The sequence below is a fragment of the Ferrimonas sediminum genome (assembly GCF_900100175.1).
Classification (GTDB): domain Bacteria; phylum Pseudomonadota; class Gammaproteobacteria; order Enterobacterales; family Shewanellaceae; genus Ferrimonas; species Ferrimonas sediminum.
On record NZ_FNEM01000005.1, the window covers coordinates 139,350 to 254,692 of the forward strand.

The following is a 115,343-nucleotide window of genomic DNA, read 5'->3' on the forward strand; positions in this document are numbered from 1 at the left end:
GATGGTGGAGTTTGCCCCGTGCCCGGGCACAAACTCGGTCTCATTCCCCAGGGGCCACAACTTGCCGGTGATGGAGGCCAGCAACTGCGCCTGGTTGCCGCCTTCAAAGTCGGTCCGGCCAACGGAACTGGCAAAAATCAGGTCGCCCACAAACACCAGTCCGGCATCAGGTTGATGAAACACCACATGACCGGGCGTGTGGCCGGGCGTATGCAGCACCTCAAACCTCAGCTCGCCGACACTCAGCTGATCGCCATCATTAAGATAGCGATCCGGCACAAAGTTGGAGTGCACCGGAAACCCGTAGGTTCTCGCTTCCTGCTCCAGGTCATCCAGCAGAAACTGGTCATCCCGGTGCGGCCCTATCACCGCCACTCCGAGTCGCTCCGCCAGCACTTTGGCTGCCCCGGCATGATCGATATGACCATGGGTCAGCCACACCTGGGTCACCGTCAGTCCATTGGCTTCAACAGCGTTGATGATGTCACTCTGATCGCCGCCGGGATCGATAATGGCAGCCTGCAGCGTTTTGCGGCACCACAACAGGGTGCAGTTAGTCCGGTACGGGGTCACCGGTACGACCTGATACTTCATGAGGGTTCCATGGAATGATGTGTCAAAGCGCCCAGCCTAACACGCTGGCAGCGTGATTCGGCTCAGCGACCCCGGTCAGCGACCCCTGGTTTGATCTCGGGCAAATGAGGCGGGTTCATTGAACAGAGTTTAAGCGCCAGCCACAAAAAAGCCGGCTCCTGGCCGGCTCTCATCGACGAAGGGTACAGACTCAGCCTGCCAGCACGGCGTCCGCCACAAAGGGGTTGGAGCGACGCTCGGCACCAAAGGTGGAGTTGGGACCATGCCCGGGCACAAACTCGGTCGCATCCCCCAGAGGCCACAGCTTCTGAGTAATAGAGGCGATCAGGTCTCCATGGTTGGACATGGGAAAATCGGTACGACCGATGGAGCCGCTGAACAGCACATCGCCCACAAAGGCGGTACCGCTGTCGGCCTCGTAAAACACCACATGGCCCGGGGTATGTCCCGGAGTGTGCAGCACATTCAGGGTCAGGTTGCCCACGGCTTCCGCCTGACCATCCTCCAGATAGCGATCCGGCTGAAACGCCTGGGTCAGGGCCAGGCCAAACATCTGTGCCTGCTGTGGCAGTTGATCCAGCCAGAACTGATCGGCCTTATGGGGACCAACCAGAGGAACCTGCAGCTTATCCGCCAGCATCCGTGAGGCTCCGGCATGATCGATGTGCGCATGGGTCAGCAGCACCTTCTCGACCTCAATGCCCAGGGAGGCGATGGCGGCTTCAACCAACTCAATATCGCCACCCGGATCGATCACCGCCCCTTTGTTGGTCTGGGAACACCACACCAGGGAACAGTTTTGCTGAAACGGGGTAACAGGAACAATCTGGTATTTCATAACTACACAAACTCGACGAAATCAGTCTCTTTAGAGTATCACAGCCAACGCTGATTGCGGTGGCTATGTTGTCTACCCGGGCAGTAACACGGCGCCCCGGCAATCCGGCGCACCGTCGCCACAGCCTACTCGTCGATGCCGACGATGTTGCCGTCCTCATCGATATCGATGCTGAGATAGGCCGGCTTTTCCGGCAAGCCCGGCATGGTCATCACATTGCCGGTCAGGACATAGATAAAGCCGGCACCGGCGCACAAACGCAGACCACGAACCGGTACCACAAAATCGGTGGGCACCCCTTTCAGGGCCGGGTCATGGCTGATGGACAGTGGCGTTTTTGCCATGCACACCGGCAAATCACCGTAACCCAGCTCGGTCAGGCGCTCGATGTCGGCCTTGGCCTGCTCGGACAACTCGATGCCGCTGCCGCCGTAGGCGACTTCCGCCATGGTCAGCAACTTATGCTCCAGAGGCTGCTCACATTGATACAGGGGCGCAAACTGGGCCGGTTGGCTCAGTGCGGCCATCACCGCCTGTGCCAGTTCGATGGCCCCTTCGCCGCCTTTGGCAAAGGCTTCGGACAACGCCACCTGGGCGCCGGCCTCTTTGACCTTGTCGGCCAGCCACTGCAGCTCGGCATCGCTGTCATCGGGGAAGCGGTTCAGCGCCACTACCACCGGTACCCCGTAGCGTGCGGCATTGTCGATGTGCCATTTCAGGTTGGCAAAGCCGCCGGCCAGGGCCTCGGCATCTTCGTTGAAGATCGACTCCGGCAGCGGCTGCCCCGGACGCAGGTCGTAGCGGCCCGAGTTGGCCTTGAGGCCACGCAGGGTCGCCACCACCACCGCCGCATCCGGTCCACGCCCCGCGGCCCGGGCCTTGATGTTGCACGCCTTTTCAAAGCCCATGTCGGAGCCGAATCCGGCTTCGGTCACCACCACATCCGCCAGCCCAAGGGCCATACGATCGGCAATGATGGAGGAGTTTCCGTGGGCAATGTTGGCAAACGGGCCGGCGTGCACCAGAGTCGGCACTCCTTCCAGCGACTGCATCAGTGTCGGCTGGGCGGCATCGCGCAAGATCGCCGCCATCGCCCCGGCGACACCGATGTCTTCGGCGGTAACCGGCTGGCCGGTTTTGCTGTAGGCCAGCACCACCCGGCCCAGGCGGGCGCGCAGGTCTTTGAGATCGCTGGCCAGGGCCAGAATGGCCATCAGCTCCGACGCCGCAGAGATGTCAAAGCCGGACTCACGCTCGATGCCATTGATGGTCTTGCCAGGCTCATTCTGGCCAATAGTGATTTTACGCAGGGCGCGGTCGTTCATGTCGACCACCCGCCCCCACACCACGGAGTCGGCCTGTAGCCCCAGGGGCGTCATTCCGGTTTTGGCTTCGAACGCCTCACCATGGCGCAGTTCGTGATACAAACGGGCATCGATGGCCGCCGCCGCCAGGTTATGGGCAGCGGTGACCGCATGGATGTCACCGGTCAGGTGCAGATTCAACTCCTCCATGGGAGCCACCTGGCTGTAACCGCCGCCGGCGGCACCGCCTTTTACACCAAACACCGGGCCCATGCTGGGCTGGCGAATGCAGGCCATCACCTTCTTGCCAATGGCTTTCAGCCCCTGAGACAGGCCGATGGTGGTGACCGTTTTGCCTTCGCCTAACGGAGTGGGGGTAATGGCCGTCACCAGCACCAACTTGCCCTGTGGCGCGTTGCTGGCACGGTTAAGCAGTGAATAACTCAGTTTGGCTTTGTATTGCCCCTGGGGGATCAGTTCTTGTGGCTGAATGCCAGCGGCGGCCGCAACGTCAGTGATTGCGGATAAACAAGCGGATTGAGAGATGGCAATGTCTGATTTCATTATTATTTTCCGGGTACCACGCTAGAATCGCGGACATTGTACTGGATCAATGACCAATTTCAGACAGTTTTAGGATAAAAAGTATGTTCCACTTCAATCGCCTACATCGAGTCGCCCGCTGCGAGAAATTAGCTTTAAAATCATAAGGTAACAACATAAATGTCGTCACTTTCACAGACTGCAGCACTGTCACCCTATCGCAACAGTGACTTGGAACTTACTGAAAAATATGTCAAAAAAGAGTAAACCTGATAACTCTCAAGGAATGGAATGAATCAGTCCCGCTGGTTGCTGACCGGCGCCTTCGCCTGCGCCGTCGCCTACACCCTGACGGAGGCGTGGCGCCCCTACCCGTTCAGCTACCTGCTCAAAGCGCTGCCGGCGCTGCTTCTGGCCGTCTACTGCCATGGACAGCTTCCCCGCCGCGACAGTGCGCCCTGGGCCATTGCATTACTGGCCGCGGCCATCGGTGATATTTTTCTGGACTTTGGCCACTACTCCCACCTGCACCCGGGACTGGCCGCCTTTGCTGTCACTCAGCTAGGGTTGTGCTGGCTGTTTTGGCGCCGTCCCGCCATCCGGCCACCCTGGCAGTGGCTGGGAATGCCGGTGGGAACAGTGATCTTCCTGTGGCTGCTGTGGCCCTTCTTCGATTGGCGTGCGCCCTTTATCGGCCTCTACAGCCTGCTGCTGACCGCCATGGTCATGGGGGCGCTGCGTGCCAACCTCAATCCCGCCACCCAGGCCGGCGCAGTGCTATTCCTGCTGTCCGACAGCCTCATCGCCTTCGACACCTTCTACTGGCATAGCCAACCGGGCATGAGCGCCATTTTCATCAGCTACTTTGCTGCACTGGGGCTGCTGGTGACCGGCTGGGTATCGGCACACCGGAATGAAACCGGAACTGAACGTCCGCCGACTCGATCAACCGGCGCTCCTGCGCACCGATGATCTCGATACGGGGCTCGATGGGCTCCGGACTGATCAACTGTGCCAACGTCAGATAGTCCTGAAAGTGGCGCGCCTCGGATCGCAGCAACGACAGGTAGAAACGCTGCAGCTCCCCGTCCAGATGCGGTGCCAGAGCCGCAAAACGCTCGCAGGAACGGGCTTCGATGTAGGCACCGATGATCAATTTATCCACCAGCGCCTGGGGCTCAAAGGTGCGCACCTCGTTTAACAATCCGGCGGCATAGCGCGACGCGGACAGCGGACGCACCGCGATGCCCCTGGACTGCATCAGACTGTGCACCTGGTTAAAGTGATGCAGCTCCTCCTTGATGAGTCTGACCATTTTGTCCAGCAGGGCCCTGGACCAGGAAGAGCCCTGTCGAAGCGTCAACTCAGACAGGCTGAGTTCCGGACGGGGCAACCGGGCCAGCCGCTGCGGCTGATACACGGTGGCCGAGTAGGGAGCGAGGCAGGCATGCAGCCGCTGACTGCTGCTTTCGTCCAGCACATAACGGCGCAGCAACCAGGCCGCCGACTGCGCGGCCTTCAATTCGCACAACAGATGATCCTGCAGGATCACCGCCTGATGCTCGGGTTGACGGGCCAGCTCAATCCAGGCTGCCGGGGTGGCACAACACAAAAACTGCCGAACCGGCAAAAGCAACGACTCCATAGTACTCCCTGGCCAGGTAATCCCTGCCCCATGGTACCGACTGTTCCCCGTAAGACAAGGCGAACGACACCGCGGATACGCGCAAGCGGATTTCTGCACCGGCGTTCAGTAACCCATAAGAAATCAATGGTATAATTTAGAGTTCTACAGGGAGAAACGCCTCATGAAAACCGAAGACCTAAGCCTGTTCCACCTGGTGGCCGACTGCCAGAGCTTTACTCAGGCAGCCTCCATCTCCGATCTGCCGGTGGCCAACGTCAGCCGTCGCATCAAGGCGCTGGAGCAGGATTTGGGCTTTATGTTGTTTCAGCGCACCACCCGCCAACTGCGAATCACCGAGGCCGGCGATCAGTTCTATCAACGCACCCGCCCCCTGCTCAATGAGTTGAATAACACCCTGCAGGAGCTGCAGGGAGCCCAACAGGAACTCAAGGGTCGCCTTCGGATTCAGATGTTTGCCGACTCCAATCTGATATTGCCCTTACTGCAGCAATACCAGCAACGTCACCCCGGGGTGACCTTTGACATCGTGGTATCCGACCGGGAGTTGGATCTGGTGGAAAACGGCTTTGACCTCGGCATGCGGCTGGGCAAACAACGGGACTCCAGCCAGGTGGCCCGGCAGGCCGGTACCCTGCGCCGGCTGGTGGTCGCATCCCCGGACTATCTGGCCAGGCATGGACGACCGGAGCGCCCGGAGGCGCTGAGTCAACGCAACTGCGTGTTATTCCGTATGCCCAACGGCCAGTTGGACGACGACTGGCAGGTGGACCCCCACAACCGGGTCAAGGTTCAGGGTGACTTTATCGTCAATCAACAATCGATGCTCAGCGATCTGATTCTCAGCGGCCATGGCATCGGCTTTCTCCCCAACCTGATCGCCCTCCCCTTAATACAGGAGGGTAAACTGGAGCAGTTGTTTGAAGGGGACCCCAGCTTTGGCGAGGCGATCTGGCTGATCTACTCCAGTCGGCAACTGCAGACACGACTGCTGAAGGATTTCATCGAGTTCATTCTGACCGCCACCAAAAACGACCCGACACTTTATCATATTTTGTAAAAGTGATTCTGGAGAGAGAGGGTTTATGCCCGGGCCCCCAGGTCTTACCATGGCCATCATCCCGGGTCGTGTTTCATCAACCCCCATGCACTCTCCCTGCATAGATTGGCGTTGACGGCCCGGGATCCCGCCCGTTCGGGCCCAATGTGCCGATTCAGGGGTGGCCATGAAACTCGAAGATCTGCAGCTGTTCCAACTGGTGGCGGACAGCCGCAGCTTTACCCAGGCAGCACAGATTGCCAACCTGCCCATCGCCACCGTCAGCCGCCGCATCAAACAGTTGGAGTCAGGCATCGGCTTAGCCCTGTTTGTGCGCACCACCCGCAAACTGAAGATTACCGAAGCCGGCCGCCAGCTGTACCAGAGCTCATTGCCGATGGTCGCGGGCATCAACGACGCCATCGCCGAACTCAAAGGCGTATCGCAGGCTCCCAAAGGCAGGCTGCGGGTTCAACTGTTTCCCGACACCAATCTGCTGCCGCTGCTGCTGCAGTTTCAACACCGCCATCCCGGAGTACAATTTGATATCGTCATCTCCGACCGGGAGTTAGACCTGAGCGAAAACGGCGTTGATCTGGCCATTCGTATCGGCAACCAGCCGCGCTCCAACCAGGTTGTCCACAGGCTGGGCACCATGAAACGCCTGGTGGTGGCCAGCCCCGGCTACCTGACGCAGCGGGGCCGTCCCGCCTCAAGCGCAGAGCTATCCGGTCACACCTGCATTATTTATCGCCTGCCCGGTGGCCTGCTGGACGACCACTGGCACACCCGCGGTAACCCGGTCACCCGGGTTCGGGGGGACATCACCATTAACCAGTACTCGATGCTGGTGGATCTGTTGCTGTCCGGACAGGGCATCGGCTACCTGCCAAGCCTGATGGCCCAACCGCTCATCGAGGCCGGCCGCCTGGTACCGCTGTTTGACCACGACCCGCGCAGTAACGAGCCCCTGTGGCTGGTGTATTCCACTCGGCCGCTGCACCGTCGCCTACTGGCGGATTTCATTGACTATCTGCTCAATGAGCGACAGCAACCCCGCTCACTTTATCAATTTTCGTAAAAGTCATTCTCTTTGGCGGCGGTTCATCGACACCCTGTCGCTCTTTACACTGCCCCCAATATTCCCAATCAAAGACACCACTATGAAATCCCATTCCTCTCCGATGCTCCTCAGCAGCCTGGCATTGAGCCTGATCCTGGCCGGCTGCAGCAACGACGACCCACACTACGCCGATAAAACGCCTCGCCCCATCAGGGCGATCACTCTGGCTGCGTCCCAGCAACAGGAGGCGCTGACCCTGCCCGCCATGCTGGTTCCCGTCGACACCGCCGAACTGGCGTTTCGGGTGGCCGGTCCGGTGGCGGCCATCGGAGTCAGGGAGGGGGACAGTGTGACTCAGGGGCAACCCCTGATGCGGCTGGACCCCCATGATTTTGATGTGCAAATCACCGAGTATCAGGCCCGCCTGAAGGAAGCCAAGGCTCAGGCCCGCCAGGCCAGACAGGAGCGAAAGCGAGTGCTTACTGCCAATGCCGAAGACGCCATTGCCCGGGTCGAACTGGATCGCGCCAACACCGCCGTCGAGCGCACCGACGCTTCGGTCACCGTGGTGGAGCAACGGTTGCAGATGATGCGCGATGCCAAACGCTACAGTGTACTCAATGCGCCGTTCGACGGCATTGTCGCCAGCATCACCATCGAGCCGCACGAACAGGCGATACCCGCATCGCCGGTACTGACCCTGCATGGGCTCAGTGGCTACGAGGTGCAGATGGACGTGCCCGAACAGATCGCCCAGCGGCTGGCGCCGGGTCAAGAGGTTCGTTTCACCGCCACCGGTCAGGGGGAGTCGCTGAGTGCGTCAATCCATGAGATTCGCCGCTCTGCCAACCTGCTGTCCCGCAGCTTCCGCGTCACCGCGCGCCTGGCAGCCCAACCGCAACACGGCTGGCCGGAACAAACCGGGTTGCTGCAGCTGTCGCTGCCCATCACCAACCACAGCGGCTATCTGGTGCCCAGCAGTGCGGTACAGAGTGACGGGCCAAGCCGGTATGTGGCGGTCATTCAACAGCAGATCCTGAAACGAATTCCGGTAACCGTAACCGGTCTGGACGGGGAACAGGTTCGGGTCCAGGGCGCATTGAGCCAGGGGGATCAACTGGTGATCGCCGGCGCGGCCTATTTTGGCGACGGTGCCCCCGTCGGCCAGGTGCTGCTGGATGACCAGCAGGCACAGTTGTGACAGGAGTGCCAACGATGAATCCGGCCACCCTCACCATCAACAAACGTTTCTTTGCCAGCTTCCTCACCACCCTGTTGTGCTTACTCGGCCTGTACGGCTACAGCGCCATGGGCAAGCTGGAAGACCCGGCATTTACCGTCAAAACCGCCGCCGTGGTCACCCTCTACCCCGGTGCCAGCGCCGAGGAGGTGGAGTCCAGGGTCACCGACGTCATGGAGCGCAAGCTGCAACAGATGGGCAAGCTGTGGAAGCTGCGCTCGGTCAGCCGCCCGGGTCAGTCGATGATCTTCGTCGAGCTGATTGAAACCACCACCGGTACCGAGTTGCCCCAGCACTGGGATCTGCTGCGACGAAAAGTCAACGACGTGAAACTGGAACTGCCCCTGGAAGCTCAGGTGTCGGTGGTGATCGACGAGTTTTCCGAAGTCTACGGCATGCTGTTTGCCGTCAGCGGCGACGGCATTCCCGCCCGGGAGCTGAACCACTACGCCCGCCAGCTGCAGCGGCAGTTAAAAGCCGTAAACGGCGTCAACAAGGTGCTGCTGCAGGGGCTGATGGAACGTGCCATCTTCATCGAAATCGATGAAGCCAAACTGGCCAAGTTCCGCCTAACGCCGGTGCAACTGTTTGATCAGTTGCAAAGCCAGAACCTGGTCAGCCACCCCGGACAGATGACCCTGGGGTACGAGCGGATCCGCATCACCCAGACTGATACCCTGGACTCCGTCGACGCATTGCGAAACCTGACCCTTCGGGGCGGAGCCGGGCCCGTGGGCGACGACCGTTTCCGCCTTGGCGATGTAGCCAGGGTGCATGAGGCGGACCGCGACACCCCGCTGTCAATGAGCCGCTACAACGGCCAGGCCGCGGTCACCGTTGCCGTTAACCCGCAAAACGGCATCAATGTGGTTGCCATCGGCGACACGCTGAAACAGGCCATCGCCGACTTTGAGGCCAGAATGCCCGCCGGCGTCAACGTCAATACCATCGTTTTCCAGCCGGACGAAGTACAGAAGTCGGTCAACAACTTTGTCGGCAACCTGCTGAGCTCCATCGCCATTGTGGTGCTGGTGCTGTGGCTGTTTATGGGTTGGCGCAGTGCCAGCATTGTCGGCGCCAGCCTGGGAATCACCCTGTTACTGACCTTGGTGTACATGAAGATAGGGGCGGTGGATCTGCACCGGGTGTCGGTGGGGGCCTTTATTCTGGCTCTGGGCATGCTGGTGGACAACGCCATCGTCATCACCGACCTGTTTATCGCCAAGCTTCGCGCCGGCATCAATCGGGATCGGGCCGCCGCCGAGGCGGTCAAAGAGACCGCCATTCCGCTGCTGGCCGCCACCCTGATTGCCATTGCCGCCACCACACCGGTGTTGTTCAGCCAGACTTCGGCGGCGGAGTTCGCCATTGACCTGTTTAAGGTGATGGCCTCGTCACTGATGCTCAGCTGGATCGTGGCGGTCACCATCACCCCGCTGCTGTGCTGGCAGTTCTACCGGCCCGCCGACGATGCGCAGTCCGAGCCCGCCTGGCAGCGCCAGTCGCGCCGGTTGATCACCTTGATTCTCAATCACCGCAAGCGCACTCTGACCGTGGTTGCCGTAACCCTGGTGGCCACCGGCCTGCTCAGTACCCAGATTCTGGTGAACTTCATGCCGGGTTCTGATCGGGCCATCACCTTTGTCGACTACTGGCTGCCCCAGGGGGGCGACCTGCAGCACACCGCCGCCGACATGGCCAAGATCGAACACTGGCTGCTGCAACAGCCGGAGGTGACGCACATTGCCAGCTTCATCGGTGGCGGCGCCCCTCGGTTCACCGTCACCTATGAACCAGAGCCAAACGATCCCGCCTATGGCCAGATTTTGGTCAGCCTGCAGCACTTCGATCAGATTCCGGAACTGCGCCGCCGGGGCAACGCCTTCCTCAAGGCTGAGTTTCCCCAGGCCGAACCGCGGTTTCGGCCGCTGAAACTGGCCACGGTGGACAAATTCAATATCGAAGCCCGCTTTTCGGGGGCCAACCCGCGAGTGCTGCGGCAACTGGCCGCCGAGGCCAAAGCGATTATGCAGGCTCACCCCAACCTTCAGTACGTTCGCGATGACTGGCGCCAGCCCAGCAAGGTGCTGATCCCGGAGTTTAACCAGGACAACGCCCGCCTGGCCGGCGTTACCCGCAACGACGTCAACCTGGCATTGGCCCGTGCCACCGACGGCCTGCTGGTGGCCAACCTGTATCAGGGCCGGGATCGGCTGCCGGTGCTGCTGCGCCAGCCATCGGCCGAGCGCAACGACTTCAGCACCCTGTTGACCCTGCCGGTCAAACCCCTGATGGGGGGCCACTCGGTGCCCATGGGACAGGTGGTAGACCGCTTTGACCTCGGCTTTGAAGAGGGGCAGATCTGGCGCCGCGACCGGGTTCGCACCATGACGGTTCAGGCCGATGTCGAAGGGATGTATGCCTCCCAGGCCCGTCAGCAGATCGCCGCCGCCATCGAAGCCATCGCACTGCCGCAGGGTTACACCATGACCTGGGGCGGCGAGTTTTACGATGAAGACCGATCCGTCAAAGACATCTTCGCTCAACTGCCCAAAGCCGGGGTGATGATGCTGATCCTGATGGTGGCCATGTTCAACGGCCTGCGTCAGCCCCTGGTGATTGTGATGACCATTCCTTTGGCATTGATGGGAGTGATCCCCCTGCTGCTGGTGGCCAATATGCCCTTTGGCTTTATGGCCCTGGTGGGCGTCATTGCCCTGTCGGGGATGATCATCAAGAACGGCATCGTACTGATGGATCAGATCAATATGGAGATCGCCAACGGCCGCAGCGCCTTCGATGCGTTGGTGGAGGCAGCGGTCAACCGAACCCTGGCCATCAGCATGGCGGCCCTGACCACCGTGCTGGGAATGATCCCGCTGTGGTGGGACCCGCTGTTCGGCCCCATGGCTGCGACCATCATCGGCGGCTTGTCGGTGGCCACCTTCCTGACCCTGCTGATTATGCCGGTTTTCTATGCGGTGCTGTATCGGGTACCCGCACAACAGGAGCAACACAATGCGTAACCTGATTCCCCTCTCTCTGGCGCTGCTGCTCAGTGGCTGCGCCGTCGGTCCGGATTATCTCGGACCGGACACCAGCACCGGCCAACCGGAAAACTGGCAGACGTCGGCCCACACCCGTTCCGCCGATGTCGAACTGGGCTGGTGGCAACAATTCAACGACCCGATGCTCAACCAGTTGGTAGCTCAGGCGCTGACCCAGAACCTGAATGTGCTGGCTGCCCAGGAGCGGGTAAAACTGGCGGACAGCTACCGCCAGGCGGTATCGGCCACCTCACTGCCGCAGATCGGCATCGGTGGCGGCTTCATTGCCGGCATGCTCAGCGAACAGGGGCCGGTCGGCGGGCCGCTGCGCAATCCTTCACTGGGCGGCCAGCCCCTGGGTATACCTCTGGCCGACCGTCACTTTCAGGCGTCCTACCTTGGCGTGAGTGCCGCCTGGGAACCGGATCTGTTTGGTAAAACCGCCAGACTGGTGGAAGCTACCCAGGCCCGGGCCGATCAGGTCGCCATCGTCGCCGACGGCACGCGCATGCTGGTGGTCAGCGCTGTGGCCAACAACTATCTGCAGCTGCGCAGCGCCCAGCAGCAAAAACAGATTCTGCTCAGCCAACAGCAGGATCTGCAGGCCCTGGAGCTGCGAGTGGCGAGCCTCTATGACAGCGGCCTGACCTCGGGGATTGAGCCAGCGCAGATCCGGGCCCAGCAGGCTCAACTGCAAGCGGCTCTGCCTCAGTTTGACAGCGTCATCGATGCTCATAGCCGCCGGCTGGCCATCTTAACCGGCCAGCCTTCGTCTGCCCTGCTGACCAGCCTGGCCACGCCACAGCCTCTGCCGCAAGTAAACGGTGTGATTCCGGTGGGCCTCCCCTCGGAGCTGTTGCAGCGGCGACCGGACATTCGATTTGCCGAACGGCAGATGAAGGTGGCCAATGCCGAGCTGGGGGTCGCCATCGCCAATCAGTATCCCAGTTTCTATCTGACCGGTGCCCCCGGCGTCGCCGCCAGTGATTTTGGTGATCTGTTTGCCAGTGGCAGCAGCGCCTGGAGCTTTGGCGCCGGGGTCAACTGGAGCCTGTTTGACGGAGGGCTGCGTGATGCGTTGGAGGCCGTGGCGCAATCCCAGGTCGACATCGCCGCCCTGGAATACCAGCGCACCCTGCTGACCGCCTTTGGTGAGGTGGAAACACTGCTTAATGCCTACGGTAACAGCCAGGCGCACCTGCAGTCGCTGTCCCGGGCCCAGGCACAGATCGGGGCGGCGGTGACACGCACCGACGCCCTGGCCGACAGCGGCCTGGCCAGTGGCATCGATCGTCTTCAGGCAAGGGGGGCGCGTCACCAGGCGGATCTGCAGCTGTTGCAGGCCCAGACCCGGCACGCCCAACTGGTGGTGACCCTGTACAAATCTCTGGGGGGACGCTGGCCTCAAGTTGACTGATGCTGCCAGGGTGCCCGCCCTTCCCGGCGGGCACCACTGTGATACACTTGAGTCAAGATCCCCAGACACAGAGTTCTCATGGAAAACTGGCAAGCATGGCTTCTGATCGCCTTGATTCTCGGCATCATCGTAAGCAACATCATGGTCATCAAACACACCGCTAACTTTAAGATGCCACAGTTTGGAAAGCCCAACCTTCCTAAGCCCGAGTCAAAGCCCGAGTCAAAGCCCGACACCGAATCCGACGATAAAAAACAAGGGTAAGCCAGGCACTCAGGCTCCACCATCCCATGGCTCCACCGCCACCACCGCCGGAATCCGGTACCGAGCTGGCCGCCAGCTCGATTCGAGCCTCACTCTGCTGGCCTTCGGCCGAGGTCAGCCTGAGCAACAGAGCGCGATCCTGATCAGCGCTGAAGGTGGTCACACTGACGCTGCTTGACACCTCGCCCTCGGCAAAGGTCAACGAGGTGTCCAGTGGCACATAATCCCGCCCCGCCACCGCAGTCTGGGCGATGGTCTGTAACCGCACCGTCAGGGTTCCACGACTGCCGCCTACCCGGGACAGCCCCACCACCACGGTGTCACCGGCCGAAGCCTGGTAGCGGCTTTGGGAAAATACGATACTTCCCGGGCCACCAGTGGCATCGCCGTCCGCCAAAGCCACCACCAGACTGCTCTGGCTGCCGATGGCACTGCCCGACGGCCACAGCAGTTCTAACTCCAACTCTCTGTTAACGCTGATGCCATCCACCGAGGTGGCCAGCTCCAGCTCCACCTCCTCCACTCCGGCCTCAAAGGTCAGCGCCAGCAATGGCGGCCCCTGGTAGCCGCTGCCACTGACCCGCACCACCGCGGCGGCGACCTGGGTCACGTCGGTTCGGCGCACCGGCACCGAAACCACACTGCCCTCATCGGCCTCCAACCTGGAGGCAACAAACCCCAGGCTGCCCCGCTCCGCCAGCGGCTGGGCCTGGTCGGCGATAAAATCGGCGGATTCATTCAGGGTCCGGCCATTGTCTGCAGTCGCCGCATCGCCACAGCCAAAAGGCGATGTCACCCCTGGAGAGGAGAAGCTTGCCAGGGTGCCGCTACTGACAAAGGACCACATCAGGGTGCGGCCAAAACCACAATCGATGGCATGACTGTAGGCAAACAACCCGTTGGCATCGCCCTCATGACCCGCACCGAAGTTATGCCCCAGCTCATGACTGAACACCGCATTACGAATGGAGTCAGCAAAGCCCTGATAGGACACCACCGATGTCTGGCCGGGCAGAAATGCGACGCCGGCGGCATCGTCCATGGCCGGCACCAGCAGCATGGCCAGATCGGCGCCATAGTAACGATTCAGCGCCGCCTGAACCTGGGGATCGTCTTCGAACAGGTTCAGCAAGCTGGCCGCCTGGGTCGACATCGGCACCGTCGGTGCCGGCAACAACGCCCGCAGCCGCAGTTCCAGCCGAGCCCCCGACGTGGCAAACGCCTGATTGGTAGCCACTACCCCCTGCTGAGCCATCGACAGCATCTGCGCATAACCCAGGCGAGGCGTCGCCCAGGCAGGGGTAAACACCAGCAGGTCCACCTGCCGCTGGCCGGCGGCCGCCACAGAGGGAGTCAGAGCGAGATCCGCCTGCCGATAACTTTGCAGCCGCAGGCGAAACGCCTCATTGACCACCGCATCGCCCATCAGCGGCACCGGTGTTGCCATCACCGCCGGCACCAGCATCGCTAACAAAGCCATCAGCCACTGTTTCATCACTTCTCCTTCGCGCCCAAACCGTCACCCTCTGGGGCACCCATTAATAAGGCTAGACCAGAGAGGAATAAACACGGCGGCTAAAACCAAGCAAAGTGATAAGCGGTTCGAACCGGCAAGGGGGAAGAGTTTCGACTGTCAAAAAAAACGCCACCTTCGCGGTGGCGTTTCACATCCCTTTAAAACGCGACTAGCGGTTGCCGCGTCGTTTCAGCAGGTAGACATCGTCGTCCGCCAGTTCACTGTCCAGCTGCCGGGCCACAAACTCCGGCGACTGGGTGTAGCGCGCCAGCAGGTTGTACACCACCGGGATCACCAGCAGGGTGAAGAAGGTGGCCACCAGAATGCCGGTCAACACCACCACCCCAATCACAAAACGGGTTTCCGAGCCAGCTCCGGAGGCCAATACCAGGGGAATCGCCCCCGCCGCGGTGGTAATCCCGGTCATCAGAATCGGCCGCAACCGCTGCACCGAGGCGTCGATGATCGCCTGCTCGAACTTCACCCCTTTGTCCCGCAGCTGATTGGCAAACTCAACGATCAGAATGCCGTTTTTGGCCGCCAAGCCTACCAGCATGATGATGCCAATCTCAGAGTAGATGTTGAGACTCTGATCGGTGAAATACAGCCCCAACAAGGCGCCAAAGGTCGCCAGCGGCACCGTCAGCATGATCACCAGCGGGTGGATGTAGCTTTCAAACTGGGCCGCCAGCACCAGGAACACCACCACTAGCGCCAACGCAAACACAAACACCACCGCCTCGCCCGACTCCTCATAGTCCTGGGAGGCGCCCTTGTAGCTGACGACCGCATCGATGGGCAACAGCTCATTCACCAGACCATTGAGGTACGCCAGGGCTTCCCCCTGGGTGTAACCATCGGCCAGGTTCGACTCGATGGTGATGGCCCGCATGCGGTTGTAGCGATTCAGCCTCGGCGCATCGGCGTACTCCTCCACCGTCACCAGGTTGGCCAGGGGGATCAGCTCGCCGGTTGAACCGGAACGCACGTACAGGTTACTCATGTCGGCGGCAGTGTTCTGGTTGTCCCGCTGCCCTTCGATAATAACGTCGTACTCCTTGCCCTGCTGCTCAAAGGTGGTCACCACCCGCGAGCCCAGCATCGATTCCAGGGTGCGGCCGATGGTGCTCACCGACACGCCGAGGTCACCGGCCCGATCCCGGTCGATCACCACCCTAAGTTGCGGCTTGGTCTCCTTATAATCGTGATCCAGGCCGATAAGATTGGGGTTGTTCTTGGCCTCGGACAGAATCAGGTCCCGCCACTGGGCCAGCTGCTCATAGCTGCCGCCGCCAATCACAAACTGCACCGGCTTGCCCACTCCCCGGCCAAAGGCCTGACGCATGATGGGAAACGCCCGCACACCGCTGAGATCCGACAAACGGCTGCGAATGTCGGCCATGATCTCAAACGCACTGCGACGGCTGCCCCAATCCTCCAGGTTGATGATGGCCATGCCTCCGGAGAAATCGGCGATGCTGCCCCAGCCACGAGGAGCCCGAATCAGCAGCCGTTTAATTTCACCGGCTTCCACCAACGGCATCAGCCGGTGCTCAATCTCATCCATGTAGTCTTTCATAAAGGTGTAGCTGGCACCCTGGGGACCGTTGATGAACACAAACATCGAACCCCGGTCCTCCTTAGGCGCAAACTCCGACGGCACCTTGGAAAACAGAAAACCGCTGCCCGCCATGGCCACCACGATGATGGTCACCACCAACAACGGGTGTTTCAGCCACTGCTCCAGCGACCGGCGATAGCGATCCTTGGCCGCTTCCACCGCCTGATCGACCTTTTTCACCAGCCAGGGCTCCTGATCCGCCGGTTGCAGCAGCTTGGAACACATCATCGGACTGAGGGTCAGCGCCACCAGCGAGGAAAACGCCACCGCCGCACTCATGGCGATGGAGAACTCCCGGAACAGTTTCCCCAGATCTCCCTCAAGGAAACCGATGGGCATAAACACCGAGATCAACACCAGGGTGGTGGCCACCACCGCAAACGCCACCTGGCGGCCGCCGAGAAACGCCGCTTTCAGGGGCGACTCCCCCTCCTCCACCCGGCGGTGAATGTTCTCCAGCATTACGATGGCGTCATCCACCACCATGCCGATGGCCAGGATCAACGCCAGCAAGGTCAGCAGGTTGATGGAAAAATCCAGCGCATAGAGCACCACAAAGGTGGCCAGCAGCGACACCGGCACCGTGACAGCCGGAATCAGCATCGCTCGCACACTGCCCAGAAACAGGTAGATCACCACGATCACCAGCAACATGGCGATGCCCAGGGTGGTGTACACCTCATCGATGGAGGCCTGCACAAACACCGACGCATCGTAGGAGCGCTTGATGGCCATTCCATCCGGCAGCGTCTGGTTCAGCTCCGCCACCAGTTTGTGGACCGCCCGGGCCACCTCCAGCGTGTTGGCGGTGGACTGACGGCTGACGCCCAGGCCGATCATCGATTCGGTGTTGCCTCGAAAGGCGATGCGCTCCTCCTCCGCCGCCAGCTCCACGTGGGCGACGTCGGCCAGGCGGATCAGATAGCCGTCATCACCGCGGCCCACCACCAGTTTGGCAAAGTCTTCCGGCGCGATGAAACTGCGCTGAACCCGCACCGAAAAGTGGCGATTCTCAGACTCGATGCTGCCGGCGGGCAACTCGACGTTGTCCGCCCTTAGCGCAGTCTCGATGTCCGCCACCGTCAGACTGCGGGCCGCCAGCGCCTGGCGATCCACCCAGATTCGAATGGCGTACACCTTGCCGCCCCCCACGCGGATGTTGGCCACGCCGTCGATGACACTCAGCCGATCCACCAGGTAGCGACGGGCGTAATCGGTCAGCTGCAGGGTGTCCATTCGCTCCGACTGCAGGTTAAGCCACATGATCACTTCCGAGGAGCCGGAGGCCTTCTGCACCTCCGGAGGATCCGCTTCGTCCGGCAGGTTGTTGAGCAGACCGGAGACCCGATCGCGAACGTCGTTGGCCGCCGCATCGATGTCGCGCTCGATGTTGAACTCCAGCGTCACCGACGAGCGTCCGTCGCGGCTGGAGGAGGTGATGTTTTTTATCCCCTCGATGCCGGCAATGCGATCTTCGATGATCTGGGTAATCCGGGTTTCCACCACCGCCGCCGAGGCACCGCGGTAGTTGGTGGAGATGTCCACCACCGGCGGATCGATGTTGGGGTACTCCCGCAATGGCAACTTATCGAAGGAGACCAGGCCGAAGGCGATCAACAACAGGCTGATCACCGAAGCGAATACCGGCCGCTTGACCGACAGATCCGTCAACACCATCAGCTTGCTCCCTGGACGCTGAAGCGCTCACTGGTTCGGGTCTTCACCTCCTGGCCCGGACGCACCTTCATAATGCCCCGGGTAACCACCTGCTCACCGCTGTCGACGCCGGAGAGGATCTCCACCTTACCGCGGACTCGCAGGCCAACCTCAACTTCACGCTGTTCAATTTTGTTGTCGGCATTGACCACAAACAGATAGTGGCGTTGCTGCAGCGGAATGATCGCCTCCTCCGGCACCACCAGCGTGTCCCGTTGCTCGGTGATCAACGTCAGGGTCATCAACATCCCCGGCCGCAGCGCCAAATCATGGTTATCGATGTTGGCCCGCACCACCACCGCCCGGGTAACCGGGTCGATGCGGCTGTCGATGCTGGCCACGGCGCCGGTAAACACCCGCCCGGGGAAGGCGGCGGCGGTGGCTTCCACCTCACGGCCCTTTTTCAGCCGCGACAGAAACCGCTCCGACACCGGAAAGTCCAGCTTGACCACATCGATGTCATCCAGGGTGGTCACTTCGGTTCCCGGAGTCACCAAGGCGCCGGGACTGACCTCCCGAAACCCCAGCACCCCCTTAAAGGGGCTGCGCAGATAGCGGGCATCCAGCTCCGCCTGATACTGCGCCAACGTCGCCCGGGCCACATCGATGGAGGTAGCCCGTTTATCCAACTCGGAGCTGGCGATGGTTTTGGCTTTGACCAAGCCTTTGATTCGGTTGTATTCGCGGTTCTGCTCTTGCAGGTTAGCCTTGGCGGCGCGCAACTTGGCCTGCTGCTCTCCGTCCCTTAGGGTCACCAACAGGGTGTCGGCCTCCACAATCTGACCGTCTTCAAAATGCACCGCTTCCACGGTCTCGGTGACTTTCACCGACAACACCACCGACTCGCGGGCCTTGACGGTTCCCAGGGCTTCCACTTCCCGCCGCATCGGCTCACGCACCACGTCGGTCACCACCACCGAAGGCATGCCACGTTTGCTGCGCTGGCCGGGATCCGCCTTGCCGCTTTCCTTGTAATACACGGCCGAGCCGAGTGCCAGGCTGAGCAGTACTCCGGCAACGATTGTTTTTTTCATTGTTATTTGGCCTAAGTTGAATGCTTGTTGTTGGTGCTAGGTAACACGCGCTTCATTAAGGGTAACAATCCCCCGCCCGATTCTCAGCTGCGGTTTGTGAAGCCGTTAACACTCTTTGGTAACGAACTGTGACAGAAAGGTAAATAACGGAGTGAGTGAACAGAAATGCAGCAAAAAGCCCACCGATGTGGGCTTTTTGCGATTCAGACTGAATAGGGAATCATACCCATGTCCGTCAGGGTTCAGATTTTAAAGCGCCCGACCAGCAACTCCAGATGGCCAGCCTGCTCGGACAATGCCTGACTGGCACTGGCCATTTCGGCTGCAGTCCGGGTATTGCGCTCGGTGCCATCATTGATGTTGGTCACATGATCGGTAATCTGGGTCACTACGCTGGACTGCTCTTCGGTGGCAGTGGCCACCTGAACGTTCAGATCGGCTATGGCCCGAATCTGCTCGGCAATCTGGGTCAGCGAATCGCTGGTGCGCTGGGCCGCCCGAGTGCCGTCGACGGCCTGTTGCCGACCGCTGGCCACCGCGTCCACCGCCCGACCGGCTTCACTCTGCAGGGTACCGATCATCTGTTGAATCTCTTCGGTGGACTCGTTGGTCCGCTGTGCCAGGTTGCGAACCTCATCGGCCACCACCGCAAAGCCACGCCCCTGCTCGCCGGCCCGGGCCGCCTCGATGGCCGCATTGAGAGCCAGCAGGTTGGTCTGCTCCGATACCGAGCGGATCACCTCCAGCACCGAGCCGATGTCATTGCTGTGCCGGGCAAGGGATTCAATCACCTCGCTGGCCCGCTCCATCTCTACCGCCATGGTGTTGATGGTGGCACTGGATTCATCCACCACCACCATGGCATCACCGGCTTCACGGTTGGCCTGTTCGGCCACATCGGCGGCCTGTGCTGCATTGCGGGCGATCTCGCCAATGGTCAACCCCATCTCTTCGATGGCCGACGCCGCCACAATGGTTTCATCGCGCTGTTTCTCGCTGTCTTGCCGCGTGGTCTGGGCGCTGGCCGAGACCTCTCCGGCGGCGGTGCGCAGCAGGCTGGAGGTTTCCGATACTTCGCCGATGGCCAACTGAATTTTACCGATAAAGCTGTTGAATCCGGCGCCGACCCGGGCCAGCTCTGAGCGGCCCTGATCGCTGAGGCGGTGGCGCAGATCCCCTTCGCCCTCTCCCATATCACGGAACACATCGGCCAGCTGGTTGATGGGACGGGACAGGGAGCGTGACAACACCACCCCCAGGGCTGAGCACGCCACCAGCACCACCAGTGCCCATAGCGCGATGGTATTGCGGGAGGCATTCAGTTCGGCATACAGCTCCGCCTTCGGCACTTCGGAGATCAGGTACCAACCCAGGCTGTCGACGTAACTGGAGGCGATGATGCGCTCGTCGTCTTCGACAAACCCAAACTCCTGCCGGTTGAGCAGCCGCTGCCAGTCGACATCGCCGTGTAAACCCGCCAGGCTCAGGGAGTTGTTGCCGGTTTTCTGCGGATGCACCATCACCTCGCCGTTGCCATCCACCAGATAGACGAACCCGGTTTTCTCAATCCGGAACCGATTCAGGTAGGTCAGCATGTCATCGAAGGAGCGGGAGATGCCGGCAAAGCCGCGGCCATCCAGCTGCTGGTAGTTGACAAACAGATCGGTGTTGCCTTCCGGATAGGTGTACAGGCTGGCCTGGCTGGCCTTGCCGCTGTCCCGGAACGCGTAAAACCAGCCATCGAGCTGATCACGCTGCAGACGCCGTAAATAACCCTGCTGGTTCCAGTAGTCTGCGGTCTGGCGGTCGCCAAAGCTGGCATTGCTGAGATCATACTCCTGGGCGATGCGGGCCAGGTAGGCCACCAGTTGCTGCTCGTCGAGGGCACCGGCGCCCTGCTCCAGCCCCTGTAGGGCAAATTCGTTACTGGCAATGCTGTAGGAGATGGCGTTCATCACGCTGATCTCGCGGTCGATGGCGTTGCGAATGCGCAGCGACAGGCTCGGCAGTTCGGACTGCTGCATGCGGGTCACCAGCAGTTTACGGGCCTCGAACTGGCTGATGGTGCCAATCACCACCGTGGAGGCCAGGACCGCCACGATCACAATCATCATCAGGCGTTTTTGAATGGTCAGGTTGTGCAGATTAAACATAGGCCGTTTCCGTCTCTCGGCTTCCCATCAAGCGGGACTCGCAGGAGTTCACCCCTGAAGCAGGGCTGAACATGTTTCAAACAGAGCGGCAATTATGAACAAAACTTTCAGAATTGAAAGAAAAAACACATCAGAGCTGATGGATTAGACAGAGGTGTCAATAAGACAGCCATTTCCGGTGACATTTAGTGCAAACCCAAAAATGAATAGCATTTAATTACAGGTGGCGAACAGAAAAAAGCCCCGAACTGGTCGGGGCTTTACCATCAAACAAAAATCGACTTAGAAAGTGACTTCTGCAGACAGGTAGAACTCACGGCCAACCACGTTGTAGTAACCGCGGTTGTAGTGAGGCCAGCTTGACTGGGTTTGGTCAATCTCTGGCTCGGCATCAAACAGGTTGTTGATACCACCGGTGAAGCGCCAGGCGTCGTAGTTGTAGCTACCCATCAGGTTCACTTCAACATGGCTATCAACCTCAACGTCGAACTCGTCGTCGATACCCCAGTCGATGAAGTTGTCCTTATTCTGACCGTGGTAGCTGTCGATGTATTTAACCAGCAGGTTAACGCCGATGTCATCGTAGGTCCAACCGGTGGTGAAGTTGGCACGCAGCTTAGGTGCAGAATCTTCGCCACCCAGTACATCGATAGGATCGGACTCGGCAGTCAACTGCTCTTCCCACTTGGTCAGGAAGGTCCCGTCCAGAGTGAACTTCAGGTCACCCAGGTTACGGGTTTCCAGCAGGTAAGAGGCACTGAAATCGATACCAGAGGTTTCCTGGCTGGACATGTTGATGGCCTGGGTATTGACCTGCACCAATTCGCCATTGGCATCACGCTCAATCTTGTCGGCAAAGGCATCGGCATGATCCAGAATGTACTGCGCACTCGGATCGTTCACCAGATCGTCAATCTCAACACTCCAGTAATCGACGCTCAGGTTCCAACCTTCGTAGTCCCACACCACACCCAGGTTCCAGTTGGTACCGGTTTCCTCTTTCAGATCCGGGTTGGCACCAATGGTGATTGGCAGGGAATCGATCTTCTGACACTCAGGAGAGTCTGGATCGCCACTGGCTTCACAGCGAGGGGTATCGATAACGGTGGAGTAAGCCCGGGTGGGGTCGCCAAACAGACGCTGCATGTCCGGTGCACGGAAGGTTTCCGCGTACAGACCGCGAAGCAGCAGTTCATCCATCGGACGGTATTCGAACGACACCTGAGGAGTGAATCGGCCGCCCACATCAGACAGATCGTCGTAGTAGTCGTAACGACCGGCAGCGGTCACCACCAGCTCATCGATCACCGGAATGGCGAACTCGGCGTAACCGGCATACTGCTTACGGGAACCTTCGGCAGAGCTGCCGCCCTTACCCAGAACACCGCCGATAGAGGTGAAGGAATCATCGGCGCTGAAGAACCACTCACGGGCGTATTCTACACCGGCCGCGTAGGAGATCGGGCCTGCCGGCAACTCCCAAGCGTCACCGCTGATGCCAAAGGAGATCACGCTCAGGGTTGACTCACCGCGCTTGTTGCCCTGGTAGCCCATGGCCGCCGCGTCTTCTGCAGAGATCTCTTCCAGCATGGAGTGGCCACCGTCGGAAACGATGTAGTCAAACATGCCCTGAACCGTCGGGCTGCCTTCGCTGACGGTATTGACTTTCTGACGGGCAAAAGACCAGCTCAGATCGTACTCGATCTCTTCGGTCAGGTAACCCTCTAATCCCGTCAGGAAGGAGAAGTTGTTGGTCTCAAAATCGGTACGACGTGGACCCATCTCCAGCAGGCGGCGGGTGTAGTAGTACTCGCCATCTTCCGCACCGGCAAAATCACCACCGAAGGCGGTAGAGCCTGCGGCGGCAGCGCCGGTAATGGTCTGCTGCATGTCAGGGAAGTCCTGAGACTTGACGATCACATCGTCACCGACAACATCAAACATGAAGTCGTTGTCGCCAAAGGTCGCCGGCTCGATCTCGGTGTACACCTCGGAGTGGGTGTAATCCATGCGGCCGTACAGCTGGTGATCCGCACTCAGCTCGCGGGTGAAGTTGATCATGGTGGACAGGCGCTGCTGTTCCGGCATGAAATCACGCATCTGCGAACGATCGAAGCCACAACGGCCATCATCGCGGAACTTCAGCCCACGATCGGTACACTCTTCCTGGCTCAGAGTCTCACGAACGCTGTCATCAGGGTTGTACAGGGTCGCGCCGTAGGAGCTGTAGCCGGCGTAGGCATTGCCAGGAATAAGATCCGTGCCCCACTCTGGGCGATCGGTACCTTTCAGCGCTTCCCGATCATCGTATTCCACGAAGAAGGTCACGTTGGAGGAATCGTTACTGGTACCGGTCAGGAAGGAGATGTTGTTGCGCTGCATCCCGCCATCTTCGGTATCGCTGAAGCGATACTTAACCGTAGTTTCATCGACATCTTTCTTCAGGATGATGTTAATTACACCGCCCATGGCGTCGGAACCATAGATCGCAGAGGCACCTGTGGTCAGGATCTCAATACGCTCAATGGCGCCCAGTGGCATATTGGCGGTATCTACGAAGTTGTCGGTACCACCCGCGGCAAATGGGTATTTAGGCACACGTTTGCCGTTGATCAGGGTCAGAACACGACCGGCACCAACACCACGCAGGTTTACGGAAGAGGCCGCAGGAGTAAAACCGTGAACCTCTTGCTGGCTCATGGAGCCACCGGAGTTCTGAGACAGGTTGTCCAGTACATCCTGTACAGAGTTAAAGCCGCCCTTTTCAATGCTCTCTGAACTGATCACAACCAGTGGAGAGGCGGTCTCCATATCGGTACGCTTAATGCGTGAACCGGTTACTTCAATGCGTTCTACGTCTTGACTTACTTCTTCTTCAGCAACAGCCACGCCGCTCACCAAAGTCGCGGTTGCCAAAGTGCCCAGCAACGCTCCCTTAACTGCTCGTGACACAATCGATTGCATCATCATCGTTATTATCTCCATTTAGCGACTTTGCGCTAATACATCTGATTAATTGTTATGCAAAGGTTACTCCAACCTCGCGATGATGCTGCAATTAATACCAGTCTGTGTCAGTGATCCACGTCACACCCAATTTATTAACAAAAGGTTGAATCTGTCACCACAATGTAAAGTTAACCACCAATTGGAACCACCAATGTGATTACTGAACAGCTTGGGACAAACAAGTTAAGCAGGTTATTGATATGTAAATAGCTAAGGAGATGATAAGGGAGTGTTCTAAAAATTAAATTTCATTCAAAAACTGACTGCTCGAAAAAACGGCTATCGAGAAAGGAGTTTCTTTAGTGATTACAACTAGGAAGATCTAAATTCGAGCAAATAACAGACAGGACAGATTGTGGCGATAGCGCATCTGTCTCGGCAGTGATTTCAGACTAGCTATTAAGCAGTACTATTTTACATTTTTAGACAATCATCATCGCCACTGATCAATATCAGGAAAAAAGCCCCCAATGTGGGGGCTTTTATTACCGACTGCGTTGTCTATTCACCGAATATCACTCGCAGTGTGGTGGTCTTTAGAATGACTGGTTGATGGTCAGGAAGTAGGTGCGACCCAGAACATCGTACAGACCGGTGTTAACATCACGGTAATCACTGAAACCGTCGTACCAGGTTGGCGCCTGCTTATCGAAGACGTTGTTCACGCCCACAGTCACGGAACCATTCCAGTCGTGGTTGTAGCTGAACTGTACGTTGTGCTTGAAGTAGCTAGGGATATCAGCCAGGTAAGTCACACCGTACTCTTCGTTACCAGAATCCTGGGCACCGATGTAGGTGGTCGCCCACGCCGCACCGAAGTCTTCGTACGCCCAGTTCAGGGTGGCATTACCACGCCACTGAGGCTTGTCCTGCAGGCCGGCTTCGTCGAACCAGTCAGAGTCAGCCTTGGCCTTGGTCTTGTACTCAATCACGTGGGACAGCTCAACCTTAACCGAGAAGTCACCGAAATCGGTATCTTGATTGAAGTTGGTCACGAAATCGAAACCAGAGGTCTCCAGGCCACCCAGGTTACGGTACTGACTGTGGATGGTGTCAATCTGGCCATTGGCATCACGAACGATGAACTCGGAGCTACCGGAATCCTGCTCTTCGCGAATCAGATCCGCGACATCAACCACTTCAATCTTGTTGTCGTAGGTGATCTCGAAGTAGGACATCTCGAAGCTCAGGTTATCCAGAGCACTCCAGACAAAGCCCAGGGTCAGAGAGTCGCCCTCTTCCGCTTCCAGGTCAGGGTTACCACCGTACAGGGTCTTGTGCTGCTGGCTGGCAGTACAGTAGTTCTCATCGGTGTTATCGGCACACCATACGGTATCCAGGGCACGCTCGAAGCTCAGCGCTTCACCGGCAAACATCTCGCCCATGTTCGGCGCACGGAAGGACTCGCCCCAGCTTGCACGAATCAACAGGTCATCGATAGGACGCCAGCTCACACCAATCTTGGGAACGGTGTTGGAGAAGGTAGAAGACGCATGGCCACTGGCGATGTCACCGGACTGCTCGTAACGCTCGTAACGCAGCGCGGCGGAGATGTCGACATTACCTGGCAGGCTGGACTGAAGCTCGAAGTACGCCGAGGTGCGATCCCGCTCGGCATCGACGTCATCACCACCGGAACCACCGGAGATGATGCCCGCCGCAGACTGTGGGTCACCGGTCTGGACAAACTCGATCATTTCGTACTCGGCGCCCACCAGGCCGGCAACGGACACGGAACCGTTATCGAAGATGGAACCGGACACCAGACCGTCAATCTGGGTGCTGTTAAACTGGCCCTGGTACACACCGGTGTGGGACGCCTGAGTATACATATCAGTCATCATGGCATCCCAAGCTTCGTAGCTCATGCCGGTGGTGTTAAAGATGTCGTACTCGCCAGAGTCAATCAGATCCTGAATGATGTTGTCGTTGATCAGGTTTTCATTGAAGCTGTTGGTGGTCGAGCGGGTGTGCTGGGCATTGATTTCCCAGTCCAGGCCATCGGCCACGTCCACATAGCCGGCCAGACCCAACAGCATATCGATGCTGTTGTTTTCCGTCAGGGTGTCACGCTCACCGGTTTGGGCGGAGCGCATGTACAACTTCATGTCTTCGCCAAGCGGGTTCAAGGCGTTGTCGGCAGACATGGTCGGCTGGTTGGTGGACACCGGGGTACCGGCGTAACGGGTATTGGTCTCGCTCAGGCTGGCCGAGGCACGACCGATCAACTCGAGGTTATCGGCCAGCTCGTAGTTGAAGTTAGACAGCATGGTGTTCTTGTTGACGTTACCAAACAGCTTGGTCACTTCACCGTAGCTGTAGAAACAGCGGCCCACATTGTTACCATCGGTACCGTCGATGGTGTTCGGCGTCTGGGCACACAGATCGCTGTTGCTGTAGTAGCTGCCGTCAGCCAGTTTACCGTTCGGTGAGGAGCTGTAGGAGCTGGCGCCCAACTCTGACCAGATGTCGGCATCATAGACGGAAGCGGTATCGTAGTGCTCAAAGGTAAAGGTGATGTTGCCCTTGTCACTGCTGTAACCGGTGGTGATGGACGCACGGTTGGATTCGCCACCATCCACTTCCGGCACTTCGCCGGTATAGGTGACTTCTACGCCCTCGAAGTCTTTCTTGGTGATGATGTTGATCACGCCGGCAACCGCGTCAGAGCCGTACACCGCAGACGCACCGTCACGCAGGATTTCAATGCGCTCAACAATCGCCATCGGGATGCTGGAGGTATCGGCAACGGTACCGGAGCTGGAGCTGGTACCCGGCATACGGCGTCCGTCCAGCAGGATCAGAGTAGCCTGTGAGCCCAGGCCACGCAGGTTAACGTCGCTGGTCGCGCTGGCGCCAGCACCATAACCAGACATGCCGCGCCAGGAACCGAAGCTGTTCACACTTGCGTTATTCAAAACATCGGCAACAGAAGTTTCACCTGTCACTTTAATGTCCGCAGCGGTAATCACCGTTACTGGTGAAGAGGTTTCGATATCAACTTGCTTGATTCGAGAACCGGTTACCTGGATGCGTTCCACTTCGTCATCGACACCGTCTTCTGCAACAGCGTTGAATCCCGTTAATGCAGTTGCACCGGCAGCCAACAACATGGCGCGGCGAACAGCCTTAGAAACAGTCGAATGGGTTGTCATTATAATTCTCCCTGAATAGCGCCTTTCAAATAATGAAGGCGCCTAATTATTCATTTTTGTTGATAAAGAGTTATGCACTCTTTGTTAAATGCTGCACCGAGGAGCAACATTGTGTCAACCTAACAACTGTTTATGAAATGTTAAAAATGTATCAACTGTGTTTATCAAGGATCGAATTTTAAACAGAGGGGCTGCCACACCACTCACAAAAGCGGTAATTCAGGGTAAATAACAGGGGATTTCGACAAAAATAAAGTAACAAAAGCGCAACAAAAAAGATCGATCTTTTATGTAAATATTGCGATAACTAAAGATGATTAGTTATTCGTGCCCACAGAGAATATGTTCGAGAACGCCAGACCGGTCGAGATCAAATATTGTTCGAGCTTTGTGACCGATGCAGCATTTCGCCAAAAGAGAGTGAAATAGTAGATAACACCAAGAACGAAGATTGTACTGGCATGAAACAGGCAGCCAATTAAAGCAGCAACGCAATTTAAATCAGCAGAGGATGATTTAACAACGCAATGTGGCTACCCTCCCCACCCGCAGTGAAAGCTCACAATCCCGGTGATAAATGTGATCCAGCCACCCGGGCGGTGATTAAACGCACAAAATTAACCCGCCCAGGCTCGTTGCCCACCCAGGCACAAAAAAGGGGCAGCGTCCGCTGCCCCTATCAATCACTCCCCAGCTTAGAAACGGACCGACACACCACCAAAGTAGGTGCGACCGATGGTCTCGTATACCTCGGGCACGGTGCCTGCATCGTTGCCGTAAGGAACCATCGGCGGCTCCTCATTGGTCAGATTACGAACGCCGATGGTGGCGCTGACGGAATCATTAAAGAAGTAAGTCCCCGACACGTTGTGATAGGTAATGGAGTCGATCTTCTCTCCGGAGTTAATCTCGTCCATGGAGCCGATGTAACGGGCGGAATAGAGTACCGAGAAGTCATCGTAAGCGGCCGTCAGGCTAAAGTTATTCTTCACCTCGGCATAACCGCCGAACATTCCCCCGACGGTACCGGTGTAGTCCACACCATCCTGCTCAAACTCAATCAGGTAGGTCAGATCGTTGTTGATGCGCCAGTCCAGCCCCAAAGCCTCAAAGCTGTAATGAGCATTGAAATCCACACCACTGGTGTCCTGGTAACCAACGTTGGTGAGCGGGTTGGTCAGATTCTCCAGGTTGCCATCGGGAGTGATCTGGAAGGTTTCACAGGCGGTGGTGTCCCCTTTGTAACACGCATCCAGGCCAGCCTGAACGTCCATACGGGCAATGGCGTTATCGATCTTGAATGACCAGTAATCCAGGGTAAACGACAAACCATCCACGTAACTTGGTGCATACACCAGACCCACGGTCAGAGAGTCAGACTCTTCCGCCTGCAGATCTTCATCCGAGGTGTAGTTCACCAGAATCTGTGCATCCTGAGCGTTGCCCCACGGGTCGATGAGGTAATCGTAGGAGCCGGTGTTGCCACCGTACAGCTCGGACACGTTTGGCGCCCGGAAACCGGTAGCCACCACACCACGCAGCATCAAGTCATCGGTCGCTTCCCAGGTCAGGCCCACTTTCCAGGTAGTGGCGCCACCAAAGGTGTTGTACTCGTCGTAGCGCAGCGCGAACTCGGCTGTCAACGAATCGGTAACCGGAATCGCCACCTCCTCGTAGATAGAGAAGACGTTGTAATCGCCGTCGGTCGGATCCTGCTGGGCCGCAGTACCTTCACCGGCAACAATCACCGGATCCGGGTTGTAATACCCACTTTCGTAACGGTACTCGGCGCCCAGGGCGAAGGAGACCATCCCCGCATCCACTTCAAACAGGTCACCGCTGATAACACCGGCAACGATGTGTTGATCGTTACCACCGTCGTTGGTTTCAACAAAGGAGATGTCATCGACGTAACCGGCGATGTCTTCCGGGTTGCCACTGAACCAGTCAGCCTGGTTGGCATAGATGGAGTTTTCCATCTTAACGGCATTGATGGAGTTCTTCACCCGGGTATCGGCGCGGTTACGGCCATAGGTGTAGGACAGGTCCCAATCCATGCCTTCGTTGATGTCTGCCACGCCGGATAGGCCCGCAGAGGCGCGAAGGGTATCGGTTTCCTGCTCGTAGATACGAGGTCCTGCTTCCACCATCCGGCGGCGGTAGTTGATTCGGCCGGTGTCATCGGCGGCGATGCCGGCGGCCAGCATCTCATCGGTGAGGGTCACGCAACGTTCCGGATCCACGCCCTCTTCGCCGCACACATCCAGCATCACGTCCGCCGGTTGGGGGGCCATCTGCTGGCTGGATTCACGACGGGTATAGAGCACGTCGGCGGTAAACACCATCTCATTGTCCAGCTCCTGGGTGGTGTTGGCAAACAAGCTGTACTTGGTGCTTGGCGTCTGCAGGTAGCTGTCTTCGGTGTAGTCGTAACCGCTGTCTCGCTCTTTCCAGCTGCCATCTTCATTTGGCACGTAGCCGCCCAAAGAGCCGCCGGGAACAAAGGAGCTGGCCCCTGGCGGTACCCAGGCGCGATCCGCCTGCATCACCTCACCACGATCGGTATAGGAGAAACCGACCGTGTAGTTGCCGCTGTCCGTTGAGGTGCCATAGAGTGCGGAGATCTCGATGTTTTCGCCGTCACTCTCCTCGGTGATGTCACCGTTAACATCAAACTGGAAGCCTTCAAAATCGGTTTTGGTGATGATGTTCACCACACCGGCAATGGCATCAGAGCCGTACACCGCAGACGCACCATCTTTCAATACTTCGATACGTTGAATCATGGCCACAGGGATGGTATTCAGATCCACCGCACTGTCGGCGCCGGAGCCGGAATTCACCATGCGGCGACCATTGAGCAGCACCAGCGTACGGTTGGCGCCCATGCCGCGAAGATCCACCTGGGCCACACCATCGGCACCGTTGTTGGTGGTAGAGCCTACCGCCGCCCCGGCCATCGAAGGCTGTGACTGCAACACCTGATCCACCGAGGTGTAACCCTCTGCTTTAATGGTGGCGGAGTCGATCACCGTCACCGGTGACGCAGTTTCCATGTCCTGGCGCTGAATACGAGAACCTGTGACCTGAATGCGCTCCACATCCTCCATGCCCTCTTCGGCATTGGCCATGCTTACCGCCATCACCGGCGCCATGGCGCCGGCCATCATTCCCAAACGCACGGCTCTAGCCAGAATCGTCTGATTCTTCATCCCTTACTCCCTAATGTGCTTTTTGTTGTAATCGTTAACGGTCCGCCGTTATTTGTTTAATATTCTGCGAACCACACAACGATAGTGTTAAACACCATGAATAAGATCAAGAAACAGAGTGCTATGCTGCTGTAGCGGCTTTGTTAAACAGAAATTGCGTTTGATGTGACATTCGCATGCGCATACTTTATTCGCAGTTAATTCGCTAGCAAACAAAGACTAATCCACTGCACAGCGGAGTTTTATGCAGAGAATTCGACCGTTGAGTCAGATTAACAACTCGTGAGCGGCAAAAAACAAAACCGTGACACAGATCACGGTTTTGTAAGGGCTAAAACGTTGGGAAAATTTATCAGGGGCTATTTTTTTGACTGAGCTCGCAGATTATCGACCCACAAGTAAATTTTTTGTTCCAATACTGCCATCGGCAGTGATCCGGAAGTCAACACCTGATTGTGAAATGACTTGATATCAAACTGGTCACCCAACTGCTGCTGCGCATAGTTACGCAACTCCAGGATCTTCAGCTGCCCCACCTTGTAGGACAACGCCTGACCCGGTATCGCCATATAGCGCTCAACTTCGGCGGTGACATCGGACTCCGCCATCGGGCTGTTATCGAGCATATACTGAATCGCCTGCTCACGGCTCCAGCCCTTGGCGTGCAGCCCGGTATCCACCACCAGTCGCATGGCTCGGAGCATCTCATCGGATAGCTTACCAAAGTACTGGTAAGGGTCGCTGAACAGCCCCATCTCAATCCCCAGGTATTCGGCATACAAGGCCCAGCCCTCTTCAAAGGCGGTGTAACCACCAAAACGCTGGAAACTGGCCACACCATCCAACTCCTGCTTAATGGCAATCTGGAAATGGTGCCCAGGCGCCGCCTCGTGCAGTGACAACGTGGTCATTCCCCACTTTGGCTGAGCCTTCAGGTTGTAGGTATTGACGTAAAACACCCCGGGACGGCTGCCATCCGGCGCTGGCGCTTCGTAACTGGCTCCGGCGGCTGAACGCTCTCGGAATGGCTCGACCGGCTTGACCACGTAGTCCGCTTTAGGGGAAACGTCGAAATAACTCGGCAACACCGCATCGATCTTGGTTTTCAGGGTCATGTAGCCATCGACCAGTCCCCGCTTGTCCTCAAAGAAGAACTCAGGGTCACTGCCAAGGTGCTCAAAAAAGGCCGCCAGATCCCCTTCAAAGCCCACCTTTTGCCGAACCCTGTCCATCTCTTCCAGAATACGAGCCACTTCCTGCAGACCCAGTTCGTGAATCTCTTCTACCGGCATGGTGGTGGTGGTATGCAGGTTGGCCAGGTGTTGATACCAGGCCTTACCATTGGTCAGTCCCCACCAACCGTGGGAGCCCCGGGAGGCGGCCAGGTAATCCTGCTTCAGGTAGGAATTTAACTTCTGCAGCGCCGGCATCAAAATGGTCATGATGGCATCGTTGTAGCGAGCTTGCAGCACCTGCTGCTGGGCCGGAGTCAGGTTGTCCGGCAACTGCTGCAACGGCTGGGCGAAGATGCTGTCCTGCGGCTGTGTCACCAACTGAGCCTCAATCTGAGGAATCATCCGCTCAACCAATACCCGTGGCAACACGACCTTGGACTCAATCCCCTGCTGCATCCGTTCGATGGCACTGTCCACCCATCGGGAGAACCCGCTCATCCGGCCGATGAAGTTATCAAAATCCTGCTCGGACTCAAACGGCTGTGCCGATTCACCGCTGCCCAGCTGTACCAGGGTAAATACCTTGCTGTAAAACTGGTTCAGAGGTAACCAACGCGAAGGAAAGGTCTCATCCTTCAACGCCATCTGCACATCGTAGCCGATAACCTGGTAGCCAATCTGATGCTCGGGCGACAGGGAATCAACCTCGATGTTGGCAAGGTCCGACTGCATCTGAGTATTGAGGTCATGCCGCTGTTTCAGATACTGCTCTGACAACTCGTTACCAAACTGGTGGTTGAATTCGCTGCGACCAACGAAAGTGGCGTTGATGGGGTTGAGCGCCAGCTGATCATCAAAATAGCGCTCCACCAACCGCATGTATTGCTGGTCGGCCGACTGGGACACTTGGGTGGAAGGGGAAGCGGTGTGAGACTCTGGACTGGCGGAGGGGTTGCAGCCCCCGAGTCCGAGGGTCAGGGTCACCGCCAGGGCCAGTTGTGCCATTCTCATGAAAGGCTCCTTGTTATTGTTATTCCATGGGCTGGAAGGGAATGAAAAAAGCCCCGCGAGCGGGGCTTTTTATTTAGATGGAAACCTTTTTCCGCTTGGCGGTGTCCTCGATATAAGACAACCAGCTGGTCGCAGCCTTCTTGGTTTTCTTATCCTTGGTCGCTGCCTTACAGGCTTTGTACGCTTCCTTGAACTGGTCATTGTAGAAGTATGCCTGAGCCAGAATCATCTGAACCTGACCGGCACTCTTCAAACCGTCCGCCTTCAGCGCCTTGTTACCCGCAGCCTGGGCAGCTTTGTACTTCTGGGATTCCAGAAGCAGGGCTGCCTGCTTGGTGTAATGCTTGGCGTTGTTGGTCAGCGCTGCGGCTTCACCATAGTACTTAGCCGCTTTGGCGATCTCTTTAGCCTGGTGGTAGGTGTTGGCCAGCATGGACAGCGCCGACTCATCTTTCTCTACCATACCGTTACTCAGGTATTCCTCCTGAATCACGGCAGACCGGTAAGGGATCTCGTTCTGGGCGTACAGCTGGGCCAGCATCTTATAATGAGATGGCTTCTCCAGCAGGTCCTGGCGGTAAGCCACGTCCATGGTGTACAGGGCCTTGGTGTAGTTTTCACTCAGCATGTACATCTGAGCCAACTGAACCCACAGCTTGCTCTCTTCCGGGAACAGCGCCACCATATCTTCGACGACCGCCGCCGCTTTCTTGTACTGCTTGGACTCGTAGTAGGAGCCCATCTTCAGAACGTAAGCGTTTTTGCTGGGCTTCTTCTGCAACCGAATGGCATTGTCCGCCAGAGGAATTACTTTATCGAACTGCTTAAGCTCGAACTGGGCACTTCCCATGCGAAGGTAGACATTCATGTCTTCCTTACAGGTAAACGCCATCCAGTCCTTGTAGCCTTTCAGAGCCGCTTTGTAATTCTTCTCCTGCATACGCAGGTCAGCCAGCAGACGCATCGCCTGAGCCTGATCGGTTCCACCGAGAAGATCCGCATCTACAGACAGCTGCAGGTGCTTCATTGCGACTTGGGCCTTGCCCTCTTTACCGGCATAGATGTTACCGATAAAGCGGTTTACATAGGCTTTGTCGAAGTCCTTCCGAGGATCGATTTCCAGCAGCAGAGCCAGTGCTTCATCCAGCTGATCGGCGCTATACAGCTCGAACGCTTTCTGAATCTTTTTACCAACTCGCTCAGAAACCACTTTGGTCTTGCGCTCATCGGCAGGGCACTTTTCTACCGCCTGGGCGACAGGCGCTACCGCGCCAGCGCCAAGGGTTGCCAGCAACAGAGCAGGCAGCAGTTTGCTTTTCATGCGCATCGTTACCTCCTCCTTAGCCGTTATCTTTATTCAGTTTGAAGTCCAGGCGAACGGTGATGCCAGGCTGTTTAACCGGCTTACCATCAACAATTTTCGGCTTGTACTTCCACTTACGCAAAGCGCGCTTCGCTTCTTTATCGAACAGACGCTTCGGCTCAGCTTCGATCACCACGATGTTTTCAGGCTGACCCAACTCGTTGATGGTGAACTTCATCACTACGTAACCCTCTTTGCCCTCACGGAGCGCTTTCATAGGCCACTTAGGTTCCATTCGAACAATCGGAGTTGCATCACCGTCGCGCATCATGGCGCCGCCCACATCACCCATACCGGCATTAACGTTACCCAGATCAACGCTTGGGACATTAATGGATACCGCATCTGAAACGTCATTGGTTTCAGGTTGCAGATCGATAGGCTCTGGCGGCTTTTCCGGCGGCTTAGGCGGCTTAGGCTTAGGCCGATCTCGGTTCTGGGCTTTCGCGTCCTGGCGATCCATCACAATCTCAATTGGCGGCAGGTCGACTGAATTGGCGGCGCGCTTGGCGCCACCATCGATCAAAAACGCCATGAAAGAGAACAGAGCGAAGGTCACCGCTGCGCCGAGAATTAGGGCTAACAGTGATCTCTGCATAATTACTCTTCCTTCGCTGCGACAGAAATGGTGTTGATACCGGCGGCTTTCACCTGGTCCATCACCTTAACAACGACGCCGTGCTTGGCGGCCTTGTCTGCCTGGATCATGACAGAAGCTTCTGGCGATTCGGCCAACATACGCTCGACGTTTGCACGTACCCGCTGAATGTCGACTTCACGTTTCTCCATGTAAACGATGCCCGCTTCGTTAATTGCGATAAAGATGTTAGCCGAAGGCTTCTTACTCGCCTGTTGCGCCTTAGGACGGTTCACGTCAATACCAGACTCCTTCACGAACGAGGTCGTTACAATGAAGAAGATCAGCATGATGAAAACGATGTCCAGCATCGGCGTCATATCGACTTCCGCACCCTCAGAGGCGCTTGCATGCTTTTTGCGTGCCATAAAAAACTCTCTCTAGTGGTGTGACAAACTATCTTGCAGTTTCTCAGCAGACACCTTCAGGGATGCGTTCAGCCTGGTGCTGAAGAATACCCCTGACAATGCTGCCACCATGCCCGACATGGTCGGAATAGTTGCCATCGAGATACCACCTGCCATCAAGCGGGGGTTACCAGTGCCTTGTACTGCCATCACTTCAAATACTGCGATCATGCCGGTAACGGTACCGAGCAGGCCGAGCATTGGACAGATGGCCACCAGGGCATTGATAAGTCCCATTCGGGCAGTTAACTGTTCTTTGGCCTGGGAAAGCCATGCTTCACGGATTCGGTGTGCATGCCAGGAGGTTTTATCCTCACGGGCATGCCAGTTGTCCACCACCTCTTTGCGTACCTTAGGGAACACAAAGCTGAGGTAGAGGTAACGTTCCAGCATCAGCACCCACATCAAAAAGAGGGCACCTGCTACAAGCCAGAGAACGTCACCGCCTGTTGCCATGAAGTCCCTGACAGATTCCCAGAGCTCTATCAGGTAAAGCATATCACTTGCTCCTTGTTTCAGCGTGTGCTGCTACAATTCCGGCGCTTTGCTCTTCAAGTACATCCACTACCGCGCGAGCACGGCCGGCAACCAGAGCGTGAGTCAGAATTAGAGGCAATGCTGCAATCAGACCCAGAACAGTTGTAACCAGAGCCATGGAGATACCACCGGCCATGATCTTCGGATCACCAGTACCAAACAGGGTGATGTTCTCGAAGGTCTTGATCATACCGGTTACGGTACCCAGCAGACCCAGCATTGGAGCAATGGCCGCCAGTACCTTAATCAGTGGTACACCACGTTCAATTTTCGGAGTTTCTTTCAGAATCGCTTCGTCAATCTTCAGTTCCAGAGTCTCAACGTCGACGTTGGTGTTCTCTTTGTAAACTTTCAGAATGCGGCCCAGAGGGTTGTTACCTGGGTTGTCCACGTTCTTGATTTGAGAGCGAATCTTGGCGGAAGTTGCGGTCAGGGAAACCACTTTCCACACGGCAATCAGCAGACCGAAGGCCAGCAGGGCTGCGATGATGTAGCCCACGGTACCACCCTGATGGAACTTCTCTTCCAGAGAAGCTTTCTGGGTGTAAACCGCCAACAGAGCTCCCTTGGAGGGATCCACGAAGGTGTCGGTGGTTTCACCGGCGCCCGCACCCAGGAACCTCTTAACGGTGGCAACCTTGAAACCTTCTGGCTGCTTAGGCAGTTCCAGTACAGTGCCGGTCTCGGCGTTGTAGCTCAGGTACTCACCGTTAGCCAGCAGGGTGAAGGGACCAACCCGGGTCACTTTCTGCTCGGATACGTTACCGTTGGAATCGGTAACCGGCGCGTTGAAGCTAACCACCTTGCCAGACTCAGTCATCTCAGTCTGCAGGGAGATCCACAGCTCTTCCAGCTCTTTGATGGTTGGCAGCTCTTTGGCTTGAGCCAGCTTGAACATCAGATCTTCACGACCCGGGTACTGGGCGCTGATCAGCGAGGCGTCGATCAGGCCGGCAGTGTCGTTAGACACCTGACGAACCACACCGAACATCTCACCCAGGTCACCTTTGGCGGTTTCCAGGTCTTTGTTCAACTGGTTGATGGTTTGGTCGTTGTCACTGAAGCGACGAACCAGATCTTCACCACGCTGCTTCTCAGCAGCCAGCTGAGCCTTGGCCTTCTTCAGTAGCGCCGCCTTATCGGCACGCTCAGAAGTAAACTCAGACTCGCGCTTCTTGTTCAGCTTGGCATCGGATTGACGCTCGGTCTTAACCTGGTTCAGCAGCTGATCCAGAGACACGGCTTTCGGCGCTTCGGCAGACAAGGCGGCACCGCTGAAAGACAGGGCGGCCGCTACCATAGCGGTAGAGATTAACTTTTTCATTATTCTGCTCCCTCCGCGGTTTGAACAGGCAATTTCAGCAGATCAGGAGCGGCTTGCTTACGCGCCATCTTAATCGCGTTGGCAACACTGCGCATGGACTCGTCAGGCAGGGCTTTCCAGCCGCGGGATGCGTTATCCCATACCCAACCGTTCTTCTGGTCCAGAGACTGGGCCAGGAACACCACGCGACCCAGGTGGAAGAAATCCACGGTCAGCTCTTTGCCTTCGATGCTCAGCTTACCTTCGTAAGCAGACATCTTGTTGCCGTACTCGTTTTCGATCTGGTACGCGTCCAGAACCAAACGGTACTTCTCCGCAGTGGAAACGTTGGAGTCACCCATCACCTCTTTCAGGCGAGCCACACGGGCACGACGCTCGTCGATGGAGAAAGGCACGTCCAGTTCAACAAACTGGTCCATGGTTTCAATCATCTTGAAGGTCAAAGGAATAACACCTTGCTTGGTCTTTTCGATGCCACCAATCTGGGTCTGCAGAGAAGCGATGTTGGCTTCCTGATCCGCTACCAGGCCGGCATAGTAATCGTTATAAGACTTCAGGGTTTCATACTCGTCAACAACCAATCGGTAGTCGAACAGCATGTCCTGGGCTTGGTCATACAGCTTGTTAATCTTCTTCTGAGACTTAACTGCATCTTGTTGAATTTTTGCATCAGCTTTCTGAATGCCAGCCAAATCGGCTGCCGAAGCGACGCCTGTTCCTGCCAATGTCATTGCAAAGGCAGTTGCTAGTGCGGTTCTTTTACTAATCACGGACATAGTTCCCAACCAGTCTTGTTGTGAGTTTGCGACTCTGAACACTTTAATTTCCAGTGTGTTCGCTAAGCATTGCGCCAGAGCCAGTCCTACTTTATTGGTCTATTTTTTATATATCCCTTGCTCTCTTTTCCTAATGTAAAGGTGAGCGCACTGGCATCTTTCCACAGTTTACCAAGGTGTGTCAACCGTGTTACTAACACTCGCAGGGCACTAAGATTGTGTAAACAAAAAGGATTGACCAATATTCGCGCAGAACCGGATTTTTCCCTATTTTTCCTCAAAAAATAGTCCTTTGCGATTGGATGATGCTGCGCTATAACTGGTCAACCAGAGGCATAATATATCGCCGATGCAGGATATGTAGATGATGATTCCACCAAATCTGTTTACATAAACGAAATCGGCATCACCATTTAAGAGGGGGGTTTCACCATCTTTGATGCTGATGAATTGATAACGTTGCCTCATAGTTAGCTGTTGATGTAACTAAATTTTTCCAACCCGGTCTCACGCAGAGTTATATCCCGGTGTTGGTCTCGGCTTTTGGCGAAGATTCCCCTCGGCAAACGCTCCCGTATCGCTGCCATTTACCCTGCTTTTCGAACACGGGGAAACTCACCGCCCCCGGGTCCCAACCGCCAACACTCCCCATTTCGGGTGATTGATATCCGAATAATTTATTGCAGTTCAGGCTGCAGCATTCCGGGTTCCACTGAAGATGGCGACTATTCAAACCAGCAGTTCATAGCCACACAGATTCGCTCGCCCTGGCCCATGAACGGTGCCACTTCATGCATCAGATAAGAGGGGAAAATCAGCAACTGGCCGGGTTTAGGCTCAAAAGAGAGAGTTCCTTGATGAAAGGGCGCTGAGAAGCTGGTGTTACCCGCATCCATAAACATCTGGTTAGAGGAACTGGGGTGAAAAAAACGGATCTGACCCGACTCCGGATAGTCCGGGTCAGGCTGGCCAACATCCACGTAATACACCGCCGACCAGGACGCCAATGGGTGGTTGTGGTAGGCGATGTAACCATGCTTACGAGTAATGTGGAACCAGGCATGATTTTTCAATTTCAGCTGTCGCATCTCATCGGCACTCTTGCGAGTGGTACTGGCAACAATGGACATGATCGAGGAGAGACAAAACAGCCTGAGTTGTTGCAGTGACGGATCCTGCAGGGTAAACAGATCCATGTTGCTTTCAAAGATGTTAACCCGGGTGGTCGGGGTGTGCGTCTCTTCAAAGCCAGCCTGCTCCAGCTCAAAGAAACGTTTTTTAAGTTGGGAGTTTAGCTGTTCGGCTCCCTCCAGATTGGCGGTCGCCATCGGCACGGCAAAGGCCGGAAATAGCTGCAATTGACTCATAATACTTCCCTGAATACTGACGTCCGGATGACCTGACCCATCGGTCTGGAGTGGTCCCCACTCCCTGGGTCATCTCACAGGCCACTACTATATAACAGCCCGATTGGCTTTTCATATCCGACAACAGGGGTAGATTGTCGCCCCCCATTAAAAAGGCCACCCTGAATCCTCAGGGTGGCCTTCACTGTGTTCTGTTATCTGAGGCGACTCAGAGTTTAGAACTTAACGATGGTCTGAACATACCAACGGCTGCCCAGTACGTCGTAGGTATAGGTATCCGTGTTACCGTCGATACCGTTGGTGACGTATGGAGGCTCTTCGTCAAACAGGTTGTCGATACCTGCGGTTACGGTTACGTAATCGTTGATGAAGTAGCTACCGGAGATATCGTGGTACATAACCGCATCGGTGCTGTCACCCAGCTTAGGATTGCCAGGGTCGGCTTCGAAACGATCCAGGCCTTCCAAGTAACGCATCTGGTAGTTAAAGGACCAGGAGTCACCACGGACAGCGGCGTTGAAGGAGTGCTTCCACTCAACGTAGGAACCACCAGAGGAGAACACCTGACCAACGTAGTCAAACGGATCGGCACCGGCATAAGGAGTGAAATCGTACTCCAGCAGGTAGGTGGACTCGTAATCTACGCGCCACTCCAGGCCTGCTGCGTCGAAGTTATAGGCCACGTTGAAATCCAGACCGCTGGTTTGGATGTTGGCAACGTTTTCCAGAGTGGCGATAACACCGTCAATCTGACCTACCGCGTCGCGGCCGATGTCGCTACAGAAGGTACCGGTACCGTCAACACCACCATTGGCATCGTTATAGCAAACATTCACCTTGGTGTTCACATCAACGTTACTGATGGCATCTTCAATCTCGATGTCATAGTAATCGATGGTCATGCTCAGGTTTTCGATGAAGGTTGGCTCATACACCAGACCTACGGTAAAGGTGTCGGCAGTTTCCGCCTGCAGATCTGGGTTACCCCCCACCTTGGCTCGGGTCTGCTGGTTCTGCTGAGGCGTACCCGGAGTCACACCGTCGGCAATACAGTTGGCCTTCACCGTTGCATTGGCATCAGCGTTGCTACAAGGATCAGCATAGTTCTCGTAAGAATCCGACTGACCACCGAACAGCTCGCTCACGGTAGGCGCACGGAACGCTGTAGAGGCTACGGAGCGCAGCATCAGGCCACCAGCAGTGCGCAGAGTGGCACCAATCTTGTAGTTGGTGTCGTTGCCGAAGGTGCTGTAATCAGAGTAACGGACGGCGGCTTCCACATCGAAGTTCTCGATGAAGCCGGCATCAGCCACAACAGGAATCGCGAATTCAACGAAGGCTTCAGAAACGTCGTAACGACCGGACGTTGGATCCTGAGCGTTACCCGAACCCAAACCGGCAACGGTCAGTGCGTCAGGCTGGAAACCGGCACTTTCACGACGGTGCTCGATACCCGCAGCGATCCCCACCGCACCAGCTGGCAGTTCGAACGCATCACCGGCGATGTGCGCTTCGATGATCTCCTGCTGGTTAAAGCCGGTACCCTGATCGGTATAAGCGATGTACTTCACATCGTCAGGCGTCAGCGAACCTTCACCGAAGTAGTTGATACAAGGCGCATCCGGGCTATTACCGGTACCGTCCGGGCTGACGCCTTCACAGTTATCGGTAACAGACTTAACCACACGATCCATGTTGATGTAGTTGTGAGAGACGTCTTTGGCATCGTTACGTCCGGCCATGTAAGACACGCCCCACATCCACTCATCGGCCAGGGTACCTTCAAAGCCAACCACGGTACGCCAGGTGTAAACGGTCTGCTCAAAGATCCGTGGACCCACTTCGGTCATACGACGCAGAGGCCACAGCAGATCCTGACCGGTTACCGCTTCACCGGTTACCGGGTTGATGGTGCCGGCAGTGATGCCGTCTGGCAGGAAGGTGTAGTTCTGCGCATAAGGGTAGTCCGCAGGCAGGGTCCAGTTATTCAGCGTGTAGTTGATTGGCTGAGGGGCCATCTGCTGATTGGAGTGACGCCATACGAAGCTGTTCTCGCTGATGAAGCGCAGATCATCGTTAAATTCGTAGGTGCCGTTTACGGAGAAGTTAGCACGCTCTGCCGGAGTCGACAGATAACTCACTGCCGCGTAGTTGTAACGGTCTGCAGAGGTAAATGGGTGGTAGCCCTTGTCGGAAGAGGAGCCATCACCGCCTGGCTCAAACTGCAGCCAAGGCTCGTAGGCGCTAACGCCATCGTCAGACAGGAAACCAATGGCGGTGCCCGCCTGGTCGAAGATCTCGTAGGTGGTGGCATCCGGATCTTCTGAGTTAGGATCGGTGACCTTGGTATCGCCGATGTAACCGAAGAAGTTACCGTCGGAACCGATGGCCAGGCCTTCGCTGCCATTAACAAACGCGCCCATACCGATGGAGTTGGCCGAACCGGCACAGTAGGTACCATCGGCGTTCTCGGCCAGAGGACACTGGGAGAAAGAACGGTCGCCCTGACGAACTTCGCCACGGTTGTAGTAACCCACGTTAACGACAACGTTACCCTTGTCAAAGTTGGAGCCGAAGGTGGCGCTCAACTCGTACTCATCACCATCGCCTTCGGTAGTTTCACCGTACTGGGCGGAGAACTCGAAGCCTTCAAAGTCATTCTTGGTGATAACGTTGATTACACCGGCAATGGCATCAGAACCGTATACAGCCGACGCACCATCCTTCAGGACTTCAATGCGCTTCACCATGGAAACAGGGATGTTGTTCAAATCCACGGAGTTGTCGGCACCGGTACCGGAGTTCACGAACCGGCGACCGTTAACCAGAATCAGGGTACGCTTGGCACCCAGACCACGCAGATCAACAGACAGCTTACCGTCACCGCCGTTGTTTACGGCGGTGGTGATGCCGCCCTGGGCCGCACTCAACTGTTGCAGTGCGTCAGAAACTTTAACAATACCGGTTGCTTGTAGTTGTTCTGCGGTAATTACGGAAACAGGGCTGGCACCTTCGATGTCGGCACGCTTAATGCGGGAACCGGTAACCTCAATGCGCTCTACTTCTTCTTCTTCAGCCCAGACAGCCGGAGCAGTCAAGGCTGCAGCGGAAGCACTGGTAATCATTGCTAATCGAACAGCTTTTGAAACGATGCTGCTTTGCATGTTTATCTCCCTAGACACATCAATGTGTTTATTGTTTTGTCCGTCACGTCAGTTTTTCCTATCTGACACTGCGGCTTGGGGCTGGCCCCATTGCAAGCAAGATACTAATCAATGCCGTAACAAATGCGCAACCCCAATGTCACGAGACAGACACAGAAAGGAGATTCAAAAAGAAGTGAGATCGGGAGAGGGTAGACAAAGGCACCACAAGGGCGCCAAAAAAGCAGAACACAAAACCATTAAAGGCAAAAAAAACGCCACAGGCGTTCAAATTGATCATTCATAACAATTTCGACACAGAAGTGTTCAAAATTCAATCACCGCCAATTAATGACAACATTTAACAAACAAAAGAAATAACAAAAAAATGACATAAACTAGCGAGCAACCAAAGTAAGCATAGTCGACTAATTCACCTATGTATGAAAAGTGGACCGTTTATTTACTACCTCTTGAATACAGCCCAGTCATACTGCTCCTCATTTTTCACAAAACGGCCAGCAATAAGATCAAAAAAAGCCACCGCAAGCGGTGGCTTTCTCTTCTGGAATCCCGTCAGGGATTACAGGTAGTAACGGATACCGATGGCAAAAGCGTTGTCATCATTGTCATCACCCAGACCCAGTCGGTATTCACCGAAGGTTTCAACGTTGCTGGTCAGGCTGTAGGCGATACCGGTAACCAGATCCTGCTCGTCGAACTTGCGACCCAGTTCGGCGATCACTTCATCGGACTTCACGAAACGGTAAGAGGTGTAGATCTTGGCACTGTTCTCAAAGCCGTAGGAGATGATGCTCTCCAAGCCTTCAGACTCACCTTCGAAGCGGTAGCCCGCTTCAACGTTGTCACCTTGCATGTAGGCAACCGCGCCGTAGAAACCTTTGCCCCAGGTGCCGTAGCTGGCAGAAACGATGGTCGCTTCGATGCTTTCGCCATCAGCCAGTTGCACGCTGCTGCTGGCATCGAAAGTGCCGTCAACGTCACCGCCGTAGTAGGCTGCGCCCAGAGTGAACTGACCCACAGCGTAAACCAGGCTGCCGCCCATGCGGTCATCCAGTCCACCGTTGGCACCCTGCCACTGCAGACCCAGGGTCAGGTCGCCGGCATCGCCCAGGCTCAGAGTGTTATGGTACTGCAGCGCCTTGTCGGCACGACCCAGGCCGGACTCGCCGCCGTCTTTACCAAAGGAGTATACACCCAGGTGATCGGCCCAGAAGGAGTATGGGTAATCAGTAACAACGGCCACATCGTAGTAGGTAGACCATTGCTTACCGGCAGACACACGACCGTAGTCTTCGTGGGAAACACCGATGTAACCCAGACGGTTAGTGAAAGTTTCGCCGCTGGAATCCATGTTCAGGGCGCTTTCTACTTTGGAGTCCAGCTTGTAGCCGTTGCCCAGATCGCGATCAAAAGCTAGGTTAATGCGAGGCATGTTATCGTTAATTTGCGCATCACCGGATTTGTCATCCAGTTGAATGGTCAGGTGACCACCCATGGAAACGGAGTTAACACCGTCGTTATACAACTCAACGGCTTGAGCCTGAGCGGCCAATAACGCTGGAACAGCAACTGCAAGAAGTGACTTTTTCATCTACCTAACCTTTGTGTGTCTGATTCTTAATATGTCTCCCAATCCGTAGCGAGCATCGTTCATCCAGTGAAGGCAGACGAGACTAGCAAGAATTTCTCAAAGCACATATAGATCAAGCTCACACTTTTGGCGGCCAGATTGAATTTATCTGTCTTTTACACCTCCAAATCACAAACTTTATCACTATAGCCGCACAAGTTTTACAACACATTAACTATTGACCCGGTTTAAAACAGCCCCATCTGTCCCATAATTAACCGCTCCAATGTCGTTGGTGGCGTTAAATGCGCCAATATCGGTTCGACAATGGGCTGGATCTGTTTTTCCAGATAATGGCCGTAATCCGGTGTAAATACGCCCCCCTCTGCGGGTTCTGCGCCCTGAGGAGTCATGATGTAGGCAATCTGACTGCCCTTGCGATAACGAGCCCGCCCAGCCAGTTGATTCGCCTTTTCGGCGGCAATGACGTGCGGCCCCCTGGAACGATAACTTTCCAGCGGCTGTCGGAGTCGCTTTCGATACACCAGCAGGTCGTCACACTCCCCGGCCATCAATGCCTCAACCTGCTGTCGAATCAGCGCCTCCACCGGCTTGCCTTCAAACCAGCTTTGATAGAGCCGTTGCTGGAACTGGCGAGCCAGCGGCGTCCAGTCGCTGCGCACGGTCTCCATCCCCTTAAACGTCAGCCTAAGCGCGTCGCCCTCCATTACCCCACCGACGTAGCGCTTCTTCGAGCCGGTTTCGGCGCCCCTCAATGTTGGCATAAAGAAGTGGTCAAACAGGGTTTCAAACTCCAGCTCCAGCACACTCTCCAGCCCGGACTCCTGCTTCAGCTTCTGCTGCCAGCGCCGGTTAATGGTGGCCACCAACCCGACACCTATCTCATTGGCTTGCTCCCGCGTGCGCCACTGGCCCACATGAACAAAGGTGGAGTCCGTATCCCCATAGATCACCTCATAGCCCGCTTCCTCAATCCAGGCTCGGGTGGTTTTCATGATGTCATGGCCCCGCATGGTGATGGAGCTGGCAAGCTTGGGGTCGTGGAAGCGGCAACCCGCCGCCCCCAATACGCCATAGAAGGAGTTCATCAAAATCTTAATGGCCTGGGACAATGGCTTGTCGTTATTGGCTTTAGCCAACTCCCTCTGCTGCCACAAGGTTTCGATGATGGCCGGTAACCGGTGCTGACGCCGATGAAAAAATGCACCACGATAACCCTCCAGACGATCCTCGTCCGTCGCAGACTCCGCCGCTGCCATCCCCATGGGATCAATCAGAAAAGTACGAATAATGCTGGGGTACAGGCTTTTAAAGTCCAGCACCAACACATTTCGATACCGCCCCGGTACCGAGTCCATCACATAGCCCCCCGGGCTGGGAGCAATCTCGGCATCGGTCAGATCCGGCGCCACGTAGCCGGCGCGGTGCAACTCGGGCAGATAGAGGTTATTGAACGCCGCGACCGAACCGCCGAGCCTGTCCATCTCCAGCCCGGTCAATTGGGCCCGGCTACAGGCAAACGCCAGCAGATCCAGTTTGTCGAAAATTCGCCACACCAACTCACAGTCCATCAGATTGTAGTGAGCCAGCGCGAGCGGATCGTGGACAAAGTTATGCTCAATCTCGGCCATGCGGTTGCCGCTGTCCTGACACGCCTTGCCCTCCCCCAGTAGCAGCCGGGCCACATTATCCAGAGCGTAACTGTCATAGTGGTAAAACGCCGCCTTCAACCAGTCGATGCCATCGAGCACCACTCGCCCTTCTAGGCCGTAGCCGCGCCCTGGCCCGGCATCCTGTTGCCACTTGGGTTCGGTCTGGCCCCGCCCCAGCGTCAGTGGTATCCCATGGTGCCCGGCCCGGTTTTGCAACAACTTGAGGTCAAAGCCCACCACATTCCAGCCGATGATGACATCGGGATCGTGACGCTCAAACCAGCGCAGCAACTCCCTCAGCAATTCCGCCTCATCCTCACACCAGGAGAGATACGTCGGCGCCCCGGGCCGGGGAGCCCCCCGCATCAATACCCGCTTGTCACTGTCGGCGTACAAGCCTATGGAGTACAGCTCGCCGTCACGGGAGCACTCCAGATCCAGGGACACCACTTTCAGGCTGGGCCGCCACTGCAGCGGCCGAATCTGAACTCCCTGCGGCCCCTGTTTCCACTCCAGCGCGGCGGTGACCCGGCGCTCCATCAAAAATCGGTCACAGCTGCGTACGTCACTCTCCAGCAGCGGAATTGCCCGGCTGGCACAGTATTTCTGCAACTGCCGCCACAGCTTCAGGGAATAACAGTAGAGGGCGCACTGGGGTTGATCGTCAAAACTGGTCAGTTCAATGGCGGTCAACGACCACTGGCTGGTCGGCCAGGGAGCCAACCACTGGCGTAATGCCGCTTGCTGGTGCTGAGGCACAAACCCCAGAAAGCCCTGCCCGGCCACCTCCAGCCTGTAAGGCCCGAAATCGGTCGCCAGCCAGTAAACCAGAGACAGGCCGCCGGGGCCGCTGTGCTGATGGCGGCTTAATAACCAGCCACGGGAAGGGATTGAATCGGTCATGCAGGCATTCTGACGTAAACACTGGTATTATGTACAGCTGACTTTCCCCATTAAAGCCGCAGCATGCTCAGTGACAAAACCAAAAAAATGACCCGCCAGGCCTACAACGGCATTGCGGAAGCGATCCCCAACTTCGTGCGTCGCAAGGAACAGAATTTCCTGATCGCCGAGATCGCCAAAACCCTGGCCGGTGAGTACGAAAAGTCGCGCCGCATCATGGTGGTGCAGGCGGGCACGGGTACCGGTAAGTCACTGGCCTACTGTCTGGGGGCCATTCCTCAGGCGCTGGCGTCCGGCAATAAGGTCTGCATCGCCACCGCTACCGTCGCCCTGCAAGAGCAGCTGATGCACAAAGATCTGCCGTTGGTGCAGCGCCACAGTGGCATGACGTTTAAATTTGGCCTGGCCAAAGGGCGCCAACGCTACGTCTGTTTGTCCAAACTGGAGTTGCTCGCCGGAGAGGCTGGAGATAATGAACAGGGACAACAGGCACTGTGGGAAAGCAAACCGGCCAGCGCCGACATCGCCCTGCTGAAACGACTGCATCAGGCCTACCACACTGGCAAATGGAACGGCGAGGTGGACAGCGTTCCGGAGCCGGTGGCGGATTACCTGTGGCAACAGATTGGCTCCGACAAGCACAGCTGCAATAAGCAATTGGCCGCCCACCGGGATTGCCCGTTTCACAAAAGCCGTGACGACATGGACAGCTGGGACGTGTTGATTGTCAACCACAGCCTGCTGCTGGCGGATCTCGAACTGGGGGGCGGCAAGATTCTGCCCGACCCCGACAGCATGTACTACATCATCGATGAGGCCCACCACCTGCCTCAGGTCACCCGGGACTTCTCCGCCGCCAGCGCTAACATGAAAAGCACCGCCGACTGGCTGGGCAAATTGGAAAAGTCCGCCCACAAACTGGCCCGGGAGCTGCGCAGCGATCGTGCGACCAACCAGGCCACCGAACTCACCAGCGACATCGAGGCCATTGGTGACGGCCTTGGTCAGGTGGTGGATTTCTGTGAAGCCAATCCGGCCATCTTCGACAACCCGGAACTCAGGCACCGTTTCGAAGGCGGCGAACTGCCGCCGGTACTGATCACCCTGGCGGACAACCTTAAGCTAGCCACCAATCAGGCCCTGAAACGCCTGACCAAGCTGCAGCAGCAGCTGATGGAATCGGTCAAAGACGGCGAGATCAAAGGCTGGCAGGCTGAACCCCTGGTGGCCGACATCGGCTTTCATCTGCAACGCCTGGAGGGACTGTCGCAGCTGTGGCTTATGATGGCCCGTGAAACCCCCAGCAGCGGCGCACCGCTGGCCCGCTGGATAGAGCGGGTGGAGTATCAGCAACGCGCCGACTACCTGGTGTGCACCTCCCCCATTGAGATCGGCTTTATGCTGGAGGAGATGCTGTGGAGCAAGGCCGCCGGCGTCGCCCTGTTATCGGCTACGCTGATGGCCCTGGGCAGTTTCGATCACTATCGCCATCAGGTGGGGCTGCGCAACAACGACGGCACCCGCTACACCGCCCTGCCCTCCCCCTTCGATTACCAGCAGAGCGCCACCCTGTTTCTGCCCAAAGTCAGCGTGGAGCCCAGCGACGACCGCTTTGGTGACATGCTGATAAAAACCATCCCCGAACTGCTGGAGGAGCAAACCGCCAGTTTGGTGCTGTTTACCTCCTACCGGCAGATGGAAGCGGTGGCGGACACCCTGAGGATGCACAAGAAACTGCCGATCCTGGTACAGGGTGAAAAAGCCCGTTCCGAGCTGATCGCCGAACACCGACAGCGCGTCGATGACGGCAAGGTCTCCATCCTGTTTGGCACCAGCAGTTTTTCCGAGGGTCTGGATCTGCCCGGTGAGTACCTCACCAACCTGATCATCACCCGCTTGCCGTTTGCGGTCCCCACGTCACCGGTGGAACAGGCCCACGCGGAGTACATCAAATCCAAAGGCGGCAACCCTTTTTTGCAACTGGCAGTTCCCGATGCGGCCAAAAAACTGGTACAGTCCTGCGGTCGTCTGCTTCGAAACGAAACCGACTACGGCAGAATCTCCATTCTGGATCGGCGCCTGGTTACCAAGCGCTACGGCAGCTCACTGCTGGACTCCCTGCCCCCCTACCGTCGCCATATAGAATATTGATAGCCAAATGATTGAACTGGGTTTAGACCTGAACTTGATGCTGCTGCTGTCGGCAGTGGCCTTTGCCGCCGGCTTCATCGATGCCGTAGCCGGTGGTGGTGGCCTGCTGACCATTCCTGCGCTGCTGACTGCCGGGCTGCCTCCCCACCTGGCACTGGGCACCAACAAACTGGCCGCCAGCTTTGGCTCCCTGACCGCCAGTTGGACCTATTATCGCAAGCAACTGTTTAACCCAGGCTTCTGGCGTAAGTCCTTTATCGCCACCTTCATCGGCGCCGCCGCCGGCACCCTGGCAGTGGATCAGTTTTCCGCCGACCTGCTGAATCGGCTGTTGCCTCTGGTGATTGTGGCCATCGCCCTGTACACCCTGTGCGCACCCAGCCCTTGCGACGAACATCAGGGTCTGCCCGAGCGCACTCTGGGGCTAAAAATCAAACAATGGAGCCAGGGGCTGGGACTGGGTTTCTACGACGGCTTTGCCGGCCCCGGTACCGGCGCTTTCTGGACCGTCTCCTCCATGGTGCTGTACAAGATGAACATCCTGCTCTCTTCAGGATTGGCCAGAAGCATGAACTTTGTCAGCAACGCCACCTCTCTGGGCTTTTTCATTGCCCTGGGACACGTCCACTTCGGCATCGGCATCGCCATGGGCATCTGCCTGATGGCCGGCGCCTGGATCGGCGCCCACTCCGCCATCCGCTTCGGCAGCAAGTTCATTCGGCCGGTGTTCATCACCATGGTGCTGATCATCGCCGGCAAACTGGCCCTGGAAGCCTGGCTATGAGTTTTCGTCGTCAAAATGACTTGATGCAGTTGCTGCGCCAGCGCTTTGCCCAGCTCAAACAGCAGGTTCAGGACTACGACCGCCAGCTGAATCAAAGCACGGAAAAGGCCCTCAACCACAGCCATCGATTCCACCAGGGGCTGTTTGAGCAAACCGGCGCCTCGCTGAGTCAGTGCATCGCCCAGATGGAAAAGGACATGACGGCCCTGGAGCGGCTATCCCGACACCCCGGGTCCGAAGCCACCTTCGAATACCTGTGCCAGCAGTTCAGTGATCGCTATCAGGCGGTCAATCAAGCCATGGCCGCCACCGGCGTTCAGGTGGCCGGCACCAAATTCAAAAGTCGCCGCCAGTGGCAGCAGCGGCCCCACAGCCAGTACCAGTGGATCGCCCAATCAGTCATGAGTAACAGCAACAGCGCCTACGCCGAGCTGCGAAAACACCAGAACTGGGCCAGCCGGCTAGAGCAAAAGATCCGTGAACTTGAGCAAAAACTGGATTTGCATCAAGGACAAGAAAAAATCAAACTACAGAATGATATTCTGGCAACCCACAAACGGCTTGGCCAATGTCGCCAGGCTATGACTTATATTGAAGAACGTATCGCTCAGCTTGAAAAGCGCGGGCACAGATAAAAGGAGCGCAGGATGAATAAAGCCTCGGTATTGGCGGCAATGATCGCCGGGGGAATGAGCTTTGGCAGCCTGGCTGCAGAACTGAACATTCCACTGTCATTTGAGTTTATTGCGGTCAATGGTCAGGAAGTAAAATCCAACTTTTTCAGCCATAAAGATGAGATTGAGTTGGAAAAGGGCGACCACACTATCGCCCTGATCTACAAAGATCTGGTGGAAGAACCCTTTGGTGATGGTCACCAGCGGGTCAGCTCCGACCCCTTCCTGCTGCACATCACCATCGACAGCGATGGCGAATACAAGGTGCGCCCCCACGAGGTAATTCGGGATCTGGATCAGGCTAAAGCCTTCGCCCAGAAGCCGGTACTGAACGTGACCCAGGAGAATGGCCAGGCCGTCACTTACAAGGTTGAGATGACCGCGGTCAAACAGGAAACCATCTTCGACGCCCTCAACAAGGGCCTGTCTCCCGAGCAGGAGGCCAAGCAGAAGGTGATCGCCGCAACGGCTCCGGGCGCCGCAGTAGCAACCGGTGCCGCCAGTGTGACCAGCGGCGCGCAGCCTCAGGTCAATATGCAGGGCGACGACGTCACCAATCCGCAAATGATGCTGAAATACTGGTGGCAACAAGCCGATGAAAAGACCCGCAAGGATTTCATGAGCTGGGCCATCCAGAACATGTAACCCGGGAGGGGCCGGCAGCGGCCCCTTTTTGCATCATGATCCATTGCGTCTATCACCCCTGCTACTCCCAGTTGGTGCTGCCACAGAACCACGGCTTTCCCATCACCAAGTACCAACACCTGTATCAGCAGCTGCAGCGCCATCCGCAGCAGCACAAGCTGCGCTGGCACCAACCCGATGCGGCGCCACTGGCCCAGATTGAACGCTGCCACCACCCGGAGTACCTGCACCAATTTCTTGGCAATCGCATCGCCGCCGCACCGCTGAAGCGGATGGGTTTTCCCTGGAGCGAGGCGCTGGTCACCCGTACCCTGACTTCGGTGGGCGGCACCGTACTCACCACAGAGCTGGCGTTGGAGCAGGGCATCGCCCTGCACCTGTCCGGCGGCTACCACCACGCCCACTATGATTTTGGCAGCGGCTACTGCGTTTTCAACGACTTGGTCATCGCCGCCGAAGTCGCCCTGACCAGGCCAGCGATCCATAAGGTGGTGATCTTCGATCTCGATGTCCATCAGGGTGACGGCACCGCCGCCCTGTGCCAGAGCCGGCCGGAGATCATCAGTTGCTCGGTGCACTGCGACAGCAATTTTCCCAGCCGCAAGCAACGCTCCGACTTCGATTTTGGTCTGGCCAGAGGCTGCCAGGACGACGATTACCTGCAGAGCGTCAGTGAGGCACTGGCGCTGGTCACCCGCCTTCACCAGCCGGACCTGCTGATCTACGATGCCGGTGTCGATGTTCACCATCAGGACAGATTGGGGCACCTGAGTATCAGTAATAGAGGATTACGTCGGCGGGAACAGCTGGTACTATCCTATTGTCTGAACAACAATCTACCGGTCGCCTGCGTCATTGGTGGCGGCTACGATCGCGACCCCGAGGCCTTGACCCACAGGCACCGGCAGCTGTTCGACGCTGCGCTGGAACTGCTATAAAGGAGTATGACATGGATGCGGACATCAGAAATTATTACGAAATTTTGCTGGAGCAGACGGTCACCGACCGTAAACTGGCCGAACAGTTCACCCGCAGCCAGTTAGCCGACCTGTTCTGCCTGACACTGAACCAGATGCCCTGCCGCTACTTCCGCCACCGGGTGGACCTCAGCGCCTACGCCTCCAGTGATGAGCTGGTGGCGATGCAAAAAAACGTCGATGAAGCCCTAACCCGAGCCCTGAATTACATTGAACGCCACCCCAGAGAAGAGTAATCGACCGTTACACCGGTTGCTGTTAATCGGCCTGTTACTGGCACCGTCCCTACAGGCCCAGCAACCGGCGCCCTTTATCGCCCACTACCAGGCCACCAGCAAAGGGCTGCCCTGCGGCGGTGGCTGGCAGCAGTTGGTCGATGACGGTAGCCAGTATCAACTGCTCAGCAAGGGGAAGTTCTGCCTGCTGGGAGGTAAGGTAGACAACCGCAGCGTACTCAGTTGGCAACAGGGGCGCTGGCAGACGCTCTCCTTCGATGCCTCGGTTTCCGGCTGGTTCTCCCGTGATGACTATCAGGCCAACCGAACCCCGGACGGCCTGATGGCCGTCAACAAGGATGGCTCCCCCCTGGTTTATGAGGAGCACCCCCCGGCCAGCCAGGGCGCCGCCACCATGCTGCAGAACCTGGCACTGGATGCCGAGCGCCAGCGCCAGGATCTGTTTGCCGATTACACCTGGGGCGATGAAACCCGGGACTACCGCTTTCAGTGGCTGGGCGAGGAGCAGATCGAATTTAACGGACATGCCTACCGAACCCATCATCTGCGCCAGACCCACCCAAAAAAATCCCGGGTGGCAGACTTCTGGTTTGCTCCGGCGTTGGAACACCAGCTGATTAAGATGACCGTCCACCGCCTGGGCATCAAGATGCTCGACGTGAGGCTGTCGGACTTCGAGCGTACCTCTGCCCCATAACGGGTCAATGCCGCTCACCAGACCCGAATAAAAGGCGTCCGCTCCGGCCTGCGCCGCCGATCTCAGCAACAGACTCAAACTGACATCGAAATGAAACGTTTGCGTTTCACTCTATCTTCTAACGACGGCGAACTGGCTGGCCGCAGCCCCCTGTCAACAGAGGTGTCTCTGGATCGGGTTCGCGGCGCGCCACCTATACCGGCCAACTCTCGCCTTAAGGCGGCAGTGTTGCCAGCGCCTGAATCTCGTCCCCGGTCAATGCCCGCTCATAGAGACGCACTTCATCCAATGTGCCGCTGAAGAACTCGGACACCCCATCGGCGCCGCCGAAGATCAGATCGCCCTCGCCATCCGCAGGCTGTGCCGACCCGACGGCCACGGCCTCGCCGCCCCGATACAGGGTGCGGGTACCCGCCGGTCCATTCTGTACCAGCGTCAGCTGAGTCCAGCCGGTACTGATGCCGCCGTCCACCAGGTTTCCGGGCCCGCCAAAGACCCAGGCATTCCAGGACGACACCCATAAACCATACCAGGGCGCACTATCGCGGGACTTGGTCACCACTCCGGACCAGCCCCCCTGGGCTCCGTCGGCATTCACCCACACCGACAGGGTAAAACTGTCGGTGACGGCAAAGGCCAGCGCCGCATCATGAGCAATACGAACCCGAGCGCTGCTGCCGTCGAAGCTCAGGCCACCACCGGCCCATCCCGGCACTCGACTGGCGCCGCTGAGGCTGCCCACCAGGCCGTTGCCAGAGGCATCCAGCACCGAATCCCCGCCGCTTTCATCCAGTGGCCAGTACCCCACCAACCCAACAGTGGGAAGACCACCGCCGTTGAGGTCGATATCAAACTGGGCACTGCTGATGCTGCTGCCTGACAGGCCGTCGGCCAGGGCGATGGCCTTGAGGGTGACGCTCTGATCCAGGGTCAACACCGACAGATACTCATCAGAGCCCGCATCGGGGTCGCTGCCGTCCAGGGTGTAGTACAGCCGCGCCAGGGGCGTCGCCGAACTCAGGGTCACCGCCACCGGTCCGGAGAAACTGCCCCCGGCCGGCGAGATCACCGGTGCCGCCACCGTTGCCGGCTCGGCCACGGTGACGCTGATGCTGTCACCGGACTCCGGGTTGGTGAGCGGCTGATGGTTCTCATCCACCAACCACACCTGCAGCAGATGACTGCCCGGCGACACGACGCCGAAGTCATAGCTGGACAGCGACAGGTCATGCAGAGGGACATAGGCCTGATCATCCAGTTGTACGTGCACATGGTTGTAGCCGCTGGCATCGCCGCTGCGGCTCCAGCTCACCACCAGATTGCCGCTCACCTCACTGCCATCGGCCGGCGCGGTGATCACCACCGCCGGAGCCTGATAGGGTTCAATGGTGATACTGACCTGAGCGATATTACTGACGGTACCGTTTTGGTCCGCCAGCCGGTAGCTGAAACTGTCGGCGCTGGTGGCACTGCCATCGTGCTGGTAGCTGAGGCTGCCCGTTGCCGCATCGTAATCGATGCTGCCGTAAGCCGGCGCCGTGACCAGCTCAAAACTGTCCAGATCCCAGCCCGCCGGGGCCGAGTCATTGGCAAGAATGGCAATGGTGACCGCCTGTCCCTGGGTGACCAGCGCGCTGTCATTGCCGGCGCCGGGGTCGCCACTGCCAGGCTCCAGGTTCATCAGCGCCACCACCTCGGCACCACTGAATCCCCGGCCATACAAGCGAACCTCATCCAATACGCCGTCAAAGAACTCGCTGATGCCGGCCGCGCCTCCAAACCACAGCTCGCCGGTACCGGTTCCCGCCCGGGCCGGACCGCTGGCGATCTCGGCGCCATTGAGGTAGAGGCTGCGGCCGCCGGAGGCCTGAACCAGGGCCAGGTGGTGCCAGCCACTGCTGACTGGGCTGCCGTACAGGGCCGACGGACCACCAAAGGTCCAGGCGTTCCAGGAGGAGATCCACAGTCCGTACCAGGGACTTTGATCCCGGGACTTGGTGACCACCCCGCTCCAGCCGCCCTGGCTGGCGGCAGGATTTACCCACACCGACAGGGTGAAAGCATCCCCCTCGTTAAACGCCAGACCGGCGTCATGGGGCACGCTGACCCAGTTGTCGATGCCATTGAAACTCAGTCCGCTGCCAAAACGACCGGCAACCAGGCTGGCACCGAAGGCGGTGCCGCTGCGGCCATTGCCCGAGGCGTCGTTGACCTGCCCCCCCGGCAGGGCATCCATGGGCCAGTAGCCCAACAGATCCGGATCGCCACTGCCGTCGACCACCTGTACATTGATGGTTTGAGACGCCTCAGGATTGGGCAACGCCACATGGCTCGAGTCCACCAGCCACACCTGAATCTGGTGACTGCCGACACCCACCTGGCCAAAGTCGTAGCTGGTGAGGGCGGTGTTGTGCAGGGTGACATGGGCATTGTCGTCCAGCTTGACGTGAATGTGGTCATAGGCGCCGCTGTCTCCGGACAACTGCCAGTACACCACCAGGTTGCCACTGACATTCTGGCCATCGGCGGGACTGGTAATGGTGACCGTCGGCGGCTGATACCCCTGCACCGTCACAGACACCGGCGTCGCGGCAGACCAGTTGCCGGCGTAATCCTGCACCCGGTAGCTGAAGCTGTCACTGCTGCCCGCTGCACCGCCGTGGCGATAGCGTATTTCGCCACTCTGGGCATCGATGGCCTCAATGGTTCCAGCTGTGGGACCGGCAACCACCTCCACCGACCCCGGGTTCAGCCCGGATGCGGCACTGTCATTGGCCAATACATCGATGCCAACGCTGGCGCCGGATACCACACTGGCGCTGTCCGGCTGGGCCACCGGTCCCGGCGCCGGCGGCGCCGTGGTCGCCAGAATCAGCAGCTCCTGCCCGTCCAGCGCCCGGTTGTAGAGGCGCACCTCATCCAATACTCCGGAGAAGAACTCACTGACCCCTCCGGCCCCACCGAACCGCAGGTCACCGCCGCCGTTACCGGCCCGGGCGGTACCGCTGGCCACCAGCTCGCCATTGAGGTAGAGGCGACGGGCATCACCCGGGCCATCCTGCACCAGCGACAGGTGTTGCCAGCCGGTGTTGATGGCGCTGCCGTACAGGTTCGACGGCCCCCCAAAAGTCCACACATTCCAGGCAGAAATCCACAACCCGTACCAGGGACTCTGATCCCGGGAGTGGGTCACCAACCCGGCCCAGCCCCCCTGGGAACCATCGGCATTGACCCAGGCAGCCAGGGTAAAGCTGTCACTGTCGGCAAACGCCATTCCTGGCTGATGGGGTACCACCACCAGATCACCGCCGCCATCGAATCTCAGCCCCTGGCCGTCCCAGCCAGGCGCCCAGCTGCCACCGCTGAGCTGGCCGTTCCAGCCACTGCCGGACTCATCATTGACCACGCTGCCGCCGCCTTCGTTCATCGGCCAATACCCCACCAGGCCTGCCACCGGAAATTGCGGACCGGTTTGCTGAAGGTCAAACTGGGCCGAGGTCACCGCAGAGGGAATGAAGCCAAGATGGTAGGCCCACACCTTAAGGGTGGCGCTCTGGTTCAGGGTGACCGTACCGGCAGTGGTCGGCGACGACAGGTTGGGATCACTGCCATCCAGGGTGTAGTACAGGCTGGCGCCCGCCGTTGCCGAGCTGAGACTGACCGTCAACGGCGCCGTATGGCTGCCGCCATCCGGGGTGATCACCGGGGCCGCTACGGTATCGCTGCTGCCGTTGTCATACAGGTTGATGGTTACCGTTGCCGGCGCCGACACATAGCCGTCGGTATCCTGCACCGTGTATTGAAAACTGACACTACCGGGCACGGCACTGCTGGGCTGATAACTGACCCGACCGCTGCCGGGCACGATGGTCAGCAATCCGGACGCCGGCTGACTGATCAGGGTCAGGCTGTCGTAATCCAGGCCGGCATCGTCACTGTCATTCGCGAGCAGATCGATGTCTGCCACGCCCCCCAAAGCCACACTGGCGGCATCGTCATTGGCCACCGGCGGCGAGATACTGTCACAGTCCGGGTAGAGTGTGGCCACTTTATGGGTGGCCAGGCCGTGGGCATCGGTCACCGTCAGATGCACCCGGAAAAAATAGGTTTCACCGTCGCAGCCCACCGGGGCAATCTGCACCTGGCTGCTGCAGTTGTTGTCGACGGGATCGGAGTGGGTATGGTTGTTGTGGTGCAACACCGTCTGCCAGGCGCAGCTCAACTCCGCCAGGCTGTGCTCATTGTCGCTGAGCTGGGCCTGAAGCGGATACAGGGTATCACCGGACAACGGGTAACGGCTGCCATCGGCCGGGCTGGTGATGGTCACCGATGGCGGCGTATTGTTGACACTCACCAGCACACTGGCGTCATCACTCTGGGCCGGGGAACCGGAGTCGGTGACCGTCAGTTGCACCTGGAAACTGGCCGGGCCGGTTCCGGGAGCAGAGAACTGGTGAACGGGATTGGCGCTGCTGCTGCCGGCGCCATCATCGAAATTCCACCAGTAGCTAAGCGCACCGCCTTCAGGATCGCTGGATCCACTGGAGGACAGCTGCACCGACAGCGGCGACGGCCCGAACTGAGGTGTTGCCGAGGCCACTGCGGTCGGAAGACGATTGCCCCCGGGCGCGTAACTGACCTTGTGGATGAAACTGGCCCAGCTGATGTAATACAGCTGCCCCTCGGTAGGGTGTGTGGCCAGAAAAACGATGCCACCCCCCTGGCTCAAAAATGGCCGAATTTCGGTGAGGCGATGATCCGGGGTCATGACAAAGTTTCGAATCCACTGGCCACCAAAATCGCCGTGAAAATAGGTGCCCTGGTAGCTGGCGGGAAAATCACTGCCCTGATACCAGACCCCACCGGTCGAGGCATTACCAAAAAACGGCTGTCCCTGGGTCAGGACATCGCCAGTACCCGGCACCGCATCCCCCACATCCACCGCCACCGTGTTGCCGGCGGCATCAAAGGCGGGGTAGCGGGTAATCGCACCACCATGAAACCAGTCCAGCTGCGGACGCTGGTGCACATACACCGGCACCTGAGTGATGGCTCCGGAGCCACAGGGGTTGGCAAAGCTTGGCGCCGGCACGGCCGCCTGTTTCAGTAGATCACCAAAATTGACGGTACACCCCAGTACCAGTGAGGCGATCTGGTTTTGCACCACCTTGTTCTGATACTCCAGCGACGGCTCAATCCCCTCAAACAGCGGCCAGCCAAAATTCTGTCCCGGGCCACTGATCACATTGAACTCCTCCCAGCGGTTGTTGCCCACGTCTCCCACAAACAGGACGCCAGGGTCGCCATCCTCGATGTTATGGGAGCCGGTGCCCGGTTTCAGGCTCATGCGGTAGGGGTTTCGCAGCCCCAACGCCCACACCCGGGATTTGGCCGCCCGCGGAGCAGAGGCATCAAAATAGGGGTTACCCGGCAGGCCGTCGCCGCTGGCCGGATCCAGCCTGAGCACCTTGCCATTCAAGGAGTCCGGCATCTGCGAACGGTAGGAACCGACGTTCTCCGCCGGAGTAATAATGCCGTCATCCAGGCCGTCCTGATAAGCGGTCTCACTGGCGCTGCCGGAGTCACTGGTGAGGTAGCTGGCGCCATCGCCAAAGGCCGCCAGCAAGCTGCCATCGGTCCCAAACACCAACTGGCCGCTGCTGTGGGATTGGTGCAACAGCGGGAACCCACTGGACGCAGTTTCACCCAACAACACCTTACGGCTGTTGTAGTCCACACTGGTGGCATTGCGATAATCCGCCTGACCGGCGGGCTTAATGGCGGTGTAGCGAGTGATGCGACCGATGGTGGCCTGAGTCACCTGAATGGTTTCCAGCGGGTCGTAATCCTGGTCACACTGGGGCGCGCCGACCCCGGAGGCGGGCTCGCTGCAATGCAGCAAGTGATGCCGGTCGACACCGTAGTTCAGATAAAGGTAACCGTTGCTGTTGAAATCGGGGTCCAGGGCAAACCCCAACAAGCCGTGATCGCGCCACGCCAACACTTCATCGCTGATGTCGATGAGAGGCTGGGTCACCGGAGCCGCTTGGTCAATAATCCAGACTTTACCGTCACGTTCCCAGGCGTAGATGCGAGAGCCTTCCTCATCGAAAGCCAGACCTACCACACCAGACCACCCCGCCCCATCGGGACGGGAGAGGGTTTCCTCCGTGAAATCCGAGTCTTCAAACAGTGCCGCCGATGCCGTCATTGGCAGCAGCCAGAGTCCTGAGAGCAACAGCATGCCCATTAGAATATGGCGCATACGCATCACCCACTGCATTAGAGTAACAACAAAGGGCACAGGCCCCCGGCATGTAACAGCTTGATTCGACAATTCAAGGTGTCGAATGCAACTAGTCTAGTAGAGAAATTAAGGCTGTCGAACCCGAAGCGATGCGCTGTCACGGCCCCCTAACAGGCACAAAAACTGAGTGACTTTATCGGGTTTTAAAACTCTTCAATTAGAACAGCAACCTGTGCAGGCTTGAATAACAAGCGAAGGGCGATTACAGAAACAATAAAAAAAGGACGACCCTCAGTCGCCCTTTCGACACCACGATTAGACTCAGAACCGATAGGTGGCGCCCAGGCTGAACCCGGACACTTCCACGCCACTCTTATCCAGATACATCATGTATTCCAAACCTACGTCCAGGCGATCGGTGGCCGCAAAATCCACCCCGATGCCATAGGAGAAATCATTTTCATCCTCCTTGACCTTATCGAAGTCATCGCTGGCTTCCAGTTCACCCTTGGTATAACCGGCAATCACGTAAGGAGTAAAACCGGAGTCCGTCGGCATCTGGCCCCGCAGATACACACCGTAGTAATAGTTCAGCTCAATGTCGACGCCCATCAAGGTATCGTCTGACACACCCGTGCCCAGTCGCGCTTCGACCGCCACGTTCTTGTTGAACTCATACCCCAGGCGGCCACTCAATGCCCCAATGTCCACGCTGGGCCCACCATCCACTTCCATAAAGTTATACTGACCGCCAACATAGACGGCAGGCTCCGATGCCAGGGCACACATCGGCATCAACAAACAGGCAAATACGATCTTTTTCATGCGTCACTCCATGAGCCGTTCCGGACCATCATACATTCCGAAACTCAAATTGAATCAGATAGAACACCAACTCTAATTGGTGGTCAATACCCATAGTAAGCCCAATAACAAGCGCCGGTTTGTGGTGCAGATCACAACCGCAATCAACCCAGGTTCGAATGCAACCCAACACCGACTCCGCCGTCAAAATGACTGCTACGCCAACAAAGACTTCCTGTTTCTGCTGATCATCCGGCTCCCCCGGTCAGTCCAACCTGCAGCAGCCAGAGTGCGACGGAGACGGCCAAGATACACAACCCCAGCAACAACGACAGCGCCAACCTCCAACGCCGCAACACCTGTTCGCCCGCCTCAAACACCCTCACCCATTGTGACAACCGCCAATGCTCCCTCCACCAGGTAATCCACCACGCCCGCACTCCTGGCACAGGATCCGTGCCCACTCGCCGCCCCCACTCTATAAACGCCTGACACCAGCGCTCAACCGCCAGCACCTCTGGCTTAGCCCTGACCACTGGCACCTGCCCCCTGTGCCTCTGCAAACCGGCACCCCCTAGTGCTGCCCCTATTCCCAAAGCCACAACCATTGACAATGCCCCTCCGGACCGGCTCCAGCCCTCCGGGGTCACCAAAGCCGTCCCCAGTGCCATGACCAGCCCCCCGGTGACCATAATGACGACATAAGCTGGTTGCCGTTGCCTCTGCGCCCCCGAGCCCACCACAACCAGACAATATAGAACCGAAGCCGCACCAAGAGCCTGAAGCCCTGTTCCCAACCAAGGCGCTGCAACCTTACCGGGCGGCAACCATTGAGCAGCCCCCAGTAATCCGGTACCAACTGGCCCCAACCACAACAGCAAGGATCTTGCCAGCCGCCCAGGGTGATATGCCAACGTAAGCCATTGATGTATTGGCCATACTCCTACCTTTAGGGCAAAACCTATAATGACCAGTACCAGATAGAGTGCTGAAATATTTGGCCAGGATACAACCAGGGGCAAGGAAGCAAACCCCACGGAACCGGTTAATTCGGCCGCCAGCAGCATCGCCTCAAACAACACCAGATCCGCAATGACCAACGCCACCAGGTAGAGACGACCGGCGCGGCGGGCAGCAACATCGCTATCCGCACACAACAAACCAATGGAGGCATAACCCATCAGTGTTGAAGATGAGAGAAAAACAACCATATCCGTCGCCAGAACCGCCCCCAGCTGCCCTGACATTGACAACAGAAACAGACTGTTCGTCCCTCCATCCGCCTTATCTCTTAGGGTGGCAGCGATGCCCCAGAACACGACCGACACGGCCAACCACCACCGGCTGTGTGAATCCACCCCCATCCCTGCCCCCGAATACAGCCACGGCAGTTCAATAGCGACCTCCTGCGGGACAAACAGCAAAACGGCGGCGGGCAACAACGCCATATGCGCAGGCCAAGGCAGGCGACGGTGCAGATTGGGCAGCGCCAGCACCAATGGCCACAGGGGTGAAAATAGCAACAAGATTTCGCTCATTGGCCCCCCGTCCGGTTGACGATTAAGCCAACCCACTCCATCAAACTAAAGGGGGCCGACGCCCACAGCCCCAGAACGACAATGGTGGCGGCAGTAACCAAAGGCGGAACCAATAACGCCCATGCCGTCTCCTTCTTGCCGAAACAGCGTTCGTCGGGCCAGCTTTCGGGGGGCGGCTTGAACCAGGCGGCGTAGACGATGGGCAGGAAATAAGCGGCATTAAGCAGGCTGCTGCCTGCCAAGACCCACATCACCCACAGCTGACCGGACTCCAGAGCCCCGACTCCGAGATACCATTTACTGAAAAAGCCCGCCAGGGGCGGCACCCCGATCATACCGAAAACACCGACAGTGAAGGCTGTCATAGTCCAGGGCATGCGTCGCCCTACCCCGTTCATTTCACTGACTCGGTGAATGCCCAGCGTCTCGGCCAGATTTCCTGCACACAGAAACAGAGTGATTTTTTGAACGCCCTGGTGCACCAGGTGAATCAGGCCGCCAGTGGCAGCAACGGGGCCCGCAATGGATATACCAAGTACAATGTAAGCCACCTGACTGACCGTAGAAAATGCCAACCGCCGCTTCAATTCATCCTGAAACAGCGCCCGAAGTGACCCATAAAGAATGGTCACTGCCGCTACGACCGCCAGCGGCAAGGTCAGCCCCAGGCTGCGCGAGAATTCAATACCAAAAACTTCATAGACAACCCGAACAATGCCAAAAGCCCCTGCCTTAACTACCGCTACAGCGTGCAGCAGTGCGCTCACAGGGGCCGGCGCCACCATCGCCTTGAGTAACCAACCATGCAGGGGAACCAGGGCGGCCTTCACCCCCAGACCGGCAATACACAACGCGAATATCAGCATCAGCGTCGGGTGCAACGAGGCATCAAGGCCGGACAGAAACCCCCGCTCCTGGAACTCGGTTGTGCCAGATAGGCTATAAAGCCATACCGTCGACAGCAGCAGCAACGCCCCACCGGTTAGGGTGTAGATTAGATAATCTCTGCCCGCCCTTTTCGCTACCTCGGTCCCACGATGGACGATCAGCGGATAGGTGCACAGAGTCAGCAATTCATAAAACAACAAGAAGGTCACCAGGTTGCCGGCCAGGGCAACACCCACCGTTGCCGTAACGCACAAACTGAAAAATCCGAAAAATCGACTGCGGTAAGGGGAGCCTTCCAGATACCCGACGGCATACACCGTGGTCACCAGCCACAGAGCTGCAGACAGGCTAAGGAACAACATCGCCAGTGGTCCAGCGCTCAATACCAGATCGATTCCAGGCAGCAGGGGCAAGCGCGTCTGGTAGCTCAGGCCGTTTAACATGCCGAAAAACATCACCCCGACCAATAGCAGTTTGAGCGCCGCTCCCGCCAGGTTCAGTGTCGTCCGGGTCGCCGTCCGCTCCTCAGGGAGAAAGAAAATGGCCACCCCCGGAATAAGGGAGCTGCCGACGACCATCAAAGGCAGAGCCGCCGCCCAGCTCATAACGGGGGAGTCCCGTCAAAGGGAAGTCCAATCTCCATCACCGTCAACGGCCAGGGCGCAAACAGCCCCAATAGAACAGCCACCATGGCCAATACCAGGGCGGTCCACTCCATTCGGGGCACCCCTCGCTGGTTGCCACAGTTCGGCTCGGCCTGGGTAAAGGCATGACTGATGACTTTGAACACGTAAGCCGCAGCCAATAGCCCCCCGACGAGCAAAATCGCCCCCCACCACCATTGGCCTGACTCAAGTGATGCCTCCAGCAGCAACCACTTGGCAATAAAACCGCCACTAGGCGGCAACCCCATTAGGCTGATTCCAGACACAGCCAGTGTGATGAACGTCAACGGCATGCGCTGGGCGATGGGGTCTAAGTCAGCGATGCGATCGTGGCCAGCGAACCGCTGGATATTCCCCGCAGCCATGAACATCGCCGCCTTCGCCACCGCGTGGGACAACACCATATAAAGGGTGCCTTTCCAGGCGGTACCCATGCCAAGGGGAAAAGCCAGAAACAGGTACCCCAACTGTGACACGGTGGAGTAAGCGATCAGCAGTTTCAGTCGCTGCTGGCATAGCGCCAGGATCCCCCCCCACAGAACGGCCAACGCGCCCAGTCCCCCCAGCAACTGCGCAAAGAAACCATCCACCGCAGGAAAAATCTCCAACCACAGGCGCAGCAAGATATAGAAAGGCGCCTTCACCACCAGAGCCGACAACAGCGCACTCACCGGAGTCGGTGAAAAGGCATGGGCGGCCGGCAACCAGAAGTGCATGGGAAAGAGCGCCGTCTTGACAAGAAGACCGAAACTCATCAAGCCGACCGCCACCATGACCGAAGGTGATGGCACCACCCGTTGCGCCAATATAGCGATATCCAGACTAGCAAACCCATGGTAAACAAAGGCGACGCCTAACAGGTAAAACAGAGAGCCCAACTGGCTGATTAACAGGTAACGCATCGCCGAATTCAGAGCCTGTGCCCCGCCGTCCAGTGCGATCAGGGCCACCGCGGCTAACCCCAGCAGTTCAAGAGTGACATAAAGATTAAAGATATCGGCAGACAGGAACAGTGCATTGAGCGCCGCCCACAGCAATAGCCATAGTGACCAGAAATGGGCTGACTTATCGCGACTAAAGTAGCCATTGGCGTAGACGCTGACCCCAAGCCCTACTACAGATGCCACCGCCAGCATCAACAGGCTCAATCCATCAGCGTAAAGATCAATGCCCAGAGGCGCACCCCAGCCCCCAACGGCATAGCGCTGCGGCCCCAGTGTTTGCAACTGCCACCCCAGACCCGCGGTGGCCCCCATGACCGCCACCGACGTAAGCACACCCAGTACCGCGGCTTTTTTCCGGAACAGAAAACAGCCGATGCCCCCCAACAAGGGCAATACGATCAGTACCACACCCCAGGGAGTTTCCATTACTCTGCACTCCAACTGCAGCCTTTTGAGCCATTGTTGATGACACACGTCAGCACACTAAATCGGTTCAAAGTCCAAGGGAGATAATTGAGACAACTTCCAATATTCCGAACGAGCAACAAGCTCCCATAACCTGAGCCGATGAGAACGTTCAGGTGTCCCCGCAGCCGGGTATGTCCCATTACTCCTCACGGCCGTCAGACAATTCGTTTTTCCCCGTTGTCTGGTACACTCTCAACATCAAAATAAGTGCCAACGCCGTCGCTGACACGGTGATAACAATGCCTGTAATTACCATGGCGTGTGGCACCGGATCGACCCCGCCCGGGGTACGGGAAGCCAAGGCCACCAGCACCAGAAAGACGCCGGAGCACATCACGTTGACGGCCAGTATCTTGCGTAACAGATCCACATTGTGAATCAAGGCGTGCAGAGCGAGAGCAAATACGCTTACACCAAGAGATGCATAAAGATAAGCCTGAGTCATTCACTCCTCCTCCCTGGTCGCCCACCCATAAACAGCGCTGCCAATGTTGCGCCGATGGACAGCGTCGCCATTGCCTCAATCGCTAAGACAAAGTGACCTGCCACAGAAGGCGGATACTGCAAAAATGCCGCATCCGCCAATAACAAGGCAGCACCGGTCAACACAAACAGTCCCACCCCCGATGCCAACAGCAATCTTAACGGCAACCCTGTAAACCGATCATCAATACGCCATCCACACAGGATCAGCAGCACCCCGGCGGCCCCCAATAATGAACCGGCCTGGAAGGCTCCCCCGGGTGCGGACGCACCGGCCCATAACAGGAAGCCCGCCGAGACAATCAATACAGGAACCAGTTGACGCGACATGATGTCCAGTACCTGACCTGGGTCCACTTGTCGATAATCCGACACGGTGCGCAGAGACCACACTCCCATCAGAGCCACCAGCAATACACCCAACTCCAGCAAGGTATCGTAACCACGGAAATTGAGCAGTACTGCGGTCACCGGGTTCGAGACACCACTGACTTCCATATTAACCGTCACTGTTTCTGACAGGTTTTCAGCAGGTTCTGGCAGAGTGAATACGGCATACACGAGACCAACCCAAAACAGCAACAACAGAGGCCTGAACCTATGCCTCATGGCACTCTCTAACGGCCATGACTCCGGCTTTATCCATAATTTCACTTCGGCTCAGGTCATCAGTCATCATTACCCCCAGTGCCAGCCGAGTCCTTACCGGACCCACCCTTCGATGCAACCAAACGACTCCCCCGAATACGAGCCATTGCCGCCAGCAACAGGGCTCCGGTCAGCCCTCCACCTATCGCCGCCTCGGCCAGGGCGACGTCCGGCGCATTGAGCCGAACCCAAGCCAATGACATCAGCAATCCGAAACTGACGTACAGAACTATCGCCTTGAACATATCCGCAGTGGCGAGCGCCTGCCAGGCCAGCCAAAACAGGCACCCTCCCAGAAGCCCGTCAAACAACCAATACAACAGGGTCAACGCGTCCATGGCTTAATCCCCCGCTGCAGAGCCCTTTTGGCGATCAGGTGGGATATACTGGCGCTGGCAAGCATCACTAACCCCCAGATTATCAGCAACTTAACCACAACAAGCCCATTTGCCGCCTGAGCAGCCAAACCAAGAATCACCAACCCCAGGCCGACGTTGTCGGCCTTAGTCAAAGCGTGCAACCGCGTATACACGTCTGGAAATCGCAACAATCCCAAAGTGCCCGCCAAAAAAAATACCGCTCCAGCCAGCAACAAGATGGAAGAGATCACCTCAGTGGGAATCATTTTTCCCCTCCTTAATCCGCCATGCCGGCCTGACAAATGCCACTGTGGTTACTGCCGACAACAGGGCAAATACCAAAGCCACGTCAGCCAAGGCCGGGTTGCCTGTGGCATGAGCCAGAATCAACAAGATGGCCACCGAAGAGGTACCTAACAACTGTACCGCCAACATACGATCTGCCGCTGTCGGCCCACTCACGACCCGCCACATGCCAGCAACAAGGTTCAGGAGCAACACCAACGCCAGTGAGAAATAAAAAATCTGCATAAGAGTCAGTCATCTATTTTGACCGGCGTACTAAAGCCTGGTGGTTTGATCGCAAGCACGGAGCACTGAATCTGACCCAGTACCGCCTCCGCCGTATTGCCCATAATAAAACCCGACACCCCCGTTCGGGCTACGGTTCCCATGACCACAAGATCGGCATCAATCTGCTGACTCAGTGCCGGTATCTCCTGACAGGCCTCTCCCTTTATTAAGTGAACTTTAGGGCTAATGTACTGCAGCGCATCGGCACCTATACCGGCTTCCAGCTTACGCATCAAACTCTCCAGATTGGCCGAACGTTGCCGCCTGACTTGCCGGACATAGGCGTCAACCTCGGTTTCCCTGGCCCTCATAAACGCCCCGTTTCGCATCGCGCTTTCGGCCGGGGCCTCCCAGACATGGATGATGTGCAACTCGGCCGATTCAGCCAGCGCCAGGGAGCTGGCCATTTCCAGCAACTGACGATTTAACGCCTCCCTGGACGCCATCTCGTGTAGAGGATGGCCATCATCAACATCGACTGCAGCCAAGATGACCCGGCAAGGCTTTGGCGCCTGCGGCTTGATGATCCAAAGCGGGCAAGGACACTTGCGCAGCAGGTGCATGTCGTCACTGCCAAATAAGCGCTCCAGCCAATCCTGCTGCTCTGGTACTTTGATCACCAGGTCACGGTCATGACGCAGTACCTCGTGAATAACCTGCAAGAAGGGGATCCCAACCAGCACCTTGATATCCACCCCGGCTCGCTTGGCAACAGGCTGAATAAATGCTTCCAATTTCTGTCGGTGGATCTTCACTATCGCGTCCTGAAGGTCGACCAGGTCAGGCCCCCCGTCAGACACACCAATACCCACTGTGACGTGAGGCACCACGCCGACGACTGTCAGCCTGCCCTGATTACTTTCAGCCAGCTCAACTGCCCGCTCCAGCACCGTCACCGAGGCGTGCTCCGGCTCCAGCACGCAAAGAATGTTTTTAAACCTCTTCACGGCATTCCCCGGCTTCTCGTTCTATGGAAACATCGAACATTCGAGCCACCATCTGCTCCAATCTCATGAGTTCCGGCCGGGCCGCCTTTCGCATGTCGAGCACGTGAACCTTCAAACTGTTCGCACCCAGTTCAATGCCTAATGTACCCGGTAGCAAGCTGACCGTGTTAACTAGACATACCCGGGATATCCCCTGGGGCAGCCGTAGTGGAAAGTCCACAACACCGGGAAAAATGGGCATACCCGGGTGAAAAGCGCGCCAGGCGACATCAACAGCTCCTCGCAGCGAGTGCCAGAAGAAAAAAAGGAGAAAACACATCAAACCGGTCACTGAAAAAGAAAAAGCCGGCACCAGTTTCACGCTAACCAGGGTGGCCATACACACCACAGGCAGTCCCACCCACCATGAGTGAACCGAACCGGAACTGAGCACCCACCACAGCAAGACAAACACCACCGCATTTCCCGCGATTCGCCGACCGTCAAAATCCGCCACCTTGCCAAGCCAGCTCCAGCCTGATCGTCGACTCATCCCAAAGCCTCAAAATTTGTTGAGCCAGCGCAGGGATGCCCGTATACCGCGCGTCCGGCGCCTGCTTTTGCCACGCTGCAGGGTGCCCCGTAGCCAGCATGACCGAACCTTAGACGCGTCAAGCCCCTCCCCGCAGCTTACCGAACTCTCGATAAGCGCCGCGATGCAATCACTTACCCGTCTCTACTCAAGTGTAGATGATGATCCTCCGGGTCACGTTCTGGCAGTGAAAAACCTGGCCAGAGCGAAACAGATTAAGGGCTTTCCTGCCTGTTCTGCTGGTCCCTTCTGCCAGCGCCGGCAAAAAAGGCGTTGCGCGGGAACGCCCCCTTTGTTCACTGTGCTGCTGAGATTCACCCGCTTGCAGCGGTAAGCTAATGAGCCGGGGGAATCACAGAGGTAACGTCACCGACGTTCCCCCCCTTCCCTTCTATGTTATTGTGTCTTGGCGTCGAGATAGAGTTAAAAAAATGAAGCAGTTTAACCAGTTAAAAAACAAACAACGGCAACTGAGAGCCGGCTTTTCCGAGAACCTGGGGCTGCGGGTACATCGTGCCCTGAGTTGGCTGCAGCGCTCGGAAGCCTGCGACGATGACCCCGACGGCGAATTCATCTTCCTGTGGATCGCCTTTAACGCCGCCTACGCCAACGACATGGACGCCCAGTACCGAGGCAGCGAACTGGATGCCTCCAACCGATTTCTGACCCGTCTATGCCACCTGGATCCTGACCAGCGACTCAGTGCCCTGGTCTGGCAACAGTACCCCGGTCCCATTCGGGTTCTGCTCGACAATCAGCACGTGTTTCAGCCGTTCTGGGACCACCTCAACGGCAAACCCGGCAGCGAGCAGTGGCAGCAGCGGTTCAGCGAAGCCAGACAACAGGCGGCCAAAGCACTGAGCCAGCAAAACACCCCCAAAGTGCTGGCGATTGCGCTGCAGCGCATCTACACCCTTCGCAATCAGCTGGTTCATGGCGGCGCCACCTGGAACGGTCAGCTAAACCGCCAGCAGGTCAGAGATTGCTGCGCCATTCTACGCAGCCTGGTGCCCATTGTTATCGACATTATGATGGACAATGCCGACCAGGTATGGGGCGACCCTTTCTATCCGGTGGTGCCCTCCTGAAAGGCGCCCTCTCACTCGGCGGGCAGGCTCTGCCTCCAACGCTCGTACCCGAAGCCCATTCTGCAGCGGCCTTAGTTCGATTTGCCACCAACCGTGGCATCTGTCGTGTTTTCAGGCAGGTAACAATAGCTGCTGGCAGCTAACCGCAACCGGGCTGTGATAAGATTGATTCCACAAATAAAAAAGCACAGACCTGCACCTCATCTATGAATTCACCGGGCACTCTACCTGCACCTCTGAAAGTCCAACTTCCGGTCCGGCGTTACCGCCTTACCCTCCATCACCAGTTGCTCGATGCCTTGGGCAAGGTGTCGCAGTTTGTGCTGCAGGCCCTGGCCGGCGAAGGCCGCGCCCTGACCGACATCAAGCGCATCACCGCCCTTACCGACGCCCATCTGACGCCAATACTGACCCGAATGGAAGGGCTGGGCTGGTTCGATAGCGAGCTGCAGCGACTCACCGAGATGGGCCAGGAGATGGCTCAGGCCTCTGAACTGAATGGCCAGAGCCAGGGGTTGTGGCTGGACGTGGTGGATGGCATCAGCAGCCTGCAGGTCGCCGAGGATGAGCGGCAGTTGCAGCCGCCAACCGACACCGACGATGCGGTAACAGCTCCTGAGTACGAGAAAGACTGGAACATTCAGAAAGTACTGCAGACCCGGCGCCTGACCAAGGGCTTGACCGACGACAACGGTGAGGCCTTTATCGACTTTATGACCCGGTTGTGGCCCCGACATCACGACATTCTATCCAGCCAGTGCCACGCCTGGCAGTTTCAGCTCAGTGTCGATGGCAGTGAGCCGGCGCTGCGCTATCGCGACATCGAGCTGAGCACAGACACGCCGCTGGAAACGGATTACTGGAAGGGCATCACGGTGCAACTGCCGGTGCTGCAATGCCGAATCGAGCACCAGGTACCCAACCTGGTTGCCGGGGAACTGACGCCCCTGCCGACACTCACCGAGGATTACTGCCGGGTATCCGGTATGCCGATAACCCAATTTGAACCGGCCATGGCCCGCAAGACGGATCTGCACTGGCCCGCAGCCACCCTGGTTCCCATCACCGAGTTGGTCGCCGCCGGGGAGCCACTGCCACCTCTGATGAGCCGCAGCGTGTCTCTGACCCAGAGCAACCGGGCGCTGATTCTCGGCCACCACACCTTAAGGCAGCAACTGCATGCCCACCAGGAGTCCCGATGAAGACCGTCGAACTGTTCCAGTTTAATCAGCTGGATCTTGGCAGCGGCCGCCACGCCCGGGTAATCAAAAACTCCCGGGCCGCGCTGCAACTGGTGCGCCATGGGGCCAAAGGCGCCAACCCGGTGGCCGCCTGGGTCGACGCCGCCATCTCCGTGGCCGATGCCATTAACTCCTACTGCAAACTGCAGCGGGCCAAAGCCATCACCGAACAACTGCTGGCCAGAAAACAGGAGCTGAAGCGCAAAGTCGCCAATGCCAGTGAAGTGTTGGCCATTAAAGAGAACCTGTGGCAGCTGGAACAGCAACACCGGTTAACCCTGCTGGAAACCACCCTGGAACAGCGGCAGCAGCAGACCCACAGGCTGTTGGCCCAACTGAAGAGCCAGCACAAAAGCCTGGAGATGCTATTGACCCAGGTGCGGGCCCTGAGGCGCCAAAGCCGCAGCAGTTGCCCGAGATTAACGACCCTGACCCACGCCGCCGACGCCCTGATGCAGGCGCAACTGGCGTGCCTGGTGTACGCCCTCAATGAGCCGTCATAACAACCGCCGGCCCCCGTTGACCGTTTCAAATTGACACCGAGAACTGACCATGAAAACCCCGACCAAGAAGATTCAAAAGAAACCGAAAACCACTCAGCAAGGCACTGCCGCCAAGGCGGTGGACAAACTGGACGGCCAGCAACTGGTAGAGCTGGCGCAGGAGGGCGTGAAAGCCTACAGCAGCTACAACGAGCTGCGCAGCGAGCGCGAGCGCACCATTCAGGTGAAAGCCGACGCCCTCAAAGAGATGCAGCAATCCGATAATGAGGTGCGCAAACAACAAATCGCCTTCCATCAGCGCAGCAAGGAGCTGGAGGTGGAGCAGTACAGCGCCGAAACCGAGCGACAGGCGAACAACCATCAACATCAGCAGTGGCAGCAGGATCAGCAGAGCCTTGAAAAGACCATCGCGGTGCTTAGGGCCAAAGTGGCCACCGGAGACGCCAGTGCCGACGAGATTGTTTTGCTGCAACAACTGCACAGCGCCGGCCGGGACTAAACCGAATGCTCGCCACAATTACCGCCATCGGTGTTGGCATCGCCCTGACCGCCTCCGCTGCCGCCTGGTATTTCGACAAGGCCACAGAGGAAGAGCAGCGTCGGCACAGCCATTTGCGGGCCGACATCGATGCGCTCAACCAACAGCTGGCCGCCCATGGCATCGAGCTGGAAACCGCCAATGCCCAGCATCTGCACCGGGCACTGGAGCAGGTACTGAACAAGCTGGGCGAAGAGCATCTGCGTCAGCGCAGCAAAATTGCCAGCATCAATGCCGAACTCAGCAAGCTGCCACCCCAGCTGGCCAGAGAGCTGCAGGACGACAGCATCAGCCCTTATCGCCGCCGGGCCCTGAAGCAAAGCTACTGCCAGATTGAAGATGCCCAGGCCAGATTGCGGGCCTTTGGTGACTACCTCGACTGGTACCGCAACCAGCTCGACCGCTACTGGTCCACCCTGGATCACAGCGGCCACGACATCGAGTCGTTGCAGTCGCTGCTCGGCGACATCGCGTTGCCGTCGGCCACCCTGCCCCACGACTGGCTCTATGTGGGCAAGGTGGTGTTGATCGAGGAGCAGGAACTGGACAGCAACATGGCCTTCAACAGCCGCCTGCACCTGACCAACAATCGGGTGATGCAGGGTTGGAGCAGCGACTTTCAGGAACGGCTGTTCTTCAACTACCCGCAGCGGGATGCCATTCCGCTGCAGATTGTTCATCACAAGACCAGTGCCAAAGGCAAACGGCTGTTTTACGGCTGCGTCGCCAAGGGCCGACTCTGGGTCGACCACATCCTGGCGGACGTGCCAATCCCACTGGAGGTGGAACGCAAAACCCGCCTCGGTTACCTGTTGCAGTCTGAGCTGGGCATTGTCCGCGCTAACCTGCCGATTCAACTGACCCATAACCCGTTGATTGAGCTGCTTCCCGGCCAGCAGGTCGACGCCTACGCCGATCAGTACAACCTGCTGCTGAGCGATGCACCCGGCAATCTCAACCCCAAATTCAAGCGGATTCAGGTGAGCATGCTTGCCAGCGCCGAGCTGGGCTCAGAGGATCAGGGCGGACTGTTTCTGTTTATGGCCGCCGAACTGCTGCAGCCTGGCTGGGACGCGGCGCTGGATGGCGCCGACACCACCCCCTGGCGAATGCTGGCACTGGACGGCAACCAACTGGTGATCGCCCGTCACAACCTGCGCCTGCACTGCCAGATGGACGCCTCGCTGTCGGCGCTGACCGTGCAGCACATTGAACCTTATCAGGATCACGGCCAGGGGTTTGAACTGCCCCTGGCGATGGTGGCGGTGGATGCCCGGCTAACCGGCCAGACCCCCACCAATCCCGATGCCTTTGAGCAACTGGTCAACCTGACCGCCCAGATTGCCGCCGCCGACGCCAATCAGCAGCAGCGACTGGCCCAGGCCAAAATGCTGGGGCAGTGGCAGCAGGTGATGGACTACCAACAAAGCCAGCTGCAACTGACGGTAGAAGGCATCGCCTGCGAGCCCGACGAGCAGGCGGCACAGCTCGAACTGTCGCTGAAGGCTGCCGCCGACGCGCCGTTGGCGGAGTTCATCGAGGCCTGCAAACAGATTCAGCGCGACGGCTTTGAGCCGCGCTGTCGTCTCAGCTACTGGGGCGACGATGGCCAGGGGCAACACCGCTGGCTGGAGCCACTGCCTCCCCGGGCGCGCCACAAGCTGGAGCTGACCATTCAGGGCAAGCGCCTTAATTTGGGCCTGCCCTGGGTGCACTGCCGCCAGTTGCAACAAACACTGCAGAAAAACCCGAATGCCGTGGCACTGCAACTGACCCTGCACAAATACGACGACGCCCTCAACCGCCAGCACACCGCCCTGGAAGCGTTCCGCCATGACACCCTGGCCTCGCCGCGGATCAAGCAGATTTTGCTGGCGCCCGGACAGTATCAGGGCGAACGTGACCCGTTCTGGCACCAGCATTTCAGCGGGCCGGTGCAATGGCAGAATCCACAGCTGACCCCGACCCAGAAACAGGTGATCACCACGGCGCTGACCGAGCGCCACCTGGCGCTAATTCAGGGGCCGCCGGGCACCGCCAAAACCACCAGCATTGTCGAGATGCTGCACCAGATCTTCAGCCAGCAGCCGGAGACCCGAGTGCTGCTGGTGTCCCAACAGCACGCCGCCGTCGACAACGCCCTGGACCGGTTCATCGATCTGCACCGGCCGCAGCTGGACAGTGGCCGGGTCAACCTGCTTCGCATCGGCCCGGAGAAAAAAGTGGAAGGCCAGCTGCGCCATTACACCCTGGGCAAACGGCAACAGGAGTTTGTCGACCTCAGCCGCCAGGCGGCCGCCAAGGCCGCCGTCAGTGGCCAGGCTGATGACCGGGAGCTGGCCAGCCAGTGGCTGAACGGGGTACTGGGCCCGGAGGTAGAAGAGGATGAGCCGGCTCCGGCACTGAATCAGGAGCTGACCTGGCTGCTGCTGCAAAACCACAACCTGGTCGGCGCCACCTGCGTCGGACTGGCCTCACGACAACAGAGCATCGATCAGCTTCGCTTCGATGTGGTGATCATCGATGAAGCCGGCCGTTCCACCGTGCCGGAGCTGATGATTCCCATGCTCAGGGCCAAGAAAGTAATTTTGATTGGCGATCACTTTCAGCTGCCGCCCAGCGTGGCCCCGTTGCTGCAGACCGATGAAGCCAGCGAAGAGCTGCCGTTTTTGAAAGAGACCTTTCTGGAAACCAGCTTTTTTGAAACCCTCTACAACGGCCTGCCGTCCCAGTCGAAAAGTTTCCTCGGCGAGCAGTTCCGCATGCCGAAACAGATTGGCGATCTGGTGGCCGAGCTGTTCTACAGCCCGGACGGACAGCGACAACTGCAGAACGGGCGCATCATCGACGAGTCCGAGTTTCTGCTGCCACACACCCTGATGTGGCAGGACGTTCGCGGCCGTCAGCAGCGCGACAACACCAGCCAGTACAACCGCGAAGAGGCCATCGCCATCATCCGATTCCTGGACGCGCAGCGGCACAAACTCAAGGGCGAGGATAAACGTGAGGTGGCGGTGATCACCCCCTATGGTGCCCAGAAACGCACCATTCGGGCGATGATGGCCAAAGTCTGTGACCATGAAAGCCATGGCGAATACCATTGGGGCGGGCTGAGCATCCGCATCAACACCGTCGACAGTTTTCAGGGCAGTGAAGCGGAACTGGTGTGCTACTCCACCGTGCGCACCTATGGCAACCTGCGCTTCCTGCTGGACTGGAAACGGCTCAATGTGGCCTGCTCCCGCGCCAAGGAAAATCTGGTGTTCTTCGGCCACCTGCCGTTTCTGCGCCGCCCCTGCCGCAATGGCGAACGTAACCTGTTTGCGGAGATCATCGCCCGCATCCCCAAGCAATCCATCCTTCCCCCCCAGCCTCAGCCGCCTAAGGCCCGTCAGCCCGCCTGAGGCTCAACACAACGGCCCGCGATAGAAGCGGGCCGTCTTAACTACCGGCATAACCAGATAAACCTTGAGCTTATCTCATTGGCGATACCAAAATAACTCTTACATCATGGCCATTTAAACGTGACCTCTGCAAGTCATTACTTATTTGGGTGGCAGGTCATGCAAGAGTAAGGGTCTGGATATACCGGATCCGTACTCCAGTCGCTATTGCCGCGCACTTTCATGTCATCACTGTAAAGACCATGCATATAGACGAAGCTTTGGTTTTCCTTCGCAGGCAGAGCATTAAGAAGATAGTTCGCATCACCATAGCGCTCTGCACTAAGGTTAGCGACAGCATCTCGGTCTTCAGACGGGACATCAATTACTGGCTCCGCTGGGTAAATAGCTGTTGAACCTTCTGCCGCCGCACCTTCATACATCTTAGTAAATCGCTTATTAACAGTGCCGTGGTTCTTTGGTTCTAAATCATTATCATGACACCAAAAACACGTTCCTACCTCACCATGGCCTGAAGGAGCACCGTTGCTACCATGACACTGCGCACACTGATAGGGCGCAACAGCAGCTTCAACACCTTCGGTTAAGTCATAGGATTGGATGCCTTTACCCAGATCAATTACATCGACCGGCTTAGGATTAACACCCAGAGTGCCATGGTCACTGTCTGCATGAATGCCTTCGAGAGAATGACAAGTACCACAATCCGCAACTCCCCAACCAAAGTGAGCGTCTGTCAAAGGAGCAATTGCATCCTCAATGTTGTAGATCGGATATTTATCATCGCCACCAACACGACCGGCTTCTTCGGTATAAAAGAAGCTTAATTTTTTATTAACAAGCGCTGCAAAATCAACAGGATAATACATTGGCCAAACATCAGAGAATATGTGTTTATTCCTGTCGCCGAACCAATCTGAAATGTCTATTGTCAATCCTTTTTCAGCAAAATAATTTTTACACTCAGCGTCAATAACCCCATCAGCTTCCCCTGAAGGCTTACCATCAAGTCCGATGCCATCACAGAATGTTGCGTGATTACTAGAACCAGGACCCATTTGGCCTAGCCCATACTTATGCATGACATCACTTTTGTACTTCGTTTCACTTGCATCAATAGCATAGGCTAATCGCCCCTGGTTAACGACTCCATTAACTGAGTTTACTACGAAATGTTGAATATCAACCCCTGTTGATAACGTTCCCCAAAAGGAGAACCCCACATCGATCAACCCCTGCTCTTGCATACTAAGGTATACGTCAGCAAGCGTTATCATTGCATCCTTTTTATATATATCTGGGCGAAGGTTGTGCGGCTGGACTTCAACATCCTTGAAAAACATCCGCTCGCCGCCAATGGGTTGAACCATTACTGATGGGACGATTACCCGATTATCAGTAAATTTCTCATCTGCAGCTCTTCTTCTTTCAGCCTGAGCTCGATGCATTTCCTCACGCCGGAATGTATAGGCATCACTATAAGATCTCAGCAACACTCCAGATTCATTTTGAAGTACCGTCAACTCCAACCGAGTACTAAGTAGCTCACCCCAGTTGGTGTAGTTAAACTCACGTTTAAATTCACCAGTATCATTAATCCAGCTTGCATACCAGTTTGGATCGCCCTGTCCTAATGGTTTTCCATCCTGGTCAAATTCAATAGCACTGCCATCCTCATTACGCCAAACAGTATACCTATAAGCACCGATGTCTTCACCCCACTCATACTCGACATGAAAATCGTCACGAGTTTTTGAAAGATAGAGCAATACATCAGCAAAAGTTATTTGCCCATCATTAAAAATATCATCCCGGAGTGGCTTTGAAATGACTTTACGGATTTCTTCAGCATCAACCGTGAAACCATGCTTAATATCAGAATAACGCCCCTCGGTTTGCGCCACCCAATCAGCTCGTTCCATTTTATCCAAGTAAATTGTAATAGGACCTTCAAGTTGCCATTTGACATCTGGCCCCCAGACATTTTCAAAGGCACCTGAACCAGTCTGTGGTGGCTGTCCCGTTTCAGGTACATCGGGGGATGTAGGCTCATCAGCGCGATTATCATTATCACTGCCACACCCTGATAGCATGGTTATGGACAGCGCGAGAGCGATTGCAGCTTTGTTCATCATCATCTCCGTGATTAAGAAACTCTGGTTAGCTAGGATTAGAGATAGTCTTGTAAAGATGGAGATGAATCTATGTAGGATGCTACACAAAACCTCAGCAATTCAATTCTTGTGTGACCAAGACCTCATGGTTTTTAATCAGTTGCATAGGGGCGACATTCCACCTGGTTGCAGATGCCTTGATGAAAAGCATCTCTAAAACTGCCTGATAAACAAAGCTAACACCATACTAATTTTTATCAGAACCATGTCGATATTCGGTTCAATAGCTGCTAACCTAAAATCCGTGGAATAAATCAAATCGTTTGACTGATTGAGTTATGGGTGACTTCATTATGAGCTCTATAGATTTTGATTGTAAGAGCGCAGGCCGTACTATTGTGGAGAAGAGGCTAAAAGCGTTTGCATTAGAAAATTCCTTAGAGGATATTTTCTATTCCTATGATATCAATATTGATGCTCCTATAAGTCATGCCGAAGAACCAAGAGACTTGTGTAAGCGATTCAAAAAAAGAAAGCAAGTTTTCTTTAGTTCCGAGAAGGGTCGCAACTATTTCAAGGTAATGATTTTAGATAGGTTAAATACCGACTCTGAATTCAAAAGCAAATTCGAGAAAAAATTATATAAAAAAGATGGAGCTAATGAGTGCAAATGTGTGTATGACAAGCGTCGCCATAAGAAAAATCTATTAACGAAGAAACATGATAATTTTGGCTATGAAAAGAAGTTTGAACTAATCATAGCCTGCTCAGAGAGTAAATACTTCTTTGCCAGATTTATTATTATGACTAATGACCACAACATTGATGAGTCATACATAGTAAAAAAACTGAAGCCTAGTTTATTGAAACTCAACAAAGAGATCATTAATTACTTCAAAACACTGATGAATCCCATCTGTGATTATCAACACGTAAAACAGAATTCGTTACGGGTACTTGAGTGCCTGGCGAAGGGAATGAACAGGGATGAAATAGCTGATGAGCTATATTTAACAGTGCGCGGAGTTGATTACCACATTGAATTACTAAAGTCCTCGTTGGTTGCCAACAACATCGCCAACTTGATTTACAAGGCCTGTGCCCTTAACTTATTAAAATGATTAGTGATATTGAAGATCACCATCTTTCTAAATTTTCACTTTGTCAGCTTAAATATAATTACAAAAGTAAGCCTTTAACTTCCCATGGTCATTTTTGGATGGTGCCTTTCAATAACCTTCCCCAAAAGTATTTCTTACACCTCACACCTATCTTGCCATAACTCTTACTGAAACTGATGTCACTAACCACCTCGATAAACTCCCCGCAGGCAAAGGCGTTACGAGTTTCTTCATAGGGCTTGCTGCCCCTTCGCCCTCAATGAAAATTACTCCAGAACCGCTGTACAGCCCCTCGATAGCACCGGGTACGCAGGGATTGCCGAACTGCAGGACGAGTGGAGTCTACAGGAGAGCCTTTAGCTATGGCGATACGGACATACCGAATCCCATAACTTAGCTAGCTTCTTGAAGCATAAGATTGCATAAAACTAAAGCAAAAGGCGAAGAGGCCATCGCCATCATCCGCTTCCTGGACGCGCAGCGGCACAAGCTCAAGGGCGAGGATAAACGTGAGGTGGCGGTGATCACCCCCTATGGTGCCCAGAAACGCACCATTCGGGCGATGATGGCCAAAGTCTGCGACCATGAAAGCCATGACGAACGTAACCTGTTTGCGGAGATCATCGCCCGCACCCCCAAGCAATCCATCCTTCCCCCCAGCCTCAGCCGCCTAAGGCCCGTCAGCCCGCCTGAGGCTCAACACAACGGCCCGCGATAAAAGCGGGCCGTTTTAACCTGGTCTGGCCATCGCCACCACTTTTCCTCAGCACAGTCACTCCGGCGAAGAGCGGGGGTTTCCTTCTGCCGACGGCCGTTGCACTCCACACTGACTTCAATTCGACGAAATCACCAGTCAAGCGCAGCTTAAACGAGACCCAAGTTGTGAACAGAATTTCTCATCAATATTAATGAAATGTACAAATAACGCTTTTTTGTACGTTTTTCACGTGTCTATAATGGCGCAAAATTGACGCGTCAAAAAAATGGCTCGCGCACAGACACTTGGGGATTAGGCAGTCCCCCAATAAGAAAAATATCTTCAAAGGAAAGTTTCATGCGCTCAAGGAACGGCTTCAAACCAGCCTGTTTGGCTGTGTGGTCTGCTCTGCTCATCTCCCCTTCACTTCAAGCGGACCCCGTCCTCCTCGATGGTCCCTCATCCGGATGGATCCCTCTGCTCCAGGGGGTTAACTTCGACCCCGTCGACGATGAGCAGTCCCAGACCGCAGGCCTGGATCTGGTGGGGGATGAGACACACCCGCAGTTATACACCCAGTACGATGACAAGGGCACCGACGATGAGAGCGATGATGAGATCGGCTTCCGCTTTCGTATCGGCACCGCAAACGACAGCAACGTCTACTTGCTGGGGATGGACGTTAACGCCGATGGTGTGCTCGACATGTTCATCAGTGCCGATGGACGTTCGGCCTCCCTGGAGTTGTGGGACTCAGCAGCGCCCAACAAGGCGCCCCCTTCAGGGCGGGCCTGGAACGATGGTCCCAGTACCACCACCATCGCCAGCAAGGCCTCCCTCGAGATAGATGGCAATGCCGGAGACTATCACTTCGCGTCGGTCTCCAGCGTCGATCCCGACGTGGTCGACGCCGATATCGGCAACTGGGAGGGCAATGACCACTTCGTCAGCTTCAAGTTTGATTTCGATGACATCAAAACCACCCTGAGCAGCCTTACCGGGATTGGCATTACCCGTACCTCATCATTGCGTTATGTGATTTTCTCCCTCACCCAGACCAACAGCATCAACGGCGACTTTTCCGGCATTCACGACAAGAGCAGCGACTACAGCAAGAGTTTCGAAGAGCTGGGGCTGTTTACCCCGCCGATCAGCCCGGATTACGTCCCCCCGGTCAATAGCGCCCCCGTCGCCCAGGCCGACAGCCACTCGGTTGCCGAGGGGGCCCTGCTGACCGTCAACGCGGCCGGCGTGTTGGGTAACGACAGCGATCCCGACGGCGACGCCATAACCGCCAAGCTGGTTTCCGGCCCCGGTCATGCCAGTAGCTTCAGCCTGAACAACGACGGCAGCTTCAGCTACCAGCACGACGGCAGTGCCACCAGTAACGACAGCTTCAGCTACCGCGCCAGCGACGGCGCCCTGGACTCCGGCAGCGTCAGCGTGTCTCTCACCATTACTCCGGTTAATGATGCGCCGGTGGCGGTGAATGACCTCATCAGCGGTGCCAGTGAGGACACCCCGATCACCGTCAGCGTGCTGGGCAACGACAGCGACGAGGAGGACAGCCTTTCCAACGCCATGGTGGAGTTCACCGACCTGGCGGGAGGCGCCATCTCCCTCAGTGGAGGCAACTGGGTCTACACTCCGCCCGCCAACGCCAGCGGCACCCTGGTGCTGAGCTATCGCCTCAAGGACAGCGGAGGCGCCTACTCCAACACCGCCACCGTCACCATCAACGTGGCGGCGGTAAACGATGCGCCTGTTGCGGGTAACGACACCCTGGGTACCGACGAAGATACCCCGCTGACCCTGTCGCTGCTGGGCAACGACAGTGACGCCGAAGACACCCTGACCAACGCCAACATCGAGCTGGTGGGCACTGCCACCGGCGGCAGCGTGACTCTGAATGGCGGCCAGTGGGTGTTTACCCCGTTCGATGACTTCAATGGCAGTGCCGGCTTCCAGTACCGCCTCAAGGACAGCGCGGGGGTCTACTCCAACACCGCTACCGTCACCATCAACGTGGCGGCGGTGAACGATGCGCCTGTTGCGGGTAACGACACCCTGAACACCGGCGAGGATACCCCCTTGCCGCTGTCGCTGCTGGGCAACGACAGTGACGACGAAGACAGTCTGACCAACGCCAACATCGAACTAGTGGGCAGTGCCAGCGGCGGCACCGTGGCTCTGGACGGCGGCCACTGGGTGTTTACCCCATCCGCCGATTTCAGCGGTCAGGCCCACTTCCAGTACCGGCTCAAGGACAGCGGCGGAGGCTACTCCAACACCGCCACCGTCACCATCAATGTGGCGGCGGTGAACGATGCCCCCGAGGGAGCGCCGGACAGCTACTCGCTGGACGAGGGGGCCCGGCTTTCGGTCGACGCCGCCGCAGGCGTAATGAGCAATGACCGGGATGTGGACTCCACCGACCTGAGCGTTGCCCTGGCCAGTGGCCCGGACTACGGTGTGCTGACCATTAACGCCGATGGCAGCTTCGACTACCAGCATGACGGCAGCGAGGTGCAGCGTGACGGCTTTAGTTACACCCTGAGCGATGATGAACACAGCGTCGGCCCCATTTTGGTCACCCTGGTGATCCGTGGTGTCAACAATGCCCCGGTTGCGGTCAATGACCAGGTGTCCGTGCAGGAGGACAGCGCCAAGGTGATCGCCGTGCTGGCCAACGATTTCGATGCCGAGAATGCCATCAATCCCGCCAGCGTCGAGGTGACCACCCAGCCAGATCAGGGGCAGGTGTCGGTGAATACCGCCAACGGCACCATCACCTATACCCCCAATGCCAACTTCGATGGCCAGGACAGGTTTCACTACCGGTTCCGCGACCAGCAGGAGCAGCTGTCCAACATCGCCGAGGTGAGCATCACCCTGGTGCCGGTCAATGATGCCCCCGTGGCCAACAACGACTCGGTGACCACCGACGAGGAGCGGCCGCTGCTGATCCCCGTGCTGGACAACGACAGTGATCCGGATACCGGCGACAGCCTGGATGTCGGCAGTCTGGTCCTTGTGGACGCCCCGGCGCTGGGCAATGCCACCGTGGAGCAGGGCAGCATCCGCTACACCCCGGCAGTGAATCAGGTAGAAGCCAGCCACTTTACCTACAAGGTGGCGGACCAATCCGGTGTTTTCTCCGAGCCGGCCACGGTATTTATCGCCATCAATGCGGTCAACGACGCACCGGTAGCCCGCCCTGACAGCCAGAGCACCCGAGAGGACCAGCCGCTGGTGCTGGCTCTGCTGAACAACGACGAGGATGTGGATGGCAGTCTGGACAACGGCAGTATCCGCATCGTCACACCGCCCTCCGAGTCTCAAGGCACCTTGGATCGCCGCGAAGACGGTCAGTGGGTGTTTACCCCGGCCGCAGACGCCCACGGCGAGGTGACCTTTACCTACCAACTGGTTGATGACGATGGCCTGGCCTCCGAAACGGTGACCGTGACCCTGACCATCACCCCGGTGAATGATGCGCCAGTGGCCAACGACGACAACGCCACCCTGGCTGAGGATGGCGAGTTTGCCATCAACATCCTGGGCAACGATTCCGATGTGGACGGCGCTTTGGTTCCCGGCAGTGTCGAGATCCTCACCACTGCCGAACCCGGCGCGGTTACCCTCAATGGCGACACCGGTCTGGTGACCTACGTCGCCCCCCACAACTACTTTGGCCCCGACCGCTTCCAGTACCGGGTACAGGATGATCTGGGCGCCTGGTCCAACCCCGCCTGGGTGAACATCACCGTGACCCCGGTCAACGATGCGCCTGTGGCCCGGGACGACAGCGGCAGCGTGGCCGAAGAGGGTCAACTGCTTCTGGATCTGCTGGCCAACGACAGTGACAGTGACGGCAGCCTGGATGTTGACTCCCTGAGTCTGGTGAGCCAGCCGGAGCACGGTACCCTGCAACCGGGCGGTGATGGCCAGGTCAGCTACACCCCGCAGACCGATTTTGTTGGCACGGACAACTTCGACTACCAGGTGGCCGACAACGACGGCACCCTCTCCAACGTTGCCCGGGTCAGCATCGAGGTGACTGCGGTAAACGACGCGCCCCGGGCCCTGGCAGATGCCTATCACCTGGCAGAAGGGAGCCTGCTTAGTGTGGCAGACGGTGTGCTGACCAACGACAGCGACCCCGATGGTGACAACCTGGCGGCGGAGCTGGTGGTAGAGCCTGCCAGGGGTAGCCTTACCCTCAATGGCGATGGCAGCTTCAGCTATCAGCATGACGGCTCCGAACATGCCCAGGACAGCTTCAGCTACCGAGTGTTCGACGGTAAGGCCTACTCCGGGGTGGCCGTGGTGACCCTCTCCATCGGCGCCGTTAACGACGCGCCGGTGGCCGAAGACGACAGTGTCACCACCCAGGAGGAGCTGGCGGTGGCCATCACGGTGCTGACCAACGACTCCGATGCCGAAGGTGATCGCCTGACGGTGGCACTGGAGAGCCAACCCGCCCTGGGTCAGGCCCAGGTGCTGGCCGATGGTCGCATCCAGTACCAGCCGTTCCCGGATCAGAGCGGTGTCGACCGGTTCAGCTACCGCATCAGCGACGGCAACGGCGGCAGTGACACGGCCAGGGTCAGCGTTGCCATCGCCGCAGTCAACGATGCACCGGTGGCCAGCGATGACTTCACCGCCACCGACGTGCGCACCGCGGTGATCGTCGATGCCCTGGCCAATGACAGCGACGCCGACGGCGACGCCCTGACTCTGGAGAGTGCCCAGGCCCAGTTCGGCCAAGTCACCATCAATCCGGATCAGACCCTGAGCTATCAACCCCAGGCGGATCGGCCCGGTATCGCCCTGGTGCACTACCGCATCAGCGACGGCCAGGGCAGCAGCGACAGTGCCGTGGTGTCCATCGATGTGAGCCGTCGTAACCAGGCCCCCGAGGCCCTGGACGATGAGGTGGTGTTGGACGAGGGGCAGACCCAGGCGATCATCGCCGTACTGGATAACGACAGCGACGCCGATGGCGATACCCTGAGCCTGCTTGGGGCGGCTTCCGCCCAGGGCAGCGTCACCATAGACGGGACCACCCTGAGCTTCCAGGCCGGGGATCAGTTCAACGGCACCGCTACCATCGATTACCGTATAAGCGACGGCTTCGGCGGCGAAGACTCTGCTACCGTGCTGGTGCTGAATCAGGATGCGCTCAAGCCCAGGATTACCGTACCGGATGACGCCTATGTCGATGCCAACGCCCTGTTCACCAAGGTGGCCCTGGGGACGGCCACCGCCGAGGATCGTTACGGCAACCCGCTGCCGGTGAGTCTGGTGGACGGCATGCCCTTCTTCCAGCCGGGTGATAACACCGCCTTCTGGCAGGCCTGTGACCAGGAGGGCCGCTGCGCCACTGCACCGCAAAAGGTGTATGTGCGCCCGCTGATCTCCCTGGCCAAAGACCAGACCGTGCTGGAAGGCGACAGCGTCTCGGTGGAGGTGGTGATGAACGGCGCCCACTTCCAGTACCCGGTGACCATTCCCTACTCCATCAGCGGCAGTGCCGATGGCGATGACCACGACCTGCAGGCCGGCGAACTGGTCATCGAGGCGGGCTCCTCCGCCGCCATCCGCTTCCAGATACATCAGGATAGCCTGACCGAAGGAGAGGAGACCCTGGTGATACGGCTGGATGACGACGTAAACCCGGGCAACACCCGTCAGCATACCGTGACCCTCTCCGAGGCCAACCTGGTGCCGGAGCTCACCCTGATGGCCTACCAGTCAGGTGAGCCCCGCCTCATCGCCTTCCAGGGCCAGGGACCGATGGAGGTGCGTGCCCATCTGTTTGATCCCAATGCCGATGACAGCCACAGCCTCAGCTGGGTGGCGGATAGCAGCATGGCGGATCTGGATAATGATGATCTCACTCTGACCTTTAACCCGGACGACGTAGAACCCGGACTCTACCCGCTGGCACTGACGGCCACCGACAACGGCGGCCTGTCGGATACCACAGGCATCTATCTGGAGGTGCGCAACACCGCCGCCGCTCTGATACCGAACCAGGATAGCGATGGTGACCTGATTCCCGACACCGAGGAGGGCTATGCCGACAGCGATTTCGACGGCATTCCCGACTATCTGGATCAGATGACCGACGAGTGCAACGTACTGCCGGAGACCGGTGACAACTGGGACGGTTACATCGTCGAAGGGGATCCGGCGGTCTGTCTGAGGGTCGGCAGCTACAGCACCGGTGGCGTCACCGGCGGAGCCCAGATCGTCGATGCGGACATTGCCAACGAGGATGACGACCTGGTAGCTGACACCGAAGCACAGAACGTGGGTGGCATCTTCGACTTCATCGCCCATAACCTGCCCCAGATGGGTCAGCAGTTGCAGGTAGTGATGCCCCAGCGGCTGGCGATCCCCGCCAACGCCGTCTACCGCAAGTTCCTGCCTGGCGAAGGCTGGATCACCCTGGAGGAAGATCTGGAAAACCTGGTGCATTCGGCACCCGGTGAGCCCGGCTACTGCCCGCCTCCCGGCGGAGACCTCTGGACCCCGGGGCTGACCGAGGGCCACTGGTGCGTACAACTGACTCTGGTGGACGGTGGTCGCTACGACGCCGATGGCCTGGTCAACGGCGCCGTGGTCGACCCCGGCGGGGTGGCCGTGATGCTGACCAACAACCAGGCCCCCGTGGCCCAGGATGACACTCTGAGGCTGCGGGCCGGGGATCGTGCCGAAGTGGTGGTGCTGGACAATGACAGCGATGCCGACAGCGACAGGCTGAGTGTGGTAGCGGCCAGTGCCGGTCTGGGGCTGGTCACCATCAATCCCGATGGCAGCCTGAACTACCAGGCGCCAGCAGGTTACCTGGGCAGCGACCGCATCAACTACAGCATCAGTGATGGTCAGGGAGGCAGCGCCTACGCCGCCGTGGAGGTGACGGTGTTCCTCAACCGGGCACCTCATGCCCTGGATGACAGTGGCCAGACCGATAACAACCAGGCGATTGACATTCTGGTGCTCGGCAACGATTCCGATCCCGATGGTGATGCGCTGAGGGTAACCCTGGCCAGTGCCGACCAGGGACAGGTGACGGTCATCGATGGCAACACCCTGCGTTACCTGCCTCCCCAGGGCTTCGTGGGAACCGCGACCCTGGAATACACCATCACCGATGGCCAGGGCGGCAGCGATACCGCCCAGGTACAGGTCAAGGTGACTGGAAATCAGATAATCAAAACCGAAGGAGGCGGCGGAGGCAGCATGAGCCACGGCTGGATAGTTGTTCTGGTGATGTTGGCGGCCCTGCGTCGCCACTCCACCCACTGGGTTCGGGCGGCCTGCCTGGTGCTGGTCGCCGGGCTGCTGGTGCCCGGCAGTCAAGCGGTTGCTGAACAGGCGCCCCTGGATCCCTGGTTTGTCTCGGTGCAGGGCAACCTGGCCCGCAGCGAGGTGAGCAAGTCGGATCTCGATGATGATTTCAGCGACGCCGGCCTCAATGCCACCACCCTCTCTCTGGATGAGGAGCGTTTCGGCTGGGGCGTGGGGCTGGGTTACTTCTTCACCGACAGCTGGTTCGTGGAAGCAGGCTACCTGGACATCGATGAGGTGGAGCTAACCATGCAGGGGGTGTTTGACGACACCGACGCCTTTTTTGATGCCATCGAGCATATCTACCCCGAATCCGGCAGCGGCCCCTACGCCCAGTTGGGCTATCGCCACCACTTCAACGACCGTCTCTCCCTGACCGGGCGCCTGGGCGCCTTCTTCTGGGAGGGGGATTACAACAGCTTTTCCCTCAATGGCGGCACCGGCAACGACAACCCCGACGGCACCGACCTGCTCTATGGCCTCAGCCTGGACTACCGCCTGGCTCGCGACTGGGTGGCCTCCCTGCAGGCGCAGCGGGTGGAGTTCGACAACTACCCCACCACCACGCTGGGCCTGAGCCTGGCCTACCATTTCGGCGGTAGCCAGCAGTTAAGCGAGCCCGTCACCCAGGTCGCTCCGGTGGTGGCCGATGGCGATGGCGATGGCGTGGCCGATAGCCAGGACGCCTGCGAAGGCACCCCGACCGTCGATGCAGTAGACAGCCGCGGCTGTACCCGCTGGCGCACCGAGTCCAAAGAGATGAAGGTGCTGGTACTGTTTGCCAATGACAGCACCGACATTGCGCCGCGATTCCATCAGGTGCTGGCGGATGCGGCCCGGACCATCAACGACCATCAGCTCGGGGGCATAAAGGTGTTCGGACACACCTCGGCCCCCGCCAGCAGCGACTACAACCGAACCCTGTCCCAGCGCCGCGCCGAGGCGGTCAAGGACTACCTGGTTGAGTACCACCAGTTGGCTCCGCAGGCGCTGATCGTGGTAGCCAAAGGTGAGACTGAGCTGGCCGTCCCTACCGGCGCCGAAGACCGGCAGGCCCAGAACCGCCGGGTGGAGATCCACCTGACCTACCCGGTTCGCGAGGCGGAACACCGCTGATCATCGAACCAGTCAACAGGGCGCCCTACGGCGCCCTTTTTTTGGCGGTGTCTTGCGTGACTGTGCCCCCCTAACCAATCGAGTGTCCAGGAAATGGGTGGTGACTCATAAATAAAAAGCAAAAGCCTGCTTAGACTTAACCTGCGGCCAATTCATTTTAGGAAACAAAACCCTGCCGTTGTCCCGTTGCCCGGACAGGCATTGGCTGTCGATTAGCAACCCATTCCCCTGTAGAACAACAAGCCCCTAGATATAACCAAATGGAATATCAACCAGTAGACATATAACTATTTTATGGCGACAATCCCTGTCCTCATTCTGTTACCGCCCACCAGATATCGAGAATGTCTCTCCCAATTTCACTATTCCACTGACTTATATAGCATTAATGTAATGAAAAAGAATCAAGCCCTGTTGGCCGTTGTAATTGCCATTGCAACCATCGTTATTGGCGCAGCACTGTTAGAAGACGCGTCGCTGTTTTTGCGCTTACTGCTGGGCCTTAGTCTGGGCTTTTCCCTGGTAAAAGGATCAATAGGCTTTGCCGGCAGTGTTAACCGGGCCTATCGCCGCGGCTCCACTCAGTTGCTGCAAACCCTGATGCTGATGTTCGTGGTCGCCGCCGCCATCAATGCAGGAATCCTGTTGAATGCGGATCTCGGCCATTTCGATCTCTGGGTCAACCCCATTAACCTTGGCCTGGTGGTGGGAGGTCTGATGTTTGGCGCCGGCATGAGTCTCTCCAGCTGCTGCGCCACAGGGGTGATGGTGGAGATGGTGAGTGACGTTCCCCGGGCCCTGACCACCCTGCTCTTTTTCGGTGCCGGTGTGTTCCTTGGGTTTCCCCTGCAGGCCACCCAGCCCTGGATCACCACCACCCTGCTGTCTTCACAGAGCTTCTCCGGAAAAGGGGTATACCTGCCGGATCTGTTCACCTGGGGGCCTCTGAACGGCTATTTTATGGCCCTCCTGGTGACCACCGCTTTTGCGCTTGTCGTCGTCTATGTGGCGAAAAAATATGAAAAACGCCGCCATGCCACAGGCACATTTTTTGGGGTGGAGGGTGAGATTGCCCGTCAGGGTACAGGCCCAGAAGAAACCGCCCGCTCATTCTCCCTGTTAAGCGTCGACAGTTATCAGCGATGGTTGGGTAACCTGTGGCGAATGCGCACCGCAGCTCTGGTGATCGCCCTGATTGTGGGGATCATGACGGTAGCCACTGGCGCCGGATGGGGTGCCTCTACCCCCTTCGGCATCTGGTTTGGCAAGGGACTGATCGGGCTGGGATTAAGCGTCGATGCCATCGCCGCCTTCAGCCACCGCCCCGCAGCCCTGTTTACCACGCCATTTTTTGAACATGGCATCTCAGTTCAGAATTTTGCCATTTTAGTGGGGGCCCTGATTGCGGTGCTGCTGATGGGCGGCTTCTCCTTTTCATTTCGCCTCAACCACTCGGCCAAGCAGTTCGCTCTGTTTGCCCTGGGTGGGTTGCTGATGGGATTCGGCACCCGCTTTGCAAATGGCTGTAATGTCGGAGCCCTGTTTACCCCCATTGCCAACCTGTCGCTGTCTGGCTGGATCTATCTTGTGTTCCTCATTGGCGGCGGCATCGCGGGTAATAAGCTGCATCATGCCCTGGTACGTCAGTAACCACAGCCCAATAAAAGGTTTTTCGCAGATTGGCGGAAACCGGAAATGAAAACGGCCAGAAGGTTATGGTGTAGTCGCCAAACAAACACTGAACAGCCACCTGCCGTTTTCAAAGTCCCCCTTTGGGGGACTCAACCAGCCACTGGCAAATGGCTGGCCCCCCCCAGGGAGCGCCATGTCTCAAGCTCAGGTTGTTCAATAACCTCCAGACAATGGGTTATGAAGTTAACTCTTGGGGTTGGCACAATCCGGGATCAATCACTGACCCCAGATTTCTATGGGGGCGGTATCAGACGGTTCGTTTTACTCGATAACGGCGGCTAGAACCGCTCATTTTTCACTGAAACATGCCATCTCCTGACAGCTTCTGCTTCAAAAAGTCGATAAAACACCGAACCTTGAGGGGAACATAACGGTTCTGAGGGTATATCGCGTTGAATGGCAGTGGCTTAGGCGTAAAGTCTGGCATCACCCGCTGCAGCCGTCCCGATATCAGGTGTTCATCCACCATCCACAGCGGCAATACCGCCAAGCCGCTACCGGCCAGGGCCACGTGCAAAATGGCATCGCCATTATCACACTGAAAATTACCACGTACCTGCACCGAAGTGGTCTTTTCACCCTGGGTAAAGTGCCAGATGTTGACCTTCTTTAGCATCGAGTAGATGAGGCAGTTGTGTCGTTTTAACTCCTCTGGCTCCCGGGGTTCCCCCTGCTGTTGCAGATACTCGGGGGCAGCCACCAGCAGCATCGGGTTGTCAAACAGGTGCCTGGCCACCAGGGAGGAGTCTTCCAACTGCTTGGCCCGGATTGCCACGTCGATGCCTTCACTGACGAGGTCGACATGCTTGTCACTCAAGGCCAGATCCACCTTAATCTCCGGGTACAGGGCCAGAAACTCACCCATAACGGGGGCGATAACCTGATGACCAAATACCACCGGTGCGGTGATCCTGATAATGCCTTGCGGCAGGGCCATCTGCGATCGCGCCATGGACTCCGCTTCATCCAATTCGCCGATGATGGCCACACACTTGTCGTAGTAGGCCGATCCAACCTGGGTCAATGACAGCTCCCGGCTGCTGCGGGTCAGCAGCTTGACCCCCAGCTTGTGTTCCAGGGCCGCCACCTTCTTACTGATGGTGGCCTGACTGGTGTTTTGTTCACGTGCCGTCGACGAAAAACTGCCGGTTTGTACCACCCGGATAAACGCCCGCATCGCTCCCAGTTGATCCATGTTTCCCCACCACCATATGCCCAAGACGAATAGATACTATTCAATTTAGCACGCTTATATTCACAAAGGATAGGTTCTATTATCTATTTCAACGTCAATCAGTGACCCGGATATCAGGTATTCAGACTTGCGGTTAGCCACCGTCGCCGACTGGAGAAACACACCCAGGGCGACCATAGTTATCGCGACTTGCGTAACAACCATGCCTCGGTCATCAAGCTGAATAGCACCAAGATCATTGATTTTTATACACAATAATCAACAACCTGGAATCAATGGCGGCAGTTCTTGCCCACCTTGCTCAAGTCGTTGACCACATGGCAAAGGAGAAGAGCTTTACCTCCCCCAGCACCATGATGCCAATGACACCAGCAAGTTCATGAAAATAGAGGTAACCAGTTATGTCCAAACATCTTGTTTTTTATGTTGAGTTTGATGTTAAGCCAGAGTGCGTCGACAAGTTCATCAAAGGTGCCACCGGGGTACTGGAGGCGATGTCCAAGGAGGACACCTTCGTGTCGACCTATTTTCATCGGGACGCCAATAACCCCAATAAATTCACCCTGTATGAGCGCTGGAACGAACCGTCCATGGATGACTTTATGAAAAACCAGCTGCAGGGCAAATCATACCGCGATGAATACGAGGCTTACCTCCCGGATCTTCTGGCCAGCCCACGTCAGTTCGCCGTGCTGGACCCGATTGACGAGTGGGAAAGCAAGTAAGGCCCGTCAGGGTAACGATGTAGAGCCATAGTATTAGACACGAGGAATAGAGAATGGATATGCAACAAAAGCTGCAGCAACTGCTGGATAAGCAGGAGATGACAGAGGTGATGTATAAGTTTGCCCGCGCACTGGACCGGGTTGATGGCGAACTGATGAAGTCAACCTACTGGGAAGACGCGGTGGAAGAACATCAGGATCCGATCTTCCCGGATCTGTTCTTCTATAACGATAACGCCCACGCCTTCGTCGAGCCGGCGATGGAGGGCTTCAAGGCGCTGAAGACCACCCAGCACCGCATCAGCAACCCCCTGATCGAGATTGACGGTGACACTGCTACCGCAGAGTGCTACGTCTGGGCCTACCACGTTCATGAAGAGGGAGGGGTCGATAAGGAGGGTATCCTGGGTGGACGCCATCACTTCAGATTCGAACGACGCAACGGCGAATGGAAAATCAAGCACCGCTCAACGGTGTTTGACTGGAATCAAAATCAGGATGCCACCGCGATCTGGGCCGAAAATTACAGCGACAAATACCGCGGTAAACGCAATAAAGAGGATGACAGCTATAACTACATCAGCATCTAAAGTTTTGTAGCGAGCCCTTTTCATCATAGCCACTGTTGGGCAGTAGCCACACTCGTTGACCCCTTCCCTTACATTCTGGACTCAACGGCTACTGCTCCCTTTTCAAACCTATCGCCCTCTGGCGCTGCGGCGGCAAGGCGACGACCGAGGGATTATCAATGACATTGTCCAAATTTGCGGCAGGCGACCAATTTCCGAAAATTCAACTCCCCACCGTTAACGATGGCACCATCACCCTGGGCACACCTCAAAATGGCGCCGATTGGCGCATGGTGGTGGTCTATCGGGGTAAACACTGCCCACTTTGTACCCGTTACCTGAATGAAATTGAAAAGCTGAAAGAACAATTTCGGCAACTTGGTATCGATATCGTTGCCGTTTCTGCGGACAGCGAGTCACAGGCACGGGGCCACATGGCCGAACTGAAGGCCAGTTATCCGATTGGCTACGGCCTGAGTATCGAGCAGATGCAGCAGTTGGGGCTGTACATCTCGAATCCACGCTCGCCCCAGGAAACCGATCACCCTTTTGCCGAACCCGGACTCTATGTAATCAACGACAAGGGCCAGGTGCAGGTGCTGGACATCTCCAACGGCCCCTTCGTTCGACCGGAGTTGGAAGTGTTGCTGTCAGGGCTGGCATTTATCCGCAACCCGGAAAATAACTACCCTATTCGTGGAACCTACGAATAAAGTCAGGAGCGGGTTTCCGAGAACAGCAGCTCGAACCTGTAAAAGGGGAAGGTGCTGGCCGGGAACCCGTCGACCGTAAGAGTCATCACTCTGGCCTTGCTGCGCATCGCTTCTGGCCTGCGGGTTTGTAGCCGGTACTCTACTGGAGCCGGGAGGCAATTGAGATAAGGCCTAGGTGTGCGAGCGAAATCCATCAACGGCTTGATGCGCCTTCTTGTGCCTGCTGCCAACTCCGTTGCCACAGGCTTTCAGCCATCGCCTTCCTCTCTGCTTACCCCGCCCCTTTCAGCCTTTCTCAGGTTAGATCAAACACCTTCAACGCATGGTTTTCCCTAAGCGACTTTTCGAGTTACGACTCCTGATTGTCACTCATGTTCTCCCACCTCTTCAGCAATAGCCAGTGACCTTGTTTGCCCTGCCACGGACTTGCTGGTCGGCAGTGAGTCCATTGGCTGTATCTGCTCGTAACCGGTCAATTACCTATCGCTCACGTTCGGCGATGATGTGCACAGGTCATAAATCACCTCGGCGCTGAGGCGATGCGCAGCCACCTCCAGATAGAAGACAGCCTTCACATCCATAGCGACAGCTTCAATAGCCTGGCAGCGCCCACCAAGCGGTTGGAAGAAAGGACGGATAGCTTTCCGGCTTCGCCCCTCGCCAATCCAAAGAACCCAATGAGTATCGATGTCGGCGATGGCGGTAGCGTAGAGGGAACTCGCTATCTCCATTTGTTGAGGGAGTGTACCAGCAATATAAGGGGTAGGTTTCAGGAACGAGGTTGGTTGCGGGAGTATGATCGTCTGCACGATTTAAACAGAGGGCTCTTATACTGGAATCAGTATGTCGACTCCAGCATAAGAGTGTTCAAACGGCAATCTGTTTGCTCATGCATGTACGGCTGCCTTCCATAGTAATAAATGGATATTATATGGGACAAGCTATCGCATTAATATTTAGCGATGATTTTTAGTAATAAACTGGGTGGCCGTTGCAGAGTTTCCCTCATCATCGGTGACATTAAACAATACTGGTTTTGCTTCCACATCTCGTATCGAAATATAAACCTGACCATTCCTATCTGTCACACCCTCAACTTTATTTGAATTGGCTGTGACCACGGCTCCTACAACGGGCTGGTTTTCACGTGTCACTTTTACCAGGGCACCGGCCCCGGATGAGACTACGCTTAAATCAAGAACCTCCTGGGCACTAACAAGTGATGAAATGGAGACCAGAGATAACACTGTCGCGGCAATCATTGATTTTTTAAACATAACAAGACCTTTTTAACAAAGTGAATTCGAAGACCAGTTCGAGGCATTCGAAATAATGAGCGTGATGGGCAGTCGGCAAATACCTAATGACTGTTGCAACCATGGCTGCCCCGATGGTCACCGAAAAACAAGCTCTCTGAGTGACGGGATAGATGATAGCCATCGAAAATGTTGAATAAAACTGCGCCAAACAGAATAGCAGCCATTCTAATCTGGAATAATTATGACTGATCGAGCCTTGGTAAAACTGAAGTTTACTTGGGTAGCGTCTTAATAATTGAGGCTGATTATGCGTATACCCTGAGATATTTTGCCATTATTTAAGCGTCAAAACGTACCGTTTGGTGAATGAGTCAGGCGAATCAACAAAGCAATTTCTGGCTGCGGCCTATTGCTAATAGGCCTGAGGAGCCTCTCGCATCATAGGCGGGATATTCACGACACCCGATCATGCTTAAACCCTATTCTGATGCCTCTATTCTAACTCACCGTTGGCTGTAACCATTCCAAATTTGAATAGATGCTATTCAACTGTCCCGGGTTCTCCCCCCCTTCAGCATTGGTTATCTTGGCGCCACTGCAATTTAACAGCGTTAAACGGGGGAGATTCGATGAACAGCTTTAGCAAATACAGCTTGTATAACGCGCCCCAAGATTCCCTGGCTCAACTTGAGGTGGCTAGCCGGTCTTTTGGCAATTTACCCAACCTGCTGGGCTATATGGCGGGATCGCCAGCCTTGCTCAATAGCTATGTCTACTTGTCTGAACAGGCGGGCAGCATGGATCTGACTCCCACTGAGCGCCAGGTTGTGCTGATGACGGTCAACCGCTTTCACGAATGCCGCTACTGCATGGCCGGCCATAGCCAGTACGCCGAAACACAGGGCATCGATATGGAAGTGATTAACGCCATTCGCGATGACCTGCCCATCGGCAATCCCAAACTCGCCGCACTGAGGAGCTTTGCACTGAAGCTGGCCGAGCAACGGGGAGTGGTATCACAGACACTGATCAACGCCTTCTTTGATGCCGGTTACAACCAACAAAACGCGCTGGAAGTCATTGCCCTGATCACGCTCAAGGTGATGAGTAATTATACCAATCATCTGGTGGGTACCGAGATGGATGGAGCCTCGATTGCAAAGCGATGGTCACCAATCAGTGAACGTTAACCACCAAATTACACATTAACGGAGAACCGTTGTGAACAACAAACTTGAAAACAAAGTCGTCGCCATTACCGGTGGTAATACAGGCATTGGACTGGAGAGCGCTAAAGTATTTGCTGCCCAGGGCGCCAAAGTCGCGATTCTGGCCCGCTCCCAAGAAAAATTGGATGCCGCATTGGCAGAAATTGGTGACAGCGCTATCGGGTTTATCGGCGATGTTCGTGACCTGCCCAGTCTGGAAGCGTTCTTTGCCTGTGTAGAGAAGCGCATCGGCAAAGTTGATGTCCTGTTTGCCAATGCCGGTTTGAGCACCCCGGCACCACTGGAAGAGACCGACGAAGCCCTGTTTGACCTGCATTCGGATGTGAACTTCAAGGGCGCCTTTTTCACCGTTAAATCCGCCTTACCGCACCTGAATCAAGGGGCCTCGGTGGTACTCACCTCCTCCTGCCTGGATGAGATGGGCGTTACCGGACTGTCTGTCTACAGCGCCACCAAAGCCGCAGTGCGCTCCCTGGCCCGCTCCTTCACACCGGAACTGAAAAAATACGGTGCCCGCATCAACGTACTTAGCCCGGGACCGGTCATTACTGACATTGAAAAGAAGGCCGGTGCATCGGAGGAAGAGATCAGCGGCTTCCGCTCCATGTTTGCCGAACGGTTGCCAGCCGGGCGCATGGGACAAGTGCATGAGATGGCGTCGGTGGCGTTGTTCCTGGCGTCGGACGATTCCAGCTTTATGTACGGTGCCGAGGTTCAGGCCGATGGCGGCATGAACCAGACCCGTTGGTTGAATTAATCCAAGCACGATGACCTAAGGGTAACCCGGATAGTCCGGGTTACCCGCCGATGAAATCAGTTAACCATGAGGCACCGTCGATGAATCGAGACGTACTATTCAACACATTTAAGCTAGGCAATGACCTTACCCTGAGTAATCGCATCGTCATGGCCCCCATGAACCGCAGCATGGCCGATGATGACCTGGTACCGACAGAGGCCATGGTGGAATACTATGGCCGTCGTGCCGACACCGGCCTGATCATCACCGAATCACTGATGATCTCACCCAGCGCCATGGGCTACCCCAATACACCCGCCATCTTTACCCCGGCACAGATAGCAGGCTGGAAAAAAGTGACCCGGAAAGTCCACGAGAACGGGGGCAGAATCTTTGCCCAGATCTGGCATACCGGTCGTGTTTCCCACCCCATTTACCTTAAGGGCGAACAACCCCTGGCACCGTCAGCGGTGGCCCTGACCGGGCGCGTCCCCCGTACCGACGATTTGCAATACGGTATGCCTCGGGAAATGACCGAGGCAGAAATCAGGCAGATGATCGGGGACTTTGCCCAGGCCGCCGCCAATGCCAGGGAAGCCGGTTTTGACGGCGTCGAGGTCCACGCTGCCAATGGCTATCTGCTGGATCAGTTTCTCCACTGGGATACCAACCGTCGTACCGATGACTGGGGGGGCAGCGAGGAGAACATGGCCCGTATCCTGTTTGAAGTTCTGGATGCGGCAAAGCGGGAGATTGGCCAGGTCGGCCTACGCATCTCTCCCGCGGCCTATATTCACCTGGAACATGACGCCCGAGATAAGGCGGTGTCGGATCATGTTCTGCAACGCCTGGATCAATACGACCTGGCCTACGTGCATACCGGAATGTTTGAGGACAGCTACCAGGAGCACCTGGCGGGGACGGTCACCCAGTATATTCGTCGTCACTACAGTGGAACGGTGATCGCTTGCGGCGGCTACAGTGTCAACAGTGGCCGTGAGGCGTTAGCAAGCGGTGACGCAGACTTGATTGCCATTGGTCGGCCGCTTATCGCCAACCCGGATTTCGTTGCCAGGGTACGCGCCGAGCAGCCACTTACGACCTACAACCCGGAGATGCTGAACGAACTGGTATAGGCCCAATTATATTTTAGGTATCGGCACTACCGCCACGTTTATCGACAACGACACGGTAATGATAAAGAGGAACACCAAATGAAAAAATTGCTTACGCTATTGTGGTTTGCCGTGGGGTCGGCCCAGGCCGCCATTCCCGGTATGAGGGGCCCCGACCACATCGGGGTGACAGTGCCAAACTTGACGCAGGCCACTGAATTCTTTACCGAGGTGATGGGTTGCCAGGTGTTTTTCGAGATGGGGCCATTCAAAGATCCCGAAGGCAACTGGATGCAGGAAAATCTCAACGTCGATCCCCGCGCCGAAATTGATGTGCTAAACATGATGCGCTGTGGCAACGGTGCCAATCTGGAACTGTTCCAGTACCGGGCGCCAGAGCAAAACACCACAGTCCCCAGAAACAGCGACATCGGCGGTCATCATCTCGCCTTCTATGTCGAGGACATGGCGGCCGCGGTGACCTACCTCAAGGAACAACAACTGGAGATCATGGGGCAGCCTAAGACCATGACTGAAGGCCCCAACGCCGGCGTGACCTGGGTGTATTTCCTGTCGCCCTGGGGGATGCAGTTGGAATTGGTCAGCTACCCCAATGGCATGGCCTATGAGAAAGAGACAACTGACCGCCTGTTTAAACCCTAACGCTAGGGCAGTCGAACGAGAGCCAGCCCGTCGGGGCTGGCTTCTCTGTCTGGAACTGAATCGCCACCAATTTTCTAGACACCCTGTTGGTTAGAAAAACCCTGCTCTCGGAAAGGGCGCCAGCCAATCAACCACTAGAGACGTTGAAAGCCTCAGAGTCCCCTAACGCGGTCTCGGGCAAGAGCAAGGCTTCAATTCTTGTAAAAAGGGAGCCGGTATCCGGCTCCCTCACAGCCGACGCCATCGCCAACCCTGCGAATGACTCAGGCCGCGGCTGTATCGCTATCTCCTACTGCCCTTTTGAGCGCACCAGGGTTACATCGGACAGTTCAGCGATCACCTCGCCCTCTTGCAGGACAGATGCGGTCCAGATAATCAATCCACGTTCACCCGGGCTGGTCCAGCGGAAGTCGTAAAGCTGCTTGCTACCCGGATCCAGCCCGTCGATGGAGGCAGAGAATTGGGCAACCACTTCCCCACTCTCCTCGCTGGTCCCCACAATTACCAACTCGCCATATCCGGACGCCAGCGCCGTGTCCTCATTGGTAACGGTGGCGGCGATAAGGACGTTATCCTTATAGGTGCTGACTTTCTCCGGAACCTTGAAAGCACTGATGCTCAAACCGTCTGGCAGCGCTTCGATAGGCCTCTCATCGTTGATCACCAGTTGAGCGGTAAACAGGGCTGTCGGCTTACGGTCACCTTTGATGTATACCGCCAGATCGAAGTCCTCGGTCATGGGCAAGCCATTGGTGGACACCGGATACTCGATGCCATCCTGAATGCTGACCACCCCCGGTTGAACCTCAACGGCCAGATTGTTGGCGACCTCGACCCAGCCCCGGCTGCTGGCCAGGGGAGATGGGCTTGTTCCATCTATATCGTCCCAGTCAAGCAAGTTGATCACCGTGGTAACCGGCGTACCGACCTCGTAGCGGATATTGTCGTGGGTATAGGGAGGGACAGTACACTCAGCCAACGGGATCTCCAGCCCAGGAATATCCTGGCCAAACTTATTGGCCCTCAGACGCCAACGAGGTCCGGACACCAACCTAAGCCCCTGTTGCGCTACCTCCTCAGCAGTCAGCGGATGCTCGAAGCCAAGGAAGTTATACCGCTTGGCGGCCTCTTCGGCGATGTTCACATAGGACCACTGGAAGGGATCACGGTCGATGCTGGTGTAATAGGCGTTGGTGTAACCATCAATAAGATCCTTCGACAACCTGCTATCAGCCGGCGGAGCGACTCCCGTCGGAATGGCGTAGCTGCTGTTCTGATGACGAAAATAGGTGTTCTCCTCAATGAAATCGCCATCACCCTCGAAGCAATTCTTGGCCGAGAACCGGTTACCATCAATGTCCTCCCAATAGGAGGGTTTGCGGCCTGTGGCCGCCTCGTTTTCGAGGTCTTCCGGCCGCAACTGGTCATTGGGGTTGTTGGTGATCCAGTGGGTAACCACCAGTTTGGCACTTTCGATCGCATAGTCCGCGCCAGGCTCTTTCCACTCCTGCGGCAACGGGATCCGAGCATAGAGGCGAATATCATTGGGGCGCTTAATCAGCCCTCCCCAGCGATAGAGCGCCTTGCCATCGTCTTTAACGGTGATGGAGTAGTCTGAGCTGACGGCGATATCCTGATCGACCCTGAGGTTGTCGTTGGGTTCCAGTTGCGAAAAGTCCTCCAAAGAGGTCCCTAAGCCGACGATGACATGCTCATCATCAAGACCTGCCTCTTTACAGAGCGACTCCTCTCCTGAGGAAAAGGTCAGCACCGCCTGCTCCCCGTTGTCAGGATTGGCATGCATATAGGGGACGGTTTCATGGCAGGTCAGAGAGTGCTCCATCACCGTGTAGTGCTCGGAGGAACATTTGACCGATGTCCCCCCCAACCCCTGGCACCAGGTGCCCAGTGGTGGCTTAACCTTGTAGGTATCGGTCTCAGCATTGGAGATCTTGACGCCGACGATCTCGTCACCTTCGGTGATATTGCCGATGTAACCCTCCAGGTAATCCCGTGGAGAGAGCTCTTTCCCCTCCGCCCCCAGGAAATCCACCACCTCGAAGCCAAACTCGGTATCCACCGGGTAGAGGGTAATGCTCTGCTTGTCGACGATTGGGTAGACATAGGGCTGGCCGGTCGCGGGGTCGATCGCATTGGGACAACTGACACCCCCAGGCAATCCGCATATCGCGGCGGAATCCTGGGTAAAGGTCCGCCCCTTAAAGTCGACGAGAAGATCGCCCATGGAAAACGTGTGTAGTGGAGAGGTGTACGCAGCCGCAGGCTCTTGTCCATTGCTGGCCACCGAAAAGAGTGAACAGTATACGAGCAGGGCAACCGGCGTAGGCGCATAGATCCGTTTCAACAGTGTGTTCATCATAACCCCCTGTAGTTCAGAAACAGAAGCAGGCCGCGGCAGAAACTAGGCGTACACCGGACCTGCACGAAAAGGGGGAACGAAACTCGTTGAAAGTCTACACTTTCGATTAAGCCCATAGGAACTGGAGATCCCAAGCGCCGTTGCGGAGTTTGCCCTCCCCCTTCACACAATTAGATCTAAGAAAAGCTGTGGGAAAGAGAGTTGATAAATCGCATTTTTGAGTTCAGTTATCACTGAACTGCCGCCTCCGGCCTGTGGCGAGGAGCCAGAAGATGAAACGGAACTTTACCCAGACGAGCCTCGGCAATCCCAAGCGCAGACTAGAAAAGGTTGATTGTGCCCGCTGTGTGGTACGCGATCGCTTGCTGTTTGCCGGGCTGGATGTCGAAACTGACAGGCTTGTGCTCTCTCCAATAGATCATTATCACTTCGAGCCTGGCGCGACCATCTACCACCAGGGCCAACAGGCGCCGGCGGTGTATTCCATCCGAAACGGCAGCGTGAAGCTGTCACTGTACTCTTCAGCAAGCGGAGACAGGATCGTCCGCTTGCTTGGAACAGGGTCGGCCATTGGGCTGGAGGCATTGATTGAGCAAGACTACCAACACAGTGCAGTGACGATTGGCCCGACCAATCTGTGCCGCATTCCTGTCAGCACGCTGCACCAGCTTGGAAAACGGCAACCGGAGCTTTATCAGCGGCTAATGGCGCAATGGCAGGAACAGAGCCTCCTTGCTGACAACCACCACGTGTACCTGACCCAAGGTCCAGTACAGAAGAGGGTTATCAATCTTTTATGCATTCTTGAGTCACTTCTTTCCGATCAGTTTGCAACCTTCTATTTGCCGAGCAACCAGGACTGCGCCTCCCTGTTGGCGACCAGCGAAGAATCCGTAAGCCGGGCAATGGCGGCCCTTAAGCGACAAGGGTTCCTTCGCAAAGCGTCCGCCCACAACTGGAGCCTGTGTTAAACAACCGGCCAGCGTTCATCGTCTGGATGATACATCGCTCCAAGTTAGGTTATGGTGACATTGCCAGCTCAGCGCTTGCTTCTAATGAGAAAAAGCCCCCCCAATAGCTCATGCTGAACTTCAGGAATCAACTCGTTATCTAGCCCTCTCCTTGGATGCTATAAGCAGCTAGGTCTTTTACCACTGAAAACCGACGTTTTAGCGCATGCTATGCGCTGGCGGCTTTAGAATATTCATTGCCACAATTCAGTAAAATCGGGGGCTTATTCGGTAGTTTTTGGCGAATCGTTTTCTAAAGATGATCGTTAACTATCCGGGCGAGTTGGCATCTTTGACGGTCTCCAAAACCGATGATCTTAAAGCTTGGTGTGACGGACGCCCTTTCCTCAAGTGGCGTTCGATACGCTGAATAACCGAGCCTTGCTCATCAACGGCTAGCCGAACCATCTGTAGCGGTCGACTAAAACAGGTAGGGGACTAAATGAGATTTTGAGGTGTTTGAAAGTCGCAAAGTGTCTCACCACGGCTTCAATTAGATAAATTACAACATAATCATAAAGATATACCACTTCGAGCATGAGTCTGCATAAACCACAACCAAGCGTCAGACACTTACCTGTATTTTTGAACCATGAGTTTGCGTGCAAATAAAGCAAAAACCTGCATAGGGTTACGGGCAAGGGTTTGAGGTGATGAAAAGTAACACCACATCGGCTGGTCGGAAGCTTGCCTGATCTTTGTTCCGATGCATAGGCGAATGGTCAACTACTCATCTACAACAGGCATACGGATCATATTCCTTCGCACCGCCTCTATTGAACGAGATCCCATTCTCAGCGCTCCATAGCGCTCCATAGCGCTCACTTTATCGCCGAAAAGTGCCGATTCAAACTCTCTAATAGCAGCAATTCAAATTGCTCCTGAGTGTATAAACCTAAGATCTCAGCCGCTGCCGATAACGGGAGATTTTTCAGCTGTGCGGTGCGTGCAATTTCAGCGGCCACGTCATAGCCAAGCTCAGGGGTAAGCAGGGTGATCACCGATAGATTGTTGCGCATGTTTAGGTCTATCTGCGCTTGGTTGAGGGTGAATCCGTCAATGCAGTGCTCGCTAAAGGCGTTCATTGCATCAGACAGCAAGTCGATGCTCTCCAGCAGGTTGTGCAAGATCACCGGCCGATAGGTGTTCAGTTGCAACTGTCCGCTGGAAACGGCCAGCGCCACCGTCAGATCGTTGCCGAAGATCTGCAGGCACACCATGCTCAGCGCTTCACATTGAGTCGGGTTCACCTTGCCCGGCATGATAGAGCTGCCCGGCTCATTGGCGGGTAGGTGCCACTCGTTGAAGCCGCAACGTGGCCCACTGCCGAGCAATCGAAAATCGTTCGCCATTTTTTGCAGGCTGGCCGCCAACTGCTTTAACGCCGCGCTGTAACGCAGCAGTGCGTCCTCACTCGATACGGCCGCGTACAGATTGGGGTGTTGGCTAAAAGGTAACTGATAATGCGCCGCCAACAGCGCGATCACCTGCTGGCCGAATTGCGCCGGCGCATTGGCCCCTGAGCCCACCGCCGTCCCCCCCAACGCCAGTGAATACACCGCCTCCAGACTCTGCTCTATCGCGTTTCTCGCCGCCGTTAACTGGCTGAGGTAGGCCGAGAGTATCGCTCCTGAACGGATGGGCAAGGCATCCATCAAGTGGGTTCGCCCGACCGAATAGATCTCGTGAAACTCGGCCTGTTTTTGCGAGAGGACCCGATCCATAAGGGCCAGCGCAGGCAGCAATTGTTGCTGGGTTTGGGTGGCCACCAGGATATGCATGGCACAGGGAAACACATCGTTGGAGGATTGCGACCGGTTGACATGATCATTAGGGTGAATGGACTCCGGCTGCGCCCCGCCTTGGCCACTCTCGGCCAAATAGCTATTGGCCAGTGAGGCGATGACCTCATTGACGTTCATGTTGGTTTGCGTGCCGGAGCCGGTTTGCCAGATCCGCAGCGGAAATTGTGCCCCATGATCGCCCGCCAAAATGGCATCACACGCCCACACGATGGCATCACAGTGCTCGGCCGTTAACCGTCGATGCTGCCGGTTGACCTGTGCGCAGGCCCGCTTAATGGTGACCAACACGGCAATAAAACGCGGACTAAATCGGTGTTCGCCGATGTTGAAATAGCGCAGTGAAGCTTGCGTCTGTTTGCCCCACAGGACTTCGCCATCCGCCTGCCGCTCATTGCTCTGAGGCAGCGGGCTCTCTGCGGCCTGTGCCTGCTTAGGGCCAGCGGCGACGCGAAGCTGAGAGCGGGGCCGGCGGGCAGCGTGCTTGCTGCGCTTTTTCATCCCCTGCTCCGCTTGGGCGAACAGAATTGATCGGCCACGTAGGGCAAGATCCCCCCGGCGAAGAAATACGCCAGCTCGCGCTCATTTTCGATCGCCAGCGTCACCGGGATCGTTTGCGCTACCACCGGTTCAAGCGGCGATGGTGATGAATGGGCCGCGGCGATCCGCAGGGAGAGGATCTGCCGTGGCAGCAGCACTTCAAACCCATTGGCCGATGGCGCGGTAATACTGATCAACTCGTCGCCACTGAGCTGCAGTGCATTCGGTTTGAGGTCGGCAGGTAACAACAGGGGCATGATCCCCATTCCCACCAGGTTGCTGCGATGGATGCGCTCAAAAGAGCGTGCGATCACCGCCTTGATATTCAATAACAGGCAGCCTTTCGCTGCCCAGTCGCGGCTTGAGCCGGTGCCGTACTCCTTACCGGCAAAGATCACCAGCGACACTTGATGAGCGAGATAGTGTTGACTGGCCTGATAGATCGAAACCGGCGCAGTCTGTGCCGCGACCCGATCACTCTGCTGCGGAGCCGATCCGCCCGGCGGGCTCCAAATGCGGGTGAAGCCCCCTTCCATCGGATCCACCAAACGGTTCTTGAGCCGCCGATTGGCAAAGGTGCCTCGCACCATCACTTCATGATTGCCACGGCGCGCGCCATAGCTGTTAAAGACCTCGGCCTTAACCCCCTGTCTGAGCAGATATTCGCCCGCCGGGGTCAGCGGATCGATCTGGCCCGCTGGCGAGATATGATCCGTGGTAATGGAGTCACCAAAGATCGCCAAGATCCGACCATCCACTATCGGCTTGGGAGGCGTGGTGCAAGCCACAAACGGAGCCTGACGGATGTAGGTGGACTCCTTTTGCCACGGATAGCACACCGCGTTGTCGGTCTTGAGTCCCCGCCAAGTGTCATCACCTAGGGTCATGTTTGCATATGACTGGCCATACAGCGCTCGATTGATCTGCGCCAGCACCGCCGCCACCTCGGCGCTATCGGGCCACAAGTCGCGAAGGAACACCGCATTGCCATCGCGATCCGTGCCCAGCGGCTCGGTGTCCAAATCGATACGGGTATGCCCCACCAGGGCAAACGCCACCACCAGCGGCGGCGATGCCAGCCAATTCATACGCACAAAGGGATGAATGCGACCTTCAAAATTGCGGTTGCCGGACAGCACGCCACACACTTGCAGCTTGCCTTGCGCGATCACCGCTTCCAGTCCATCGTTTAATGGCCCGGAGTTGCCGATGCAGGTAGTACAGCCAAATCCCACCCGCTGAAACCCTAACTGGTCCAAATACCCCTGCAGTCCAGACTGATCCAGATAACGCGCCACCACCTGAGAGCCAGGGGCCAGCGAGGTTTTGACATGGGGTTTGACCGTCATGCCTTTCTCCACCGCCGCCTTGGCCAGTATTCCCGCCAGCACCATCACCTGCGGGTTGGAAGTGTTGGTGCAGGAGGTGATGGCAGCGATCACCAGATCGCCGTCGCTTAGCGCCTCGTCGTCCGCGCCTTGGCGCGAGTGCTCGCCCGCCAAGGCGATTTCATCCAGGGTCTTCTGCTTGATCGCCGCTAACGGCAACCGATCTTGTGGCCGCTTAGGACCGGCCACACAGGGAACGATCTCGCCGAGGTCGACCGTTAGGTTCTCGCTGTAAATCACCGAACTGGCAAGTTCACCCGGCTGATAGAACAAGCCCTGGGCATGGGCATAATCGCGCACCCGCTTCACCAGATCGGCAGGGCGGTGGGTCAAGGTGAGATAGTTAATGACCTGATCATCGATGGGGAACAGCGCACAGGTCGCGCCATACTCAGGCGCCATATTGGCGATGGTGGCACGATCCGCCACACTCAGATTGGCCAGCCCCGCGCCGTAAAACTCAACGTACTTGCCCACCACACCGTGGTTTCTCAGCAACTCGGTCAGGGTTAACACCAAGTCGGTGGCGGTCAGGCCCGGGGACAGCGCCCCCAGCAAATTCACCCCAACCACCTTGGGTGTATTGAGACTCAAGGGTTGGCCGAGCATAACCGCCTCGGCCTCGATGCCGCCAACGCCCCAACCGAGCACCCCTAGACCGTTGATCATCGTGGTATGGCTATCGGTGCCCACCAGCGTATCCGGAGACAGGACGCCATCAACTTGGCGCACCACCTGAGCCAAATACTCGAGATTAACCTGATGGCAGATCCCCCTGCCCGGCGGCACGACAGTCAGGTTGTCAAAAGCGCCCTGAGCCCACTTTAAAAACTGATAGCGCTCACGGTTGCGTTCCATCTCCCGCTGCCGGTTGAAAGACAGCGCATCGGCGGTTCCGGCCTTATCCACGATCACCGAGTGATCGATCACCAGATCAACCGGACACAGCGGATTGATCCGCTTGGCATCGCCACCTTTGGCGTGCACCGCATCGCGCATCGCCGCCAGATCGACAATCGCCGGTACGCCGGTATAGTCCTGCATCAGCACCCGGCTGGGGAAAAACGAAAACTCAAACGCCTGTGACGCGTTGCTCGCGCAGAGCTGTTGGATGATATTGGCCTGGTCGTCATCCCCCAGGCTGTGTCTCATGACATTTTCCAAAAACAGCCGCACGACAAGCGGTTGCTCCTCCAGTGAGAAGTGGTAATCCTGCGCCAGTTTTGGTAGCGACCAATAACGCCATGTTTCACCGTCGCTGACGTGCTCGGTCAAATAGCGTTGGCGCCATTGCTTTGCTTGTTTAGATCTCATCATCATTGGCCTCCGAGGATCGACGATCAAGCGGCCTCTGCGGTGTCCCCGTTGGGGGTGCAGTTAGCTCAACCGCAGGTGGAGTGAGGTAAAGCAACAAAACCAGGCCGAATAAAGCAGACGCAACCGACGCAAGCAAAATGGCCAATTTCACTGAATGTATCTGCGCTGGGCTATACGCCAGCTCGGCGATAAAAAGGGCCATGGTGAAACCAATGCCGGCCAATGCGCCGCCACCGAGGATCAATCGCCAACTGAGATCCCGTGGCAAAACCGCAATACGCAAGGTTACGGCCAGCCAGCTAAACAACAGAATTCCAACCGGCTTACCGAACACCAAACCCAGGAATACCGCCATCATCAATGAGGAGGAAAACTGCGTATCAGACAGTTGCACCCCCGCATTGGCCAGAGCAAACAAAGGCATCACCACAAAACCGACCCAGGGGTGCAGCAGCATTTCCAACCGCTCGACCGGAGAAAGCGCTTCGCGCGCCGCCGCTTCCGCAGTTTTTAACACCCGGCGGCCTGGCGTATCCCCGCTCCAATGATCGCCCGGCGGATAAGCCACCACACAATCCATGATGGTATGCAGACGGTCATCGGTGACCCATTTACTGGTGGGGGTCATCAAACCGAGCACCACGCCCGTGACGGTCGGGTGAATGCCGGACGCATCGACCGCCAGCCAGACCAATCCGCCGATCAGAAAAAACAGTGGCATACTGCGCACCCCGAGAAACCCGATGAGCCGGATCAACACCAAACCCAGCATGGCCAGTCCGATAGGGAACCAATCGATCTCAGATCCATAACCGATCGCCACAACCATAATGGCCCCAATGTCATCGACGACAGCGAGCGATAGCATGAATATCCGCAAACTTTTCGGAATGCGCCGACCCAGCAGCGCCAAGCAGCCGATCACGAACGCCGTATCCGTTGCCATCACGGTGCCCCAGCCATGCTGACCGGGCTCGCCAAACTGCAACAGCAGATAGACGAGAGCGGGAAACAGCATGCCTCCCAGCGCGGCACTGATCGACAACATGGCCAGGCGCGGCTGACGTAACTCACCGAGCACCAGCTCACGCTTGAGCTCCAACGCGATTAAGAAGAAAAACAGGGTCATCGCTGCGTCGTTCACCCAAGAATGCAATGACCGTTCAAAAACAAAGGCGCCGATGTTAATCCCGACTGAGGTATGCCACACGGTGGCGAATGGTTCACGCCAGGCAGAGTTGGCGAGCGCCAAAGCGAGCAGCGTCGATAACAACAGAACCAATCCCGCAGAGGCTTCGAGCTTAACGAAACGCGTGACCGGATGAATGACCCAATCGATGTGTTCCTTCGGCAACTGAGACGGCTGGCCCCGTTTCACCCAGGATGATTTATTACCGCCAGCCTTCATAATGATCGCCGGCCCGGACCCGGTAAGCGCCTGGCATAACCACAACCCCCACCAAAGACGTAGCACATACCATCGCACGGAAACACACGGTCACCATTGACCCACGGCATAAATCCCCCCTGTGAATAGCTTAAATCCAACTCACTCAGTCTAGTCCCTTAGCCGCATCGTCCCTGTTCTAATTGAATCGGCCCCACTTCAATAGAAGCCTGTAGAGCTAACTTTTTATGGCTTGTTTGGCTTTGGGGTGTCTATGGAAGTGGTGGCGATTCACTCCCTGTAGGCAAACTCATTGTGAGCCACCTCATGGGGCTTCCATGCGTTGACCTTGAGCTTCTCAGCGGTAAACAGCTTAACGACCTCCGAGAGCTTGGGAGAGTCGTCCTGTGGCTGCTTGACAGGTTCAATCCGTGGAGGTTCAACAGGAGCCTGAGATCGGCTCTGAGGTGAAGAAGAGCGCTGCTGGTCAACCGTTTGCTCTTTCGCTCTAGCCTTGAGTGCGAGGTTGTCGAGGAATTGCCAAGACCGCTGGATAGCCTCTCGTCTGCAACGAGTTCGAAGGGATTGCTTAAGGTCTCGATGACCAACCTGAGAATGTAGGCTTTTGGGTACAACGACGCGCGCATACCAGATGCCATGTCTGGACTGAAACAGGTAGGGGACTGACTGAGATTTTAGGGTGTTTGAAATACGCAAAGTGTCTCACCGAGTGTCTCACCACGGTATCAACTAGAGAAATTCCAAGAAAATCAGCAGGATTGTCGCTTAAACCATAAGTCTGCATAATCAGCTTCAGCAAATCAGATAGTTGGCTGGCCCTCTGAAGCAAAATATTGCATAAAAAATAACGCAAAAACCTGCATAGTGTTTCCAGCAGCTCGATATGCCTGAAGGAATTTTACCAAACTCTGCCAACTAACCAACTCAATGATTCGTGGAAACCGAGTAGCAAAGCCATAGGAACGGTATTTTCGTGATCATCAAAAAAATCACTATTACAACATTTTGTTATAGATGGTAGCCAATAACCATCCGCAAAATCCCGCCACCACAGACCATCCAATCAAGCCAATGAATACGCCACCAATGGACAGGCGCCACCCCATTTGTGACCAATCACCATGTGTCATGTGCCCTGTCATGTCCATCATCATGGCCGGCAGTAGCCAAACCAGTAGACTGCATACAATCCAAAAAATAGCGAAAGCGATTGCAGATGCGAGACCAAATTTTGTCGCGTTTAATATCATGCTCAACCTCACTGTATTACGCATTGACCAATTGGATCGTGCTAAATGTTCATCGCCGCTTTCTGCCCGATCCCGGTGGCGATTTGTGACAGCTCCATGGTTTATGTGTGGCATGGTCTTTCACATTTTGGTCGATAAACCGGTAGTACCCCTCCTTAAAACGAGTCCACCAGTCATGGCTTACCTTGATGCCGTGTTTTTGTAACACCTCCTCAATACCATCCAGGCACAAGCGTGAGGCATCATAGGCTAGGTTGAGGACATTCGAGGTTTCGTCAAACGATATGTCATCCATCCCATACAACTGGTCGAGTTCTTCTTCGGCCGCTTCAAGGCTGGATTTTTCGCAGGGCACCAGCTTCATATGGCGTACTACCAGATTGACCTCGGAAACGCCTAATCGATGATGATGTTCAGTCATAGCTTGCCTCCTTGTTAGGCTTCGCCACACACCATAAGGCAATAGAAATCGGCGCCTATGTCAGCCCTATTGGCCTTTCTGATGATGGCGCTCTTTCTTGTCCTGTGCGCTGTGATCCACCATCTGCCCCATCATCATCTGCATCATTTTCATATGCTTCTCCATCATGCCGACGCGTTCCTCCATCGTCATTGGCATGCTCTTATCCTTCCCATGCTGCATCTTATCGCCTGTACCGCCACCCATCATCTGCATGCCCTGTTGCATCTTCTCCATATGGCTCTGCATCAAGGCCTGCCTTTTTTGAGGGTTCTGCTCCTGCCCGATCTGATCCATCAGCGCACTCATCTCCTGCATGTGCTGATGCATAGCCATCATCTGCTCATGGCCCATCATTCCCATCATCGCGCATTTATCTTTCATGCCGCCGTGCTGGTGCTCTTCCCCAGCATAAGCAAAAGAAGTTAGTGCTATGGCCAACGCAACCGTTTTGATTAAGGTTTTCATAAAGTTCTCCTCACGCATCTTCGGACGTCTTTTTAAACAACCTAGGAAACCAAGCGGGTGTATCGCTTACATAGGCGCGGTACTGTTCACCAAACTGCAACAACGCCTGCTGCTCCTCCCGCTTCGCCAAGCGCACGTAAACAACAACCAGTATAGGAAACATCACCACCGTAGGGATCGTCGGCCACTGCAGCAGGAAACCAAACATGATGACAATGAACGCAAGATACTGGGGGTGGCGACAGCGGGCATACCAGCCGGTGGTGGCGACGTTTCCCGCTTGTTGGGCGCGATGCAACTGACTCCATGCGGAAGCCATCAAAATAAAGCCACTGACGATCAATACGTTACTGGCAATGTGCAATGGATCAAAATGAGCATTCCCCTCGAAGCCAAGCAGGGTATGCAGTAGGTGACCCTTTTCGTGTGAATAGAAGTTAATGCCAGGGTAACGCTCTGTCAGCCAGCCCGACAGCAGATATATCGTCAACGGAAACCCGTACATCTCCGTAAACAGGGCAACGATAAATGCACTGAAGGCGCCAAGGCTTCGCCAGTCGATTGAGGTTTTCGGTTTGATAAAACTGAATGCAAAAAAAATGAAGATTGCAGAGTGAAGAATCACTATCGTCCACAGCCCATAGTCCGATTCACCGTTCATTGTTATCCTCCCCTTTTTCCCGCTCCTCTCGTCCCGACTTTAAGCCTTCAATGAACCCATCTCGGTACGCTTCGCTCTCCCTGGTCGGCTTCTCAAAGGATTTATGAGGTGCAGCGTCACGGCCATGCTTCGTCGTATGGTGATGCCCATGTCCGCGATGCATAAAGATGTGCATTAATGGGCAGGCAAGCAAAATCAGAAATGGCAAAAACTCAAACAGGTGCTGGCGGTGTTCAACCAGAAGAAAATAGCTTACTGACGCTATCAGGCCGATGGCAGCCCACCCCTGTGGCGTTGACCAAAATGAACGTTGTCGTTTAGCCATGTCTCAACTCGTAAAAATGTTACTCGATGCACCTTAATGGCTGACTCTTCCACCACACTCTCAAGGCGGCCATGACAGCGGTGGGGGACTAACCTAATGACGCCATTAGCCAACGACAAGCTTGCCTCGATACATCTGCATCTGGCAGTGAAAATCGTACTCCCCCGTTTCCAATGCCGGAATCTCAACAACCGTGCTCTTATCGACGGCCAAAGATTTGGCCAATTCAAGAGCCGGAAACTGAACCACTTCGGCACATGGAGACTGGTCTTTGCGCAGAAAGCGAAGAGTGATCGCCTTCCCTGCCGGTAACTGGATCTGCGCCGGCTGGTACACACCATTGTCTACCACGATGGTTATCGTTTCATCGCCACCCGCCTTAATCTGTTTGGGCTTATACAGCCAGAACCACCACACGATCAGGGCGATTAATGCAACACCCACAACGTTAATCAGTACCACCCGCTCACCCCTTCTCTAGTGTTCCTTAGCCTTAAACCAGCGCAATCGATTGGCGTTGGTGACCACCGTAACCGATGAAAACGCCATGGCGGCACCAGCAATAACAGGATTCAGCAGCACCCCAAAAAACGGAAACAACACACCGGCAGCAATGGGCACTCCGGCAACGTTATAGATAAAGGCGCCAAACAGATTCTGCTTGATGTTTTGAAGGGTCGCCCGACTTACCGCGATGGCGTCGGCAAGGCCATGTAGCGAACCACGCATCAAGGTGACGTCCGCACTTTCTATTGCCACGTCGGTACCGGTTCCAATGGCAAAGCCAACATTCGCCAGAGCCAGTGCGGGCGCGTCATTAATGCCATCTCCCACCATGCCAACCACTTCGCCGGCAGATTGCAGCTCCTGTACTTTTTTTGCCTTGTCATCTGGAAGTACTTCGGAAAAATACTCAGTGATTCCCACTTTCCCGGCCACAGCTCTGGCGGTATCCCGGTTATCTCCGGTGAGCATCACCACTCTGATCCCGCTCTGCTGCATGCGCTCAATGGCCTTAACAGAGTCCTCCTTGATTGGATCGGCCACGGCAATGATCGCCACTAAACTGCCATCTACGGCAAAATACATCGGCGTCTTGGCGTCAGCCGCCAGAGACTGGGCCTGCTCAACATACTCCTCCACATCAACGTTGTGCAGACTCATCAACTTTTCATTGCCAAACAACAGCGCCTGCCCTTTGACTTTGGCTTCAACCCCTTGACCTGCGACCGCATTAAACACTTCGACTTTGCCCGGCTTTATCCCCCGTTCCAGGGCAGATTCAACAATCGCCATAGCCAGTGGATGCTCGGAGCCGGATTCAACGGTGGCTGCCAGTTGCATCACCTCAAGTTCGTCGCTGCCATTAGCGACGATCACATCGGTAACCTTGGGAGTCCCCAGGGTAATGGTGCCGGTTTTATCCAAAATCATGGCGCTGATTTTAGAAGCCGTTTGCAAAGCCTCGCCATTACGAATCAACACCCCCGCTTCTGCGGCCTTACCTACTCCAACAATCACCGAGATAGGCGTCGCCAGCCCCAGTGCGCACGGGCAGGCAATGATCAGCACCGTAGTCGCCGATACAACGGCAAAGGCGACAGCAGGCTCTGGTCCGAAATTCAGCCACGCCAGAGCGCTAACCACAGCGATGATCATGATTACCGGCACAAAAAAACCAGAGATCACATCGGCCAACCGGCCAATGGGAGGCTTAGAGTTTTGTGCTCGCTTCACCATGTTGATGATCTGCGCCAACGCGGTGTCCGATCCGACCCGGTGGGCTTGAAAAATGATGGTGCCGGTTTTATTGAGGGTGCCTGCCACCACCTCGTCTCCCTCGCCCTTTTCAACAGGCATGGGCTCACCGGTCAGCATGGATTCATCAATAGAGGTATGGCCATCCGTAACGGTGCCGTCAACCGGCAGTTTCTCGCCCGGGCGGACACGAACGGTATCGCCCACTAAAACCTGCTCAATCAGTACATCCAACTCCTGATCCTCTCGAATCACCCGAGCAGTTTTTGCTTGCAAACCAATCAGCCGTTTGATCGCTTCAGAGGTGCGTCCGCGCGCCTTCATCTCCAGTGCAAGTCCGAGGTTGATCAAGCCAATGATCATCGCCGTTGCCTCAAAATAGACATGTCTTGCCATTGCCGGCAGCAGATCAGGCACCGCCACAACCACCACGGAATACAACCAGGCCGTACCTGTTCCCAGCGCAATCAGGGTATCCATCGTGGCCGAATGATTTTTGAACGACTGCCAGGCCCCCACATAGAAATGTTTGCCGGAGAAGACCATAACGGCCAGGGTCAAGATGCCAATTAACGACCAGACCAGACGCTCGGAAGCGGTCTCTACGGTCATCTCCCCGCCCAAGATGCCGTAAAGCATCAGCGGAATCCCAAGGGAGAGCGCAAGTGCCATCTTTCTCATCAGGCGTTTGTAATAGGCTCTGTCTGCTTGCTCCCGCTCATCCATCGCATCAATATTCCCTCCCCTTGAAAGGGGCTTGGCGCTATAACCCGCCTGCTCCACAGCTTTTATAAGAGCATCCACGGGTGCACTCCCGCTAACAGTCACCGTTCGCATAGCGAAATTCATGGCAGCTTGGTTTACTCCTGGAACATTGACCAGAGCAGCTTCGATCTTATCCACACAGCTGGCACAGCTGGCACCATCGATAATGAGTTCAAGCGGCTCAACCCGGCTTGGGTCAGGGCATGGTTTATTGGGTGATTTCTGGGCCGGCATTACCTTCATCGTAAGAGTTCTCCGGGATAGTGCGCTTTTTAGTACCGAAATGTTGCGAATAGGGGGGGAACAACGCCTCCTGTTGCTCTTACTCCGCCGCCCCTCCCAGAACCTGATGCCGTTTTGAGGGCCACAGCAAACATAGGCACATTTGGCTATCACAGCTTCAGTAGAAGTAGCACCAATTAACGAAATCAGCACGCCCGCAACAATAAAGTCAGCCTGCAGGGTAATCTAAATCATGTTCCATACGCTTTGACTGGCTCTATCCTCACTATAGACCCTCCCCTTACAGCAAGGTCAACATTGAGGCTGGAGACTGGCGGTGACAATTTCAGCCATAGCGAAAACGGTCGGGTTAACTGTCAAGTCCATTCATTGCTACGAGAGTGTAGGATTGATCTTGTCGCCACAGCGCAGTGAAAATGATTACCGAAATTATGATGAAACCCATATTCCTGGCTTGCGACTGATTCGGGAGGGCTCGTACTGCCGGATTCTCAGTAGTAGAGTGCAAAGAGTTACTTGAGCTGTCCAACAACCAGAGTAGGCTCGGTCACGATGTGTACAAAACTGTGCGCTCAAAAATTTCGGCGATAGATCGACAGGTTCAAGAGCTAATCCAGATTCGCACCACACTTGCGGGCCTGACAGGGATCTGCGCTAACGACAAAGCACCAGATTGCGCCATTTTTGATTCCTTGGCTGGCCCTGACGATGACCTGAACGCTTCCAAAATCCTGCGCCCTTAGGGCTACTAAATGATCCACGACCGGATAGCAACTTTAAATTGCTTTAGATGAGGAACTTAAGAAATGACAGACGCATCGGTTGATCCGGATCAATTGCTTTTCCTCTGCCACGCCTAAGCTATGAGTGTCAAATTGTTCATAGGGAAAAGGCAAATGACACTTTTTAAGAATGTTGCAGCAGTAACATCGGTAGTGCTGATAGTAGCCTGTGGTGGTGGTGATAGCGACTCCGATATCACGCCCCCTCCTCCTCAAGAAACCGGGCTGTTGACGGTGGCAATCACCGATGCCCCAATGGACGATGTCGAGATGGTTTGGCTAAGCCTGAATGAATTGGTTATGACAGATGAGCGTGGCCTACAACACCGTTACGCCGTCCATAACCCCGATTTCGATCTGCTCAATTTCCAAGGTATGGATAGCCACACTCTTATGTCCGGCTTAGAGCTGGCAGAAGGCCGTTATCGCAATGTTCATTTCACTGTCCATGCTGGAAATGGAAACCAGGGTTGTGCCGTGGAAAATGCACAAGGGCGTCATGGCTTACAGGTTGAGTCAGGATACTTACCAATGGCAGACTTCACCGTTGAAGCTGGACGGCATCATACCCATACGTTGGAAGTGGATCTTTACCGGGGCATGTTCCAAAATTCCGAGGAGTTTGAAATACGGCACATTGGAATCAACTCCGTCGACAACCGTCACATGGGCCATGTTATCGGCGAAATGGATCCGCAATGGCTAGCCGACTGCGAAGCAGAGTTTGCTTCCAAAAGCTTACCCGGAGGCCTCTTTAAGCATTTAGCCTACCTTTACCCGGACAGTGTTACCGGCATTGCTCAGATGGCGGATTCAAGTACCTCTCGTAACGACCAGAGAGTGTTACCTATCGCGGTTACTCCAATCTTTATTGGTGAACAGGGTGACTGGCACTTTGTGATGGGATACCTCCCCAAGGGCAACTATCGCGTTGGCTACAGTTGCCTGGGCCATTTGGATGATCCACAAACTGACGACATCAATGACGGCGAGTTTGTCATGTACCGCGATGGTGGAGCTCTGACGGTAAATAGCGGTGACAATGGCGGCCATCAAAACGTTCATCAATGTGGTAACGGCCATGCTGGCGGCGGCCATGGTGGCCACTAACCTAACTGAATAAATAAAGTGCTGCTGTAGAGGCCAGGTTGCGTCGGCCGTTAGGTGTATGCAGCCGGTCTTCCTTTAACCACCACAATCCTGTTGCCTGAAACATCGGTTGAAGGTACCACGGCTTGGAACCAGTACTTGTGATTCTCTGCCACATAGACTGTTGACCCTCCCCTTGGGGGAAGGTTTATACTTGGCCTTGAAAGTTGGATTAAACGCTTCACCACCAACGTTGTGTTGAGCGAAACTTTCAAACCTCATGAAATGTTAATCCGACCAAGTTATCAAGATAAGACGTCAGTTAAACTGACGCCTCATCATTCATCAGTTACAGGCGAATAATGTGCGAACAATCAGTTTTTTCCTTCTGATCTTCGCCCTGACCTTTCAGGGGGCATTCGTTCGTGCCCAAACTGCCGTAACGGTACCGTTCTATGACTCTGAACCGGTGATGAACTCATCTACTGACTGCCATGGCGGTACTGATGTTGCTTTGACCGCTGCAGATCATGATTGCTGCCAAGCAATCAACCCCGCGATGACCTGCTGTATAGATACAGAAGCCCCCTCCTGTAACGATAGCTGCGCACATTGTCAGGTGCAGGGCTCTGCCGCACCAGGCCTCCCGAGTGCTTTGCCCCGGGCCTCCTCCTGGTTATCGGACAATCCACAGTTACAACCCGTCTTTTTCTATACATTGACCGTCTCCGAGTTAACCCCTCCCCCAATAGCCTAGGCCACGTTTGGGCAGCGCCACGTCGAACCGATTAAGTCAAATTGATGACCTGAGCTGGATTTATCCCCTTTGGGATTGCAAAAATCTGGCATACCAACTTTTTGAGGTCGGTATCGATCATAACAGCCACCCAACCCTTCGCATTAAGTACTTAGTTCAAAATCACTGAACGCCAGCAGTGCAACCTACAGGTAATAACCTAGGGTTCTGCCGCTGGTGAATTAGACAAACCGCCGACACT

The 115,343-nt window shown here is 56.6% G+C and carries 83 protein-coding genes and 1 pseudogene (1 of these 84 only partly in view); 34 read left to right on the forward strand and 50 right to left on the reverse strand.

The window, feature by feature from the left end; genetic code table 11:
- The 3 genes from BLT77_RS08425 to BLT77_RS08435 form a co-directional block, all read right to left on the reverse strand.
- A protein-coding gene (locus BLT77_RS08425) for an MBL fold metallo-hydrolase (RefSeq protein ID WP_090364691.1) crosses the window boundary here: on the reverse strand, positions 1-594 show its 5' portion. The gene continues 51 nt to the left of window position 1, outside the view; 594 of the gene's 645 nt are visible here — the first part of the coding sequence; it begins with the start codon at positions 592-594; the stop codon falls past the left edge of the window.
- Positions 595-784: 190 nt separating this feature from the next.
- Positions 785-1,432 (reverse strand): MBL fold metallo-hydrolase, encoded by a 648-nt coding sequence (locus BLT77_RS08430; RefSeq protein WP_090364693.1) that lies wholly within the window; start codon positions 1,430-1,432, stop codon positions 785-787.
- Between the two features lie 125 nt (positions 1,433-1,557).
- Positions 1,558-3,300, reverse strand: a complete 1,743-nt coding sequence (locus tag BLT77_RS08435) for a formate--tetrahydrofolate ligase (RefSeq protein WP_090364695.1) — start codon at positions 3,298-3,300, stop codon at positions 1,558-1,560.
- Between the two features lie 270 nt (positions 3,301-3,570).
- Here BLT77_RS08435 and BLT77_RS08440 point away from each other — a divergent pair, with 270 nt between their 5' ends.
- Complete coding sequence (locus BLT77_RS08440; RefSeq protein ID WP_143026588.1) at positions 3,571-4,251, forward strand: lysoplasmalogenase family protein; 681 nt, start codon at positions 3,571-3,573, stop codon at positions 4,249-4,251.
- Here BLT77_RS08440 and miaE read toward each other — a convergent pair.
- The gene (miaE, locus tag BLT77_RS08445; protein ID WP_090364697.1) at positions 4,136-4,924 is read right to left on the reverse strand and encodes a tRNA isopentenyl-2-thiomethyl-A-37 hydroxylase MiaE; all 789 of its coding nucleotides are present in this window, start codon (positions 4,922-4,924) and stop codon (positions 4,136-4,138) included. The genes BLT77_RS08440 and miaE overlap by 116 nt on opposite strands.
- A gap of 163 nt (positions 4,925-5,087) precedes the next feature.
- Here miaE and BLT77_RS08450 point away from each other — a divergent pair, with 163 nt between their 5' ends.
- From BLT77_RS08450 to BLT77_RS20655, 6 genes are all read left to right on the forward strand, one after another.
- Positions 5,088-5,984, forward strand: a complete 897-nt coding sequence (locus BLT77_RS08450; protein WP_090364699.1) for a LysR family transcriptional regulator — start codon at positions 5,088-5,090, stop codon at positions 5,982-5,984.
- Between the two features lie 166 nt (positions 5,985-6,150).
- Positions 6,151-7,044: a LysR family transcriptional regulator gene (locus BLT77_RS08455; protein WP_090364701.1), complete on the forward strand. Its 894-nt coding sequence runs from the start codon at positions 6,151-6,153 to the stop codon at positions 7,042-7,044.
- 82 nt (positions 7,045-7,126) lie between these two features.
- Positions 7,127-8,227 carry an efflux RND transporter periplasmic adaptor subunit gene (locus tag BLT77_RS08460; RefSeq protein WP_176819241.1) on the forward strand — a complete coding sequence of 367 codons (1,101 nt, stop codon included), beginning with the start codon at positions 7,127-7,129 and terminating at the stop codon, positions 8,225-8,227.
- A 14-nt stretch (positions 8,228-8,241) separates the two neighbouring features.
- Entirely contained in the window at positions 8,242-11,292 is a 3,051-nt protein-coding gene (locus tag BLT77_RS08465) for an efflux RND transporter permease subunit (protein WP_090364704.1), read from the forward strand.
- Complete coding sequence (locus BLT77_RS08470) at positions 11,285-12,730, forward strand: efflux transporter outer membrane subunit (protein WP_176819242.1); 1,446 nt, start codon at positions 11,285-11,287, stop codon at positions 12,728-12,730. The genes BLT77_RS08465 and BLT77_RS08470 overlap by 8 nt, the downstream gene beginning before the upstream one ends.
- Before the next feature lie 78 nt (positions 12,731-12,808).
- A complete protein-coding gene (locus BLT77_RS20655) occupies positions 12,809-12,994 on the forward strand; it encodes a DUF2897 family protein (protein ID WP_090364707.1) in 186 nt (61 codons plus the stop codon).
- Here BLT77_RS20655 and BLT77_RS08480 read toward each other — a convergent pair.
- The 18 genes from BLT77_RS08480 to BLT77_RS08565 form a co-directional block, all read right to left on the reverse strand.
- Positions 12,930-14,489: a Calx-beta domain-containing protein gene (locus BLT77_RS08480; protein ID WP_090364709.1), complete on the reverse strand. Its 1,560-nt coding sequence runs from the start codon at positions 14,487-14,489 to the stop codon at positions 12,930-12,932. The genes BLT77_RS20655 and BLT77_RS08480 overlap by 65 nt on opposite strands.
- Before the next feature lie 190 nt (positions 14,490-14,679).
- Complete coding sequence (locus tag BLT77_RS08485; RefSeq protein WP_090364711.1) at positions 14,680-17,808, reverse strand: efflux RND transporter permease subunit; 3,129 nt, start codon at positions 17,806-17,808, stop codon at positions 14,680-14,682.
- Positions 17,808-18,881, reverse strand: coding sequence for an efflux RND transporter periplasmic adaptor subunit (locus BLT77_RS08490; RefSeq protein WP_090364713.1), 1,074 nt, complete (start codon positions 18,879-18,881; stop codon positions 17,808-17,810). Before BLT77_RS08490 ends, BLT77_RS08485 begins: the two co-directional genes overlap by 1 nt.
- Before the next feature lie 242 nt (positions 18,882-19,123).
- Positions 19,124-21,034 carry a methyl-accepting chemotaxis protein gene (locus tag BLT77_RS08495; protein WP_090364715.1) on the reverse strand — a complete coding sequence of 637 codons (1,911 nt, stop codon included), beginning with the start codon at positions 21,032-21,034 and terminating at the stop codon, positions 19,124-19,126.
- Between the two features lie 282 nt (positions 21,035-21,316).
- Positions 21,317-24,004 (reverse strand): TonB-dependent receptor plug domain-containing protein, encoded by a 2,688-nt coding sequence (locus tag BLT77_RS08500; protein ID WP_090364717.1) that lies wholly within the window; start codon positions 24,002-24,004, stop codon positions 21,317-21,319.
- Positions 24,005-24,579: 575 nt separating this feature from the next.
- Positions 24,580-27,198, reverse strand: coding sequence for a TonB-dependent receptor (locus BLT77_RS08505; protein ID WP_090364719.1), 2,619 nt, complete (start codon positions 27,196-27,198; stop codon positions 24,580-24,582).
- Positions 27,199-27,893: 695 nt separating this feature from the next.
- Positions 27,894-30,410, reverse strand: a complete 2,517-nt coding sequence (locus BLT77_RS08510; RefSeq protein ID WP_090364720.1) for a TonB-dependent receptor plug domain-containing protein — start codon at positions 30,408-30,410, stop codon at positions 27,894-27,896.
- A 359-nt stretch (positions 30,411-30,769) separates the two neighbouring features.
- Positions 30,770-32,596, reverse strand: coding sequence for a DUF885 domain-containing protein (locus tag BLT77_RS08515; RefSeq protein ID WP_090364722.1), 1,827 nt, complete (start codon positions 32,594-32,596; stop codon positions 30,770-30,772).
- A 73-nt stretch (positions 32,597-32,669) separates the two neighbouring features.
- Positions 32,670-33,923, reverse strand: a complete 1,254-nt coding sequence (locus tag BLT77_RS08520) for a tetratricopeptide repeat protein (RefSeq protein ID WP_090364724.1) — start codon at positions 33,921-33,923, stop codon at positions 32,670-32,672.
- A gap of 13 nt (positions 33,924-33,936) precedes the next feature.
- Positions 33,937-34,557 (reverse strand): energy transducer TonB, encoded by a 621-nt coding sequence (locus tag BLT77_RS08525; protein WP_090364726.1) that lies wholly within the window; start codon positions 34,555-34,557, stop codon positions 33,937-33,939.
- A gap of 2 nt (positions 34,558-34,559) precedes the next feature.
- Positions 34,560-34,964: an ExbD/TolR family protein gene (locus BLT77_RS08530; RefSeq protein ID WP_028112235.1), complete on the reverse strand. Its 405-nt coding sequence runs from the start codon at positions 34,962-34,964 to the stop codon at positions 34,560-34,562.
- A 12-nt stretch (positions 34,965-34,976) separates the two neighbouring features.
- Positions 34,977-35,501 (reverse strand): MotA/TolQ/ExbB proton channel family protein, encoded by a 525-nt coding sequence (locus tag BLT77_RS08535; RefSeq protein ID WP_028112234.1) that lies wholly within the window; start codon positions 35,499-35,501, stop codon positions 34,977-34,979.
- 1 nt (position 35,502) lies between these two features.
- Positions 35,503-36,864, reverse strand: coding sequence for a MotA/TolQ/ExbB proton channel family protein (locus BLT77_RS08540; RefSeq protein WP_090364728.1), 1,362 nt, complete (start codon positions 36,862-36,864; stop codon positions 35,503-35,505).
- On the reverse strand, positions 36,864-37,640 hold the full coding sequence (locus BLT77_RS08545) for a DUF3450 domain-containing protein (RefSeq protein ID WP_090364730.1): 777 nt from the start codon (positions 37,638-37,640) through the stop codon (positions 36,864-36,866). Before BLT77_RS08545 ends, BLT77_RS08540 begins: the two co-directional genes overlap by 1 nt.
- Positions 37,641-38,365: 725 nt before the next feature.
- Complete coding sequence (locus BLT77_RS08550; protein WP_090364734.1) at positions 38,366-39,007, reverse strand: putative 2OG-Fe(II) oxygenase; 642 nt, start codon at positions 39,005-39,007, stop codon at positions 38,366-38,368.
- Between the two features lie 215 nt (positions 39,008-39,222).
- The gene (locus BLT77_RS08555; protein WP_176819243.1) at positions 39,223-42,132 is read right to left on the reverse strand and encodes a TonB-dependent receptor plug domain-containing protein; all 2,910 of its coding nucleotides are present in this window, start codon (positions 42,130-42,132) and stop codon (positions 39,223-39,225) included.
- 601 nt (positions 42,133-42,733) lie between these two features.
- Positions 42,734-43,765, reverse strand: a complete 1,032-nt coding sequence (locus BLT77_RS08560) for a porin (RefSeq protein WP_143026589.1) — start codon at positions 43,763-43,765, stop codon at positions 42,734-42,736.
- A 227-nt stretch (positions 43,766-43,992) separates the two neighbouring features.
- The gene (locus tag BLT77_RS08565; RefSeq protein WP_090364740.1) at positions 43,993-46,320 is read right to left on the reverse strand and encodes a DNA polymerase II; all 2,328 of its coding nucleotides are present in this window, start codon (positions 46,318-46,320) and stop codon (positions 43,993-43,995) included.
- A gap of 63 nt (positions 46,321-46,383) precedes the next feature.
- Between BLT77_RS08565 and dinG the strand changes: the two genes are divergently transcribed.
- Genes dinG through BLT77_RS08600 form a run of 7 tightly spaced genes read left to right on the forward strand, consistent with a single transcriptional unit; the run spans position 46,384 to position 52,484 of the window.
- Positions 46,384-48,471, forward strand: a complete 2,088-nt coding sequence (dinG, locus tag BLT77_RS08570) for an ATP-dependent DNA helicase DinG (protein WP_090364742.1) — start codon at positions 46,384-46,386, stop codon at positions 48,469-48,471.
- A 7-nt stretch (positions 48,472-48,478) separates the two neighbouring features.
- A complete protein-coding gene (locus tag BLT77_RS08575; RefSeq protein ID WP_090364744.1) occupies positions 48,479-49,255 on the forward strand; it encodes a TSUP family transporter in 777 nt (258 codons plus the stop codon).
- A complete protein-coding gene (locus BLT77_RS08580; protein ID WP_090364746.1) occupies positions 49,252-49,890 on the forward strand; it encodes a primosomal replication protein in 639 nt (212 codons plus the stop codon). Before BLT77_RS08575 ends, BLT77_RS08580 begins: the two co-directional genes overlap by 4 nt.
- A gap of 12 nt (positions 49,891-49,902) precedes the next feature.
- The gene (locus BLT77_RS08585) at positions 49,903-50,574 is read left to right on the forward strand and encodes a YccT family protein (protein ID WP_090364748.1); all 672 of its coding nucleotides are present in this window, start codon (positions 49,903-49,905) and stop codon (positions 50,572-50,574) included.
- A 35-nt stretch (positions 50,575-50,609) separates the two neighbouring features.
- Complete coding sequence (locus BLT77_RS08590; RefSeq protein WP_090364750.1) at positions 50,610-51,512, forward strand: histone deacetylase family protein; 903 nt, start codon at positions 50,610-50,612, stop codon at positions 51,510-51,512.
- 11 nt (positions 51,513-51,523) lie between these two features.
- Positions 51,524-51,787 (forward strand): late competence development ComFB family protein, encoded by a 264-nt coding sequence (locus BLT77_RS08595; RefSeq protein WP_090364753.1) that lies wholly within the window; start codon positions 51,524-51,526, stop codon positions 51,785-51,787.
- Positions 51,762-52,484, forward strand: a complete 723-nt coding sequence (locus BLT77_RS08600) for a DUF3108 domain-containing protein (protein WP_176819244.1) — start codon at positions 51,762-51,764, stop codon at positions 52,482-52,484. The genes BLT77_RS08595 and BLT77_RS08600 overlap by 26 nt, the downstream gene beginning before the upstream one ends.
- A gap of 214 nt (positions 52,485-52,698) precedes the next feature.
- On the opposite strand, the gene BLT77_RS08605 is transcribed toward BLT77_RS08600, so the two are convergent.
- The 12 genes from BLT77_RS08605 to BLT77_RS08660 form a co-directional block, all read right to left on the reverse strand.
- Positions 52,699-58,749, reverse strand: coding sequence for a LamG-like jellyroll fold domain-containing protein (locus BLT77_RS08605; RefSeq protein ID WP_176819245.1), 6,051 nt, complete (start codon positions 58,747-58,749; stop codon positions 52,699-52,701).
- A 303-nt stretch (positions 58,750-59,052) separates the two neighbouring features.
- On the reverse strand, positions 59,053-59,556 hold the full coding sequence (locus BLT77_RS08610) for a porin family protein (RefSeq protein WP_090364757.1): 504 nt from the start codon (positions 59,554-59,556) through the stop codon (positions 59,053-59,055).
- Between the two features lie 227 nt (positions 59,557-59,783).
- Positions 59,784-61,073, reverse strand: a complete 1,290-nt coding sequence (locus BLT77_RS08615) for a proton-conducting transporter transmembrane domain-containing protein (protein WP_090364759.1) — start codon at positions 61,071-61,073, stop codon at positions 59,784-59,786.
- On the reverse strand, positions 61,070-62,566 hold the full coding sequence (locus tag BLT77_RS08620) for a proton-conducting transporter transmembrane domain-containing protein (protein ID WP_090364761.1): 1,497 nt from the start codon (positions 62,564-62,566) through the stop codon (positions 61,070-61,072). The genes BLT77_RS08615 and BLT77_RS08620 overlap by 4 nt, the downstream gene beginning before the upstream one ends.
- On the reverse strand, positions 62,563-63,996 hold the full coding sequence (locus BLT77_RS08625) for a complex I subunit 5 family protein (protein ID WP_090364763.1): 1,434 nt from the start codon (positions 63,994-63,996) through the stop codon (positions 62,563-62,565). Before BLT77_RS08625 ends, BLT77_RS08620 begins: the two co-directional genes overlap by 4 nt.
- 181 nt (positions 63,997-64,177) lie before the next feature.
- Positions 64,178-64,483 carry an NADH-quinone oxidoreductase subunit K gene (locus BLT77_RS08630; RefSeq protein ID WP_090364765.1) on the reverse strand — a complete coding sequence of 102 codons (306 nt, stop codon included), beginning with the start codon at positions 64,481-64,483 and terminating at the stop codon, positions 64,178-64,180.
- The gene (locus tag BLT77_RS08635) at positions 64,480-65,103 is read right to left on the reverse strand and encodes an MnhB domain-containing protein (protein WP_245709900.1); all 624 of its coding nucleotides are present in this window, start codon (positions 65,101-65,103) and stop codon (positions 64,480-64,482) included. Before BLT77_RS08635 ends, BLT77_RS08630 begins: the two co-directional genes overlap by 4 nt.
- A gap of 86 nt (positions 65,104-65,189) precedes the next feature.
- Entirely contained in the window at positions 65,190-65,507 is a 318-nt protein-coding gene (locus BLT77_RS08640; RefSeq protein WP_090364769.1) for a Na(+)/H(+) antiporter subunit B, read from the reverse strand.
- Positions 65,495-65,794, reverse strand: a complete 300-nt coding sequence (mnhG, locus tag BLT77_RS08645; RefSeq protein ID WP_090364771.1) for a monovalent cation/H(+) antiporter subunit G — start codon at positions 65,792-65,794, stop codon at positions 65,495-65,497. The genes BLT77_RS08640 and mnhG overlap by 13 nt, the downstream gene beginning before the upstream one ends.
- A complete protein-coding gene (locus BLT77_RS08650; protein WP_090364773.1) occupies positions 65,781-66,059 on the reverse strand; it encodes an MrpF/PhaF family protein in 279 nt (92 codons plus the stop codon). Before BLT77_RS08650 ends, mnhG begins: the two co-directional genes overlap by 14 nt.
- A gap of 5 nt (positions 66,060-66,064) precedes the next feature.
- Complete coding sequence (locus tag BLT77_RS08655) at positions 66,065-67,048, reverse strand: universal stress protein (protein WP_090364774.1); 984 nt, start codon at positions 67,046-67,048, stop codon at positions 66,065-66,067.
- Entirely contained in the window at positions 67,035-67,580 is a 546-nt protein-coding gene (locus tag BLT77_RS08660) for a Na+/H+ antiporter subunit E (RefSeq protein WP_090364776.1), read from the reverse strand. Before BLT77_RS08660 ends, BLT77_RS08655 begins: the two co-directional genes overlap by 14 nt.
- A 470-nt stretch (positions 67,581-68,050) precedes the next feature.
- Here BLT77_RS08660 and BLT77_RS08665 point away from each other — a divergent pair, with 470 nt between their 5' ends.
- The 5 genes from BLT77_RS08665 to BLT77_RS08685 all read left to right on the forward strand — a co-directional run bounded on the left by BLT77_RS08665 (position 68,051) and on the right by BLT77_RS08685 (position 74,393).
- Entirely contained in the window at positions 68,051-68,707 is a 657-nt protein-coding gene (locus BLT77_RS08665; RefSeq protein WP_090364778.1) for a HEPN domain-containing protein, read from the forward strand.
- A 206-nt stretch (positions 68,708-68,913) separates the two neighbouring features.
- Positions 68,914-69,909 (forward strand): hypothetical protein, encoded by a 996-nt coding sequence (locus BLT77_RS08670; RefSeq protein WP_143026590.1) that lies wholly within the window; start codon positions 68,914-68,916, stop codon positions 69,907-69,909.
- Positions 69,906-70,451 carry a hypothetical protein gene (locus BLT77_RS08675; protein WP_090364782.1) on the forward strand — a complete coding sequence of 182 codons (546 nt, stop codon included), beginning with the start codon at positions 69,906-69,908 and terminating at the stop codon, positions 70,449-70,451. Before BLT77_RS08670 ends, BLT77_RS08675 begins: the two co-directional genes overlap by 4 nt.
- A gap of 49 nt (positions 70,452-70,500) precedes the next feature.
- Complete coding sequence (locus BLT77_RS08680) at positions 70,501-70,950, forward strand: hypothetical protein (RefSeq protein WP_090364784.1); 450 nt, start codon at positions 70,501-70,503, stop codon at positions 70,948-70,950.
- A gap of 5 nt (positions 70,951-70,955) precedes the next feature.
- A complete protein-coding gene (locus tag BLT77_RS08685; RefSeq protein ID WP_090364786.1) occupies positions 70,956-74,393 on the forward strand; it encodes a DEAD/DEAH box helicase in 3,438 nt (1,145 codons plus the stop codon).
- Between the two features lie 137 nt (positions 74,394-74,530).
- Here BLT77_RS08685 and BLT77_RS08690 read toward each other — a convergent pair whose 3' ends face one another.
- On the reverse strand, positions 74,531-76,531 hold the full coding sequence (locus BLT77_RS08690; protein WP_143026591.1) for a hypothetical protein: 2,001 nt from the start codon (positions 76,529-76,531) through the stop codon (positions 74,531-74,533).
- A gap of 329 nt (positions 76,532-76,860) precedes the next feature.
- On the opposite strand from BLT77_RS08690, the gene BLT77_RS08695 reads away from it, so the two are divergent.
- From BLT77_RS08695 to BLT77_RS08710, 4 genes are all read left to right on the forward strand, one after another.
- The gene (locus tag BLT77_RS08695; RefSeq protein ID WP_143026592.1) at positions 76,861-77,628 is read left to right on the forward strand and encodes a helix-turn-helix transcriptional regulator; all 768 of its coding nucleotides are present in this window, start codon (positions 76,861-76,863) and stop codon (positions 77,626-77,628) included.
- 418 nt (positions 77,629-78,046) lie between these two features.
- Complete coding sequence (locus BLT77_RS08700; RefSeq protein ID WP_090364792.1) at positions 78,047-78,346, forward strand: hypothetical protein; 300 nt, start codon at positions 78,047-78,049, stop codon at positions 78,344-78,346.
- A 336-nt stretch (positions 78,347-78,682) separates the two neighbouring features.
- A complete protein-coding gene (locus BLT77_RS08705) occupies positions 78,683-86,800 on the forward strand; it encodes an Ig-like domain-containing protein (RefSeq protein ID WP_090364795.1) in 8,118 nt (2,705 codons plus the stop codon).
- Positions 86,801-87,193: 393 nt separating this feature from the next.
- Complete coding sequence (locus BLT77_RS08710) at positions 87,194-88,450, forward strand: YeeE/YedE family protein (protein WP_090364797.1); 1,257 nt, start codon at positions 87,194-87,196, stop codon at positions 88,448-88,450.
- A gap of 337 nt (positions 88,451-88,787) precedes the next feature.
- On the opposite strand, the gene BLT77_RS08715 is transcribed toward BLT77_RS08710, so the two are convergent.
- The gene (locus BLT77_RS08715; protein WP_090364799.1) at positions 88,788-89,687 is read right to left on the reverse strand and encodes a LysR family transcriptional regulator; all 900 of its coding nucleotides are present in this window, start codon (positions 89,685-89,687) and stop codon (positions 88,788-88,790) included.
- A 401-nt stretch (positions 89,688-90,088) separates the two neighbouring features.
- Between BLT77_RS08715 and BLT77_RS08720 the strand changes: the two genes are divergently transcribed.
- The 3 genes from BLT77_RS08720 to BLT77_RS08730 all read left to right on the forward strand — a co-directional run bounded on the left by BLT77_RS08720 (position 90,089) and on the right by BLT77_RS08730 (position 91,694).
- Positions 90,089-90,412: a putative quinol monooxygenase gene (locus tag BLT77_RS08720; RefSeq protein WP_090364801.1), complete on the forward strand. Its 324-nt coding sequence runs from the start codon at positions 90,089-90,091 to the stop codon at positions 90,410-90,412.
- Between the two features lie 53 nt (positions 90,413-90,465).
- Positions 90,466-91,002 carry a nuclear transport factor 2 family protein gene (locus BLT77_RS08725; RefSeq protein WP_090364803.1) on the forward strand — a complete coding sequence of 179 codons (537 nt, stop codon included), beginning with the start codon at positions 90,466-90,468 and terminating at the stop codon, positions 91,000-91,002.
- Between the two features lie 158 nt (positions 91,003-91,160).
- Positions 91,161-91,694 carry a peroxiredoxin-like family protein gene (locus tag BLT77_RS08730; RefSeq protein WP_090364805.1) on the forward strand — a complete coding sequence of 178 codons (534 nt, stop codon included), beginning with the start codon at positions 91,161-91,163 and terminating at the stop codon, positions 91,692-91,694.
- 476 nt (positions 91,695-92,170) lie between these two features.
- On the opposite strand, the gene BLT77_RS20660 is transcribed toward BLT77_RS08730, so the two are convergent.
- Together BLT77_RS20660 and BLT77_RS20010 are read right to left on the reverse strand one after the other, a co-directional pair.
- Entirely contained in the window at positions 92,171-92,425 is a 255-nt protein-coding gene (locus BLT77_RS20660) for a transposase (RefSeq protein ID WP_425431726.1), read from the reverse strand.
- Positions 92,426-92,650: 225 nt separating this feature from the next.
- Positions 92,651-92,971 carry a hypothetical protein gene (locus tag BLT77_RS20010; RefSeq protein WP_143026593.1) on the reverse strand — a complete coding sequence of 107 codons (321 nt, stop codon included), beginning with the start codon at positions 92,969-92,971 and terminating at the stop codon, positions 92,651-92,653.
- Between the two features lie 611 nt (positions 92,972-93,582).
- Between BLT77_RS20010 and BLT77_RS08740 the strand changes: the two genes are divergently transcribed.
- The 4 genes from BLT77_RS08740 (at position 93,583) to BLT77_RS08755 (ending at position 96,699) form a co-directional block, all read left to right on the forward strand.
- Positions 93,583-94,143 (forward strand): carboxymuconolactone decarboxylase family protein, encoded by a 561-nt coding sequence (locus BLT77_RS08740; protein WP_090364808.1) that lies wholly within the window; start codon positions 93,583-93,585, stop codon positions 94,141-94,143.
- A gap of 31 nt (positions 94,144-94,174) precedes the next feature.
- Entirely contained in the window at positions 94,175-94,939 is a 765-nt protein-coding gene (locus tag BLT77_RS08745) for an SDR family oxidoreductase (RefSeq protein WP_090364810.1), read from the forward strand.
- Between the two features lie 80 nt (positions 94,940-95,019).
- Entirely contained in the window at positions 95,020-96,057 is a 1,038-nt protein-coding gene (locus BLT77_RS08750; protein ID WP_090364812.1) for an alkene reductase, read from the forward strand.
- 78 nt (positions 96,058-96,135) lie between these two features.
- Positions 96,136-96,699, forward strand: a complete 564-nt coding sequence (locus BLT77_RS08755; RefSeq protein WP_090364814.1) for a VOC family protein — start codon at positions 96,136-96,138, stop codon at positions 96,697-96,699.
- A gap of 289 nt (positions 96,700-96,988) precedes the next feature.
- Here BLT77_RS08755 and BLT77_RS08760 read toward each other — a convergent pair whose 3' ends face one another.
- Positions 96,989-99,079: a hypothetical protein gene (locus BLT77_RS08760; protein ID WP_245709901.1), complete on the reverse strand. Its 2,091-nt coding sequence runs from the start codon at positions 99,077-99,079 to the stop codon at positions 96,989-96,991.
- A 272-nt stretch (positions 99,080-99,351) separates the two neighbouring features.
- Here BLT77_RS08760 and BLT77_RS08765 point away from each other — a divergent pair, with 272 nt between their 5' ends.
- A complete protein-coding gene (locus BLT77_RS08765; RefSeq protein WP_090364818.1) occupies positions 99,352-100,050 on the forward strand; it encodes a Crp/Fnr family transcriptional regulator in 699 nt (232 codons plus the stop codon).
- Between the two features lie 860 nt (positions 100,051-100,910).
- Here the strand turns inward: BLT77_RS08765 and BLT77_RS08770 are convergent.
- From BLT77_RS08770 to BLT77_RS08815, 11 genes are all read right to left on the reverse strand, one after another.
- Positions 100,911-102,392: a class II fumarate hydratase gene (locus tag BLT77_RS08770; RefSeq protein WP_090364820.1), complete on the reverse strand. Its 1,482-nt coding sequence runs from the start codon at positions 102,390-102,392 to the stop codon at positions 100,911-100,913.
- Positions 102,389-105,139, reverse strand: a complete 2,751-nt coding sequence (gene acnA / locus BLT77_RS08775; protein WP_342707529.1) for an aconitate hydratase AcnA — start codon at positions 105,137-105,139, stop codon at positions 102,389-102,391. Before acnA ends, BLT77_RS08770 begins: the two co-directional genes overlap by 4 nt.
- A complete protein-coding gene (nhaA, locus tag BLT77_RS08780; RefSeq protein WP_090364822.1) occupies positions 105,123-106,544 on the reverse strand; it encodes a Na+/H+ antiporter NhaA in 1,422 nt (473 codons plus the stop codon). Before nhaA ends, acnA begins: the two co-directional genes overlap by 17 nt.
- 270 nt (positions 106,545-106,814) lie before the next feature.
- Entirely contained in the window at positions 106,815-107,240 is a 426-nt protein-coding gene (locus BLT77_RS20665) for a DUF6538 domain-containing protein (protein WP_425431725.1), read from the reverse strand.
- A gap of 299 nt (positions 107,241-107,539) precedes the next feature.
- Entirely contained in the window at positions 107,540-107,908 is a 369-nt protein-coding gene (locus BLT77_RS20460; protein ID WP_342707530.1) for a DUF5676 family membrane protein, read from the reverse strand.
- A complete protein-coding gene (locus tag BLT77_RS08790) occupies positions 107,844-108,215 on the reverse strand; it encodes a hypothetical protein (protein ID WP_090364826.1) in 372 nt (123 codons plus the stop codon). The genes BLT77_RS20460 and BLT77_RS08790 overlap by 65 nt, the downstream gene beginning before the upstream one ends.
- A 66-nt stretch (positions 108,216-108,281) precedes the next feature.
- Positions 108,282-108,722: a hypothetical protein gene (locus BLT77_RS08795; RefSeq protein WP_143026594.1), complete on the reverse strand. Its 441-nt coding sequence runs from the start codon at positions 108,720-108,722 to the stop codon at positions 108,282-108,284.
- 10 nt (positions 108,723-108,732) lie between these two features.
- Positions 108,733-109,383: a methyltransferase family protein gene (locus BLT77_RS08800; RefSeq protein WP_090364830.1), complete on the reverse strand. Its 651-nt coding sequence runs from the start codon at positions 109,381-109,383 to the stop codon at positions 108,733-108,735.
- On the reverse strand, positions 109,373-109,708 hold the full coding sequence (locus BLT77_RS08805; RefSeq protein WP_090364832.1) for a DUF2933 domain-containing protein: 336 nt from the start codon (positions 109,706-109,708) through the stop codon (positions 109,373-109,375). Before BLT77_RS08805 ends, BLT77_RS08800 begins: the two co-directional genes overlap by 11 nt.
- A gap of 105 nt (positions 109,709-109,813) precedes the next feature.
- A complete protein-coding gene (locus BLT77_RS08810) occupies positions 109,814-110,170 on the reverse strand; it encodes a cupredoxin domain-containing protein (protein WP_090364834.1) in 357 nt (118 codons plus the stop codon).
- A 15-nt stretch (positions 110,171-110,185) separates the two neighbouring features.
- Positions 110,186-112,465 carry a heavy metal translocating P-type ATPase gene (locus BLT77_RS08815; RefSeq protein ID WP_090364864.1) on the reverse strand — a complete coding sequence of 760 codons (2,280 nt, stop codon included), beginning with the start codon at positions 112,463-112,465 and terminating at the stop codon, positions 110,186-110,188.
- A gap of 325 nt (positions 112,466-112,790) precedes the next feature.
- On the opposite strand from BLT77_RS08815, the gene BLT77_RS20670 reads away from it, so the two are divergent.
- The 3 genes and pseudogenes from BLT77_RS20670 to BLT77_RS08830 all read left to right on the forward strand — a co-directional run bounded on the left by BLT77_RS20670 (position 112,791) and on the right by BLT77_RS08830 (position 114,366).
- Positions 112,791-112,994, forward strand: coding sequence for a MerR family transcriptional regulator (locus BLT77_RS20670; RefSeq protein ID WP_176819246.1), 204 nt, complete (start codon positions 112,791-112,793; stop codon positions 112,992-112,994).
- Positions 112,957-113,217, forward strand: a pseudogene (locus BLT77_RS20675) (MerR family DNA-binding protein); the annotation flags it as partial. The gene BLT77_RS20670 and the pseudogene BLT77_RS20675, both read left to right, overlap by 38 nt.
- Before the next feature lie 153 nt (positions 113,218-113,370).
- Positions 113,371-114,366, forward strand: a complete 996-nt coding sequence (locus BLT77_RS08830; RefSeq protein ID WP_090364839.1) for a DUF4382 domain-containing protein — start codon at positions 113,371-113,373, stop codon at positions 114,364-114,366.
- The last annotated feature ends 977 nt before the right edge of the window (positions 114,367-115,343 follow it).

Coding starts and splice junctions, on each gene's coding strand:
- BLT77_RS08430 (WP_090364693.1), bottom strand. CDS start 1,432: ATGAAATACCAGATTGTTCCTGTTACCCCGTTTCAGCAAAACTGTTCC.
- BLT77_RS08435 (WP_090364695.1), bottom strand. CDS start 3,300: ATGAAATCAGACATTGCCATCTCTCAATCCGCTTGTTTATCCGCAATC.
- BLT77_RS08440 (WP_143026588.1), top strand. CDS start 3,571: ATGAATCAGTCCCGCTGGTTGCTGACCGGCGCCTTCGCCTGCGCCGTC.
- miaE (WP_090364697.1), bottom strand. CDS start 4,924: ATGGAGTCGTTGCTTTTGCCGGTTCGGCAGTTTTTGTGTTGTGCCACC.
- BLT77_RS08450 (WP_090364699.1), top strand. CDS start 5,088: ATGAAAACCGAAGACCTAAGCCTGTTCCACCTGGTGGCCGACTGCCAG.
- BLT77_RS08455 (WP_090364701.1), top strand. CDS start 6,151: ATGAAACTCGAAGATCTGCAGCTGTTCCAACTGGTGGCGGACAGCCGC.
- BLT77_RS08460 (WP_176819241.1), top strand. CDS start 7,127: ATGAAATCCCATTCCTCTCCGATGCTCCTCAGCAGCCTGGCATTGAGC.
- BLT77_RS08465 (WP_090364704.1), top strand. CDS start 8,242: ATGAATCCGGCCACCCTCACCATCAACAAACGTTTCTTTGCCAGCTTC.
- BLT77_RS08470 (WP_176819242.1), top strand. CDS start 11,285: ATGCGTAACCTGATTCCCCTCTCTCTGGCGCTGCTGCTCAGTGGCTGC.
- BLT77_RS20655 (WP_090364707.1), top strand. CDS start 12,809: ATGGAAAACTGGCAAGCATGGCTTCTGATCGCCTTGATTCTCGGCATC.
- BLT77_RS08480 (WP_090364709.1), bottom strand. CDS start 14,489: ATGAAACAGTGGCTGATGGCTTTGTTAGCGATGCTGGTGCCGGCGGTG.
- BLT77_RS08485 (WP_090364711.1), bottom strand. CDS start 17,808: ATGGTGTTGACGGATCTGTCGGTCAAGCGGCCGGTATTCGCTTCGGTG.
- BLT77_RS08490 (WP_090364713.1), bottom strand. CDS start 18,881: ATGAAAAAAACAATCGTTGCCGGAGTACTGCTCAGCCTGGCACTCGGC.
- BLT77_RS08495 (WP_090364715.1), bottom strand. CDS start 21,034: ATGTTTAATCTGCACAACCTGACCATTCAAAAACGCCTGATGATGATT.
- BLT77_RS08500 (WP_090364717.1), bottom strand. CDS start 24,004: ATGATGATGCAATCGATTGTGTCACGAGCAGTTAAGGGAGCGTTGCTG.
- BLT77_RS08505 (WP_090364719.1), bottom strand. CDS start 27,198: ATGACAACCCATTCGACTGTTTCTAAGGCTGTTCGCCGCGCCATGTTG.
- BLT77_RS08510 (WP_090364720.1), bottom strand. CDS start 30,410: ATGAAGAATCAGACGATTCTGGCTAGAGCCGTGCGTTTGGGAATGATG.
- BLT77_RS08515 (WP_090364722.1), bottom strand. CDS start 32,596: ATGAGAATGGCACAACTGGCCCTGGCGGTGACCCTGACCCTCGGACTC.
- BLT77_RS08520 (WP_090364724.1), bottom strand. CDS start 33,923: ATGCGCATGAAAAGCAAACTGCTGCCTGCTCTGTTGCTGGCAACCCTT.
- BLT77_RS08525 (WP_090364726.1), bottom strand. CDS start 34,557: ATGCAGAGATCACTGTTAGCCCTAATTCTCGGCGCAGCGGTGACCTTC.
- BLT77_RS08530 (WP_028112235.1), bottom strand. CDS start 34,964: ATGGCACGCAAAAAGCATGCAAGCGCCTCTGAGGGTGCGGAAGTCGAT.
- BLT77_RS08535 (WP_028112234.1), bottom strand. CDS start 35,501: ATGCTTTACCTGATAGAGCTCTGGGAATCTGTCAGGGACTTCATGGCA.
- BLT77_RS08540 (WP_090364728.1), bottom strand. CDS start 36,864: ATGAAAAAGTTAATCTCTACCGCTATGGTAGCGGCCGCCCTGTCTTTC.
- BLT77_RS08545 (WP_090364730.1), bottom strand. CDS start 37,640: ATGTCCGTGATTAGTAAAAGAACCGCACTAGCAACTGCCTTTGCAATG.
- BLT77_RS08550 (WP_090364734.1), bottom strand. CDS start 39,007: ATGAGTCAATTGCAGCTATTTCCGGCCTTTGCCGTGCCGATGGCGACC.
- BLT77_RS08555 (WP_176819243.1), bottom strand. CDS start 42,132: ATGATTACCAGTGCTTCCGCTGCAGCCTTGACTGCTCCGGCTGTCTGG.
- BLT77_RS08560 (WP_143026589.1), bottom strand. CDS start 43,765: ATGAAAAAGTCACTTCTTGCAGTTGCTGTTCCAGCGTTATTGGCCGCT.
- BLT77_RS08565 (WP_090364740.1), bottom strand. CDS start 46,320: ATGACCGATTCAATCCCTTCCCGTGGCTGGTTATTAAGCCGCCATCAG.
- dinG (WP_090364742.1), top strand. CDS start 46,384: ATGCTCAGTGACAAAACCAAAAAAATGACCCGCCAGGCCTACAACGGC.
- BLT77_RS08575 (WP_090364744.1), top strand. CDS start 48,479: ATGATTGAACTGGGTTTAGACCTGAACTTGATGCTGCTGCTGTCGGCA.
- BLT77_RS08580 (WP_090364746.1), top strand. CDS start 49,252: ATGAGTTTTCGTCGTCAAAATGACTTGATGCAGTTGCTGCGCCAGCGC.
- BLT77_RS08585 (WP_090364748.1), top strand. CDS start 49,903: ATGAATAAAGCCTCGGTATTGGCGGCAATGATCGCCGGGGGAATGAGC.
- BLT77_RS08590 (WP_090364750.1), top strand. CDS start 50,610: ATGATCCATTGCGTCTATCACCCCTGCTACTCCCAGTTGGTGCTGCCA.
- BLT77_RS08595 (WP_090364753.1), top strand. CDS start 51,524: ATGGATGCGGACATCAGAAATTATTACGAAATTTTGCTGGAGCAGACG.
- BLT77_RS08605 (WP_176819245.1), bottom strand. CDS start 58,749: ATGCGCCATATTCTAATGGGCATGCTGTTGCTCTCAGGACTCTGGCTG.
- BLT77_RS08610 (WP_090364757.1), bottom strand. CDS start 59,556: ATGAAAAAGATCGTATTTGCCTGTTTGTTGATGCCGATGTGTGCCCTG.
- BLT77_RS08615 (WP_090364759.1), bottom strand. CDS start 61,073: ATGAGCGAAATCTTGTTGCTATTTTCACCCCTGTGGCCATTGGTGCTG.
- BLT77_RS08620 (WP_090364761.1), bottom strand. CDS start 62,566: ATGAGCTGGGCGGCGGCTCTGCCTTTGATGGTCGTCGGCAGCTCCCTT.
- BLT77_RS08625 (WP_090364763.1), bottom strand. CDS start 63,996: ATGGAAACTCCCTGGGGTGTGGTACTGATCGTATTGCCCTTGTTGGGG.
- BLT77_RS08630 (WP_090364765.1), bottom strand. CDS start 64,483: ATGACTCAGGCTTATCTTTATGCATCTCTTGGTGTAAGCGTATTTGCT.
- BLT77_RS08640 (WP_090364769.1), bottom strand. CDS start 65,507: ATGGACGCGTTGACCCTGTTGTATTGGTTGTTTGACGGGCTTCTGGGA.
- mnhG (WP_090364771.1), bottom strand. CDS start 65,794: ATGATTCCCACTGAGGTGATCTCTTCCATCTTGTTGCTGGCTGGAGCG.
- BLT77_RS08650 (WP_090364773.1), bottom strand. CDS start 66,059: ATGCAGATTTTTTATTTCTCACTGGCGTTGGTGTTGCTCCTGAACCTT.
- BLT77_RS08660 (WP_090364776.1), bottom strand. CDS start 67,580: ATGAGTCGACGATCAGGCTGGAGCTGGCTTGGCAAGGTGGCGGATTTT.
- BLT77_RS08665 (WP_090364778.1), top strand. CDS start 68,051: ATGAAGCAGTTTAACCAGTTAAAAAACAAACAACGGCAACTGAGAGCC.
- BLT77_RS08670 (WP_143026590.1), top strand. CDS start 68,914: ATGAATTCACCGGGCACTCTACCTGCACCTCTGAAAGTCCAACTTCCG.
- BLT77_RS08675 (WP_090364782.1), top strand. CDS start 69,906: ATGAAGACCGTCGAACTGTTCCAGTTTAATCAGCTGGATCTTGGCAGC.
- BLT77_RS08680 (WP_090364784.1), top strand. CDS start 70,501: ATGAAAACCCCGACCAAGAAGATTCAAAAGAAACCGAAAACCACTCAG.
- BLT77_RS08685 (WP_090364786.1), top strand. CDS start 70,956: ATGCTCGCCACAATTACCGCCATCGGTGTTGGCATCGCCCTGACCGCC.
- BLT77_RS08690 (WP_143026591.1), bottom strand. CDS start 76,531: ATGATGATGAACAAAGCTGCAATCGCTCTCGCGCTGTCCATAACCATG.
- BLT77_RS08695 (WP_143026592.1), top strand. CDS start 76,861: ATGAGCTCTATAGATTTTGATTGTAAGAGCGCAGGCCGTACTATTGTG.
- BLT77_RS08705 (WP_090364795.1), top strand. CDS start 78,683: ATGCGCTCAAGGAACGGCTTCAAACCAGCCTGTTTGGCTGTGTGGTCT.
- BLT77_RS08710 (WP_090364797.1), top strand. CDS start 87,194: ATGAAAAAGAATCAAGCCCTGTTGGCCGTTGTAATTGCCATTGCAACC.
- BLT77_RS08715 (WP_090364799.1), bottom strand. CDS start 89,687: ATGGATCAACTGGGAGCGATGCGGGCGTTTATCCGGGTGGTACAAACC.
- BLT77_RS08720 (WP_090364801.1), top strand. CDS start 90,089: ATGTCCAAACATCTTGTTTTTTATGTTGAGTTTGATGTTAAGCCAGAG.
- BLT77_RS08725 (WP_090364803.1), top strand. CDS start 90,466: ATGGATATGCAACAAAAGCTGCAGCAACTGCTGGATAAGCAGGAGATG.
- BLT77_RS08730 (WP_090364805.1), top strand. CDS start 91,161: ATGACATTGTCCAAATTTGCGGCAGGCGACCAATTTCCGAAAATTCAA.
- BLT77_RS20660 (WP_425431726.1), bottom strand. CDS start 92,425: ATGGAGATAGCGAGTTCCCTCTACGCTACCGCCATCGCCGACATCGAT.
- BLT77_RS20010 (WP_143026593.1), bottom strand. CDS start 92,971: ATGTTTAAAAAATCAATGATTGCCGCGACAGTGTTATCTCTGGTCTCC.
- BLT77_RS08740 (WP_090364808.1), top strand. CDS start 93,583: ATGAACAGCTTTAGCAAATACAGCTTGTATAACGCGCCCCAAGATTCC.
- BLT77_RS08750 (WP_090364812.1), top strand. CDS start 95,020: ATGAATCGAGACGTACTATTCAACACATTTAAGCTAGGCAATGACCTT.
- BLT77_RS08755 (WP_090364814.1), top strand. CDS start 96,136: ATGAAAAAATTGCTTACGCTATTGTGGTTTGCCGTGGGGTCGGCCCAG.
- BLT77_RS08760 (WP_245709901.1), bottom strand. CDS start 99,079: ATGATGAACACACTGTTGAAACGGATCTATGCGCCTACGCCGGTTGCC.
- BLT77_RS08765 (WP_090364818.1), top strand. CDS start 99,352: ATGAAACGGAACTTTACCCAGACGAGCCTCGGCAATCCCAAGCGCAGA.
- BLT77_RS08770 (WP_090364820.1), bottom strand. CDS start 102,392: ATGAAAAAGCGCAGCAAGCACGCTGCCCGCCGGCCCCGCTCTCAGCTT.
- acnA (WP_342707529.1), bottom strand. CDS start 105,139: ATGATGATGAGATCTAAACAAGCAAAGCAATGGCGCCAACGCTATTTG.
- nhaA (WP_090364822.1), bottom strand. CDS start 106,544: ATGAAGGCTGGCGGTAATAAATCATCCTGGGTGAAACGGGGCCAGCCG.
- BLT77_RS20460 (WP_342707530.1), bottom strand. CDS start 107,908: ATGCCACACATAAACCATGGAGCTGTCACAAATCGCCACCGGGATCGG.
- BLT77_RS08790 (WP_090364826.1), bottom strand. CDS start 108,215: ATGACTGAACATCATCATCGATTAGGCGTTTCCGAGGTCAATCTGGTA.
- BLT77_RS08795 (WP_143026594.1), bottom strand. CDS start 108,722: ATGAAAACCTTAATCAAAACGGTTGCGTTGGCCATAGCACTAACTTCT.
- BLT77_RS08800 (WP_090364830.1), bottom strand. CDS start 109,383: ATGAACGGTGAATCGGACTATGGGCTGTGGACGATAGTGATTCTTCAC.
- BLT77_RS08805 (WP_090364832.1), bottom strand. CDS start 109,708: ATGGCTAAACGACAACGTTCATTTTGGTCAACGCCACAGGGGTGGGCT.
- BLT77_RS08815 (WP_090364864.1), bottom strand. CDS start 112,465: ATGCCGGCCCAGAAATCACCCAATAAACCATGCCCTGACCCAAGCCGG.
- BLT77_RS08830 (WP_090364839.1), top strand. CDS start 113,371: ATGACACTTTTTAAGAATGTTGCAGCAGTAACATCGGTAGTGCTGATA.